The sequence below is a fragment of the Candidatus Pelagibacter sp. PS_17 genome, assembly GCF_059417945.1.
Genome location: NZ_CM182073.1, coordinates 690,317 through 803,902, shown reverse-complemented (window position 1 = coordinate 803,902; position 113,586 = coordinate 690,317). Strand labels below are relative to the sequence as shown.

The window sequence follows — 113,586 nt, the reverse complement described above, 5'->3', positions numbered from 1 at the left end:
GTATATTTAAAAATGATAAAACAACGCTATATATCTACTTTATTAAAATTTAATTCACTTCAAATTTCTAACGGAATTAATGAGATTAATCTAAATTATAAAAAAAATATTTTATTCAACGATAAGCTTAAATGCATAATATTTACAAAACTATAAAGTATTTCTCGATATTTATATTAATCTTACCAATTAAAGTATTTAGTTTTGAAAATGAGAAAATTAACTTTGGAAAATTTTCACTAAATAAATATGAAGTAACAATTATGGAGTTTAATAATTATACAATTAAAAACGAAGTCATTACAGAAGCTGAAAAAAATGGTGGAGGTTACGAATGGGGTGCTGGTTGGGTTAAACGTGATAATTGGAATTATAAAACACCTTATGGAAAAAAACCTGATAGTGAATTAGAGCCCGCTGTTCATCTAAGTAGATTTGAAGTTGAGAATTATTGCAAATTTATAAATGGCCGATTGCCTACATTTGAGGAATGGTCTTATGCAGCTTACACTCAAATATTTGCATCCAATAAATTTGATAAAGATAAAACTTATAGATACCCTAGTGGAGATATAGCTAAAGAAATGAACTCCCAAGGTTTATTAAATTATGACAAGCATGTAGATGTCACAATATTGCCAGAAGGCGTAAATGGATTAGTTGCTATGGGTGGTAATGTTTGGGAGTGGGTGGATGATCAAGAAAAAAATAATTCTTTAACAGCAGGGGCCTCCTGGTGGTATGGAGGTTCAAAGACCAGTATTAATGGAGCTCAATATAAACCCTCGAACTTTTATGCAATCTATGTTGGTTTTAGATGTGCATTTGATAATTAAAAATTATAAAATTCTCTTTAAAATATTTTCCCTTAATAAAAATTTATGAAACAGTACTGCTAAAATATGTAATGCAATTAATCCAATTAATACATAATTTGCTAATACATGAATTGAATAAAACTGTTCTGAGAGTTCAAAATTATAGGTTAGATTAACTTTTTTGAAAAAAATAACTAAACTTTCACCATTAAATAATTTCTTAAAAATACCCGATATAGTTATTGTTAATAAAGCTAAATATAAAAAAAAGTGGTTTAACTTTGCTAAAACTTTTTGACCAGGAAAAGCATTGTCATTGAAATTTGGTGTAGGAGATAATAGTTTAAAAGTTAGCCTTATTAGAGTTGTGTAAAATAGGATTAATCCAAATAATATATGATAATTTTCTATATCAACCCTAAATTGATCAAAGTCTAAATCAACCAAATAAAACCCCAAAGGTATTTGAATTAGTAATCCTGCGGCAGTTAGCCAATGGATTAATTTGGCAAGTAATCCATATTTTGATATGTTATTAAATATAGACATGTTTAAATTAAACATATTATGACATTAATTAAAAACACTTTATTTTTTATATTTATATTATTTTATAGCTTCAGTGCTTTTTCAGAACAAACGGTTGAAGAGATTATCAAAGAAAGAAAATCTATTTTTAGTAAAAATTACAAAACTGCCAAAAGAGTCCAAGGTCTTGCTTCTAATGGAAGTTTAGACGAAGCAAAAAAACTAATGATTGAAATGAGCGATAATTATAAAAGATTAATTGATCTTTTTCCTGAAAATTCAAAAGTAGGATTTAAAACAGAGGCTTTACCTTCTATTTGGGAAAATAAAGATGAATTTAATTTATTAATGACAAAAGCTTCAAGCAATATGATCGAGTTAACGTCTGTCATTGATGGGGCAGAAGATATGAAGGCAACTCTTGGAAAATATATGTGGAGTAGCTGTAAAGCTTGTCACTCAAAATTTAGAGCTGAACATTAAGATTTAGTTGTTTGTATTTAAAAATTTTAATATTGTTTAAATATAAATGTCAGCCGTATTACCAAAATCAGCTAAAGTAGTAGTTATTGGAGGGGGTGTTGCTGGCTGTTCTGTTGCTTATCACCTTGCAAAATACGGTTGGAAAGACACTATATTATTAGAAAGAGATCAACTTACTTCAGGAACTACTTGGCATGCAGCAGGACTTGTTGGTCAATTAGGAGCATCAGCCACTATTACACGGCTTAGAAAATATTCCTTAAATCTTTATAAAGAATTAGAAAAAAAAACTGGATTATCAACTGGATTAAAACAAAATGGTGCAATCACAGTTGCAAGTACACCCGAAAGATTACAAGAATTATTAAGACAAGCAACAGCTGCACAATTATTTGATGTTAATGTTGAAAGCGTTAATAAACAAAGAATAAAAGAACTCTATCCCGTTATAAATGATGATGACATTTTAGGTGGAGTTTATATGCCAGAAGATGGTCAGGCAGATCCTATAGGGGTTACTAATGTATTAGCTAAAGCTGCAAAGATGGAAGGGGCTCAGATATTTGAGAAAACTCCTGTTGAAAAAATATTGGTTAAAGACAAAAAAATTGTTGGTGTTCAAACTAAATTTGGCAAAATTGATTGTGAATACGTTGTAATTGCAACTGGGATGTGGTCAAGACAAATTGGAGAGGATATTGGGGTAAGTATTCCATTATATCCAAATGAGCACTTTTACATAATCACAGAACCATTAGATAAGTTACCTAAAAACTTGCCTGTTTTAAGAGACTATAATTCCTGTCTTTATTTAAAAGAAGATGCAGGGAAAATGTTAGTTGGAATATTTGAGCCTAATGCAAAACCTGCGTTTAAAGACAAAGGGGTGGTGCCACAGGACTTTTCTTTTGGTGAGTTTCCAGATGATTTTGATCACTTTGAACCTTATTTAGAAAAATCATTTCAAAGATTACCCATGTTAGAAACTGCTGGAATTAGAAAATTTTTTTCAGGGCCTGAATCTTTTACCCCTGACACGCAATATCTTTTAGGAGAAACTCCAGAGGTGAGTAATCTTTTTACGTGTTGTGGATTTAATAGCATTGGGATCGCAAGTTCTGGGGGTGCGGGCAGAGTTACTGCTGAATGGATGATTAATGGATATATGAATGAAGATTTATTTTCACTCGATATTAAAAGATTTCAAAAATTTCATTCATCTAAAAAATTTATTATGGAAAGGGTAACGGAAACTCTTGGTGATTTATATGGAATGCACTGGCCCTATAAACAACATAACACATCAAGAAATCAAAGACTTTTACCTTATCATGAAGAGTTAAAAAAAGAGGGAGCATGCTTTGGTGTATCTGGCGAATACGAAAGACCTATGTGGTATGCACTAAATAATGAAAAAGCAGAATATGAATACAGCTTTGATTATCAAAACTGGTATCCTTCAGTTGAATTTGAAACAAAAAATACAATTACCAATGTTGGTCTCTTTGAACTTTCTCCATTTTCCAAATATGAAATAAAAGGAGAGCAAGCACACAGTGAATTGCAAAGAATAAGCACAGCTAATATTAAAGATGAAATAGGAAGATCAACATATACACAAATGTTAAATGAGGCTGGAGGAATTGAAACAGACTTAACGGTTATTTGTATTGATAAAAATAATTTTAGAATAATAAGTTCAGCTGCAACAAGAACTCACGATAAAGCACATATTTTAAAACATTTGTCACCTAATTTAGAATTTAAAGATATTACTGATGATCTTGTTTGTTTGGGAATTTTTGGACCAAAAAGTAGAAATTTAATTTCAAAAATTTCAAATGATGATTTTAGCAATGAAACATTTAAATTTGGTTATGGCAAATTTGTAACGCTTGGTTCAAAAAAAGTTTGGGCCCAAAGATTGTCTTATGTTGGTGAATTAGGATTTGAACTTTATATTGAAAATAAAGATGCTAAAGAAATTTATCAATTAATTATTGAAGAGGGAAAAAATCATAATTTATCTCACTGTGGTTCTCATGCAATGGATACTATGAGAATGGAAAGTGGTTTTTTACATTGGGGTCACGATATTTCACCTGAAGAAAACCAATACGAGGCAGGATTAAATTTTGCAATAAGCTATAAAAAAGAAATCGACTTTATTGGTAAAGAAAGCTTATTAAAAATAAAAGATCAAAAAAAGAGTAGAAGATTTATTATGTTATCACTAAAGAATAGTAAGCCAGGCACACCTCTATTATTACACGAAGAGCCTATTTATCTAGAAGATAAGATTATTGGGAGAACAACATCTGGCAATTATTCCTTTAATTATAAAAAAAACTTGTCTTTTGGATATGTAAGCTCAATACATTCAAATGAAGAACTTTCAAAAATGGACCTATATATTGAAGTTGCTAAACAAAAATTCCCAGCACTAGTAGAGATCGCTCCCCTAAAAGATAAACGTGCTAGATTGTTATAATTTTAGTTGCCGAGTTTAAAAATTGGTGGTTAAATAATCTCATGCAAAAAACTTATTCTCATGACAGAAAACATATCAGTGAAAAAAAAGTTCATAAAAAAACTATTCCAGTACAGTATATTGATCAAAAGAGAATTGTAGACATCAATAAATTATTGAACCGAGTAAAAATAGATAAGAAAAACGAAACTAAAAGACAAATCGTTTTTTATAGTTCAGTAATTTTAGCATTAACTCTTTTTTCAACTTTTATAGTAGTTATAAAATAATCATATTGATCAAAAGTTGATTGATCTAAATTAAAAACCTATTATAAATCATCAAGAATTAAGTGGCGGGGTAGCTCAGTCGGTTAGAGCGCAGGACTCATAAGCCTGAGGTCAGTGGTTCGATTCCACTTCCCGCTACCAAAAATCAACCCTTATTTAAGGTTGAACATTTTCAAATATCAATTGCTCCACTCATGCTCTAATGAGAATTGGTCATTGCGTTATCTAGAAGAAGAAATAACAAGTGAGAAGCACGTGTTAGATAACAGATTAATTAAAAATTTAAGAACAAGGTGTTCCACTTGAACCTGAACATTTTCCACCTGCTTCATCTCTGATACTATTTTGATTTACTGCCCAAGAGCCATGGATACTTGAATTCCAACCACAATCAGATTGTGCTTGAGCTTGACTTTCTCTTTGGTCTCCACCTACAAGTATTTGATTATAACAATCATTTACAAATTCTCTCATATTACGTTGCCAGCCATCACCAGTGGTTGAAACAATTGTATTATCACACTTTCCATCAGGCGTATTCCATCGTCCTCTATCTTCTTTATAAGCAATCAACAACAATCTACATGCATCAGATGAAATAGGACATCCTCCACCGTCACCGAAACTTCCAAAATGTGAATAGCACACTAATTGAATTTGTCCTTTCCTATGTTGTGATTGCGCTAATGTATCAACTGTTACAGATTCCCATTCTAGATTGTATGGGTTTTTAAAATGACTAAAATGTTGTTGGACTGAAAATGCAAAATTATTACAAGTTGTATTTCCATCCATTTTTTCACTAACCATATTTCCATCTTCATCATATTCTGCAATAAAACTATCAAGACCATTGTTTGCAGCAGCTAATTCTAACTCAATTACTTTTGAAATTGTTTTCCAATTTGCAACAAGCACCCTGTTCTTTGCCATTTTAGTGTAACCTTGAAAACTAACAATACCTACACTTGCAAGAATACCAATGATGGCAACTACCACTAATAATTCAATTAAGGTAAAACCATTTTTAATTTTTTTCATTGATTAAATATTTTTCCCATTAATAGCTAAAATTGTAAGATCATCCTTAATTATACTTTGTTCTTCATTTGACATATTTTGCAATGCACCAAACGCGGAAATTTCTATAAAAATATTTTCCAATTGTGTTGCAATATCGTGATCTTTATTCTTATTTAACAAATCTATTATACCCTCAGCTTCAATTTCATTTCCTTCAAAATCTTTACTTTCGCTTAAGCCATCGCTGTATATATAAAAAATTTTATCCTTCAATGAAATTTTATTTAAAACACTATTTAAATCAAGATTAATAGGCTGAACTCCAAGCGGCGGAATTTTGCTAGAAACATGTTCAGTAATTTTTTTATTCTCTGAAATTATACTTTCTGAATGGCCAGCATTAATAAATTCAAGATTTTTAGATTTTTTATCGTATACAGCAAATATTCCTGTTAAAAATTTTCCTGAACGTAAATTATATAAATTATCATTTATTAATGACACAATTTCAATAAGACTCTTTTTTTCCTCAACAAGGATTTCAAACAATGAGGTAACTCTTGCCATAATGAGTCCTGCATCCACTCCTTTGCCAGAAACATCGCCAAGAGTAAAAAAGATTTTATCTCCTATATTTTTAAAATTATAAAAATCACCAGAAACATCCAAAGAAGGTACATTTTTTGCTAAAAGAATATTTTCCTCATTATTCTTTGGAAACATTAGTTTTTGTACTCTTGTTCCTTTTTTAAGTTCTTTTTCTGCTGAACTTTTTCTATTTAAAAATTTTAGATTTGTTTTTTCAATTCTTTCCCATGCTTCCTTAGGTGTGAGCCCTTGTTCTTTTGCTAATGCTATTAAGTCTTCCCAATTATTTATTTTTATCATCAAATAAATATTACCAAAATTTATTAATTATGAATTCTGTTATTTTGATACAATATGTTCTGAAAGTGGAGCGACAACACCAATGATGGTGTCAACATCTTGGCTTTCAACATTTAGTTCTTCCAAGGTTTGTTTTAGATGTCCAGCAACTCCATTAAAGTCTTCTTGAGATATTTTCATGCCTTGATGAGCAGTTTTCATATCAAGACCAGTATATTCTTTTGGCCCACCTAAAGCTTGGGAAATGAAATTAGTTTGGTGTGAAATCAAAACTTTCATATCAGAATTTGTAAAAAATTTTTTTAAATTTTCATCAGCCATAAGCTTTTGATAAAAATTAATAACAATTTGACCAACTGTTTTTTTTCCGCCATATTTTTCAAATAGTGTTTGAGTCATAATTTTAAAATATATACTTATATTTAATGTAATCAAAGTCATACTATGTTTATTTTGGGTTTTATTTGAAAGCTTTTAATAATTTTGATAAGTTAAAGCTGTTAGTGATTGGAACTAACTTTTTTTGCTCCACTCATGCTCCAATGAGAATTGGTCATAGCGTTATCTAGAAGAAAACATATAAATTTTCAATAGATATCAAATTCGTGTTCTATCACCTTATCACCACATCTAGTTATTAGATACAGTTGTCCCTCTGACTGCCAATTATTGCTTAATTCATTTCCACTACTATCTCTTTTTCTAAGAGATAATTTACCTCTCATATCATATTTATCTCCATAATAATATTCACTGGGTGTGTCATCATAAACATAACGACCAGTGTAGGGATTAGAAATCGTGTTAAGTGTTGTTCTTGAACCTATTGTTGAGTCTGGTTCTCTATGTCTATCTCGATTACTAATTTCAGTTATAGTAAGGTGGGCTATTTTTTCATTTGTCGTGTACCCAAGCTGAGACGAAACTGACATGCCGCCAACGAACATAGTATTACAATCATATTCCCAAACTTGTTTATCATTACCCCCTATAAAATTAATTGTTGGGTTAAGCTCACACCACATTATATTTTCATAAACAGATTTAACTATGGTTCTAAAATTACCTTTGCAAGCTGATTCTTTAGCCCCAGCTGTATACCCATTATAAGCAACAACCCCGACAGATGATAAAATACCAATGATGGCAACTACCACCAATAATTCAATTAAGGTAAAACCTTTTTTATTATTTATAACTTTCATTTTTAAAATTATAATTGATTTGATGTATCTTTTTATATCAAAAGACGTCCATTTTAGGTTTAATAAACTAATGATATTTAAAAACCACTTTCTCTTACAAGAATAGCAATAATATTTTTACATTCTTATTTACGTATAGATATAAGGAGTCCCATTTATAAAAAAGGGTGGTGGGGTCATAACAACTTTCAATTTTCGAAATCCACTTGGTACCTCTATTGATATAAAATCTGTGCTCCACTCATGCTCCAATGCTCCAATAGAAGTTGACTAGAGTCTAAGTTTATGTAAATCTGAGTCTAGAAAGAAAAGAGCAGAGACAAAGGAGTTTTGAAGATGTTCTTGCAGGATGCGTTGGTTCCAAGGGTCATGGCGCATGACTCATAAGCCTGAGGTCAGTGGTTCGATTCCACTTCCCGCTACCAATTAATGCCCTGGAAAATCCATTAAGTTTTCAACCTTATAACCTTTTTTAACTAAATTATCAGATCCACCTAGGTCAAAAAGATTAATTGCAAAAACAAATGCAGCAATTTTGGCATTAGACATTTCCACAAGTTTAGCTGCTGCTTCAGCTGTTCCACCTGTTGCTATTAAATCATCTATAATTAAAACTGAATCATCTTTGTCAATTGAATCTTTATGAACTTCAATAGTTGCAGTTCCATACTCCAATTCAAAATCAACTGAATGAGTTTCAGCCGGAAGTTTGTTTTTCTTTCTAAACATAATAAAAGGTTTTTTAAGAAGATAAGAAACAGCAGAAGCAAATACAAATCCTCTTGACTCAATTGCAGCAATTTTATCTATTTTATAATTTTTTGATCTTTCAATTATTTGATTAATACATTCTTCAAATGCATCTGCGTCTTTAATTAAAGTTGTAATATCTCTAAATAAAATTCCTTTTTTTGGATAATCTGGAATAGATCTAATATAATCTTTTAAATTCATGATATTAATATATTTATATCTTTAGTAAAAAAAATCTATGGACAAATTATTCCTAGCAGCAATTAAAGAAGAAACGATTGGATTAGACTATTTTAACCATGTTGGAGTTGGAAAAATTAATGCAACTTATAACACATTAAAGTTAATCAATATTTACAAACCAAAACTAATTATCAATTATGGTACTGCAGGTGCAATTAATACTAAGTTAAAAGGAATCGTTGAATGCACCAAATTTTATCAAAGAGATATGGATGTTAGAGGGTTAGATTTTGAATTAGGTGAGACACCTTTTGATAAAATTAAAGAAATTATTACATCAAAAGAAGGTTATTCTTGTGGAACAGGAGATAGTTTTGTTAATAAAAAAATAGATATAGAAGTTGATGTAGTTGATATGGAGGCCTACGCTATTGCAAAAGTTTGCAAGTTAGAGAAAATTGAATTTAAATGTTTTAAATACATATCTGATAATGCAGATGAAAATGCTGATAATGATTGGAACAAAAATCTAGCAAAAGGGGCTAGTGCATTTGCTAGTTTGATTAATACTCAGTTTTAATTTAATTAAGTAAAATATCAAAAAATTGATTAATTGTTGAAAATTATCAATACACCTATATAAAACCGAGCAACTTAATATTAATAAAAAATTATAAGAGGGAATAATTTTTATGACTAAAGTAGGCGAGCATATAACTTTAGACATCATAGGCACTACTCAAGAGTATGACCCTTCAGTTTACGAGAACGTAATTCGTAAAATTGCAAAAGCTGCAGAAGTTACAATTCTTGAAATTTCAAAGTATAAATTTGAACCGCAAGGTTTTACTATCCTTGCCTTATTAGCGGAAAGTCATATCAGTTTTCATACGTTTCCAGAAAAAGGAATTATTAGTTTTGATTTTTTCACATGCGGGAAGGTAAGTCCTTCTATCGCCCTCGATATTGTTAAAAAAGAATTTAAACATAAGAGAATTGTCACAAAAGCTTTTGATAGGGATACTAAGTCTTTATATCATGACATTTACAGTTCGCCTGGATTACAAAAATCGTATGTTGTAAATGAAGTTTTAGAGGATTTTAAATCTAAAGTAGGTCAACATATTGAAATATTAGATTTAGAACAATTTGGTAAATCATTATTTATTGATAACGAAATTCAAGTCGCAACAAATGATGAAGTTTTGTATAGCTCAACATTTGTAAACGCTGCTTTAAAATTAAATAAAGACATGGGAACAGCTGCTATCATTGGTGGTGGTGATGGAGGAGTTGCAAGAGAGTGTACGTCTAAAGGTTTTGATTTTATAGACTGGTATGAACTTGATCCAGAAGTAGTTGAGGTTTGCAATAAACACCTTGGAAGCATTGGCAATAAATCAACTGAGAAAAATTCAGTTAAATGTATTTGGGGAGATGCTTTTGAAAGTATAAAGTCTGTTGAAGACGATAAGTACGATAAAATTTTTGTAGATCTTAACGATGATCAGTTTTGTATTGATCTTGCTGCCAAAAATATGGACTCATTAATTAGAATATTAAAACCTAATGGAGTAATTACCGCTCAAGTGGGTAGCCAAGATAAGAAACCAGAGCAAGTAGAGAAATGGTTAGATGTTTTCAATAAGAATTTTGGAAATACAACTTTGGATAGGGTTTACATCCCAAGTTTTGACTGTTCTTGGAACTTTTCATCATCAATTAATCACTAAAAATTTCTTTTTAAATTATTAAAATTGTGAAATAAATCCTCATAATCATATGGAGGAAAAAATGAATATATTTAAAAAAACAATATTAAGTGTTCTTGCTTCTTTATTATTAATCGGAAATGTTTACGCTGATAAAATAAAGATTGGAACAGAAGGTGCTTACCCACCATGGAACTCTAAGGATGCTTCAGGTGCTCTTATTGGTTTTGAGGTTGAGTTAGCAGAAGAGCTATGCAAAATCATGGGTCACGAGTGTACTATCGTTGAACAAGATTGGGATGGAATGATTCCAGCCTTGTTAATGAGAAAGTTCGATGCGATCATGGCAGGAATGTCAATTACTGCTGAAAGACAAAAAACAATTACTTTTTCACAAGGTTATGCAGACGAAGTTGCAGCCCTTGCGGTAATGAAAGGTTCTAGTTTAGAGGGCATGGATACACCAGAAGGAATTAATTTAACTTTAGGTGGAAGTGCTGTTAAGAAAACTCTTAAGACTTTAACTGCTGCACTTGCTGGAAAAACTGTTTGTACACAAACTGGAACTATTCACCAAAACTTTTTAGAGTCGGGTGATGTAGGTAAAGTAAATGTTAGAACTTACAAAACTCAAGATGAAGTAAATCTAGACTTAACTTCTGGTAGATGTGATGTTGCATTAGCTGCAGCTGTTGCATTCACTGATTATGCGGATAAATCAGGAAAACCAGTAGTATTAGTTGGACCTACTTTTTCAGGTGGTGCTTTTGGTAATGGTGTTGGTGTTGGAATTAGACAAGGTGGAGATGATGCAATCGGTACAAGAGATGCAAAACTTCTTAAAGATTTCAACAAAGCAATTAACACTGCTAGAAAACAAGGAATCATCAGCAAATTAGCGATCAAGCATTTTGGCTTTGACGCTTCTATGTAAATAATATTTTGAAAAGGCGACTATTTATTTAGTCGCCCTTTCGATATGGATCTTTTATCATTCGGAAAAACAGGCTGGGGAGACGAGTTGTTTTATGCAACTCTAATGACAATTGCAGTGGCAGTTACTGCAATGTTAATTGGTTTTTTATTTTCATTAATCTTTACGCCACTTAAATTATCAAATAATAAATTTCTAAATTTTATTGGTAATACGTACACTACAGTAATCAGGGGCGTTCCAGAATTATTAGTAATTTACCTTTTCTTTTTTGGGGGTAGTGGAGCGATTATGTATGTTGCTTCAATTTTTGGATACTTTGAATATATTGAGATTAATGCATTTATTACGGGCTCAGTTGCAATCGGTATTATATCTGGCGCTTATTCAACAGAAGTATTTAGAGGTGCTATTCAATCAATAGATAAAGGCCAATTTGAAGCTGCCAAAGTTTTAGGGGTTAGTAAATTTGTACAATTTTATAAAATAATTCTACCTCAAATGTTAAGGCTTGCTATTCCAAACTTAAGCAATGTTTGGCAAATCACTTTAAAAGACACATCTTTAATATCAGTTACAGGTTTAGTTGAGATTATGAGACAATCTTATATTGCAGCAGGTTCTACTAGAGATCCTTTATTCTTTTATTGTTTTGCTGCGGTTTTATATTTGATGCTAACATTTTTAAGCATGAAGCTAATTAACAGACTTGAAGTTAAATATAGTAGGGGCTTTTAATGGATTTTGATTTAATGATCACAAGTTTACCAAAGTTACTTAGTGCTGCAGTTATTACTTTAAAACTATTATCAGCATCTTTAATCATTGGTTTATTTATTGGATTTTTATTTGCAGTTTTAAGATTAAATAAGAACCCATTTATTAATAAGTTTGCTTATGGATATTCTTATTTATTTAGAGGCACTCCTTTATTGGTTCAAATATTTATAATCTATTATGGTCTTGGACAAATTGAATGGTTAAGATCAACTTTTCTTTGGGTAATATTAAAAGAGCCTTATTGGTGTGCAATTATTGCATTTGCCTTAAATACAGGGGCTTATACTTCAGAAATTTTAAGATCAGCTTTTCAAACTATAAAACCTGGAATAATTGAAGCGGGTAAAAGTTTAGGGATATCAAGTAAAATTATTTTATATAAAATTCAAATTCCTGTAGCGATCAGACAATCTTTACCAGCTTATGGTAATGAGATTATATTAATGATGAAGGGCACATCTCTTGCAAGCACGGTAACCTTAATGGATATTACAGGAGTTGCAAAACATATTGTATCAACAACTTATAAACCTTTAGAAGTGTTTCTTTTAGCAGGTGGAATTTATTTATTTATGACTTTTATCATTCATAACTTGATAAAATATTTAGAAAAGAAATATAGTTTTCAATAAGAAGTGTATTCTTTAATCTCTTTAATCTTAGAGCCTGTGTGATTATTCATCTCTAATTTTATTTTAGCACGATCATCATTTAAAAAATGAACATCTCTTGATAGTTTTATAAATTTTTCAGTAAAATCAGAATTTTTTTCACACAATCGTTTGTCATCTTCTATCACCCATAATTTTGCATTAATATCTTTCAGTGACTTAAAAAGTGTATTAAGCTTTTCATCAGATTTAACATTGTTATCTAATTGATTTTTTAAAATACTGTGCTCATCATTAATAAATTTTAATTTTTCAGGATCTTTAATTTTTTCTTGTTTAATCTCTAAAATAGAAATTTTATCTAAAAGTTCACCAACTGATACTTCAACTAGAATTTTATTCATAAAAATTTATACTATGTTAAGTTGTTAGAAATATGTCTAATATTTTAGTTATCAAACATGGTTCTTTAGGAGATATAGCCCAAGCTTGTGGGGCAATTCAAGATATTTCTGAAAACCACCCTGAAGATCAAATACATATATTAACAACAAAACCTTATTTTGAATTATTTAGGAAAAACCCATTCGTACACAATGTTATTTTAGACAAACGTAAATCAAGATTTAATTTAATTTATCTATATATGTTAATGAGAAACTTGAAAAAGAAGAATTTTAGAAAAGTTTATGATTTACAAAACTCATCTAGAACAAAATTTTATAAAAATATTTTATTTCCAAAAGCAAATTTTAATACTTGGTCTAGCTCAGAAACAACTTTGCCAAGTGATATTTCAAAAGATGAATTTGATAAAGACCCAGTTTTAAATAGATTTGATCATCAACTTAAAACCTCTGGAATTAAAACAGAACATACCATGAAACCAAATTTTAGTTGGGCTGTGACTAATATTGATAATATTAAACAAGAATTTAAATTAGATAAATATATTGTTTTATTTCCATTTTGTTCAGCCCATCTAACTCATAAAAAGTGGCCCCATTACAATGAGCTAATTGAGTTAATTAAAAATAAATATAAAGACCAAATTAAAGTTATTGTGGCACCTGGACCCTCTGAAATCGATGATGCAAAAAATATTAATGCCATCTCAATTTTAGATAAAGGTAAAGCTTTAGATATTTCTCAACTTGCAAGCTTGATTAAAGAAAGTTCATTTGTTATTGCAAATGATACAGGACCTGCTCATATGACTGCTCATCTTGGTGTAAAAGGCTTGACCTTATTTGGTAAACATACAACAGCTTTTAAAGTTAGTATTGAGCGAGAAAACTTTAAAGCAATACAGGTTGATGATTTAAACAAATTAAGTCCGGGTAAAGTTTTAGAAAAAATATTAATTTAATATTTTTTTATATTCTTCAATAATAGTACTCCACTTAAATTTAGCAGAATTTTCTTTGGCAACTTTTCCATACTCTTGGAATTTATTATTTTCTAACATTAAATTAATTGCTGAATAGACTTCATCTAACTCATTACCATCACAGATTAAACCTGTTTTCTCATGTTCAATTGCATCTGCTGCACCTCCATCTTTTCCTCCAAGAGAGGGCAATCCATATTGAGCAGCTTCAACATAAGCTATCCCAAATCCTTCAACAGATTTTTTATGAACAATAGATGGCATGACAAAAATATTAGATTTAGCAACTAGTGCATTTTTTAATTCGTTAGAAATATCTTTAAAAAACATCACTTGTGGCTGAAGGCCCAATTCTGCTACTAATTTTTTAATATTTTCCTCTTCATCGCCGTAACCCACACAAATGTAAATAATACTAGGGTAGATTTGTTTTAAATTTCGAAGCGCCATGATTACTTTTTCATGGTTTTTTCTTTTATCAAATCTAGAAACAGTAATTAATTTTGGAGACTTATGTTTTAATAAATTCTCTACTTTATCTAAAGTTTTTTTATCTAATTCTTCAACAGGATCAACACCTGGATTTATAACTACAATTTTATCTTGCTGAACTCCCAATGAAATAGCTAAATTTTTAGTGTACTCAGAATTAGCAACGATGGTTTCAACACTATCTAAAACCTCCAATACTCTTTTATTAAGAGAGGTACCTTTTTCATGATTAATTTCTTTACCATGGATCAAGCATATCTTTTTTTTATTAGTTTTAAGATGTTCTAAACTTTTCCAATGATCAGCAATTATACCATCAATTTTATTTTCTTTAATAAATTCATTAATCAATTGAGCTTTTCTATATTTTCTAAGAAGTTTTATGCCACCAACACGCTCTATTGAAAAAGAAACTTGCTCATCAAATAATTTATGATTTTCATGATAATCAGCGAATACTTTTATCATGTAATGTTTTGAAAGTTCGTTTGCTAAACCCCACATTAAATTCTGCATACCTCCAACTTCTGGAGGGAACGTTTTTGTAACTATTAAGTACATTAATTATCTAACCATTTGATACTACAGCCAACACTTGGAATTTGCGTTTCAGGACCTTTGCCCGTCTCTGCAATTTGTTTCATTGCAGTAAATAAATCACTATCACCAGCTCTTACTGGTTTTAAATTATCCAATTCTCTTATACGACCTCTGTATTGTAATTCTAAATTATTATTGTATCCAAAAAAATCAGGAGTGCATACTGCATCATAACTTTTTGCAACATTTTGAGTTTCATCAAATAAATATGGAAAATTAAATTGATGTTTTCTTGCAAATTCGATCATATTTTCAAAACTATCTTCAGGATAATTTATCGGATCGTTTGCTGAAATAGCCACAGCTTTTACTCCATGTTTTTCTAAATTTTTGTAATCTTCAACAATGTCTTTAATAATTGCTTTTACATAAGGGCAGTGGTTACAAATAAACATAACCAAAGTTCCATTTGTCCCTTTAACATCATTTAATTTAATAATTTCGTTATTAGTGGACTTTAATTCAAAGCTTTTAGCAGCTTGTCCAAAATCACATATTGGAGTTTTTAACGGCATGTTATAATAATATATATGTTATGTTTTATGATTTGGAAGATAAAAAAGTTAAAAATTTAGGTGATAATTGGTCTGCATCTAATGCATCTATCATTGGTGATGTCACGCTAGAAAAAAATACCAGCATTTGGTTTAATGTAACTTTAAGAGGGGATGTTGAAAATATTCATATCGGTGAAGGCTCCAATATACAAGATGGCAGTGTATTGCATACCGATCCAGGTTACCCTTTAAAAATTGGTAAAGATGTAACTATTGGTCACTTGGTTATGTTGCATGGCTGCACGATTGAAGACAATTCTTTAATTGGAATTGGTGCTGTAATTTTAAATGGTGCAAAGATTGGAAAAAATTGCATCATAGGAGCTAATGCATTGATCACAGAAAACAAAGTCATTCCCGACAATTCTCTAGTGATTGGATCCCCTGGTAAAATTGTAAGACAAGTCTCAACAGAAGAGGCAAAGTCAATTACTGAAAATGCAATTCATTACCAAGATAATTGGAAAAAATATTCTAAATCAGTTTTTTAAGGAATTAACCAGGTATCCTTGTTATTTTCTAAATCGAATTTAGCACGACGGTGACCTTTGGCTGCTAAATAAAGCCATTCCATACTTTTAATTTTACATTGAATAACAGTAAAATTTTTATATCCCACTTCACTTTGCTCCATTGTAAATTCAAAATTATCTAGTTCAGGCTTTAGTCCTGAAGTAGGGGTTTCAGATAATGTTCCTGGTCCGTTATCAACTAAATAACATTTTCTACTCATGTGTCCTGTTTTTAACCAGGACTGTTTTGTAATATCATTTTCATGATTAACGGTGCACTCAACTTTAAGTCTAACTTGTATCTTCTCATCCTTGTCATAAAATAACATTGATGCATTCTTATTTGCTTTTAATTTAGCAATTTTATCTGATCTGATATCACTATGGTATTGGATAATATTGTTTTCTCTATCTGATTTTCTAAGGACTACAATTCTTCCATCAAAGTCATCTTGACCACCACAAATAAATACAGGAATTCTAAATTGAGACCCTCTATCTTTGATAGCATTATCCAGCATATACCAGATTTTATTTTTGATCTCTTCAAAATCTTCGTAGTACGCTGGTTGCATACGAGATTATTTACTTAGTCTTCTAATTAAACTGGAAGTATCCCAACGGTTTCCACCCATTTCTTGAACTTCACCGTAATATTTATCAACGATTTCAGTTACAGGAAGTTGAGAGCCATTATTTTTAGCTTCATCCATAGCAATTTTTAAATCTTTTCTCATCCAATCAACTGCAAAACCAAATTCAAACTGATCATCAATCATCGTTTTATATCTGTTTTCCATTTGCCAAGATTGAGCAGCACCTTTAGATATAACTTCAATTACATCTTCCATATTTAAACCTGCTTTTTTTCCAAAGTTAATTGCTTCTGATAAACCTTGAACAAGACCTGCAATACAAATTTGGTTAACCATTTTTGCTAATTGACCATTACCAGCACCACCTAATAATTTCATCTTTTTGCTGTAACAATCAATAATGTCTTTTGCTTTATCAAAGTTTGCTTGATCTCCACCAATCATAACAGTTAGAGCACCATTTTCAGCACCAGCTTGTCCACCTGATACCGGTGCATCTAAGAAACCAAATTCACTTTTTAATGAATGCTCATAAATTTCTCTAGCAATCGTTGCAGAAGCGGTTGTGTTATCAATGTAAACTGAGCCTTTTTTAATTGTTTTAAAGATACCGTTGTCACCAAAAGTTACTTCTCGTAAATCGTTATCATTACCAACACAGGTAAACACAAAGTCAGCATCCTCAGCAGCTTTTGCAGGAGTATCTGCTTTTGACCCTTTATATTCAGCAACCCATTTATCAGCTTTTGCAGCTGTTCTATTATAAACAGTTACATTGTGACCTGCTTTTGATATATATCCTGCCATTGGATAACCCATGACACCTAAACCTATAAATGCAACATTGCTCATAATTTCTATTTCCTATGTTTAAAAGTTTGAATTTTAAAGTAATTTTATTTGGATTTATATTTACATTTTTTTCAAGCTTTGGACAGAGTTTTTTTCTAGGATTATTTAATTCAAGCATAAGAGACGCGCTTTCTATCACGCATGGTCAGTTTGGATCTATCTATGCATCTGCTACTCTATTAAGTAGTTTTATACTTGTTTGGGTTGGTAAAAAAATAGATGACTTTAATATTTTAAAATTTGCATCTTATGTCATTGCGTTACTAGCGATCTCTTGTTTTTTATTTTCTAAAATTTCATCAGTCGCTTTCTTATTTTTATCAATTTTCTTAATGAGGTTATCAGGTCAAGGACTAATGTCTCACACTGCAACCACAACAATATCAAGATTTTTTGAAAAGACTAGGGGACGTGCATTAAGCACAACTTGGCTTGGTTTATCGTTAGCTGAATTTATTTTACCCTTATTAATTATTTTTTTATTAACTTTTATTGATTGGAGAAATATTTGGATAGCCATATCAATTTCAGTTATTATCATTTTACCTATTGTCATTGTTACATTAGTTAAAAACGTTAAATTAGACTCAAGAGAAACATCTATTGCCACAAATATTAAAACTAAAGATATAAAACAATGGACGAGAGGTGAAGTTTTAAAAGATTATCGCTTTTATATTATATGTTTAAGCATGTTAGCGATGCCTTGGATTGCAACGGGTACATTTGTTTATCAATCTTTTATAGTGTCATCTAAAGGTTGGGGACCATATGTTATTGCCCAATCCTTTATGATGTATTCAATTTTATCAGTGATTACTTTATTTTTAACAGGCTTTTTAATTGATAAGTTTAGTAGTCGAAAATTAATAATTTATATGAACATTCCTTTATTAGTTGCAACGTTTGTGCTTTATTATTTTAACTCACCAATTTCATCATTTGTATTTTTAGGTTTAATTGGGATTTCAAACGGTTTAGCAAATGTTCTAGGTTCTGCTACTTGGGCTGAGATTTATGGAGTGAGATATATTGGTTCCATTAAAGCATTAACCACAGCGTTAATGGTATTTTCAACTGCATTTGGTACAGCGCTCTTTGGAATTTTGATTGATAATAGCCTTTCTATTGAGCAAATTGCTCTTGTTTCAGGATCTTATATTTTAATAGCAATATTGTTGTTATTCCTTGTAAAGAATAAGCTTAATCCTGATTATTTATAGAATTATCCTTGATTTTTTTTTAACTACTGTATAGATACTGCGCATGGCTAGAGTAACAGTAGAAGATTGCATAGATAAAGTAGAAAGTCCTTACGAATTAGTTTTAGTTGCTAAAGAAAGAGCCGTTCAATTAAATTCTGGTTTAGAACCAACTTTAGATAGAGATAATGACAAAAACACAGTTATATCTTTAAGAGAAATTGCAGCAGACACTATTAAAGTTTCAGACTTAACAGATAGCGCTATTCACAAACTTAGAAAACACGTTGAGCAAGTTGACGATGGTACTGATGATGATGAAATTATTGGTGATGATTTTGAAAGTATGTACAAAGGTGAAATTTCTAAAAGTGGAACTCCTATTTTACCATCTAAAAGAGCTAGAAAAATTCCTGAAAAAATTCAAGTATCCTCTGATGATTTAGAAGAATTAACTGCAAAGGCAGAGCCAGAAGTTGACGTTGATGCAGAGTTAGAAGTGGGAGATGAAGAGACAGCAGTTTCTTTAGATCAAATAGCTGAAGCTGAAACAGAAGCTGAAACAACTGAAGTAAACTCTGACGATTCAGAGACTACAAATAGCTAAAAAAATAATATAAAAGTTTAGTATGAACAGGAAAGTATCCGTTGCACCTATGATGGATTGTACTGATCGTCATGAACGTTTTTTTCTAAGACTGATTAGTAAAAATACATTGCTCTATAGTGAAATGGTTGTCTCTGAAGCTATTCATCGAGGGGATAAAAAAAAACTATTAGAATTTAATATAAATGAAAAACCAATAGCCCTTCAAATTGGTGGATCGTCTCCAACTTTACTTGCAGAGGCAACGAAAGTGGGTGAAGACTTTGGTTATGATGAGATAAATTTAAACCTTGGTTGCCCTTCAAAAAAAGTTGAGAAAAATAAATTTGGTGCATGTTTAATGAAAGAACCAAATTTGGTTGCAGACTGCTTGAATAAAATGCAATCGGTTACAAAGTTACCGGTCACGATTAAAACAAGAATTGGTTACGATGATACTGAAGACTATGAAAACTTACATCGTTTTATTTCAACTTTAAAAAGCACTGGTGTTAAAACTTTCATCATTCATGCAAGAAAAGCTATTCTTGGAAAATTTACCCCTAAACAAAATCTAAACATTCCTCCTTTAAAGTATGATTTTGTCTATAGATTAAAAAAAGATTTCCCTAATGAAGAAATCATTATTAACGGTGGAATTACCACAACCGATCAAATGAAAGATCACTTAGATAAAGTTGATGGAGTTATGATCGGACGTGCTGCTTACCATACTCCTTATTTATTAGCTGATATTGAAAGAGATATATTTAATAATGAAAATGTACCAAGTCGACAAGATGTAATTGAACAGTTGCTACCGTACGTTAGAGAAGAAATAAAAAAAGGAACACGTTTAAATCAAATTATGAGACATACACTTGGATTATTTCATGGTCAAACAGGATCTAGCTTTTGGAAAAGGTATTTAAGCGAAAATATGTGTGTTAGAGATGCCGATGTTAAAAAGATTGATCACATCATGGATAAGATTAAATATAACAATGTCGACACGTCGGTAAGTCAATCTGCTTAGTTCTCTTTTATCTAACGAGTACATATACTTTAGCCTACTAATGGCCTTAACCGCTATTCCTGTGGGATTTGTTGCAGGTTTATTTGGTATTGGCGGTGGATTAATTACAGTTCCATTTTTGTTTTATATTTTTAATTCTTTAGGGATTGATCAACAATATGTCATGCACCTTGCAGTTGGAACATCATTTGCAATCATAATACCAACCTCAACTGTCTCAGTTTTAACTCATCATAAATTTAAAGCAGTGGATTTTGATATAGTTAAAAGTTATGGAATATTTGTAGTACTTGGTGTTATTTTTGGAACAATTTTTGCAGCAACTCTTAAAACTAAAACCTTAGTTCTTTTCTTTGCAATCGTAATATTTTTATTAAGTATTTATCTTTTATTATTAAAAGAAAAGGAAAAAAATATAACTCTTAAAATTAAGCTTCATTTGAAAATTATTTTAGGATTTTTAGTAGGTTTTATCTCGGCACCCATGGGTATTGGAGGGGCTGTTATGAATGTTCCAATTCTAAAGTTTTTTGGTTACTCAATTAATAGAGCTATAGGTAGCGCTGCAGCTATTGGTTTTTTAATAGCATTATTTGGCGCAATCGGATTTTTGATAACTGGCAGTTATTTAAAAACAAATATTCCATTAAGTATTGGTTTTTTAAATATTCCTGCTTTTTTAATTTTTATACCGATTACAACCTTTATGGCTAGAATTGGTGCAAGAACAGTTCATACAATTGATAAGAATAGAATTAGTAAATATTTTGGAATATTTTTACTTATCATTGCTGCAAAATTTTTATATGAATATTTCAAACTGTAGTTATGGCAAATAAAGTAAGTAAAAGTTTTCTAAAAGATTCTCATTTAATAACTGAATTAAAATTATGTAGTATTCGTTTAATTGATAATGCTAAATTTCCTTGGATCATTTTAATTCCAAAGCGAAAAAATATAACCGATATCTCAGAACTTAATTCAAAAGATCAAATGTTATTAATGAAAGAAATTGTTCATTGCAGCAAGTTAATGAAAAAAATATTTAAAACAAAAAAACTTAATGTTGAAAAAATTGGCAATATTGTTCCTCAATTACATATTCATATTATTGCAAGATCTACTAAAGACAGTACGTGGCCACTATCGGTTTGGGTTATTAAAGGAAAACCTTATTCAAAAGTTCTATTAGCGAAAACTATTTCAAAAATTAAAAAGTATTTTAAGGGATAAAGACAGAGGTAGTTTTAGTCTCCCGCCACTACCTCTTAATCATTATGTATCTGATTCGTCCCAAATTTGTTAACACGTATTAATTGAAACTAGACTTTATCAACTGCTTGCTTTACTAAATAGATAACACACCGACTCATAAATAATTAAAATTTAAACACATTGATTAAAACCACACTCTCATCATTTGCAAAATCTATTGGTTTTAATTCACAAAATTATATTCCAAAAGAAGGGGCATCCTTTTCTTTATTTAGAATTGAAGTTTTATCTGGTTTAACAGTTGCTTTAGCGTTAGTTCCTGAAGCTATTGCCTTTGCTTTTGTTGCAGGAGTTGCACCTTTATCAGGGCTTTATGCAGCTTTTATTGTTGGTTTAATTACAGCTGTGTTTGGTGGAAGACCTGGAATGATTTCAGGAGCAACCGGTGCTTTAGCTGTTGTTATGGTGTCCCTTGTTATGGATCACGGTGCACAGTATTTGTTTGCAACCGTAGTTTTGATGGGAATTTTACAATTATTAGCGGGTGTCTTTAAGCTTGGAAAATTTATTAGAATGGTACCCCAACCGGTAATGTTAGGTTTTGTTAATGGCCTTGCAATTGTTATTGGTATTTCACAACTTAGTCAGTTTAAAACCCTTAATGCAATGGGGCAATTAGAATGGATTTCAGGAAACACTTTATATTATTCAGTAGGGTTCGTTATTTTAACGATGTTAATCATTTGGTTACTACCAAAGATTACTAAAGCGGTTCCAGCAACACTTGCTGCAATTTTAGTTACATCTGTATTAGTTTTAGCATTAAAGATTGATATTCCAAGTGTTGGAGATCTTGCAAGTGTTAAAGGAGGATTACCAATATTTTCAATTCCAAGTGTTCCTTTAAACTTTGAAACTTTAAAGATCATTTTTCCTTATGCATTTATATTGTCAGCCATTGGCTTAATTGAAAGCCTGTTAACTCTTAACTTAGTTGGTGAAATTACTAATAAAAGAGGTGGGGCTAGTCAGGAATGCTTAGCACAAGGCTTTGCAAATACAGTTACTGGTTTTTTTGGGGGTATGGGTGGATGTGCGATGATTGGTCAATCTATGATTAACGTAAAATCAGGCGGTAGAACAAGAATTGCAGGAATAGCTGCAGCAGTATTCTTATTAATTTTTATTTTATATACATCAAACTATATTGAGATGATCCCAATTGCAGCACTAGTTGGTGTAATGTTTATGGTAGTGATTGGAACCTTTGCCTGGAACTCATTAAAGATATTATTTTTTGTACCAAAGAGTGATGCATTAGTAATTGTTCTTGTAACTGTTGTAACTGTTTTAGAAGATTTAGCCGTTGCTGTAATTGTTGGTGTTATTGTATCAGCATTAGTGTTTGCTTGGAAATCTGCATCAAGAATTAGAGCAGTTGAGAGAGCATCCGTTAGAGAAAAGGGTGCTAAAGTTTATGAAATAGAAGGACCGCTATTTTTTAGTTCAACAGATAGTTTTTTAGAATTATTTAAACCAGAACAAGATCCTGATGTAATTATTATAGATTTTGCAGGATCAAAAGTAATTGATCAATCTGCATTAAAAGCAATTGAAGACATTGCTGATAAATATAATAGTTTTGGAAAAAAAGTTAAACTTAGACATCTAACTCGTGATTGTCATAGATTATTAAGTAGAGCAGGCCAATTAGTAGTTGATAGTGATGATGATCCTGATTATGGAATTGCAGTTGATTATGATGTTAAATTAGGTATTTTTGGCAGATAAGATGAGCAAAGAGATTAAAACAGATGATGTTATTTTCAATTTCTTCAAGCAAGTTTGTGATGAGAAAGATGATGTTAAATGTGTTGAACTTGGTAATGGTTGGATTAGTGCCATGGAAACCAATCTTGCTAACATGGAAAAAAATCTAGAAGAAACTGATAAAGTTAAATACCAAGAAAGCATTAATAGTAACAAGCAACAGCTTGATAGTCTTAAAGGCAAAACTGCTAGTGAATGGCGTGAATATGCAACCCAGTGTATGATCGAGATCTTAGATCATAAAACTAAATCGTGAATTTCTTTAAAAGATTATTTTCAAGTAGCAATTTAGAACTAGAAATCAATGATGGAGGCAGAGCTGCTGCTGGATATAAAGGTAAAGCTGGAGACTGTGTAGTTAGATCTATTGCAATTGTAACAAATCTTCCTTATCAAAAAATTTATGATGATCTTTATAAAGCAAATGAAGAATTTAGAACCACATCAAGAACAAAACTTGCTAGAAGCCTAAAACAAAAAAATGATAGCCCAAGATCAGGCACTCATAGAGTGGTGGTTAAAAAATATCTTGAAAAACTTGGGTGGCAGTGGACGCCAACTATGTTTATTGGTCAAGGTTGTAAAGTTCATTTAAAGAAAGATGAACTTCCAAGTGGGACTTTAATTGTATCTTGTTCAAAGCACATAACGGTTGTCAAAGATGGTGTCTTGCATGATACATATGATTGCTCTAGACGGGGCACACGTTGTGTTTATGGTTATTGGAAAAAAATAAATTAAAGATATAATAATTATTAATGAGCTTTAAAGATAACGTCAATTTACATGTAGATAAATCAGCTAAATTACTAAACTTTAGTGATGATTTACTTGAACATTTAAAATCTATTCACTCATTAATTAAAGTAAATGTGGGTGTTGTCTTAGATGGCAAAATTAATAACTTTACTGGATGGAGAGCTGTTCACTCAGAGCACATTCTTCCAACTAAAGGTGGACTAAGATATTCAGAAACGGTTGATCAAGATGATACTGAAGCTCTAGCATCTTTGATGACTTACAAATGTGCAATAGTTAATATCCCTTTTGGAGGAGCTAAAGGGGGTTTAAAAATTAATCCTAAAAATTACACAATGCCTCAACTTAGAGAAATTACTAAAGCGTTTGCTAGTAAATTAATTAATAAAGGTTTTATTTCTCCAGCATTAAATGTTCCAGCTCCAGATGTCGGAACGTCTGAAAGAGAAATGGAATGGATTTTAGAGACTTATAAAACACTTAAACCTGATGATATAAATTATAGAGGTTGTGTAACAGGTAAACCCTTACACAGAGGAGGTATTGCTGGCAGAACAGAAGCAACTGGTAGAGGTATTGAGGAAGTAGTTAGAGAAATATTTAGACATGAAGATGTTGTTAAAGAAGCAGGATTGAAAAATGAATTAAAGGATAATGAAATTATAGTTCAAGGCTTTGGTAATGTTGGAAGTAATTTAGCCAAACATTTATATAATAGAGATAATGCAAAGATTATAGCAATTGGAGAATATGATGGTTATTTATATAACAAAAAAGGTATTGATATAAATGCACTAATTGAATTTTATAAGACAAATAAAACTATCAATAACCCTAAACTTGGAAAATTTAAAAACAATCCAAGTGAACTTTTAGAATTAGATTGTGATATTTTAATTCCAGCTGCATTAGAAAATGCAATCACCATTGATAATGTAGATAAAATTAAAACGAAATTAATAATTGAGGCTGCTAATGGACCCATTTCATTTGAGGCGGATCAAAAATTATTTGAAAAAGGCGTTATGATTATTCCTGATATCTATGTCAATGCAGGGGGTGTTGTGGTTTCTTATTTTGAGTGGGTAAAAGATATTTCTCATATACGTTTTGGTAGAGTTGAAAAAAGATTTCAAGAACAAAAAATATTAGACATTATTGATTTGATAGATAAAAAAACGAATACTAAAACAGATTTTGACACCATTAAAAAAATTATTCATGGTGCTGATGAAGAGGACTTAGCTTTTTCAGGTCTAGAAGATAGTATGAGAAATGCATTTATTGAAATTTATAATGCTAAAAAACAAATAAAAAAATCCTTTAGAGATAGTGCTTATTATGTATCTCTAAAGAAGATAAGAAATTTTTATACAGTAGAAGGCTTTCCTAAACGATAAATAGTGGCTTAATTTTACCTATAATTAAATTAATAGAAGACTCTCAATCTATGATTTGTTAGCATTTGACATGATAAAATTAATAAGAGCAGGTTTTATGAGCAAGCTTTTTACCATTTTAGTCTTAAGCTTATTATTAACTAGTGGTGCTAAAGCTGGTTGTGATGATGCTCCAACTGATGGAGTGGATTATTCTAATTGCCAATTTTCAGAAGGCCAAGATCTAAGTAGAGCTTATATACCAAACTCTAATCTTTCCTTTATTAGCTTTATTAAAGTTACCTTTGATAAAGGGGTAATGATGAATGCAACATTAGCTAACGGTAATTTTGTAGAATCTTCTTTTATTAGAACGAATTTATATGAAGCAAATCTTGAAGGGGGTATTTTTGAGAAAGCTAACTTTTCAAGTGCCAACTTAACAAGAGTAAATTTTAAAGGCTCATCATTAATTGAGACAAATTTTACTAATAGTAATCTTTTTGAAGCAGATTTAATGGGTGCTAATATCTTAAATGCCACTTTTGAAGGTGCTAATCTTAATAACGCTGTTTGGATTGATGGAACTAAATGTTTACTAGGCTCTATCGGTAAATGTAATAAATAAAAAAATCTTAGAAATTATTTTATAGGTTTAATTTTCTGATTAATCACGAGCACTGCACCAATTATTAAAATCGGTAAGCCTATAATTAAATCTTGCTGCCATTCTAAGTTTTCAAATATTGTTGAGATTAATAAAGCAAGTACAGGCATAACAACTCCTACATAACCAGCTCGTCCAGCTCCAACTTTCTCTAATAATCTTAGATAAAAGATAAAAGCAAATATCGAGCCAACTATTGATAGATAAGCAAGGGATGCGATATAACTGAAGCTATATTCAAATAATAGTTCAGTACCTTTTATTTGAGTGATTAATAGAGTAACTAATGATCCATAAAGCATTGAATATGCAAGTGTTGGTATTAAGGAAAAGTTATTATTTAAGTTTCTCTGATGAACCATATTTCCTGTTGATGCAGAAAATGTACCAAGTAAGGCTAAAAATAATCCAACATGAGTTCCATTAGCAAAGCTGAAATTGAAAATCTCATCATTGAAAATGATTATAATTCCAATCATCCCAATAGTTGCTCCAAGTAAAGTTTTTAAAGAAGGTTTCTTTTTAAAATAAAAGCCTTCTCCTAAAATATTCATAATAACTACCGTTGAAAAGACAACTGCTGGAAATGCGCTTATTAAATAAGTGTTTGATAGATAAAAGAAAACATAGTTTAGTGAGTAGAGACAAACACCAAAGAGTAAAAACCAAAGATGCTGATTTAAAGAAAACTTAAGATTTTTCTTCTTATAAATTAGATAAACAAAAATAACTATTGCAGCTATCAAAAATCTATAAAACACCGATACTAATGGATCAACGTAACCTAATTGAAACTTGATGACATACCAAGTAGGGGACCAGCAAAAAAGTGTGACAATAAATAAGAAAAAATTGTTCATTATTAAGGACTATAATCAATCAATCTTAAAAAAATATAAGATTAATCTAACAATTTTTAATATATAAATTTATAAGTTATGAAAAAAATACTTCTAATTTCAACTCTACTTATATCATTAAGTAGCATTTCTTATTCTGATAATCATTATCCAATCACAAGAGATTCTCAATTAATGATTGCTAGAGGTAAAATTGCCTACCAAAATAATTGTGTAAGCTGTCATCAAGTTAATTTGTCAGGTGCTGAAAATTGGAAGGGTGTTGATGAAGACGGCCATAGAAAAGCGCCGCCTTTAAATGGTACAGGTCACACTTGGCACCATGATGATGAGACATTACATAAAATTATTAAATATGGTTTAGTTGGAATAATTAGTGACTATGAAGGAAAAATGGGTGCCTTTGGAGATAAATTAAATGACAAAGATATAGATTCAGTTTTAGCCTACATTAAAAGTTTTTGGCCAGATGATTATTACAAACATCAAATAAATTTAAGTAAATAAATTAAATGGCAACAGACACATTTCATTGGTCGTGTAAACACACGTGGAGAAAAAGTGCTAAGAATACGATGTGGTGTGTTATCGGTTGTGCAATTGGTGACTTTGGAACCATACTATTTTTTCAGTTAAGTAAAATTCCTTTTCCAGTATTAGGTATTATGACTTTAGCAATCATAAATGGTTTATTAACCAGCATTATGCTTGAAACTTTTATTTTAATGAGACAAAATTTTAAATTAATTAATGCTTTAAAGACCGCCTGTGGAATGAGTTTCATCTCAATGGTTAGTATGGAAATTTCTATGAACGCTACAGATTATTTTTTAACCGGTGGAGCGATGCTAACTTGGTGGGTGGTACCTATTATGTTAACTGCGGGATTTTTAACACCCTGGCCTTATAATTATTGGAGACTTAAAAAATTCAATCAAGCCTGTCATTAAATATTAAATGGTTACAACATCTGAAATCATATTAGCAATTATTATTGTTGCCTTATCTGTTGTTATGCCTATCTATTATTATTACCAAAGGAAGAAAAACCCTAAGCAAGATAATAAAACTCAAGATAGCCCTGAGATAAAAAATTATATTGATAGAATTAATGAAATTACCCGCAAAAAACATAAATGAAAAAACGTTTATCAGGGTGCAGTGAGTGTGGAGATGATACAGCCATCTTAACACAAGTAAGCTCAGGACCAGAGGTGATCTTACTTTGCACAGATTGTTATAACCTGAAACATTCAAACGAAACACAAAACCATATTGGCTATGAAGAAGAAAAAAGCTAAAAAATTAAAGACTAAAAAAATAGAACCAAATTCCTACGGTCTTGGGAAATTTAATTACTTTATCTTTAAGTTTTTGTGCTCAAGGTTTAAGCTTAAATAATTAATACTTAAAACCAATTATTTGGAATTATGATGTAGTGAATTGCAAGTACAATTCCAACTGACACACTTAATCCGAATATCATTTTAAGAAAGTCTTTACCAATTAGTGGAAACACATATTTGAACTTATAGTCTTTATTCATTGATGCGATTGCTAACTCTCTTCCACATAATAGACCAACAAATACCCAGGTTGTTGACATGGGTAAATCATTAAGCTCTTTAAAGTAGTAAAGTACAGCTGCATAAATAATATTGATTATAGTTGCTGATCTTGCATATCTTGTTCCAGTTTTCTCTAAGACAACCTTTTGAATAGCCCCTCCATGAATGTAGAAGATATAAAAAAGTAGTGCTGTAAAGTAACCCAGAACAACTAATAAAAGAGCAACATCTAATTGTCTTGGAAGGTATACAGCAATGTTTGCTACATCATGAGATAACCAAACCCACCATAACCAGCCTGAAGTTATCCAAACAGAGTTACGCCAAAAGGAAATCCATTTGTCATTAACTTCATCTAATTTTTCATTAATAAATTTAGAGATAACGATCCAGCAAATATAAGCAGCAGCTGCAGCAAGACCATAGCCGACAACACTTTTCATAAGCATCTTTTCAAGTACTACTGTTGATGCAAAAGCTGATAAAACTAAGAAGGTTGTTGAAACAGGTATTCCAACTCTTGTTAATACAAGAAGTATTCCTGGTGCCACAGCGTGATACCATTGTATCTCTTGGAAAGGTATTCTTGTTAATCTACCGTAAGAGATATCTCCATTATTACTGTACCAACCCCAAGTAATAGCAAGTATCATTACAAATGATGCTGCACTAGCAAGAGTGTACCATTTAAACCATTTTTGTTTTGACGCGATAAAAGTTCCCAATGTTTGAATTGAGTCATTTGCAATAACACTGTACCCCGCTAAAGCAAAGCCGACGATTGTATAAAACAGTGTAAGAGTCATTAAAACTTTCTATATAATTAATTATTAATTACAAATTTATTTTTAGAGTTATAATACTACCTCTGGTTTTAAAATTATGAGCTCTGATATTAAAATAAAAGATCAAAAAATGATATTTCTTGATGAGATGATGGATCAAGTAATTATCCTTGATAAATTTAAAAATGTTTTTTTTGCAAATAAAAGCGCTGTTGCTAGATTTGGTAATGATATTATTGGTAAAAATATTTCATTAATTTTAAGAGATGCTAATTTATTAGAAAGTATTGATCTTGCAATTCAGGATAAAAGTTCACAAGTTTTAGATGTGGAAATTAAACTTCCTATTTTTCAATTCTATAATGTAAATATTATCTCTGAGTCTTTAAATGAATCTGAAGATGAACATTCTGTAATAATATTTTTAAAAGATTTAACTGAAATATATAAGACACAACAATTTAAATCAGATTTTGTTGCTAATGTTTCTCATGAGTTAAGAACACCCTTACAGTCAATTAAGTTAGGATTAGAGACAATAAATGATGGTCATGCTTCAAATGATTTTGAAATGCAAAAGAAATTTTTACCCATTATGATGCAACAAACGGAGCGTATGGAAAATTTGATTAATGATTTACTTTCATTGTCAAAAATCGAATTACAAGAACATATTAGACCCACCACTGAGTTAGATTTAAAAGAAATAATAACTCACGTGATTAAATTGAATTCAGAGCTTGTTAAGAAAAAAAAGATAAAAATAGAAAACAATATTACAGATGATACTTATAAAATTTCTGGAGATAGAAATAGATTAATAGAAATTTTTACTAATTTAATTGATAATGCTTGCAAGTATAGCGATAGTGATACTGTCATTAAAATTTCCTTGGTTAAGAAAATGGACACTATTTTGTTTTCTATTAAAGACCAAGGGGTTGGAATTCCTAAAAAATATTTATCCCGAATCACTGAGCGTTTTTTCAGAGTAGATCCTGCAAGAAGCAAAGATGCAGGGGGTACTGGTTTAGGTTTGGCTATTGTTAAACATATAGTAAATCAACACCGTGCAACTATGGATATTATCAGTACTGAAGGAAAAGGTACTGAATTTACCATTGAATTTCCAAAAGTATAAAATTTTAGAAGATAATAAAATATTCTTTGTCATAAAAGTTTCATAAACTTGTAATAAAATTGAAACAAAGAAATTTTATAAGAATTAAATATAAATAAACAAAGGAAAAATAAAAATGAAAAATGTTAAAATTATTTTATCAATCTTGACGGTGATGCTATTTGCGTCAAATGTTCAAGCAAGAGATCAAATCCGGATAGTGGGGTCATCAACTGTTTATCCATATGCAACTGTTGTTGCTGAAAATTTTGGTAAAACAGGAAAATTTAAAACGCCCGTAATTGAAAGCACTGGAACGGGTGGTGGTATGAAATTATTTTGTGCTGGTGTTGGCACTGATCACCCAGATATTACTAATGCATCAAGAGCTATAAAATCTAAAGAAAAAGCATTATGTGAAAAAAATGGTGTAACTGAAATTATAGAAATTATTGTAGGAAATGACGGTATTTCTTTAGCTCACGCAGTAGATTCTCCAGATTCAAATTTTACTAAAGAACAACTTTGGAGAGCACTAGCAAATGAAGTAGATGTAGATGGTAAATTGGTTGCTAATCCATATAAACAATGGAGCGACATTGATCCATCACTTCCTTCTAAAAAGATAGAAATTCTTATTGCCCCACCAACATCAGGTACAAGAGATGCATGGAATTCTTTAGTAATGAGCAAAGGTTGTTCTAAAGAGGCAAAAGCACTTTTTGGTGACAAAGCTAGTAGCGAATGTACTAAAATCCGTGAAGACGGTTATGCAGTAGAAGCAGGTGAAAACGATACTCTAATTGTTCAAAAACTAGCATCAAATCCTGACGCATACGGCTTTTTTGGTTATAGCTATTTAGTTGGCAATAAAGACAAGGTGAAAGCTGCAGCTATAGAAGGAGTTAAACCTAGTCTTGAAGGTATTCAAGATTACTCATATCCAATAGCTAGACCTTTATTCTTTTATGTAAAAAAAGCACATATTGGAGTAGTTCCTGGAATTGACGCATTTATTAAAGATTTTACGTCAAAAAAAGCAATGGGACCAAGAGGTTACTTAGCTGAGATCGGTTTAGTACCTTTAGCTAAAGCAAAATATGATGCTGTAAGAACTGCAGCGGTCGAATTAAACACTATTAGCATCAAGTAATTTAAATTCCTCAAACACAATCAAGGCCAGAATAAACTTCTGGCCTTTTTTATTAGTACAATTTGTAGTTTAAAATTGTAACAAATCTGTAACATTAAAACTGTAATACATAAGCTCATGAATATTATAATTTTATTATTAGTTACAATATTTAGCTATCTATCATTTTTATATGGTCGCTCTAGAATTAGAAAAATTACATCAACACAATCTATAAAGATTAACGCTCTACCAAATTATTATGGTTATTATCTAGCTTTATGGTGCGCGTTACCAGCATTAATTATATTATTATTTTGGTCTATATTTGAACCAGCGATTATTAAATATTTGATCTCACAAACTTTAATTCAAAACGATTTAAATTATTCCAGTGACCAACTTAATTTACTTTATCAAAAAATTAGATCACTTTATGAGGGTAATTTTTCAGGAACCTTAACTGAAGAAATTAAAATAGGTGTTAAGAATTATGAAAATTTACAAACAATTGCTCAAAATTCTAAAATTGTTTTATTATTATCAACTTTTATTGCTGCTATCTCATATGGGATTTTTAGAATTTCAAAAAATAATAAAGCAAGACATGATGTTGAAAAAATTTTAACAGGGTTACTTTTTGTATGTTCTCTAGTTGCTATATTAACAACAATGGGAATTATTTTCTCTCTTTTATTTGAAAGTTTAAAATTTTTTTCAGCAATTAATATTTTTGATTTTTTGTTTGGAATGAATTGGAGTCCTCAAAGAGCTTTCGTTAGTGATGCCTCAGCAATTACAGCTTTAGAATATGAAAATTTAAAAGGTGCTTTTGGTTCTGTTCCTTTATTTGCTGGTACAGCATTTATAGCTCTGATTGCAATGCTTGTAGCTGTTCCTATTGGATTATTTTCTGGAATTTATATGGCAGAGTACGCAAGTTCTAAAGTTAGAAAATATTCTAAACCAATTATTGAAATCCTGGCTGGAATTCCAACAGTTGTATATGGCTTTTTTGCAGCGCTTACTGTTGGCCCCTTTTTTAGAGAATTAGGTGAAAAGTTAAACTTAGAGGTATCTTCTGAAAGTGCTCTTGCTGCAGGATTGGTAATGGGGGTTATGATTATTCCTTATGTGTCTTCATTATCTGATGACGTGATTAATGCAGTCCCTCAATCTTTAAGAGATGGATCTTATGCAATTGGAGCAACTAAATCAGAAACTATTAAAAATGTTGTAATTCCTGCTGCATTACCAGGGATTGTGGGCTCGGTTTTATTAGCTGTATCAAGAGCCATTGGTGAAACAATGATTGTGGTAATGGCTGCTGGTTTAGCCGCAAATCTAACCATTAATCCACTTGAGTCTACCACTACCATCACCACTCAAATTGTAATGTTATTAATTGGCGATCAGGAGTTCGATAGTCCAAAAACACAATCTGCTTTTGCATTGGGCTTAACACTTTTCTTTGCAACATTAATTTTAAACTACATAGCCTTAAGATTTGTTAAAAAATATAGAGAAAAATATGAATAAAGAGCAACGATTAAAAAAACGACATAATGCTGAAAAAAGATTTAAGCTCTATGGATTAACTTCTATTTTACTGGCAATTTTTTTTGTAATCTTTTTATTAAATGCTATCTTTTCAAAAGGCAGTGGCGCATTTTTAAAAACAACTATCGATGTTGAGGTAAATTTTGATGCTGACACTTTAGAATTAAGTGAATCGCCTCCACTCGAAGATTTAGAAAATACAGATTACTATGAACTAGCAATTGATAGTATTCTTAAAGTAAAAAAAGTTAATGGTTTAACTGAAGAAAAGTTATTAATTAATTTATTTAGTCCTGATTATGAATATGAAATAAGAAACTTTTTACTTGATAATCCAAAAGCTTTAAATCAAACCACTGTATTAAAACTAACTGCATCAGATGATTTTGATCAATTGCATAAAGGTAATTACCCTAGAGAACTTCCAGAAGAGCGAAGACGGATTAATAATTTTCAATTAAATCTTTATGACGAATTAGTTAATGAAGGAAAAGTTAATAAAATATTTAACTCATATTTGTTTACTAAAGGAGATTCAAGAAACCCTGAACTTGCAGGAATTGGTGGAGCCTTAGTGGGTTCATTTTTTACCATTGTAATTACTTTATTATTATCTTTTCCAATCGCTATTGCAGCTTCAGTTTATTTAGAGGAATTTGCTCCTAAAAATAAAATTACTGATTTTATAGAAATTAATATAAATAATTTAGCAGCAGTACCTTCCATTGTATTTGGATTATTAGGTTTGGGTATTTTGCTTGGGACCTTTCATCTACCAAGATCAACTCCATTAGTTGCAGGAATTACTTTAGCCTTAATGACTTTACCAAGAATTATTATTCCATGTAGAGCTTCCTTAAAAGCAGTACCTCCTTCAATTAGAGAAGGAGCGCTTGCAATTGGCGCATCTAAAGTTCAATCAGTTACGCATCATGTTCTGCCTTTAGCAATTCCAGGCACTTTGTCAGGAACTATTATTGGTTTGGCCCAAGCGCTTGGGGAAACAGCGCCCTTAATATTGATTGGTATGGTTGCTTTTGTGGTCGATATTCCATCTATTCCAACGGATCCATCAGCTTCGTTGCCAGTACAGGTTTATTTATGGTCTGAACAAGCAGAAAGAGGGTTTGTAGAAAAAACATCAGCAACTATTATGGTTCTTTTAAGTTTTTTAATTACATTAAATTTTATAGCAGTTTACTTACGACAAAAATTTGAAAGGAAGTGGTAATGAAAAATAATAAAATAAAAATTAAAAGCAGTAATTTAAATGTGCATTATGGAGAAAAACAAGCACTCTTTGATGTAGATTTGGATATCTATGACAAAGAAGTTACAGCTTTAATCGGTCCTTCTGGATGTGGAAAATCAACCTTCATAAGATGCATAAACAGAATGAATGATGTTATTGATATTTGTAAAGTTGAAGGATCAATTACAATAGATGATGAAGAGATCATTGACAAAAATCTGGATGTTGTAGGACTTCGAGAGAAAATTGGTATGGTTTTTCAAAAACCCAATCCTTTTCCAAAAAGTATTTATGATAATATTTCTTATGGACCAACCATTCATGGTTTAGCAGAAAATAAAACAGATATGGATGAAATTGTTGAGAATAGTTTAAAAAAAGCAGCTTTATGGAACGAAGTTAAAGACAGGTTAAATGAAGCAGGCACAGGTTTATCTGGAGGTCAGCAGCAAAGATTATGTATTGCAAGAGCCATATCAGTAAATCCTCAAGTTATTTTAATGGATGAACCGTGTTCGGCACTAGACCCTATTGCCACTGCTAAAATTGAAGAATTAATTGATGAACTTAAAAAAAGTTATACAATAGTCATTGTTACTCATTCAATGTCCCAAGCTGTAAGAGTTTCTCAAAGAACTGGCTTTTTCCATTTAGGAAAAATAATTGAAGTGGATACAACAGAGAAAATATTTAAAAACCCTGGAAATAAAATGACCCAGGATTATATTACAGGGAGGTTTGGTTAATTATGTCAGATATTACACATATTGTTAAATCCTACGAGGATGAATTACAAAGTTTAAATGATAACTTAATTAAAATGGGTAGCTTAGTTGAAGCTCAGTTGACAGACTCAATGGAGGCCATCATCAAAGTTGATAAAGAAGCTGCTGAAAACATTATTAAAAATGATGAAAAAATTAATGAGTTAAGAGCAACTATTGAAGAGCAGATTGTAACAGTACTCGTTAAAAGAGCCCCGATGGCAATTGATTTAAGATTAACTATTTCAACTTTAAAAATTTCAAGTGATCTTGAACGTATTGGTGATTTAGCAAAAAGTGTTGCTAAAAAGATCAAACCTTTACCACGCGATCTTCCAGAAGAGTTAATTGCCAGTTTAAAAAGATTAGGGGAGTTAGTTCAAAGACAATTGAAAGATGTTTTGGATGCTTATCTTAACCAGTCAAAAGAAGCTGCTGTTAAAATTTGGAAATCAGATGAGAGAGTAGATGATTTAACACATATCGCAATGAATGAAGTTGCAAATTTCTTAAGCAAAGATAAAAAAAATTTAGATCTAGCAACACACTTATTGTTTGTGACTAAAAATATTGAAAGAGCAGGAGATCATATTACTAATATCGCTGAAGCTTTATTTTATCTAATCGAGGGAGAGCATATTGAAGGAGCAAGACCTAAAGGTAAAGATTTTGATCCAAACTAATGAGCGTTAGCATTCATATTGTAGAAGACGAACAACCTATTATCACTTTAGTTAAATATAACCTTGAAAAAGAAGGTTATAAAGTTTCATCATCAGACAATGGCAATGAGGGTATTGAAGATATTAAAAGATTATTTCCTGATCTTGTTTTATTAGACTGGATGTTACCTGATTTTTCTGGCGTAGAAATTTGTAAAATTTTAAAAAAAGAAAAAAAATTTAAAGAAATTCCAATCATAATGCTTACTGCTAAGGGTGAGGATGAAGATAAGATTAAAGGGTTAAACTCTGGTGCAGATGATTACATCACCAAACCCTTTAGTTTCCCAGAATTACTTGCAAGAATAAAAGCGCTACTTCGAAGATCTAAGCCCTCATTAGTTTCTGATATTGTTGAATTCGAAGACCTTAAGGTGGATAGATTAACACGACGTGTTTTTAGAAAAAACAAAGAAATTCATTTGGGACCCAAGGAATATGATTTAATCAATTTTTTTATTAAAAACCCTAAACGTGTTTACTCAAGAGATCAAATTCTAGAGAATGTTTGGTCTGATAATATCAATGTTGAAACAAGAACAGTTGATGTTCATATAAGAAGACTTAGACAAAGTATTAATATTGATGGATTTAAAGAATTAATTAGAACCGTAAGATCAGCTGGCTATTCATTAAATTAGTAATGACTGTAGAAGCATAAAGACTTAAAATAATAATAATAAACTGAACGTAGACACATGATTTAGGACTTGTTAAGGTCTGATTATGAAAGGTTATAGATTTATTACAAGTGACGACACTTCAGAATTTTGCCATCGTGTAACGGAGGCCATATCCAATGGATGGAAATTGTATGGTGAACCCAAAATGACTTTTGATAAAAAAAGAGGAGTCATGCGTTGTGCTCAAGCAGTTATAAAAAATTCACCTCAGAAAAAGTATTCAAAAAAGATGAAGCTATCATTGATATAAATGGCAGATCAGATAATACCCTTTGTTTATATGCTAGGGATACTCTTATTAGTACTCCCAGCTTTTCTACAATCTAATTCTAAATTAAAGCAATTCTTAACTAATCTTAGTATTTGGATTGTCATTATTCTCATAATTTTAACTATTATTTATTTTTTCAATTGACAGTTTGAGAGAAAGTTGATTATATTTAGTTGCGCTGATTTAAGTTAAATTGCAGAGCGCGTTACAAATCCTGCTAAAGCGACGCTTCAACCACCGCTTTAGACAGGTGGTTTTTTTTTATCTTTCATAAAATTAAGCCGGGCAGTTGAACCATATTGTGCGCCCTGCATTTGCTTAAGCACTAAAAAGGAGAAAAGAGGCCTATGAATATAACCTCTTATTATTTTGTGACCTTTTTTCTCCAAAACAAGAGGAAAAAAAATGAGCACAAATAAATTAAAAGAAAGATTAGATAAAGGACCGGTTATATGCGCAGAAGGTTTTTTATTTGAGATAGAAAGACGTGGCTACATGTCATCAGGGGAATTTGTCCCAATGGTGTCATTAGATCATCCTGAAGTTTTAGAGAACTTACATAGAGAATTTCAACACGCAGGATCTGATGTAGTTGAGGCCTTTACTTATAATGGACACAGAGAAAAAATGCGTGTTATTGGTAAGGAAGAACTTCTCGAACCACTAAATCGTTCAGCATTAAAAATTGCTAAAAAAGTAGCACTAGATACTCCTAAAGGATCAAAACCAAATTTGATGGCAGGTAATATTTCAAATTCAAATATCTGGAAACATAATGATCCACAATCTCAAAAAGAAGTTGAAGGAATGTTTACAGAGATGATTGGTTGGGCCGTTGAAGAAGGTGCTGATATGTTAATTGGTGAAACTTTTTATTATGCTGAAGAAGCTTTTAAAGCTTTAGAAGTTATGAAAAAAACAGGTTTACCAACTGTATTAACCATATCCCCAATGGGTGAAAATAAAATGAGAGATGGAAAATCAGTTGTTGATACTTGTAAAGAGCTAGAGCAATTAGGGGCCGATGTTGTAGGTTTAAATTGTTTTAGAGGACCTGCTACTATGTTTCCTTTTTTAAAAGAAATTAGAAAAGCAGTTAAATGCCATGTTGGAGCTTTACCTATTCCTTATAGAACCAGTGAAGATTACCCAACATTTTTTAACCTACCGGACAGAAGTAATTGTGCATGTCCATCGCCTCATGGAAGAACGTTTCCAACAGCATTGGACCCACACTTTTGTAATAGATATGAAATAGGTAAATTTGCAAAAGATGCTTATGAGCTAGGTATTAATTACCTTGGAGTATGCTGTGGAGCAAACCCAATGTTGATTAGGGAAGTTGCTGAGTCAATTGGTTTAACTGTTCCAGCAAGTAAATATCGAGAGAACATGGAAAATCATTTTATGTATGGAAAAAATAAAAGAATTCCAAAACATATGACTGAATATGGAGACAAAGCGTAAATAAATTAAGAAGGGCATTTAACTAAATTGTGCGCCTGACATATGTCGAAGCACTAAAACAGGAGAAAAAAAATGAGTAACAATCTAAAAGAAACAATAAGCAATCTACAGAAGGATTTTACAGCCAACCCCAAAAATGCTTTGGTCCAATATGAAAGCAACTCAATTCTTAAAGAAGGACTTCAATCTGTAGTCACTCTTAGAGAGCATAAATTAGTTGTTGATGAACCCAAAAGTTTTGGTGGTAAAGACGAAGGTCCGAGCCCAGTAGAGTTAATATTAGCAGCGTTAGCAACGTGTCAGGAGATAACCTATAAAGCATTTGCTACAGCAGCGGGTATTAATATTGAGAGTGTTAGTGTTAAATTAAAAGGTGAATTAGATCTTCAGGGTTTTTTAGCTTTAAATAAAAACACTAGACCTGGCTTTCAATCCATCTCTGGTACTGTTGATATTAAATCTTCATCACCTAAAGCAGAAATAGATAAATTGATTGATACGGTAAATACACATTGCCCGGTATTAGATATTTTATCAAAAGGAGTTCCTATTAAATTGTTTCAAAAGGTTTCTTCAAGTTCTAATAATAAAGAGCACATAGAGCAAAGAGCAAGTGCTGCTTAACTAATCTAATTTAAGCCCTATGAAAATAGGGCTTAAGTCTTTTAAGTTCATTTCAAATCCTAAAAAATTAGAAGTTTGACTAGAATTAAGTATTAATTGCGTGCTAGGGTCTTGTTAATGAAAAATATTTATCATTCTGATATTTATCAATTTAACACCCCAGTTAGTAGTTATTGGGAAGATCATTCAAGCGAAAATTTAAATCTAGATAAACTTAATAAAGATGTCAGCTCAGAAATTGTTGTAATAGGTGGAGGGTACACTGGTTTATCCTGTGCAATTAATTTAATAGAAAATCATAATTTAGAGGTCATTTTAGTTGAAGCTGGAAAAATAGGTTGGGGGGCTTCATCTCGTAATGCAGGTTTCTGTTCTCTACCGCCAAGTAAGATGTCTTTTAAAAAGATGCAATCTATTTACGGCAATGATGAAACTAAAAAGTTCTTTAAAAACTCTGTTGAAGGCTCAAATTATACAAAAGATATTATACAAGAATATAATATTGATTGTGATGTAACGGGGGATAGTAATTACGTTGTAGCCCATCATCCAAATAAGTTTAAAGATATTCAAGAACAAGCCAAAGCTTACAGAGAAGAGTTTGGCATTGAAACTGAGATTTATTCAAAAGAAGACTTTGATAAAATTGGCCATGGTGGCACAGAGCAATTTGGAGCTTTTTCTTATAAACCTGGTTTTGCAATCAATCCTCTTAAATTTGTTAATGGCATTGCAAAATATGCTTTATCTAAACAATTAAAAATCTTCGAGCACACTAAAGTGGATAAAATTGATAAAGAGAATGGTGCTTATATTTTAAGGACGAAAGAAGGATCTATTCGATCAAAAAAAATAGTTGTTGCAACAAACGGGTTCTATCAAGAAGGCTTAATCCCAGAGATGAATTCAAGAATTTTACCAGTAATTTCAAATATTATTGTCACCCGAGCCTTAACGAAGCAAGAAATTGACCAACATAATTTTAAAACATTTTCTCCAATAGCTAATACTAAAAATCTTTTATATTATTATCGAAAGTTACCTGACAACCGAATTTTATTTGGCACTAGAGGGGATTTAAGTGGCAGTGATCAATCTAATTTAAATATGTCTAAGAAAATGGAAAAATTTTTAAAAGATATTTTTCCTAAATGGAAAGATATTAATATTGATTATAATTGGCGGGGATTAATTGCTTTATCTCAAAAATTAACTCCCTCCATTGGTAAAATTGATAATGAAGAGATTTATTATGGATTTGGTTATAATGGGGTTGGAGTGAGTGCTGCTCCTTGGACTGGAAAACAATTGTCTAAGTTAGTATTATCAAACAGTAAAGAGTTAGATATTTCAAAAATTTATAAAGGATTACCTAAGAAATTTATCTTCCCCCAGTTAAGAACATTTTATTTTAGATTAGCGGTGTGGTTTTATGCAATTAAAGACAGATTTAATATTTAAGAAAATATATGATAAAAATTAATTTATGAATGTATTTATAATTTTATCAGTATTGGTAATTGTTGTTGGGGTTATTTTACTAGTTGCATCACCTGCTGCGTTATTTACTTTGAATTGGAAAGAAAAGTCAGGAAAAGACAAATTTCTAATGTTCTTATTTTATGGTATTTTGGTTTATATAATAAATATCATTTTTTGGATTATTAAATAACAATATTAACCATTCTCAAGATCTCTTTATCCTTATTTAGTGTTAGCTAATTCCATCACCTAGACACCTGATTTAAGTTTTGGTAGGGTTTGTTGGTGAGTGATATTTTTCCAAAAGGATCGGCATGGATGAACGGTGAATTCATTCAACTTTCTGAAGCTAAAATTCCTATTTTAGATTGGGGTTTTCTAAGATCTGATGCCACATATGATGTTGTCCATGTTTGGAAGGATAGATTTTTTCAATTAGATAAACATATTGATCGTTTTTTTAAATCAACAGAAAAACTGAGAATGCCATGCAGACTTAGTCGTGAAGAAATACAAAGAATATTAGCAGGCTGTGTTAAAAAAGCTGATCTTGAAGATTCTTATGTTGAAATGATACAAACAAGAGGAATGTCTCCAAATTTTGTTAGAGATCCTCGAAAAGCGACACCACGTTTTATGGCTTTTGCAGTACCCTTTGGTTGGATACTTAAACCAGAAGATTTTGAAAAAGGATTAGATGTATATTTAACCGATATAACAAGAATTCCTCCAAGTTCAGTTGATCCTACTATTAAAAATTATCATTGGATGGATTTAGTCACCGGTATGCTTGATGCTTATGAGAGAGGACATCATACTGCTTTATTAGTTGATGAGGATAATAATATCTCTGAAGGCCCAGGCTTTAATATTTTCTCAGTTGATGAAAATGGAATTAATACCCCAGACCATGGAGTATTAGAAGGTATCACAAGACAAACTGTTATTGATTTAGCAAAAGAACTAAATATCAAAGTTAATAAAAAATCTATAACGATTGAAATGTTAAAATCCTCTAAAGAATTATTTGCAACCTCAACTGCAGGAGGGGTAATGCCAATAACAAAAGTAAGTGGGGAAAATATTAAACAAGGAACGGTAGGGGATATTACAAGAAAAATTCACAAACTCTATTGGGATAAGCATTCAGATCCTATGTGGAGTACATCTATAAATGACATATTATAAAAAATGAACATTAAACAAGCAGTTATCTTCGTCTTCATTCCATCAACTGGACACCTGATATAAGGTTTGGTAGGTTTAAATTATGTCTGGACTTGAAATACTATTAGCCATTGAACTTACTTATTTAGCTTACACAATAATTATGGATTTATGATCAAATATATTCTGCCAGCTATAATCATCTTCTTAATCGTATTATTCTGGGAAAAGATTACTGAAATAGTGTTTAAAAAATTTAATATTAGATTGAATTATATTATTGTCAGTGCTGTGTTAATAACTATCGCTATAATAGTTTTATTAATCAATCTTTAAATTCTACGACCTTTTAGTTGATTAACTCTCATTCCTTCACTTAGATATCTGATTTTATTGGATGATGGTGCCCCCGCACGGATTCTAACCGCGGACCTATTGATTACAAATCAATAAGCTTAATAAAATTTTCTTTCATAGCTAAAGATGGAGGTTTCTACTAAAAATAAAGACGGTACATGAAGTTAACTGAAACAACTGTTAGAACAATTACGAGCAAGTAAAGAGAGATATAATCTTTTGGAGATAACATGGTTTATGAATACTTGACTTACTAGGAACTTGCTAGCTTCTTTTTAGGATCATAGAAAGGTTTTTCAACAACTGTTGCTTTAATGATTTTGTCATTCATTTTAACATCGAGTGCAGTTCCAATCTCTGAATTATTAATTGTAACCATTGCAAGGGCTATGTTTTGTTTAAGTCTTGGTGAATATACTGCAGAAGTAATTTTACCAACTTGCTGATTATCTTTTAAGATTTCCCAAAAGGTAGTGTTGGGTCCAGTTAAGGGTTCACAATCTAAGATCACACCAACTTGTTTTCTTTTAACACCATCTTTATTAATTTTTTGTAAAGCAACTTTTCCGATAAAGTTTATATCGGTATCAAGGTTCACAAGTCGTCCTAAATTTAATTCATAAGGGTTAGTGTTAATATCAGCATCAGCATGGTACGATAACATTCCACCTTCAATACGTCTAATTGATGATGTGTGACCTGGTTTTAATCCATGAGGTTTACCAGCTGCCATTATTTTTTCCCAAAGTTTGTCACCCTTAGATCCATCTCTTAAATATAACTCATAACCAAGTTCACTAGACCAGCCTGTTCGAGAGACAATTAAAGGAATGCCATCCAAATCTAATTCACGTAACCAATAATATTTAAGATCATTAATACTTTCACCAAATAAAGCCTCCATAATTTTTCCAGAGTTTGGTCCTTGTAATTGAAGAGGGGAGACATCGGGCTCAATAATTTTAACATTAAGACCTGAATTGATTGCAACGCCTTGTGCCCATAATAAAATATCACTATCAGCAAGTGATAACCAATAATGGTTTTCTTTTAATCTTAATAAAACTGGATCATTTAAAATTCCACCATCATTATTAACTATTAAAACATATTTGCATTGTCCAACTGCAAGCTTTGATAAATCCCTTGGCGTTAACAGTTGAATAAATTTTGTAGCATCGGGTCCTGTAATTTCTACTTGTCGCTCCACTGCAACATCACATAAAATTGCTTCATTAACTAAATTCCAAAAGTTTTGTTCAGGAGAACCAAAGTCACGAGGAATGTACATGTGATTGTAAACTGAAAAGCCAGTTGCACCCCATTTAACAGTTGAATTAAAGTAAGGGGATTTTCTAATTTGCGTTCCAAAACCGAAGTTTTTTTTATCTTCCATTTTCAAAACCTATTAATTATTTGATTATTTTAAAAGCTTTATTTCTTATTTTTCACAATCCTCTGTCGCAAATGCTGTTTGCTCCATAATCTCTTCAGGCTCTTTGCTGAAAACTTCATCCATCTCTTCATCACTAAATTTTGCACTTAATTTATCAACGGTGCACTGACAGTATATTTTAGCACCATCCGGGCCAATATAAGCTTTAGAGTTAGAGTAACAACCAATGTATAATTCCTTCTCATATTCAGGGCTTAAAGCGTGACTTTTAGAGGTAAACAGGAGGATAAAAATTAGTAAATATTTATATTTTTTGATCATATTCGCCAACTTTGCCAGTTTTTTGTAAAAGATCATCAATAAAATCAAAGATCTTTTTCTTTCTCTCATTCGATGTTGGACTTTCAGTAACAATTACAAGAGATGGTTTATTAGATGAAGCTCTAATTAATCCCCATGAACCATCTTTAAAAGAAAATCTGATACCATTAACAGTTAAGACTTCACTAATTTCTTGATCATCAATTTTTGTTTTATTATCTTTTAATTCATTTACTTGTTTAACTAACTCTTCAACTACTTGGTATTTCTCTTCATCCTTACAAAAGGGAGCCATGGTTGGTGTTTGAAAAGTGTTAGGTAGTTCTTTTATAATCTCATTCATAGATTTGTTTTCATTATCTAATAAATGGCACACTTGAATTGCAGAATTAATTCCATCATCATAACCAAAACCTAATGGTTGATTAAAGAAAAAGTGACCACTTTTTTCAAATCCAGCTAAAGCTTTTTCTGTATTAACTTTTCTTTTAATGTGTGAATGTCCCGTCTTCCAATAAATGGTTTGACAGTTATTCTCATTTAACACTTTGTCAGTTGCGTACAATCCAGTTGATTTAACATCGACAATAAACTTAGAATTTTTATGAGTTTTAGATAAGTTTCTTGCAATCAATAATCCAATTTTATCTGAAAAGATTTCATCTCCAATGTTGTCTATCACACCAACTCTGTCACCATCACCATCAAAGCCAAAACCAATATCAGCATTATTATCTTTTACAGCTTTTGCGATTGCATGTAACATTTCTAAATCTTCTGGATTTGGATTATATTTTGGAAAAGTCCAATCTAGATCACAATCAAGCTCAATTACTTCACAACCAATTCCTCTTAAAATTTCAGGGGCAAATATTCCAGCCGTCCCATTACCACAAGCAACAACTGCTTTAATTTTTTTTGTTATTTTATTTTTATTTATTAAATCATCTTTATAAATTTGTTGAAAACCTTCTATTTGTTTCTCAACCCCTTTTCCTTTTATGAAATTTTCATTTAAAGTTATTTCTTTTAATTCTTTCATTTCTTCTGGTGCATGGGTTAAACCTTTTTTGATACCCATTTTAACTCCAGTCCAACCATTTTCATTGTGACTAGCAGTTACCATTGCAACAGCATCAGCATCTAAATTAAATTGTGCAAAATAAACAGTAGGGGATAATGATAAACCTATGTCTTCAATATTACATCCAGTTGAAAGTAGTCCTTTTTTAAGAGCAGATTTTATTTCTTCACTGTAAGATCTATAATCATGACCAACAATTACTCTTGGGTTGGTTTTTTTAGTATGTTTTATAATTTGAGTGCCCAAACCTTTGCCCAGATTCTCTATTCCGAGTTGGTTTATGTCCTTCTCATACAACCATCTCGCGTCATACTCTCTGAAGCCATATGGATCTATTTTTAAATTTGTTGTCATTGTTAACCTTTCTTACATTCATTTTATTTTTTTATTGATTTTTTTTTCTTATGTTCTATAAATGTTCTGTTGAATAATGATTTATATGGTGTATCAATGGTTTCAGCATACAACATGTAGTTGTTTTGTGAAAAATAACTTATAAAATATTAAAATATGAACAAAATACTATCACAGGCACTCAAGAAAGCTGTCTCCGAATATAGCCCAAATAATAGCGAACTTTCAAAGAGTAAAGGTCCAGATTTATTTTCACTTAGCAATGATACAGAACTTTTTCAAAATGAAAAAGGTATAATTATTAAAATTGATAGAACAAGAGATTCAAAATTAACTGACTTTGGTAAAGCAACTTTAAAAGATAGATACTTAGGTCAAAACGAATCTTTTCAAGATTTATTTGCTCGTGTTGCAAGTTCATATGCAGATGACAATTTACATGCACAAAGAATTTATAACTACATTAGTAATTTATGGTTCATGCCAGCTACTCCAGTTTTATCTAATGGTGGAACCAAAAGAGGTTTGCCAATTTCATGTTTTTTAAATGAAGCATCAGACAGCTTAAATGGAATACTTGATTTATGGAGTGAGAACGTTTGGTTAGCTGCTAAAGGTGGTGGGATTGGAAGTTACTGGGGTAACCTTAGATCTATTGGAGAAAAAATTGGTAAAGTTGGAAAGACATCAGGAATAATTCCCTTCATTAAAGTAATGGACTCGTTAACGATGGCGATTAGCCAAGGTTCATTAAGAAGAGGATCTGCTGCTTGTTACCTTCCAATTGATCATCCTGAAATTGAAGAGTTTATTGAAATGAGAAGACCTACAGGTGGTGATCCAAATAGAAAAGCATTAAACCTTCATCATGGTGTTTTAGTATCAGATGCATTTATGAGAGCTGTTGAGACAGATGAACAATGGGCATTAAAAAGTCCTGCTGATGGAACTGTACAACAAACGATCTCTGCAAGAAATTTATGGATTAGATTATTAACTGCAAGAATTGAAACAGGCGAACCTTATATTATCTATATCGATACAGTTAATAGACAAATTCCTCAACATCACAAACTTGCTAACTTAACTGTTAAAACTTCTAACCTTTGTAGTGAGATAACTTTACCTACGGGAATAGATAAAAATGGAAGAGATAGAACGGCTGTTTGTTGTTTATCATCTTTAAACTTAGAAAAGTATGATGAGTGGAAAGACGATAACGTTATGATTAATGATGTTATGAGATTTTTAGATAATGTATTAACTGATTTTATTGAAAGAGCTCCTGAACAATTTGATGATGCAAAATATTCTGCTGAAAAAGAAAGAAGTGTTGGTCTAGGTGTTATGGGCTTCCATTCTTATTTACAGCAACATAGTATTCCACTTGAATCTGTGATGAGCAAAGCTTGGAATAAAAAAATATTTAAACATATTCAAGAGCATGTAGATCAAGCCTCAAAAGATTTGGCTGATGAAAGAGGACCATGTCCAGATGCTGCTGATTATGGTTATAATGAAAGATTTTCTAATAAAACTGCTATTGCACCAACTGCATCGATTTCTATTATCTGTGGTGGAGCATCCCCTGGAGTAGAACCAGTTGCAGCTAATAGTTATACGCACAAAACTTTATCTGGATCATTTAATGTTAGAAACAGATATTTAGTAGAGTTATTAGAAAAACATGGGAAAAATACAGACGATGTTTGGTCTGAAATTACAACAAACCAAGGTTCTGTTTCTCATTTAGATTTTTTAACTGATTTAGAAAAAGATGTTTTCAAAACTGCTTTTGAATTGGACCAAAAATGGATTATTGAATTAAGTGGAGATAGAACGCCTTTTATATCTCAAGCACAATCAATTAACTTATTTGTACCAGCGGATATTCATAAAAGAGAACTACATAAAATTCATTTTGATGCTTGGAAAAAAGGTTTAAAGAGCCTTTACTATTGCAGATCAAAATCAATTCAACGTGCGGAAAATGTTAATGACACTAAAGCAACAGACGTTACCGCGAACGTTTACAAATCAAAACCACAAACAACTGAACAACCAGAATACGAGGAGTGCCTATCATGTCAGTAGAAAAAATGGATGCTAAAATTATCCAACCACCAAAAGAAAAAATAGTTCAACCACAAAAAATGGGGCTATTAGTTGAAAACCCAGTTTACAAACCATTTAGATATCCATGGTGTTATGATGCCTGGTTAACACAACAAAGAATTCACTGGTTACCAGAGGAAGTGCCTCTTGGTGATGATGTTAGAGATTGGCAGAAAAATTTAACTCAATCTGAAAAAAATTTATTAACACAAATTTTTAGATTTTTTACTCAAGCTGATGTTGAAGTACAAAATTGTTATTTAAGACATTACACAACTGTGTTTAAACCTACAGAAGTTTTAATGATGATGACTGCTTTTGCTTCAATGGAAACAGTTCACATCGCAGCTTACTCTCATTTACTTGATACGATAGGAATGCCTGAATCAGAATATTCTGCGTTCATGAAATATAAAGAGATGAAAGATAAATACGACTATATGCAAAATTTTGACATGAGTTCAAAAAAAGATATTGCATTAACAGTAGCTGTATTTAGTGCGTTCACTGAAGGCTTACAATTATTTGCAAGTTTTGCAATCTTACTTAACTTTCCAAGACATAATAAAATGAAAGGCATGGGCCAAATTGTTACTTGGTCAGTAAGAGATGAAACGTTGCACTGTAATTCTATGATTAGATTGTTTAAAGAGTTCATTCATGAGAACCCAGAAATCTGGACTCCTGAATTAAAAGCAGAACTTTATAAAGCATGCAGAACAATCATTGAGCATGAAGATGCTTTCATTGATTTAGCTTTTGAAATGGGTCCTATGCAAGGTCTTACGGCGCAAGATGTAAAACTTTATATAAGATTTATTGCTAATAGAAGATTATCTCAGCTTGGATTAGAGCCAATTTATGATGTGGACAAGAACCCACTTACTTGGTTAGATTCTATGTTGAATGCAGTTGAACACATGAACTTCTTTGAGGGTCGTTCTACTGAATATTCTAAAGCATCTACACAAGGAACTTGGACAGAAGCCTTTAGTTAATCTTTTGAAATATAAGAAATATTTTAGAAAAACTAGCCTTAAACAAGAAGGTATTGGAGAGCATTTTCTTAATGAAATAGCCTCCAAGAAACCTAAAAATTTCCTTGAGATTGGTGTGTTTCATGGTGTTACAGCACGAAATGTTTGTGAGTTATTACACAGCATTCATGGAAATGATTTCAAATATATAGGATTAGATTTGTTTGGTGAGAGTGTTGAAAATGCTAATGAAGTTATACCAAACACTAAGTTTAATAATCCGTTAAAGCAAATATATTTTAAATATATCTTAAGACAAGATCCATACTCAGTTGAGGCGGTAACCTATCTTTTAAAAAAATTTAAAGAAAATATTCATTTAATTAAAGGGAATTCAAATTTACTTTTAAAAAAGATGGATATGTCTCAAATTGACTATGTCTTTTTAGATGGAGGACATGCTTATGAGACGGTTAAAAATGACCTTCATTATTCAAAACCAGTTCTAGATAATAATGGAACCATTCTTTGTGATGACTATAACTTAAGTCAAGCACCAGGGGTCAAACAAGCTATTGATGAATTTGTCAGAGATAATAATTTTAAGTCTGAAAATATCTTTGAAAGATTTGTAAAAATAGAAAAAAACTAACTTTTCTAGCTTAGATTTTAAAATCTTATTTTTCTAATACTTTATAAAATATAAAATCAATTTCTAAAATTATCAAAATTTAATCTATATATTCCATTAAAATCTGACGATAGATATATATTTCCATTAGAATCCTCAAAAATTTCATTTTTACGGTTTGTCATGAAGTGTCTCAAAGGCCTGTCTAAATAAACTTTTTCTATAGAGTGAATTTTTTCTAGTTTTTCATCTAATAAAAAAATCAATAGTGATTTTCCTGGTCTTAAATTATTGCCATAAAGAGATAATCCAATCAAACAATTTTTTTTGTAATAATTTTTTAATTTAGAGGGACAAGTATTCAATGCAGAAATTCCAATCGAAGGTACAAAGGCAAATAATGGTTCTTTAAATCCATTTTCTTCGTGCCCTAATGGGTAAGATTTACCACCATCATCGTAAGAGTATTTAGTTCCATATGAAACTTTAGGCCAACCATAATTAGAACCTAACGTGATCTTATTTAGCTCGTCACCACCTTGAGGGCCATGTTCCACTGAAAAAATTTTATTTTTTATTTGTGTTATTCCTTGGGGATTTCTATGACCTATCGAAAAATTCTTAAGTTCTATTTTTTGTTTTTTAAAGTCTTCAATATTAATATATAAAATTTTACCAAAATATGAGTCTTTGTCTTGAGCTAAATTATTAATAGAAATAGAGTTTGTTGTTGGTGTTCCTATACTAATTAGAATCTTATCATTATAATGAATTGAGCTACTGCCCAGTCCATTAAAATCAATAGTTGTGCCCTCATCTAATGTTAAACATTGAGATTTTAATAGCTCGAGACCATCAGAGAGATTTACAATTGCTGCATAATAACAGTTTTTGTTTTTAGAAGAAGCTAAACCATAGATCTCTTCATTTACATAAAAAACATTTTTTAATCCACCATTAAAGTCTTTAGTAAAATTTTTATTAATTTTTAGTTTTTTAACGTTATCTTTTTTTAAACTAAAACCCTCTTGTGTGAAAATTTCAACTTCATTAATATTAAAATCTTTGTTATTAGAATTATTTACTACAAATGAAGTTTTGTCTTCTAGTGAGATTATTTTTTCAAGTTTTAATGTAAAATGATTTGAATTGAATATATCACTATTTTTTTTTCTTTTTAAATCCTCAAACTTATGTTCAGGTTTGTATAGTTTAGCTTTGTCTTTTATATATTCAATTTTTTCGGGGTTTTCATAGGTCCATATAATTGCTATTAATATAGTTAATAACCAACTGAAAAATAAATATTTTTTTTTGTGCATTTTTTAAAAATACAACCTTAGAATTTTCTAAAATATAATGAAAGAAATTATTTATTTATTACTCAATACAAAAAATTATCTTTGATTTAACTGTATAACTTTTCTATGTTTACTACCTTTATAACTAGCAAGAGGTCTAATCAATTTGTTAGCAGCATGTTGCTCCATAATATGTGCTGACCAACCTGTAATTCTTGAAATTACAAATATTGGGGTAAAGAAATCAGTATCAAAACCCATTAAATGGTAAGTAGGTCCTGTTGGGTAATCAACATTTGGATAAATATTCTTTTCTTTAATCATTACCTTTTCAACAATGTCATAAATTTTTTCAAATGTTTTATCTTTTTTAATAATAGCTACTCTTTTAAAGTATTCTCTCATGGTTGGAACTCTTGAATCTCCACTTTTGTAAACTCTATGACCAAATCCCATCACCACATCTTTGTTTTTAAGAGCCTTCGTAATCCATTTTAAAGCGTTCTCAGGTTTTTTAATTTTCTTCATCATGTGCATTACTTCTTCATTAGCACCACCATGAAGAGGACCTTTTAAACTAGCGATCGCACCTGTGATTGCTCCATGAATGTCAGATAAACTACTGGTAATAGTTCTTGCAGTAAATGTGGATACGTTAAAACTATGCTCAGCGTATAAAATTAGTGATACATCAAAAGCTTTAACAATTTCTTTTTCAGGAACTTTTCCAAAGCACATATGGAAAAAGTTTTCAGAAAAAGTAAGATTTTTCTTTGGAGCTATAATTTTTTTCCCTTTTCGAAGTCTGTAAAAAGCTGCTAAGGCAGTAGGTGTTTTTGCAAGAATTCTAATCGCCTTTCTTAAATTTGCTTTTGGTGAGCTATCTTTAGTTTCTTTGTCTTCAAGACCCATGAAACTAACAGCTGTTCTCGCAACATCCATTGGATGAGAATTTTTAGGTATTTTTTTTAAAATACTTAATAAATTTTTAGATAAAGTTATTTCTTTAGATAATTCTTTCTTAAATTCTTTTAATTGTTTTTTATTAGGTAATTCTTTATTTAAAATTAAGTAAGCAACTTCTTCAAAATCACATCTTGCACATAAATCTTGAGCTGCATAACCTCTATAAGTAAGAGAATTGATCTCTGGCATAACTTTTGAAATTTCTGTTTCATCAACAACTATCCCTAGTAAACCTTTTTTAATATCATCACTCATTATTCATGTCCTTCCGTACTAAAGTTATAAATTTTTTCATCTAACGAATTGTACTTTTCATATTCTACTAACTCGTAAAGTCTTTTTCTAGTTTGCATTTTATCAATAATGTTGTTCTGATGTCCATTCACAAAAATGTCTCTAAGACCATCTTCTACATTTTTCATAGCCAATCTTTGTGTGGTTACTGGATAAATCACAATATTATACCCAAAATTTTCTAACTCTTTGTAATTGAATAACTTAGATTTTCCAAATTCTGTCATATTAGCCAGTAAGTAACATGATAATTCTTTTCTAACTTTTTCAAAATCTTTTTCATCCTGTAAAGCTTCTGGGAAAATAATTTCAGCTCCAGCATCAATATATGCCTTACATCTATCAATCATCTTATCTATTCCCTCAACTCCTTTAGCATCAGATCTTGCTATAATTTTAAAATTTTCATCTTGTTTTGCAGCAACACATTCTTTAATTTTCTTAACCATTGCTTCAGTTGAAATTAATTCTTTGTTATCTAAGTGACCACATCTTTTTCGTTCTACTTGATCTTCTAAGTGAACTGCTGACACCCCAAATTCTTCAAAAGTTTTAATAGTTTCTTCACAAGACTTAAAGCCAGTGTCGATATCAACGATGGTAGGTAAACTTGTAACTCTAGATATTAAATAAGATCTAGTACTAACATCTTGCAGCGTAGTTAAACCAATATCTGGAAATCCTAAATCATTAGCCATAACTCCACCTGATACATAAACTGCATCATACCCAATTTCTTCAATTAGTTTTGCGGTTAGTGGGTTATAAGCACCAGGAACTCTTAAAATTTTATTTGATTTTAGTTTACTAACAAAGTCAGCTCTTTTTTGACTGGGCTCTTTTTCTACAAAATGCATTAAAAAATTCCTTGTTTCGTATTTTTCTTTATCTGACTTCTTTTAACCTGGATGTTTAATTTATTTAACTCTCCAGCTTTCAGGTTTTTAAGATTTTGAACAACTTTTAAGAAACGTGCACTCTCTTTTTTATCTAAGATACCGTCTGTTAACGTTAAAAACTTATTAATATAATTTTGTCTTTTAAACGGACGTGCTCCATAAGGATGAGCATCTGCTCTATCTAATTGTTCTGTAATTTTTTTACCATTATTTAAAGTAACTACAACTCTTGCACCAAATGATTTATTTTTTGGATTAGGATCGTGATATTTTTTAGTCCATTTTTTATCTTCAAACGTCGTAATTGATTTCCAAATTTTTATAGTGCTTTTTCTATTAGCTCTTTGTTTGGTATATGATTTAACATGGTGCCAATCAGCATCCTCAAGTGCTACTGCAAAAATGTACATAATAGAGTGATCAAGTGTTTCTCTACTTGCATTTGGATCCATTTTTTGTGGATCATTTGCACCAGTTCCAATTACGTAATGAGTGTGATGACTTGTGTAAATATCAATTTTTTTAATTTGATTTAAATTAGGAATTTTCTTATTAAGTTTTTTAGCAATATCTATTAGTGCTTGAGACTGATACTCAGCTGAATATTCTTTTGTATAGGTCTCAAGTATCGCTCTTTTAGATTCTTTTTTCTTTGGAAGTGGCACATTGTATAAAGCTTTCTTGCCATCTAATATTCTAGCTATAACACTGTCTTCTCCTTCATAAATAGGACTTGGAGCACCTTCACCACGCATTGCTCTATCAACTGCTTCAATTGCAAGTTTACCAGCATGAGCAGGGGCGTAAGCTTTCCAACTAGAGATTTCACCTTTTCTAGATTGTCTTGTTGAAACTGTTGTATGTAGAGCTTGTTGAACTGCTTGATAAATTGTTTCAGTGTTAAGTTTTAACATTGTACCCAAACCTGCAGCAACACTTGGTCCTAAATGTGCTATGTGATCTATTTTATGTTTATGCAAACAAATTCCTTTAACTAAATTAACCTGAACTTCATAACCTGTGATAATTCCTCTTAACAAATCTAGTCCACTTTTTTTAGTTTGTTGAGCAACACTTAAAATGGGTGGAATGTTATCTCCAGGATGACTGTAATCTTCTGCTAAAAAAGTATCATGAAAATCAAGCTCTCTAACAGCTGTTCCATTGGACCAAGCAGCCCATTCACAATCAAATTTTAATTTTGAATCAATACCAAATAAATTTGCACCATTTTTTCTAGGATGCTTTAGGGCCATTTCTCTTGAAGAGATAACCGCTCTCCTATTTAAAGAAGCAATGGCAACTGAAGCATTATCAATTATTCTATTAATAACCATCTCAATGGCTGCCTTATCTAATTTTGCATTATCAGAGGCAATTTCAGCAATTTTCCATGCTAATTGATTTTTTTTAGGTAAATCAATTTTTGATGGGTAAACTTTAACTTTATGTGAAATCATTAGGCCTCCTTAATTGTGCAAACCTATTAATAGTAAGAAAAAAAATTAAATCAATCTTTTAAGTAAGTTGAAACTATTTTTTCAACACCAATAAAGTCTTTTATTAAATGATTATGGTAAATTTCATTAGAATTTTTTTCTGTATAACCATTTTCTAATAAAATAACAGGAACAGAGGCAGCCTTAGCTGCATTTGCATCAGTTTCACTATCCCCAAACATTAGAGATTTTTTTACATCACCCCCGATGATTTCAATAATACTTGTTATGTGTCTTGGATCGGGTTTGCAATAATCAAACGTATCTGAACCTGCAACGTACTCAAAGTAATCATAAATTCCAATCTTTTTTAAAAGATCAATTGCTAGGTGTTCTTGTTTATTGGTACAAACTGCCATTGAAATTTCTTTTTCTTTACACCATTTTAAAAATTCTTTTACCCCATTAATAAGTGTGCTTTCTTTAATAATATTTTTTCCATAAAAATTAACAAAATCTTTTACCATTTCAGCTTTAATTTTTTGATCATCAATTTTACCAAACTCTTTTTTTGCTTGTCCCCATATAGATCTACCAATCATCGCACCAGCGCCTTGACCTACTAAATTTCTAATGTCAGCAGTAGATTTGGTAGGATAACCATATTTTCTCATTACATGATTATGAGCATTCATTAAATCAGGTGCGGTATCGACTAAGGTTCCGTCTAGGTCAAATAATATTGAGTATTTTTGAGTCATTAATAAAGTATTTTTAAGAAATAAATTGTGAATTAAGCTATCTATACACTTAATATAAAAATATTTCCAGATGAAACAAATAAATTCTAATATTGAACAAGAAAAACTTCGTAAATTTTTTATCAAGTCTGGTGTAAAGATGATTGGTCCTGAAACTATTTTTTTTTCAAAAGATACAAAGGTTGGAAAAAACGTTACTATTAATCCATATGTTGTCATTGGGCCAAAAGTTAAAATTGGAAATAATGTAACTATCAATTCATTTTCACATTTAGAAGATTGTAAAATAAAAAATAAAGTTGAAGTTGGACCTTATGCACGATTAAGACCAGGAACTATTCTTGAAGAAGGGTCTAAAATTGGAAATTTTGTAGAAGTTAAGAAAAGTACAGTTGGAAAAAAATCAAAAATTAATCATTTATCCTATATTGGTGATAGTGAATTGGGTAAAGGTGTAAATGTTGGAGCTGGTACAATTACCTGCAATTATGACGGTGTTAAAAAAAGTAAAACAAAAATTAGAGATAATGTATTTATAGGGTCTAACTCATCATTAGTTGCACCAATTACTCTTGAAAAAAATAGTATTGTTGGAGCAGGATCAGTTATTACAAAAAAAGTTAAAAAAAATTCATTAGCTTTAACTAGAAGCTCTCAAACAGAAGTTAAAAATTACAAAAGAAGAACGAAATAAAATGTGTGGAATAATAGGTATAGCTAGTAATAAACCAGTTTCATCTACAATTATTAATTCTCTTAGAAAATTAGAATATAGAGGATACGACTCTGCTGGAATTGCCACATTATCAAATGGAATTGTAAGTGAAGCAAAATCAGAAGGTAGAGTTGATATTTTAGAAAAAAATCTTGCTGTTAAGAATATGTCAGGCGCTATTGGAATTGGACATGTTAGATGGGCAACGCACGGTATTCCAAATACTATTAATGCACATCCTCATTCTTCAGAGAGTGTATCAGTTGTGCATAATGGGATTATTGAAAATTCTACACTTTTAAAAAAGTATTTAATAAACAAGGGTCATGTATTTAAATCTCAAACAGATACTGAGGTAATTGTTCATTTAATAACAGAGTATTTAAAAGAACTAAATTTAAAAGATGCAATTATTAAAACTCTTAAACAATTACATGGAAGTTTTGCTTTAGGTATAATCTTTAAAGATCAACCAGATCTTATAGTAGGTGCTAGAAGAGGGTCTCCACTTGCAGTTGGCTATGGTCCTAACGAAAATTATCTAGGCTCAGACTCTTACGCTTTAAAATCGATGACTAATAAAATTTCATATTTAAATGATGGAGAGTTTTGCATTATAAAAAAAGACCAAGTTGAGTTTTTTGATGAAGAAGGCTTAAAAGTTAATAAGAAAGTTTTAGAATTATCTTCAAAAGAACAGGATTATGACAAAGGTGATTTTAAACATTTTATGGCAAAAGAGATTGAAGAACAGCCAACAACATTAAAGAACTGTATAAACGAGTATGTTGATACAATTAACAACGACATCAACATCTATAATTTTCCATGGAATATTAAGGAAATTTCTTCAGTTACTTTAATTGGTTGTGGTACAGCTTACCATTCTTGCTTAATGGCAAAATATTGGTTTGAAGAAAATACTACACTTGATGTAACAATTGATATTGCATCCGAGTTTAGATACCGAAAAAATAGATTTAAAGATGATAATTTATATATTTTTGTTTCTCAGTCTGGTGAAACAGCAGATACTTACGCTGCTCTAGATTTATGTAATAAAAATAATATGAAAACTTGCAGTGTAGTTAATGTTATAGAAAGTTCTATTGCAAGAGATTCTAACTTTGTTTTACCCATTCATTGTGGGCAAGAAATTGGTGTTGCATCCACAAAAGCTTTTATGGGTCAAATGCTGGTTCTTTATATCTTAGTATTAAAATTAGGAATTTTAAGAAAAGACTTGGATAAAGATTTATTTTTAAACAAAATTAAAGATTTAAAATTATTACCTAAATTAGTTGAGCAAACTTTACTAACAGAAAGTAAAATCCAGACAGTCTCAAGCTCATTTACTGATGCAAAAGGTTCGATGTTTTTAGGGAGAGGCTTTTCTTACCCAATTGCATTAGAAGGGGCGTTAAAATTAAAAGAATTAGCTTACGTTCATGCTGAAGGGTACCCTGCAGGTGAGATGAAACATGGTCCATTAGCCTTAATTGAAGATGGAATGCCAGTTGTTGTCTTAGCTCCAAGAGATAATTATTATAAAAAAACAATTTCCAATATGCAGGAAGTAATAGCAAGAGGGGCTAAAGTTTTATTGATTACTAACAAGAGCAAAGACGAAGTTTTTTCAGAAAATATTTGGGAAACGGTATTAGTTGAAAGTGCCAATGATGACTTATTACCTTTTTTATTAACTGTTCCATTGCAAAAATTAGCTTATTATTCAGCTCTTAAAAAAGGGTATGACATTGATAAACCTAGAAATTTAGCAAAATCAGTCACAGTTGAATAATAATTAAACTCTGCTACAACACCCCTAGGTTGAACATGAAAAATTGGAAAATAAATAGCTGGAGAAATTATCCTGTAAAACACATTCCTGAATATCCTGATCAAAAAGAATTGGATGGTGTTTTAAGTAAAATTAAAGATTTCCCACCATTAGTTTTTGCTGGTGAGACAAGGCATTTAAAAGAACAATTAGCTGATGTTGTCGATGGAAAAGCTTTTTTATTACAAGGTGGAGATTGTGCAGAAAGTTTTGCAGAATTTCATCCTGATAACATTAGAGATACATTTAAACTGATACTGCAAATGTCTTTAGTGCTTACTTATTCGGCATCATTACCAGTAATTAAACTTGGAAGAATTGCTGGACAGTTTTCAAAACCAAGAAGTTCTCCTGTTGAAAATATTGATGGTGTTGAACTGCCTAGTTACCTTGGAGATAATATTAATGGAATGGAATTTAATGAAAAATCAAGAGTTCCTGATCCAAAAAGACTTTTTAAAGCTTATTCTCAATCTGCATCAACGCTTAACCTTATAAGAGCCTTCTCTCATGGAGGTTTTGCTGATCTTAAAAAAGTACATACTTGGAACTTAGGGTTTATTAAAAACTCTCCAGCTGCAAAAAAATTTAAAGATTTAGAAGATAGAATTGCAGATGCCTTAGCATTTATGGATGCTTGTGGAATTAATTCTGACTTTAATAGAAGATTAAAAACAGTAAACTTTTGGACTTCACATGAGGCTTTATTACTTCCTTTTGAACAAGCAATGACAAGAGTAGATTCTACTACAGGTGAATATCACGATACCTCAGCTCACTTTGTTTGGATAGGAGATAGAACAAGACAACTAGATGGTGGACATGTTGAGTTTTGTAGAGGAATTGAAAATCCAATTGGAATTAAATGTGGACCAACATTAAAAGCTGAAGACTTGATAAATCTTTGCAATAAAATTAATCCAACAAATGAAAAAGGTAAAATAACTTTAATTTCTAGATTTGGTCATGAAAATGTTTCTAAATTTTTACCAAAATTAATAAGAGCAATTAAAAAAGAAGGTTTAAATGTAATATGGTCATGTGATCCTTGTCATGGAAATACAATTAAAGCTACAACTGGATTTAAAACAAGACCATTTAATAGTGTTGTCAAAGAAGTAAAAAATGTTTTTGAATGTCACCAAAGTGAAGGAAGTTATGCAGGTGGATTACATATTGAAATGACTGGTCAAGACGTTACTGAATGCACAGGGGGTGCTCAGAAAATATCTGACCAAGATTTATCTAGCCGTTACCACACTCATTGCGATCCAAGACTTAATGCTAACCAAGCGTTAGAGTTAGCTTTTTTAATTTCTGATGAGATTAAAAAAAATGCTGCTTATTCTAAAAAAAATATTAAAGCGGCATCTTAAAGCATTGTATTGAATACAATTTCGTTTAAATTTTAGGAAATGAAACCATTAGAAAAAGCACAATTTATAAGCAATTGGATTAAAGATTACGTTAACAAGATGCCAAGTAAGGCTCAATCTTTAATCATTGGAATTTCTGGGGGAATAGACTCTTCTGTATCAAGTTCATTGAGCGCAATGACAGGTATTAAAACAATTGTTTTATCAATGCCCATTAAACAAAAATCATCACAACATGACTTAAGCTTAAAACATCAAGAATGGCTTGTTAAAAATTTTGATAATGTTGAAGCACACACAATAAATTTAGATAAATTATTTGAAACGTTTGAGAGTACGTTATCTAATTTTGATAGTGAGCTTGGTATGGCAAATTCTAGAGCTAGAATTAGAATGACTACTCTTTATCAAGTAGCAGCTGCAAACAAAGGTATTGTGGTTGGTACTGGAAATAAAGTTGAGGATTTTGGGGTAGGGTTTTATACAAAATATGGAGATGGTGGAGTTGATATATCTCCTATTGCAGATTGCAATAAATCAGAAGTATGGGAAATAGGTAAATCCATTAATATTCTTCAAGAGATAATTGATGCAGCTCCAACAGATGGATTATGGGATGATGGCAGAACTGATGAAGGTCAGTTAGGTCTTAAATACAAGGAATTAGAAGAAGCTATGAACAATGTTAATTCAATAAATCGTGAAAAATACGAAAAAATAAGAAAGATAAACTTGCATAAAATGGAACCAATCCCAGTTTGCAAGATTCCCAACTAATCTTATAGATTCACAAATCTATAATTAAAGTATAATTCTAAGATAATGAACAAGGATATTTTTTTAACAAACAATCTAAACAATAAAAAAGAAAAATTTGTTCCTATAAATAAAGAAAACATTGGAATGTATGTTTGTGGTCCAACCGTTTATGACAACCCACACATTGGGAACGCAAGACCTCTTGTTATTTTTGATATTTTGTTCAAAGTTTTAAAATCAAAATATGGTCATGATAAAATAAATTATATAAGAAATATTACAGACGTTGATGATAAGATAATTAAATCAGCAAAAGAAAAAAATCTTTCAATATCAGAATTAACAAACAATGTTATTAAAGATTTTAATGATGATTGTAATTACTTAAATTTAGATAATCCAACCCAACAACCAAAAGCTACAGATCATATTGATCTCATGATTAAAATGATATCAACTTTAATAGAAAAAGATTTTGCTTATGTGGTAAACGACCATGTTTATTTTGAAGTTAGCAAATTTGATGATTATGGAAAATTATCGAATAAAAAACTAGAAGATTTAATTGCAGGATCTAGAGTTGAAGTTTCAGAGAATAAAAAAAAATCAGAAGACTTTGTATTATGGAAACCCTCTAAGGATGATGAACCTTCTTGGGATTCTCCTTGGGGTAAAGGAAGACCTGGTTGGCATTTAGAATGTTCTGCAATGTCTAAAAAATATCTAGGTAACATATTCGATATTCACGGAGGTGGAATTGATTTAATTTTTCCACATCACGAAAATGAAATTGCACAATCAAGATGTGCGAATGATACTAAAGTTTTTGCAAATTATTGGATCCATAACGCATTTATTACTATGTCCAATGAAAAAATGGCTAAATCAACTGGCAACATACTTAAGATTAAAGATTTTAAAGATAATGTTGACGGACAAGTTTTAAAACTTGCTCTTATGAGTGCTCACTACAAACAACCATTAGACTGGAACGAAAAGCTCTTAGAAGATTGCAAAAATACTATTGATAAATGGTATGAAGTTTATTTACCCCCAAAAGACAAAATAGTTTTAGATGAAGATATTTTGTCTCCATTATACGATGATTTGAATACACCTGGCTACATTGCAAAGTTACATCAACTGTATGATAAGGCCTTAAAAGGAGGAAATGAAGAGAAAAGTTTATTTGTATTAGCTTGTAATTTTATTGGTATTTTAAATAAAACAAAAGAAGAGTGGATGGAATTTAAAAAGAAAAAATCATCCATTAATGAAGATGATATTTTGGAAATGATTTCACTTAGAAACAAAGCAAGAGAAGATAAGAATTATAAAGAAGCTGATATCATTAGAGATAAGCTTTTAGATAAAGGGGTTTTAATAGAAGACAAAGATGGTAAAACAATTTGGAAACTAAAATGAGCAAACAACAACTTTTTATATTTGATACAACACTAAGAGATGGTGCACAAACACAAGGTGTAGACTTTTCTGTAGATGATAAATTGAAAATTGCCTCAGCTTTAGATAATTTAGGTGTTGATTATATTGAGGGTGGGTGGCCAGGAGCCAACCCTACGGATACTGAATTTTTTCAAAAAAAACATTCATTTAATAATGCTAAACTAACATCTTTTGGTATGACCAAAAGAACTGGTCGTAGTGCCGATAATGATCCTGGACTATCAGCACTTTTAAACTCAAACACACCGGCAGTTTGTATTGTAGGAAAATCTTGGGATTTTCATGTTGATATAGCACTTGGGATTTCTAATGAAGAAAACTTAGAAAACATTAAAGAGACAGCTAAACATTTCGTTAAAGAGAATAAAGAATTCATGTTCGATGCAGAGCATTTTTTTGATGGATACAAGGCTAATCCAAGTTACGCCTTATCATGTCTCAAATCAGCATTTGATGAGGGAGCAAGGTGGATTGTTTTATGTGACACTAATGGTGGAACCTTACCTCATGAAGTTACAAAAATTGTTACAGAAGTTTCTAAAACTATACCTGGAAAAAATTTAGGGATACATGCACACAATGATACTGGTAATGCAGTTGCGAATTCTTTAGCTGCAGTTTGGGCTGGAGTTAGACAGGTGCAAGGAACCATCAATGGTTTAGGTGAAAGGTGTGGTAATGCTAATTTAATGTCACTAATCCCTACTTTTTTTTTAAAAGAAGATTTTGCAACTAATTTTGAATTAAAAATTAAACCAGACAATATTAAAAAATTAACAGAATGCTCTAGATTGTTAGATGAGATTTTAAATAGAAAACCTAACAAACATCTTCCATACGTTGGTGCTGCTGCTTTTTCTCATAAAGGTGGCCTTCATGTATCAGCGGTTCAAAAAGATCCAAAAACTTACGAACATATTGATCCAGTAGAAGTTGGAAATTCTCGAAACATAGTAGTTTCAGATCAATCTGGAAAATCCAATATAATCTCAAGATTAAAAACAATTGGTATAGAAATAGAGGAGAGTGACCCTAAAATTAAAAAACTTTTAGATGAAGTAAAAGATAGAGAATTTATAGGTTATAGTTATGATGGTGCTGACGCATCTTTTGAATTATTGGCCAGAAGGATTATTAGCAAAATACCAAGGTATATATTGATTAAAGAATATGATGTTTCTGTTAAAAAAGATTCATCAGGCACAATTGTTTCTTCTGCAAAAGCTCAGCTTGAAGTTGATGGTGAAAAAATTATGTGTACTGGTGAAGGAAATGGTCCTGTTAATGCACTAGATAATGCTATTAGACAAAATGTAGATCGATTAAACAAATACTCTAAATATTTAAAAGATTTGAAATTAGTTGATTACAAAGTTAGAATTTTAAATACAGGTACTGAAGCAATCACTAGAGTTTCAATAGAAAGCACAGACTCAAAAGGTAAGAACTGGTTCACTATTGGTGTCTCAGCAAATATAATTGACGCTTCATTTAAAGCATTAGTTGATAGTTTAGATTATAAATTATTTAAAGATAAAGCTCCAGCAAGTCTTTAATGTCTTTTAATAATATCTCATTTATCTTACATCAACCTCAACTATCAGAAAATATTGGAGCTTGTGCTAGAGCTGTTAAAAACTTTAATTTTAAAAAGTTAGTTATTGTTAAACCAAAACCAATTTTCCCAAATGATAAAATTTTAGCAACATCAGTTGGGGCAAAAGATCTAATTATTAATGCTAAAGTACATGAAACTTTAGAATCTGCTGTAAAAAAGGTAGATTATGTTGTTGCAACATCTGCAAGGTTTAGAAATAAAAATATTAAACATATTAATTTAGATGATTTAAAAAAAATTGATTTTAATAAAAAGATAGCTTTTTTATTTGGTTCTGAGGCATCTGGTTTATCTAATAATGAGATTAGTTATGCTAATTACACTATGCAAATCCCAACTAACCCTGATTTTAAATCTTTAAACCTGTCACATAGTGTTATTATTATAGCTCATACAGTAGCAAGCATTATTAATTTAAAGGGTGCAAAATATTCTAAATCAAAAAAAGTAAACTTAGCTAGCAAAAAGGATATTCAAGCTATGACTAACTTGTGCATCAAAAAACTAGAGGAAAAACACTTTTTTAAACCCTTAGAAAAGAGACCTATTATGCTTGAAAACTTAAGAAGTATTTTTTCTAAAATGGAGCTTTCTGAGAAAGAAACACGTATTTTATCCAGTGTATTTGCAAGTTTGTCCAAAAAAGGTTGATTGACAAAATAATGAGTAAGTTTATAAACCCACCTATCAAATGACAAAAAGAATAAGCGCTAAACATAAAATAGATAGAAGGTTAAAAATTAACCTATGGGGTAGACCTAAAAGTCCTTTTAATAAAAGGGATTATGGTCCAGGACAACACGGACAAGGTAGAAAAGGAAAACCTTCTGATTACGGAATTCAGCTACAAGCTAAACAAAAATTAAAAGGTTACTACGGTAACATTAACGAAAGACAATTCAGAAATATTTATAAAAAAGCTACCATGTTAAAAGGGGATACGGGTGAAAATTTAATTGGTTTGCTTGAAAGAAGATTAGATTCTGTTGTTTATAGAGCAAGATTTTCAACAACAGTATTTTCAGCGAGACAACTTATTAACCATGGTCACGTAAGAGTTAACGGTAAAAAAGTTAACATTGGAAGTTACGTTGTTAAAGAAGAAGATATAATTGAAATTAGAGATAAATCTAAACAGTTGGCTATAATTGATATCGCTCTAGCTAGTAAAGAAAGAGAAACACCTGAATACATTAATTTAGATGAAAAAAATAAAAAAGTTACTTTTGTTAGAACACCTAAGTTCGACGAAGTTCCTTATCCAGTAATAATGGAACCTAATCTAGTAATTGAATATTACTCTAGATAATAAATATCCTTTTTTAAAAAATTCTTTTAATATTGCTCTTAAAATTCCAATAAAATTGTGAATTAATCCTGAGTGAATTTTATATAAATTTATTATACATTTTTTCTTATAAATAAAATTTTTATGAGATTTTAAATGCAACTGGCAAGATATCTAAATAAATTGTTTCAGAAAGATGGCTTTCTTTTAATTGATGCTAATTCAAATAAATATATTATTGGCACACCAAAAAACAATAAGCCAATCACAGTTAAAATATTAGATAAGAAACTCCATTATAAATTATTTTTTAGGCCAGATTTATATTTTGGAGAAGCTTATTCTAATGGAGATATACAAATTGAAAACGGAAGTTTAACTGATTTCTTAGATATAGCGCTTATGAATATAGGAAGAGGTGAATTAAATTTTTTTAGTATGTTGATAAATAAGCTTTATGGGTCTTATAGATATTTAACAAACTTTAACTTTATAAAAAAATCAAAAATGAATGTGGCACATCATTATGATCTCTCAGATGATTTATACAGTTTATTTTTAGATCCTAAAAAACAATACTCGTGTGGGTATTTTATAAATGAAAATGATACTTTAGAAGATGCTCAAAATAATAAAATACAACACATAATAAAAAAACTTAATATAAAGCCAAATCAAAAAGTTCTTGATATAGGTTGTGGCTGGGGATCTTTAGCTATTGATATTGCAAAAAGTAATAATTGTGAAGTTACAGGGATTACTCTATCTGAAAATCAGTTTAACTACTGTGTTAAAAAAGCCAAAAAGCTTAATTTAGAAAATCAAGTTACCTTTAAGCTAATAGATTACCGTCAGTTAGACGAAAAGTTTGATAGAATTGTAAGTGTTGGAATGTTTGAACATGTGGGTAGGAAATTTTATAAAAATTTTTTTAAGAAAATTGATAATTTGCTTAAAGATGATGGTGTTTCACTAGTTCACACTATTGGCTCAGTTAATCCTCCTAGAGACCCACACCCCTGGATAACTAAGTATATTTTTCCAGGTGGTTATACGCCTAGTCTCAGTGAGGTGGTAACACCTGTTGAGAAAGCTGGATTAATAGTATCTGACATAGAGGTACTTAAATTACATTATTCTCACACTCTAAGGCACTGGAAAGAAAATTGTATTAAAAATAAAATTCAAATAATTAATATGTTTGATGAAAAATTTTTTAGGATGTGGGAATTTTATTTAGCTAGCTGTGAAAGTGCTTTTAAGTGGGGAGACCAAGTTGTTTATCAGTTCCAACTAACAAAGAACTATATGTCAACTCCGAATACTAGAGATTATATTTATAAGTAATAAATTATTTTTTAAAATTAATTCCTTTATCCTCAAGGACTTTTTTGAGTTCACCATTTTCATACATTTCCTTAACGATGTCACAGCCACCAACAAATTCACCTTTAATATAAACTTGTGGAATAGTAGGCCAGTCACTAAATTCTTTTATACCTTCTCTTAAAGACTGAGATTCAAGAACATTTATTCCTTTGTAATTCACTTCTAAAATTTTTAACATATTTGACACAGCCATAGAAAATCCACATTGAGGAGCATCTGGCGTTCCTTTCATAAATAAACATACTTCGTTGGTTTCTATATGACCTTGAATTAAATTTTTTGTACTATCGTCCATTATTGTTCCTTTGTTTTAATTGCTAATGCATGAAGTTCGTTGCCCATTTTCCCTTTTAAAGAATTGTACACCATTTTGTGTTGTTCAATTTTACTTTTTCCTGAAAACTCTTTAGAGGTTATTGTCGCTGAGTAGTGATTACTATCTCCTGCAAGATCTTGAATTTCTATTATAGCATCTGGTAAAGCTTCTTTAATGAGTGTTTCAACTTCTTTTATATCCATTGCCATTTTAATTTTCCATGTAGTTCGTTAGCCAATTTGTATGTGATTTAATCAAATCGTCAATTGATACTTTTGTCTTATCGTCAATTATTAAACCATCTTCATTAACTAACCCAAGTTCATCAAAATGTACGGAGTTTTCTTGAAGTATTTTAGTAGCATTTTCTAGATCATCTTTACTAATTTCAATAATGTATCTTCCCTGATCTTCACCAAATAAGTATTCAAATTGATTAATTAAGTAATTAGACTTTTTAAGAGTTGCACCTTTTTTACCTTTAATACACATTTTAGAAAGAGCAGTAATTATTCCACCTAAAGAAACATCGTGAGCAGATTTTATAAATTTTTTATTAATAAGCTTTAAAATTGTTTCACCATTATTTTTTTCATTAAAAAGATTAATTTCAGGAGGAGGTCCATTTTTTTCATTTAAAATATCTCTTGCAAATAAACTTTGATCCAAGTGACCTTCAGTTTTACCAATAACTAAAAGTATATTATCAGCTTCTTTTAAATCCATTGTAACCATGTTTTGGTAATCTTTAATTAAACCAACCCCCCCAATTGCTGGTGTAGGTTTAATCCCAATATCTTTAGTTTGGTTGTAAAATGAAACGTTTCCAGAAACTACTGGAAACTCTAAGTAAGCACTCGCTTCACCTAAACCTTGAACACACTCAACAAACTCACCCATATTTTCTTCATTTTCAGGACTACCAAAATTTAAGCAATTAGTAATAGCAATTGGTTTAGCACCAACTGAAATTAAGTTCCTCCAACTTTCACAAACAATTTGCTTTCCCCCACTTAAAGGGTGAGCCCAACAATATACAGCAGATGAATCTACAGATGCTGCAACAGCTTTATTGGTACCATGAACTCTAACAACACCAGCATCTCCGCCAGGTTTTTGAATAGTATCACCCATAACGGTATGATCGTATTGTTGCCAAATCCACTCTTTGCTACAAACATTTGGATTAGATAATATTTTATTTAAAACATTTTTTACTTTTAAGGTTTTAAATTGTTCTTTATCAACTTTAATTCTTTTAGGTAATTTAGCTTTTTTCCATTTTCGATCATACATAGGTGAGTTTTCAACCAATGTGTTAACAGGAATATCTGCTACTTTTTCTTCATTAAAATAAAGTTCAATTTTTTTACTTTTTGTTGTTTGACCAATTACAGCAAAATCTAAATTCCATTTATCGAATATTTTTTTAGCCATTTCTTCTTTGCCATTTTCTAAAACAATAAGCATTCGCTCTTGGCTTTCAGATAGCATAATTTCATAAGGGGACATGTTTGCCTCTCTACAAGGAACTTTACTTAAATTGATCTCAATTCCTAAATTTCCTTTTGAAGCCATTTCAATACTTGAAGAAGTTAATCCTGCAGCACCCATATCCTGAATAGCAATAATCGAATCTCCTGCCATTAATTCTAAACAAGCTTCTAATAAAAGTTTTTCTGTAAAAGGATCTCCAACTTGAACAGTTGGTTTTTTTTCTTCAATTTTATCATCAAATGAAGCTGATGCCATGCTTGCACCATGAATTCCATCTCGACCTGTTTTTGAACCAACATAGATCACAGGTTTCCCTAAACCTGCAGCTTTTGAATAAAAAATTTTATCTTTTTTTACATGACCTAGGGTCATAGCATTTACTAAAATATTACCATTATAAGATTCGTCAAAACTAGTTTGACCAGCAATTGTTGGAACCCCCATACAATTACCATATCCACCTATACCGTGAACAACTCCACGTAATAAATTCTTAGTTTTTTTATGCTGAGGTGAGCCAAAATGAATTGAGTTTAAATTAGCTATTGGTCTTGCTCCCATTGTAAAGACATCTCTCATAATTCCACCAACACCCGTTGCGGCACCTTGATAAGGTTCAATAAATGAAGGGTGATTATGACTTTCAATTTTAAATACTATTGCATCATCATCACCAATATCAATAACACCAGCATTTTCGCCAGGACCTTGAATTACGTTTTTTCCTTTAGTAGGCAAGTTTTTAAGATGAAATCTTGAAGATTTATAAGAACAATGCTCATTCCACATTGCTGAGAAAATACCAAGCTCAGTAATATTGGGAACTCTTTTTAACAAATCACAGATTTTTTTATATTCATCTTTTTTTAAACCATGATCAATTGCAAGCTGTTCGTTAACTATCATTATTTTAAATTATTAATTAAGTTTTGAAAAAAAATTGAACCATCTTCACCTGAAAGAGCAGGGTCTATCATTCTTTCTGGATGAGGCATCATTCCTAAAACATTTTTTTGTTTATTAAACACACCAGCTATATTTTGTAATGAACCATTTGGATTAGATTGTTCATTAACATTTCCGTTTTCATCTGAATAAAATAAAGCTATTTGGTTATTGTCATTAATTTCTTTAATTTGATCATTAGAGCAAAAGTAATTTCCCTCATTATGAGCTATATGAAACTCGTAGATGTTTTTTTTATCATCTTTAAAATAAGAGTTATCTTTATTGTTAGCTTTAACAAAAACATTTTTGCAAATAAATTCTAAATATTTATTTCTAAGCAGCACACCAGGCAGTAATCCAGATTCAACTAAAATTTGAAACCCATTACAAACTCCCATAACTTTACCACCCCCTTGAGCAAAGTTTAGAACCGATTTCATAATTTTTGATTTTGATGCCATACTTCCACATCTAAGGTAATCCCCGTATGAAAAACCACCTGGTAAAACTACTAAGTCACTTTTTGGTAGTTCAACATCATCATGCCAAACCATTTTATTTTTAAAGCCAAATTTTTTTAAAGCAACATCCATATCTCTGTCACAATTGGATCCTGGAAAGGTTATTACGGATGAATGCATTTTTTATTATTGTGATCCAATAATTTTAAAGTCTTCTATCACTAAGTTTGCTAAAAGTTTCTTACACATTTCTTCAACTTTTTTTTCAGCTTTTTTCTTATCGTCTTCTTTAGTGTCAATTTCAAAATATTTTCCTTGTCTTACTTCATTAATCCCTTCAAATCCCATACCGTCCAGGGTTTGATGGATAACTTTACCTTGAGGATCTAAAACATCTTTTTTAAGAGTTATAATTACAGATATTTTCATATTATTTTCTTTTTTTAACTGATCTTAACTTTGTAACATTAACAGCACTTAAATTTGATTGCTCATGCAATATACCAAGTCTTTTTGCAACTTCAGTATATGCAGGTATTAAATCACCCAAATTTTTACGAAATCTATCTTTATCTAGTTTTTTATCAGTAATACTGTCCCATAATCTGCAAGTGTCAGGACTAATCTCATCAGCCAGAATAACCTCATTTTTCCCATTTTCTTTAAGTCTTCCAAATTCAAGTTTGAAATCAATTAGTTTAATCCCAACTCCTCTAAACATTCCAATCATAAAATCATTAATTCTAAGAATCATTTTTTTAACTTTTTCTAATTCAGATTTTGTAGCCCAATCAAAAGCTAAAATATGTTCTTCAGCAATAAGTGGATCACCCAATTTATCATCTTTAAGGCAATACTCTAATAGTGGCTGTTTTAGAACTGTTCCATCTTCGATACCTAATCTTTTAGTAATAGAGCCCGTTGCAACATTACGAACAATAAATTCAATAGGTATAATCTCAACTAATTTGATAATTTGTTCTCTCATATTTAGTCTTTTTACTAAATGATTTTTAATCCCAATTTGAGTTAGGTTTGATAAAATATGTTCTGAAATTCTATTGTTTAAAACACCTTTGCCTTCAATTGTTGATTTTTTCAAATTATTAAAAGCAGTTGCATCATCTTTGAAATATTGAATAACCAAATTTTTATCAGATGTTGCGTAAATTATTTTAGCTTTACCTTCATATAATTTTTTACCTTTTTTCATTATTTGAATACTCTTCTAAAAATTAAATCTACGTTTTTAAAATGCGATGAATAATTGAATATAGCCCTTAATCTTTTTGATGAAATTTTAGCCATTATGAATTTATCATCTGATATAACATCAAATAAATTTAAGTTTTCTGCAAAACATTTTTTTGCATAATTTTGAACCATTTTGTAAGATTGTTCTCTACTTAAACCTGATTTTGTTAGCTCTAACATTACTTCTTGTGAAAAAATTAAACCTTTAGTTATATTTAAATTTTCAATCATTTTTTTTGGATAGACAATCATTTTATCTAAAATATTACTTAGTCTTGTTAAAGCAAAATCTAAGGTAATATTTGCGTCTGGACCAATATTTCTTTCAACACTTGAGTGAGAAATATCTCTTTCATGCCATAGTGCAATATTTTCAAGAGCTGGGATTACAGCACTTCGAACCATTCTAGCAAGACCTGTTAAATTTTCACTTAGGATTGGATTTTTTTTATGAGGCATTGCAGATGAACCTTTTTGATCTTTTGAAAAAAACTCTTGAACTTCATAAACTTCAGTTCTCTGTAAATGTCTAATCTCAATTGCAACTCTTTCAACTGATCCTGCAATAATTCCAAGAATTGAAAAATAAAAAGCGTGCCTATCTCTTGGTATTACTTGAGTTGATATAGGCTCAACTTTTAATCCAAGTTTTTTTGCTACATGTTTTTCAACATTAGGATTAATATTTGCAAATGTGCCAACAGCACCAGAAATTGCGCATGTTGAAATTTCATCAATTGCATCAACTAATCTTTTTCTATTTCTCTTAAACTCTTCATAAAATGAAGCTAATTTTAAACCAAATGTTATAGGTTCAGCGTGAATTCCATGACTTCTGCCCATGCAAGGAGTGTATTTATATTTTTTGGCTTGTTTCTTTAAAACTTTTAGAATTTGATCGATATCACTGAGTAAAATTTTACCAGATTGAACTAATTGAATATTTAAACTGGTATCTAAAACATCAGAAGAGGTCATACCTTGGTGAAGGTATCTTGCTTTAATCCCTGCTTTTTCAGTAACAGATGTTAAAAATGCTATAACATCGTGCTTAACTTTACTCTCAATTTGATGAATTCTTTTAACGTTTATTTTAGCTTTTTTTCTAACAATTGATGAAACACCTTTTGGAATTTGACCTAATTTTTCCATGGCTTCTGCTGCTGCAACCTCTACATCGAGCCAAATTTGGTATTTGTTTTGTTCTGACCATATGTCAGTTAGTTGTTTTCTAGAATATCGTTCAATCATTAATTATAAGTAAGGGGGCTTAGAATAACCTTTAACAGATTCTGTAAAGATTTCATAACCATTTTCAGTAATACCTAGCGTATGCTCAAATTGTGCTGATAAAGATTTGTCTTTTGTAACTGCTGTCCAGCCATCTTTTAGCATCTTCACATCCCATTCACCGATATTTATCATAGGCTCAATTGTAAAAGTCATTCCAGGTCTAAGTTCCATCCCTGTATTTCTTCTTCCATAATGTAAAATATTAGGTGGTTCGTGGAATGTTGTGCTTATTCCATGACCACAAAAATCTCTAACAACTGAGTAGCCTTTTTTTTCAATAAAAGATTGTATTTCATATCCAATGTCACCTAATTTTAATCCTGGCTTTAATAAATTAATTGCTCTCATCATCGACTCGTATGTAGCATCAATTAAGTTATTAACTTTAACAGGAGTTTTTCCAATACAAAACATTCGACTTGTATCACCATAATGTTCATCAACTATAGCGGTTACATCAACATTTAAAGCATCACCTTCAACTAAAACTCTATCAGAAGGTATACCGTGACAAACAACATGATTTAAAGAAGTGCATAATGATTTTTTAAAACCTCTATAAAAAAGTGGAGCTGAGTAACCACCATTGTCCCTAATAAATTCATATCCTAATTTATCTACAAACTCTGTGGTTACACCTGGCTTAATATTATCTGTAAGCATATCAAGAGTTCTTGCTGCAAGATTTCCAGCAACTCTCATCTTTTCAAATTTTTCTAAATAATCTGGCATTAATAATTTTAATTTTTTTATCTATTTTAATTTCTTTTGAATTTATTTTACATTGATAAGCCAAAAAGTTAACTCCAGCTTTTTTTGCAAGTAAATAATTTTCATAATATTCTTTATCAATGTCTTTTGCTATTTTAAAATTATCCACACCCTCTATTTGGACTAAAAATAATAGATAGGATTTATAGCCCTTTTTAACCGCCTCTATAAGTGTTTTTAAATGCTTTGACCCTCTAGTGGTAACGGCATCTGGAAATTCTGCAGTTTTTTCTTCTCTGAATAAAGTAACATTTTTAACTTCTACAAATATTTTTTGTTTATTTTTTTCAACTAAAAAATCAAACCGTGTTTCTTTATCAAAAAATACCTCAGCCCTGATACTGTCATTGTTTGCAACTTCTTTAACTAGATTATTTACTAAACCATGGAAGGCAATTTTATTTGCAAAATGAGTATTAACACCAACTAAATTTTTTTTAACTTTAATTATTTCAAGGGTATATTTTAACTTTCTTTTTGGGTCATCATTTTTAGATACATAAACCATATTTCCTTCATCTAATAAGCCCTTCATAGATCCAGTATTAGGGCAATGTGCCGTAACAATTTCCTTGCCAATTTTAACGTCTGCAAAAAACCTCTTATAACGTTTGATCAGTTTGCCTTTTATTAAAGCTTTGGTAAATTCCATATTTAAATTGTATATTTAATAATGACCCAAAATACAAAATTTAATGCAGCAATACTTATTATTGGTAATGAGATTCTATCTGGAAGAACGCAAGACACTAATACCAGCACAATTGCACAATGGTTAAACTCAATTGGTGTAAAAGTTAACGAGGTTAGGGTAATTCCAGATATAGAGAATACAATTATTGAGACCGTCAATCATTTAAGAAAGGTTAATAATTATGTATTTACAACTGGTGGTATAGGACCAACTCATGATGATATTACTGCTCAGTCTATTTCTAAAGCATTTAATCTTGAGTATGAAATTCACAAAGAAGCTTTTAAAATATTAGAAGCTTACTACAAAGTAGGTGAATTTAATGAAGGTCGACAAAAAATGGTATGGATGCCACGTAATGCTAATTTAATATTAAATCCAACAAGTGGTGCTCCAGGATTTAATATAGAAAACGTTTTTTGCTTACCAGGAGTTCCTTCAATTTTAAAATCAATGTTGGGTGGATTAAAAAACAAGATAGTAGGGGGAGACCCAATATTAAGCCATACAATAAGTTTAAAAACTGTTGAAAGTGAAATTGCAAACTCTTTAACCAATGTTCAAGATAACAATAAAGATGTTGAAATTGGAAGTTACCCATTTTTTCATGCAGGAAAATTAGGCGTATCAATAGTAATAAGATCTGAAGACCAACTTAAAATTGATAAGTGTAGTTCTGAAGTATTAGAGTTTGTTAATCAAAAAAAAATAGAAGTAGTTGTTAGATAGTTTAATGCTTTATTTTGCTTACGGAAGTAATCTTAATCATTTTCAAATGAAAAGAAGATGCAAGGACAGTGTCTTTTTAAAAAAAATTAATTTAACTAATTTTAAACTAACCTTTAGAAGCAAATATAGAGCTGCGGATATAGAACCTAAAAAAAACTCAATTGTTCCTGGTGCTTTATTTGAAATATCTAAAAGTGATGAAAAAAAATTAGATGTTTATGAAGATTATCCAGTTCTATATAAAAAATATTATTTTACTTATTATGGTAAAAAAGTAATGACCTATACCATGACTAAAAAAACTTTATTTGCATATCCAACAGAACGATATTTAAATGTTGTAAAGAGAGGTTATAAAGATTGTAATTTAGATAATCGTATTCTTAAAAAAGCATTAAAAGCTTAATTAAAATATTGATATGATTTGTTAACAAAAAGAAGTTGAGTTATAAATAAAAACAGTTAAACAAATGAAAATAGTACATGCCCTCGTGGTGAAATTGGTAGACACAACGGACTTAAAATCCGTGCCTTTTTGGAGTGCCAGTTCGAGTCTGGCCGAGGGCACCACTAAATGAGAGATAAAGTATATTTAGTATTTGATAAAACCAAAGTCTCCCTTAAGATAAAATCAATTCTTATTAAAAAAGTTAACATTACATCTTTAAGAAAATCCAACATAATAATTGTTCTAGGAGGAGATGGTTTCATGCTTCAAACTTTAAAAAAATTACATAAATATAAAAAACCTTTCTATGGAATTAATTCTGGAAACTATGGTTTTTTGATGAATAAGTTTTCTAATGAAAACTTTATTAAAAATTTGAATATCTCTAATAGTGTTAAAATTTATCCTCTACAAATGACTGTGACTAATAAAAAAAATCAAACAAAAAAATCAATAGCTATCAATGAGGTGTCAATATTAAGACAAAGTAAGCAAGCATCATCAATTTCGATTACTGCTAATAATAAAAATATTATTAAAAATCTAATCTCTGATGGCGTTTTAGTTTCAACACCTGCAGGTAGTACGGCTTATAATTTATCAGCACATGGACCAATTCTAAATTTAGATTCAAGAAAGCTAGCAGTAACTCCGATTAGTCCTTTTAGACCTAGAAGATGGAAGGGTACAATTATTAGTGATAAATCTAAAATTTTAATAAAAAATTTAGATACAAATAAAAGACCTATCAGCGCTGTTGCAGATAATTTTGAGGTTAGAAATGCAAAAACAATTAAAATTCAAGCCAATAAAAAAATTAGCTTTGAATTATTATATGATAAAAATAACAGTCTTCACAAAAAAATAAAGATTGAACAAACGCGTAAAGAAACTTCAAATAATTAAGTGATGGTGCCCCCGCACGGAGTCGAACCGCGGACCTATTGATTACAAATCAATTGCTCTACCAGCTGAGCTACAAGGGCATAAACGATTTCTATTAAGAAATCTTAGACTAATCAAGAATTTTTTTTCAAATAACTTAAATGATGAAACACAATCGCTGCACTATTTGAGATATTTAAGCTTTCTACATCCTTATTTATGTCAATCTTCACAAAAAAATCTGTGTACTTTCCAGTATGCTCTCTCATACCAAAACCTTCAGATCCAAACAAAAGAACATTCTTTCCTTCCCATTTGATATCTGTAAAGTCCTTTTCTCCTCTTGCATCAAACCCATATACCCAAAAATTCTTTTCTCTTAAATTTTTAAGTGTTGAATTTATGTTTGATACTTCAAAAATATTAATATGCTCCATGCATCCGCTTGCAGCTTTATACATAAGCTTACTGTCAGACGGAAATTGTCTTTCTTTAACTATTAATCCATCTATATGAAATGAAGAAGCACTTCTAATTAACGATCCAATATTTCTAGGATCCGTCACTTCATCAATGCAAACAAATGTTAATTTATTTTTTCCTTTTATAAATTCTTTTAAGTCGGGTTGATCGATATGCTCAACTTCTGCAATGTAACCACCATGCATAATTTGATCTTTAGAGGTGTACTTATCTAATTCTTTTTTTGATTTAAAATAGACTTTAACGTCTTCAAGGACATTTTTCTTCGGGTTCTTTCTATGAATATTTTTTTTACTTTCTTCTGTTAAAAAAACTTTTAAAACCTTTCTTTTGGGGTTTCTTAAAGCCTCAATTACAGCATGTTGACCAACGATTAAAAAAGATGATTTATTCATAAAATTATCTTTGTTTTATACGTATTTTCCTCCATTTTCACAGTAAATCTCGTGTTGCAATTGCATAATAAAAATATATAAAACGCATGTTGTTTGAAGCTTTATTGAGCAAGGGGACACTTCCCCAAAAAGGAGGGGTTCCAGAGCGGTCAAATGGGGCGGGCTGTAAACCCGTTGACTTCGGTCTTCGAAAGTTCGAATCTTTCCCCCTCCACCAATCAATAAAATTTTTTATAACAATGGAGTGTTATTCTTGATGTTGTGCGGGTGTAGTTCAATGGTAGAACGCTAGCCTTCCAAGCTGGATGTAAGAGTTCGATTCTCTTTACCCGCTCCAAGAAAAAAAGAAATTATTAATAAAACTAAAACTGAGGTAAAAACGTAATGTCAAAAGAAAAGTTCGTAAGAAATAAACCACACTGTAACATCGGTACAATTGGTCATGTCGACCATGGTAAGACAACATTAACAGCTGCTATCACAATTACATTAGCAGAACTTGGTGGAGGAAAAGCTGTTGCTTACGATCAGATTGATAAAGCCCCTGAAGAAAAAGAAAGAGGGATTACAATTTCAACTGCTCACGTTGAATATGAAACTGAAAAAAGACACTACGCACACGTTGATTGCCCAGGTCACGCTGACTATGTAAAAAACATGATTACCGGTGCAGCTCAAATGGATGGAGCTATCTTAGTGGTTAATGCTGCTGATGGTCCTATGCCTCAAACTAGAGAACACATTCTTTTAGGAAGACAAGTTGGTATTCCTGCAATTGTTGTTTACTTAAATAAAGTAGATCAAGTTGATGATAAAGATATGATTGAACTTGTTGAAGAAGAAATTAGAGAACTTTTAACTTCATACAAATATCCAGGTGATAAAACTCCTATCGTTAAAGGATCTGCATTAGCTGCTGTTGAAGGTAGAGATGAAGAAATTGGAAAAAATTCTATTATAGAATTAATGAAAGCTGTTGATGAATTTATTCCTCAACCAACTAGAGATATTGACAAGCCTTTCCTAATGCCTGTTGAGGATGTTTTCTCAATTTCAGGTAGAGGAACTGTTGCAACTGGAAGAATTGAATCTGGTGTTATTAAAACAGGTGAAGAAGTTGAAATCGTAGGAGTTACTGCAACTAAAAAATCAGTTTGTACTGGTGTTGAAATGTTCAGAAAACTTTTAGATTCAGGTGAAGCAGGTGATAACGTTGGTATTCTATTAAGAGGTGTTGAGCGAGATGACATTCAAAGAGGACAAGTTCTTTGTAAACCCGCTTCAATTACACCACACACTAAATTTGAAGCTCAGGCTTATGTACTTAAAAAAGATGAGGGTGGAAGACACACTCCATTCTTTACTAAATACAGACCTCAGTTTTACTTTAGAACAACTGATGTAACTGGAGAAGTTACATTACCAGCTGGAACTGAAATGGTTATGCCTGGTGATGACGCTAAATTCACTGTTACATTAATTACTCCAATTGCGATGAGCGAAAAATTAAACTTTGCTATTCGTGAAGGTGGTAGAACAGTTGGAGCTGGAGTAGTAACTAAAATTATAGAGTAAACTCTATAGGAGTGTAGCTCAATTGGTAGAGTGCCGGTCTCCAAAACCGGAGGTTGAGGGTTCGATTCCCTCCGCTCCTGCCAATAAGCTAAACAATATATTATGAAAAACCCGATAAAATTTATCCAAGAAGTTAAACAAGAAGCCTTTAAAGTTTCTTGGCCTACCGGAAAAGAGACAATGCAAGGTGCATTAATGGTATTTGCTATGGCAGTTATTATGTCTCTTTTCTTTTTGCTTCTTGATCAAGTACTTAAATTTTTATTGGAAGCTTTACTAAAGGTAAGTATTTAATGAAAAATTGGTATATTGTTCAATCACACTCAAATTTTGAGAATAAAGTTGCTGGATTAATTAAGGAAGAAGCTGAAAAAGCAAAAATTTCTGACAAAATTGAAGAAATTGTTGTTCCAACACACGATGTAACAGAAGTAAAAAGAGGAAAGAGAATTCAGAGAAAAAAGAAATACTTTCCTGGTTATGTTTTGATTAAAAGTGAAATGGATAATGATCTTTATCATTTAATTAAAAACTTAAAGCGTGTGAGTGGGTTTTTAGGTTCAAAGGGCATTCCTGTTCCTGTTTCAGATAAAGAAATAGAAAAGATTTTAGGACAAATAAAAGATGGTGTAGCTCAGCCAAAATCTGGTATAGAATACAGCATTGGTGAAAAAGTTCAGGTCGTTGACGGTCCTTTTGCATCATTCAGCGGTATGGTTGAAGATATAGATGAAGAGAAATCAAGACTTAAGGTTTCTGTTTCAATATTTGGAAGACCAACACCAGTTGATTTAGAATATAACCAAGTAGAGAAAGCAAGTTAATGGCAAAAGAAATTAGTGGATATATAAAGTTACAAATTATGGGTGGCCAAGCCAATCCAGCACCGCCAGTTGGTCCTGCGTTAGGTCAACGTGGAATTAATATAATGGAATTTTGTAAAGCTTTTAACGATAAAACAAAAGCATTTGCTGGAAAACCAATTCCAGTAGTTATCACAGTATATAAAGATAAAAAATTTGATTTTGAAATTAAATCACCGCCAGCATCACATTTTATTAAAGAAGCTGCTAAACTTAAAGGTGGATCTAAAGAGCCAGGCAGAAGTATTGCTGGATCAATTACAAAAAAACAAGCAGAAGAAATTGCAACCCAAAAGATGAAAGATCTTAATGCTCACGATCTTGAGCAAGCGGTAAAAATTATTGCAGGATCAGCAAGATCAATGGGGATAGAGGTTAAAGACTAATGCCATCAAAAAGATTTAAACAATTACCTGAAAAAACAAAAGATTTAACTGCTGATGTTATTGAAAATTTATTAGCGACTGTTAAAAAAAATTGTACTACAAAATTTGATGAATCAATTGACTTGAGCTTTCAAGTGAACAACAAACAAAAAAAAGGTGAAGTAAATATTAGAACTGTAGTTAACTTACCTGGTGGAACAGGTAAGAAAGTGAAAGTAGCTGTTGTTTGTGAGGATACAAAAGCCAAAGAAGCTAAAGATGCCGGAGCTGATATAGTTGGTAGCGATGAATTTATTGATAAAATTAAAGCTGGTGAACTTAATTTTGAAAAATTAATTTGTACACCAGGTATGATGGTTAAATTATCTAAGCTTGGAAAAGTTTTAGGTCCAAAAGGATTAATGCCTAACCCAAAATTAGGATCAGTTTCAGAGGACATTAAGCAAGCTGTAACAAATGCTAAATCAGGACAAGCAGAAATTAGAAATGATAAAGATGGGAATATTGGTGTAAGTATAGGTAAGAAATCTTTCCATGATGATCAATTACTTAAAAATTTTCATGCTATTTTAGATACTTTAGAAAAAGAAAAAGGAAACCTAACCTTAAAAGGTGACTTAATAAAAAATACTTTTATAACGTCAAGCATGGGTGTTTCGTATAAAATTAAATTAGGAAAAGTTATATAGTTATGATGAACAAGGAACAAAAAAAGAATTACATTAGTGAAATGGAAACACAGTTTCAGAATAATGAAGCTGTAATGGTAACTCACTACCAAGGCCTTACAATGTCTCAACTTGATGAACTTAGAGCGCAAATGAGAGAACATGGCATTAAGTTCACTATAACAAAAAATAGAATTACTAAAATTGCACTAGAAAAAACTAAGTGTAAGGAACTATCAAATTTATTTACAGGAGCTACTGCAGTCGCTTTTTCTAATGACGCGATAATATCAGCTAGAATTTTATCTAAATTTGCCAAAACAAACGAAAGTTTGAAACTTTTAGGTGGAATTATGGGTAATGAGGTATTAGACCAAGCTGCAGTTCAAAATGTAGCAAATTTACCAACCCTTGATGAAGCAAGAGCTAACCTTGTGGGAATTTTGGCTACACCAGCATCAAAATTAGTAAGTATTTTACTTGCACGATCCGAAAAAATGAGTAGTTTGAGCCCAGAAAATTCTTAAAAAACAACCTAAAGAGTAAAAAAAAATATGCCTGATCTAAACAAAATTATTGAAGACTTATCAAGTTTAACTGTTGTTGAAGCAGCTGAACTTTCAAAACAGCTTGAAGAAAAGTGGGGCGTTACAGCTATGGCTGCCGCAGCACCAGCAGCAGCAGCAGGTGGAGCAGCTGAAGAAGCAAAAGATGATTTTACAATCATGTTAATTTCCGCAGGTGATAAAAAGATTAATGTTATTAAAGAAGTTAGAGCAGCAACATCTTTAGGTCTTAAAGAGGCAAAAGATTTAGTTGAGGGTGCACCAAAAGAAGTTAAGTCTGGTGTAAACAAGAAAGACGCTGAAGAGATCAAGGCTAAGTTGGAAGCAGCTGGCGCAAAAGTAGAACTTAAATAAATTAATTAGAAAGATTTCATAACTGGTTAATTTATTAATCAGTGATTAGTATTAAATGCAATTATCTTTTACTCAAAAGAAAAATGTAAGAAAAAGCTTTGGAAAGCTTTCAGAAACTTTATCTATTCCAAATTTAATTGAAGTTCAAAAAAACTCATACAAACAACTTACTGATTTTGACAGTGAAGCTGGGGATTTATCAAAAGGATTTGATAGAGTTTTTAAAAGTATTTTTCCGATAGAAGATCTAAATGATAAAGCAACATTAGAATACGTTTCTTATAGACTTGAAAAACCAAAATTTGATACTGAAGAATGTATTCAAAGAGGATTATCTTTTACGTCAGCATTAAAATGTACTTTAAGATTGGTTGTTTACGAAATTGACCAAGAAAATAATACTAAAGATATTTTATCTGCCAAAGAGCAGGAAGTGTATATGGGTGAAGTACCCATGATGACTGATAGTGGAACTTTTATAACAAACGGTGTTCAAAGAGTTGTTGTAAACCAAATGCACAGAAGTCCGGGTGTTTTCTTTGATCATGATAAAGGCAAATCACATGCAAGTGGTAAATTATTATTTAATTGTAGAGTTATTCCTAACAGAGGATCTTGGTTAGATTTAGAATACGATGTTAAAGATTTTTTATATTTTAAGATTGATAGAAAGAAAAAAATATTTGCTTCAACTCTTTTGATGGCTTTAGGTTTAACTAAATCAGAAATTGCTGATGAGTTTTATGATAAAGACACTTATTCATTTGATGCAAAAACAGGAAAATGGAAAACAAAATTTAATCCTGAAAATTACAAAGCAAAAAATTTTTCTGAAGAAGTTACTGATGCTAAAACAGGAAATGTTGTAATTAAGCTTGGGGATAAAATTAATTTTTTAACTGCTAAAAAGTTAGCTTCAGATGGGCTTAAAGACATTCTTGTATCTCAAGAGTCTTTAATTGGAAAATATTTGCATAATGAAGTTAAAGTTAGTGATGATGAAGAAGAAGGTACTTTTGGAATAGGTACAGAGTTAAATGACACCATTATTAAGCAAATTTTAGAGGCTAACATTACCTCAATTGAAATTTCTATTACTAATTCTATTAATAAAGGACCTTATTTATTAACAACTATCTTAAATGATAAAAATAATTCAAAAAATGATGCAATTACTGAAATTTACAAGGTTTTAAGACCAGGTGAACCACCAACAGTTGAGATTGCTACACAGATATTTAATAACCTATTCTTTAGTTCAGATAGATATGACCTTTCTGATGTTGGTAGAGTTAAGATGAACTCGAGACTGAATCTTGAATGTTCAGATAAAATTACAATTTTAAGAAATGACGACATAATTGCTATTGTTCATAAAATGTTAGATTTAAGAGATGGCAAAGATGAAGTTGATGATATTGATCACTTAGGCAACAGAAGAGTAAGATCTGTTGGTGAACTTGTTGAAAACCAAGCGCGTATTGGTGTTTACAGAATGGAAAGAGCGATTAAAGAAAAAATGACAACTCTTGATATTGAATCAGCAATGCCACAAGATTTGATTAACGCAAAACCATTAACAGTTTCTCTTAAAGATTTTTTTGTAAGTTCACAACTTTCTCAATTTATGGATCAAACAAATCCATTATCAGAAATTACACACAAAAGAAGAGTTTCTGCTTTAGGACCAGGTGGGTTAACTAGAGAAAGAGCTGGGTTTGAAGTACGTGACGTTCATCCAACTCATTACGGAAGAATTTGTCCAATTGAAACACCTGAAGGACCGAACATTGGTTTGATTAATAGCTTATCTACTTATGCTAAAATTAATAAATATGGTTTCATTGAAAGTCCTTATAAAAAAGTTCTAAACGGTGTAGTTCAAGATAAAGTTGAATATCTTTCAGCGATGGAAGAAACAAAATATACAATTGCTCAAGCTAATGCAAAAATAGATAAATCTGGGAAAATTTTAGAAGAACTTGTTCCTTGTAGAGAAAATTTGAACTTCGTTTTGTCAAATCCAAGTAAAATTGATTATATTGATGTTTCACCTAAACAGTTAGTTTCTGTTGCAGCCTCTCTAATCCCTTTCTTAGAAAATGATGATGCGAACAGAGCTCTAATGGGATCTAACATGATGAGACAAGCGGTTCCTTTATTAAAACCAGAGTCTCCTTTAGTTGGTACTGGAATTGAAAGTGATGTTGCTCTTGATTCAGGTGTAACTATTGTTGCTAGTCGTGATGGTACAGTAGATAAAATTGATGGAAAAAGAATTGTAATCAAAGCAACTGAAGAAACAGATTTCACTAAATCAGGTGTGGATATTTATAACCTGCAAAAATTTAAAAGATCAAACCAAAATACATGTATTAACCAAAAACCACTTGTTAGAGTAGGTGATAAAGTTAAATCAGGAGATATTATTGCTGACGGTCCATCTACTAAACTAGGTGAGTTAGCACTCGGAAAAAATGTGACAGTAGCATTTATGCCTTGGCAAGGTTACAATTTTGAAGACTCTATTTTAATTTCAGAAAGATGTGTCACGGATGATGTATTTACATCAGTTCATATTGTTGAATATGAAGTTATGGCTAGAGATACAAAATTGGGTGAAGAAGAAATCACTAGAGATATTCCAAATGTAAATGAAGAAGCCCTAAAAAACCTAGATGAATCTGGAATTGTTTATATTGGAGCTGAAGTAAAAGCTGGCGATATATTAGTTGGTAAAGTTACACCTAAAGGAGATTCTGCATCTGGACCTGAGGAAAAATTATTAAGATCTATTTTTGGAGAAAAAGCAATCGATGTAACTGACACATCATTAAAAATGTCTCGAGGAAGCAGTGGAACGGTTGTTGATGTTAGAGTATTTAATAGACATGGGATAGAAAAAGATGAAAGATCTATTACAATTGAAAGAGCAGAAATTGATACTGTTCAACAAGACAAAATTGTAGAGGAAGAAATTCTAGAAAGAAGCATAAAACAAAGAGCTAATCAAATTTTATCAGGAGCTTCTTTAACTAAAAAAATAAAAGATTTAGACGAAGGTACCAAACTTGATCTTGAGACAATTAATAAAATTAATATTAACGATGTATTCAAAATAACAGTAGGCAATGTTAATGATGAAGCGAGTATTGCTCAATTAAAAGATCAATACAATCAAGCAAAACAAGATATTCAAGAAAGATTTGAAGATAAGGTTTTAAAAATTAGAAGTGGCGATGATTTATTACCAAGTGTTATGAAAATGGTGAAAGTTTTTGTTGCGATTAAAAGAAGATTAAGACCAGGTGATAAGATGTCGGGTAGACACGGAAACAAGGGTGTAGTCAGTAAAATTGTCCCTGTTGAAGATATGCCTTATAGGGAAGATGGAAGACCTGTTGACATTGTATTAAATCCACTTGGAGTTCCAAGTCGTATGAACGTAGGTCAAATTTTAGAAACTCACCTTGGTTGGGCTTGTAAAGAATTTGGGGAAGAAGTTAAAAGATTAGTTAATGAAAATAATAAAAAATTTGAAAAAACTGAAAAAATTTCATCATTCCTAAAATCTGTTTATGGTAAAGAAGTGTTTGATGGGGGAATTGACAAATTAAACAAAACTGAATTTTCAGATTTATGTGAAAACATACAAAATGGTATAGCTATTTCAACTCCAGTATTTGATGGAGCTAAAGAAAAAGATGTTTCTGAAATGCTTGAGTTAGCAAAATTACCTACTTCAGGTCAAACTAATTTATGGGATGGCAGAACAGGTGAAATGTTTGATAGACCTGTAACCGTTGGTATTATTTATATGCTTAAACTGCATCACTTGGTTGAGGATAAAATTCACGCAAGATCTACTGGTCCTTATAGTCTTGTTACACAGCAGCCATTGGGTGGTAAAGCACAACTTGGTGGACAAAGATTTGGTGAAATGGAAGTGTGGGCTCTTGAAGCGTATGGAGCTTCGTACACATTACAAGAAATTTTAACAGTTAAGTCAGATGACGTTGCTGGAAGAGTTAAAGTTTACGAAACGATTGTTAAAGGTGAAGAGAATTTTGAGTCTGGAATTCCAGAGTCATTCAACGTTCTAGTTAAAGAAATTAAATCATTAGCACTAAACATAGAGTTAAATTAAATATGAAAAAAGAATTAACAGATTTATTTAAAAATAGTGAAGTTTCTGAAGCACAAAATTTTAATAGCATTAAAATTACTTTAGCTAGCCCTGAAAAAATTAAATCTTGGACATATGGTGAAATTAAAAAACCAGAAACTATTAACTATAGAACTTTTAGACCAGAAAAAGACGGTTTGTTTTGTGCTAGAATTTTTGGACCTATAAAAGATTACGAATGTTTGTGCGGTAAGTACAAGCGTATGAAGTTTAGAGGAATTATTTGTGAAAAATGCGGAGTTGAAGTTACAAAATCCAATGTAAGAAGAGAGAGAATGGGTCACATAAACCTCGCTACTCCTGTTGCACACATTTGGTTTTTAAAATCTTTACCTAGTAGAATTTCATTAGCCGTTGACATGAAGCTAAAAGAAGTTGAAAGAGTTCTTTATTTCGAAAACTTCATAGTTATTGAGCCTGGTTTAACTGGTCTTCAAAAAAATCAATTACTTAACGAAGAAGAATTAGCAAAATATCAAGACGAGTTTGGTGAAGAGTCATTTGAAGCTGGTATTGGAGCTGAAGCAATTTTATCTATTCTTAAATCAATGGATCTTGAGCTTGAAAGAAAGCTTTTAATTAATACAATTAAAGAAACAAAATCAAAAGTTAATGAAGAAAGATCGATTAAAAGACTTAAATTGATCGAGTCATTTATTGAAACTGGTCAAAAGCCAGAATGGATGATTTTAACTGTAATACCAGTTATACCACCTGAATTAAGACCTTTAGTTCCATTAGATGGTGGAAGATTTGCTACATCAGATCTTAATGATCTTTATAGAAGAGTTATAAACAGAAATAATCGTCTTAAGAGATTAATGGATTTAAAAGCTCCTGATATCATTGTTAGAAATGAGAAAAGAATGCTTCAAGAATCTGTTGATGCATTATTTGATAATGGTCGTAGAGGAAGAGTAATTACTGGAACTGGTAAACGTCCACTCAAATCTTTAGCAGAAATGCTTAAAGGTAAACAAGGTAGATTTAGACAAAACTTACTAGGAAAAAGAGTAGATTATTCAGGAAGATCTGTAATCGTTGTAGGGCCAGACCTTAAATTGCATGAATGTGGTTTACCTAAGAAGATGGCTTTAGAATTATTTAAACCATTCTTGTATGCTAGATTAAATAAACTAGGATTAGCCTCTACAATCAAACAAGCAAAAAAATTAGTTGAAAAAGAAACTAATGCTGTTTGGGATGCACTAGAACTTATTGTAAGAGAACACCCAGTTTTATTAAACCGTGCACCTACACTTCACAGACTTGGGGTTCAAGCTTTTGAACCTAAGTTAATTGAAGGAGATGCAATTGAACTTCATCCTTTATGTTGTGCGGCCTTTAATGCTGACTTTGATGGTGACCAAATGGCTGTTCACGTACCTCTAAGTTTAGAAGCTCAACTAGAAGCAAGAATTTTAATGTTATCAACAAATAACATTTTAAGTCCATCAAACGGTAAACCTATAATAGTACCCAGTCAGGATATGATCTTAGGTCTTTACTATTTATCTCAAGCGCCTTTTCAAACTGAAAAGCCAGATGGTTACTTCATAAATAATGATGAAATTGAACATGCACTATCTACAGGTCAAATAAAAGTTCACTCTACTATTGTTTCTAGATTTGAAACATTAGATGAGAAGGGCAACAAAAGAGTTGAAAAACACACTACGACTGCTGGAAGATTCTTATTAGCTAACTTACTTCCAAAACATAAAGATATTACTTTTTCAATGATTGATAGATTGCTTCCTAAAAAAACTGTTTCAGAAATTATTGATAGTGTATTTAGATTTTGTGGTCAGAAAACTACTGTTATATTTTGCGATCATTTAAAAGATTTAGGTTTCAAACATGCATTTAAAGCTGGTATTTCTTTTGGTAAAGATGATTTGGTTATTCCTGTAAATAAAGGACAACTAATTGAAGATACTAAAAAATTAATTGCAGATTATGAAAATCAATATTCAGAAGGTTTAATTACTAGAGGTGAAAAATATAACAAAGTTGTTGATGCTTGGTCAAAATGTACAGATAAAGTTGCTGGTGAAATGATGAGAGGTATTTCGGCTACGGAAAGTACTCCTGATGGCATGAAGATTAACTCAGTATTTATGATGGCAGATAGTGGAGCTAGAGGTTCAGCTGCGCAAATGAAACAGTTGGCTGGTATGAGAGGTCTTATTGCAAAACCATCTGGAGAAATTATCGAAACACCAATTATTTCTAATTTCAAAGAAGGTTTAACTGCCCTAGAATATTTTAACTCAACACACGGAGCCAGAAAAGGTTTAGCTGATACAGCCCTAAAAACTGCAAGCTCGGGTTATTTAACAAGAAGACTTTGTGACGTAGCTCAAGATCTTACTATATCTAAAATTAAGTGTGATAATCCAGGGTTTATTGAATTAGCAGAAATTTTGGAAGGTGGAAATGTTGTTGTTAGTTTATCAGAAAGAGCACTTGGAAGAGTTACAGCTTTCGATGTAAAAAATCCAATCACTGGCGAAGTAGTTATTAAAAAAGAAACAATGATTGATGAAGCTGGTTGCGATAAAATTGATGCAGCTGGTGTTAAATTTATCAAAGCTTATTCAGTTATGACTTGTAGCTCTAAACTTGGTGTTTGTGCTACTTGTTATGGAAGAGATTTATCTAGAGGAAAAATGGTTCATGTTGGTGAAGCAATTGGTATGATTTCAGCTCAATCGATTGGTGAACCAGGTACGCAATTAACAATGAGAACCTTCCACGTTGGTGGTACTGCTTCTGTTAAACAAGAATCTCAGATCGTAACAAAAACAGCTGGAACTTTAAAAATTATAAATTCTAACTTACTAGAAGATTCTAAGAAAAATTTAATTGTAATGGGAAGAAACACTCAATTATCAATTGAAGATAATAATGGAGTTCAAGTTGCTGTTTATAAAGTTGCTTACGGCTCGAAATTATTTTTCCAGAATGGTGATAAAGTTAAAGCAAATGAAAAGATTTGTGAATGGGATCCTTATACAACTCCAGTTATCGCAGAGAAAAGTGGTATAGCTGGTTATGTAGATTTAATTGATGGTGTTTCAATTCAAGAAACAACTGATGATGCAACAGGAATTTCATCTAAATCAGTTATTGATTGGAGAGCTCAATCTAAAAATACAGATTTGAAACCAAGAATTACTTTAAGAGATGATAAAGGTAATGTTATTAAAAAAGCTGACGATAATGAAGCCAGATATTATTTGGTTCCAGATTCAATTCTTTCAGTGAAAGATGGTCAAAAAATATTTGCTGGTGACATAATAGCTAGACTTCCAAAGGAAACTACTAAAACAAAAGATATTACTGGAGGATTGCCTCGTGTTGCAGAATTATTTGAAGCTAGAAAAGCAAAAGATAGCGCAATAATTGCAGAAAATGATGGCCAAGTTTTATTTGGTAAAGAAGTTAGAGGAAAACAAAGAATTTCCATACAACCAGATAATGGTGAACCTTCAAATTATCTAATTCCAAAAGGTAAACATATTAATTTTAACCAAGGTGAAAAAATAAAAAAAGGTGAGTATCTTTTAGATGGACAACCGTTGCCACATGATATTTTAAGAATACTTGGTATAAAAGATTTAACAGAATACTTTGTTAACCAAGTACAAGAAGTTTATAGGTTACAAGGTGTAATTATTAACGACAAACATATCGAAACGATATTAAGACAAATGCTTAAAAAAGTTGAAATCAAAGAGTCTGGCGACTCGTCTTACTTACCAGGTGAAATGATTGACAGAATTAAGTTTGATAATACAAATGAAAAACTAGTTGCCGAAGGAAAGAATCCGGCATCTGGTGAAAGAGTTTTAATGGGTATTACTAAAGCATCACTTCAAACTGAGTCATTTATTTCTGCTGCTTCATTCCAAGAAACTACTAGAGTTTTAACTGATGCTGCGATTAAAGGTAAAGTCGACCCATTAAATGGCTTAAAAGAGAACGTTATTGTGGGTAGATTAGTTCCAGCTGGAACAGGTCACATTAAGAACAAATGGAATAAGAATGCCATTGATGCTGATAATAAATTCTTAGCTGAGCAAGAGAAAATTGAGCCTTTAGAGACTACAGAAACTCCAGCAAATTAATAAAAAAAACACGTTTAACTTGTAGTTTTAGTTTGACAATCAGAGATTTAATAGTATTTTGACGCTGTTTTTGGTTGGAATGTAGTACCTACTTTACGGAACTAAACGCTGCCACAAAATAACCTGTCAGTTATTTTCACTCAAAAATATATTAATTAATTAAAAAAATTTATGCCAACTATTAACCAGTTGTTAAGAAAAAAAAGAATTAAACCTGTTGCTAGGAATAAAGTTCCTGCACTTCAGAAACAGCCTTTGAAGAGAGGTGTTTGTGTAAAAGTTTACACAACAACTCCTAAAAAACCCAACTCAGCATTAAGAAAAGTTGCTAGAGTTAGACTATCTAATGGTTTTGAAGTTACAGCTTATATTGGTGGTGAAGGTCATAACCTACAAGAACACTCAGTTGTATTAATTAGGGGCGGTCGTGTAAAAGATTTACCTGGTGTTCGTTATCATATCCTTAGAGGAAACCTAGACACACAAGGTGTTGCAAATAGAAAGAAACGTAGATCTTTGTATGGAACTAAAAAAGGTAAATAATTATGTCTAGAAAAAAAACACAACCCAAAAAAGTTGTTACTCCAGACCCAATATTTAATTCTACAATAATCCCTAAATTAATTAACTCAATAATGTACGATGGCAAAAAAGTAGTTGCTGAAAAAATTGTCTATGAAGCTATAGAAAAAATAAAATCAAAAACAAAAGAAGAGCCCATTAATGTTTTTAATGAAGCAATAAATAACATCAAACCTACTGTAGAAGTTAGATCACGTAGAGTAGGTGGTGCAACTTATCAAGTTCCTGTTGAAGTTAAAACTAAACGTGCACAAGCACTTGCAATTAGGTGGTTAGTTGATGCTTCTAGAAAAAGAAAAGACAAACACATGTCAGATAAAATTTTTAACGAACTGTATGATGCTTATGAAAAAAAAGGTTCTGCAGTTAAAAAAAGAGAAGATGTACATAAAATGGCAGAATCAAATAAAGCTTTTGCTCATTTTAGGTGGTAATAAATTATGGCTAGAACACATACATTAAATAAATATAGAAATATTGGTATCATGGCTCATATTGATGCTGGTAAAACAACTACCACTGAGAGAATTTTATATTACACAGGAAAAAGTCACAAAATTGGTGAAGTACATGATGGTGCTGCAACAATGGATTGGATGGAACAAGAACAAGAAAGAGGTATTACGATTACATCAGCAGCAACAACTTGCTTCTGGAATGATCATAGAATTAATATCATCGACACGCCTGGACACGTTGACTTTACGATTGAAGTAGAAAGATCATTAAAAGTTTTAGATGGTGCTGTTTGTGTTTTTGATGGTGTTGCCGGTGTAGAACCTCAATCTGAAACAGTATGGAGACAGGCTGATAAATATAAAGTTCCAAGAATTTGTTTTGTAAACAAGTTAGATAGAACGGGTGCTGATTTTTATAGATGTGTTGAAATGATTAAGGATAGATTAGGCTGTAAACCTCTACCAATTCAAATCCCTATTGGTATTGAAGCAGATTTATCTGGCGTTGTTGACTTAGTTAAAATGAAAGCTCAAGTTTGGAAAAATGAAGCTTTAGGAGCTGAATGGGAATACAAAGAAATTCCTGATGATTTAAAAGAAATTTCACAAAAATACAGAACTGAATTAGTTGAAATGGCTGTAGAGCAAGATGAAAAACTAATGGAAGCTTACCTAAATGGGGAAGAAATCAAAGAAGAAGATTTGGTAAAATGCATAAGAAAAGGAACATTAAATTTTAGTTTTGTTCCAATAACTACAGGTTCAGCTTTTAAAAACAAAGGTGTTCAACCTTTACTTGACGCTGTAATTAACTACTTACCAAGCCCGATCGATATTGGGTCTATTAATGGAACTAAACCTGGTAGTGAAGATGTTGTTGAAATGAAATTTGATGATGGCACAGGGTTTTCTGCATTAGCATTTAAAGTTGCTAATGACCCATTTGTTGGTTCATTAACTTTTATTAGAATTTACTCGGGAACGATTAGAACTGGAACTGCTGTTTATAATACTTCAAAAGATAAAGAAGAAAGAGTTGGTAGAATGCTTTTAATGCATGCGAACTCAAGAGAGGATATCAAAGAAGCAAATACGGGTGACATTGTTGCTTTAGCTGGTTTAAAATATACGATAACAGGACATACTCTTTGTGATGAAGCTAATCCTGTTTTATTAGAACCAATGGAGTTCCCAGAACCTGTAATCGAAATTGCCGTTGAACCTAAAACAAAAGCTGACCAAGAAAAAATGGGTGAAGCATTAGGAAGATTGGCTAAAGAAGACCCATCATTCAGAGTAACGTCAGATGAAGAATCTGGTCAAACTATTATTAAAGGAATGGGTGAGTTACACCTTGATATTATTGTCGATAGAATGAAAAGAGAATTTAATGTAGAGGCAAATGTAGGTGCTCCTCAAGTTGCTTATAGAGAAACATTACAAAATGCCTCAGAATTTGAATATACTCATAAAAAACAAAGTGGTGGTGCTGGTCAGTTTGCAAAAGTTAAACTTTTGGTTGAGCCACAAGAGCCTGGTTCAGGTAGATCTGTCGAAAGCAAAATTAAAGGTGGTGCAATTCCTAAAGAATTTATTCCTGGTGTTGAAAAAGGAATTGAAACAATTTCAGATGGCGGAATTTTAGCAGGGTTTCCAATGATTGATTATAAAGTTACAATTTTAGATGGATTACATCATGATGTTGACTCAAGTGTTCTTGCATTTGAATTAGCAGGTAGAGCTTGCTTTAAAGAAGCTTGTACTAGAGGAACTTTGAAATTATTAGAACCAGTTATGAGAGTTGAAGTTGTTACACCTGAAGATTATATGGGTGATGTTATTGGTGACCTGAATAGTAGAAGAGGCCAAATCAGTACTCAAGAAAATAGAGGAAATGCAACAGTGATTACAGCTATGGTTCCTTTAGCTAATATGTTTGGTTATATAAATAGTTTAAGATCAATGTCTCAAGGTAGAGCTCAGTATTCAATGTTTTTTGATCATTACTCTAAAGTCCCACAAAATGTTCAGGATGAAGTAACTAAAAAGATTGCAGGCTAATTATTATGGAAAAACAAAATATAAGAATTAAATTAAGAGCATACGACAATAAGATTCTAGATGCATCTACAGAAGAAATTGTAAATACTGTAAAAAGAACAGGTGCCACGATAAAAGGACCAATACCTTTACCAACTAGAATTGAAAGATACACCGTTTTAAAAGGTCCTCACATTGATAAAAAAAGTAGAGAGCAATTTGAAACAAGAACACACAAAAGATTAATAGATATTATAGAGCCAACACCTCAAACTGTTGAAGCTTTAATGAAACTTGATTTAGCATCAGGTGTTGATGTGGAGATAAAAATTTAATTATGAGTGAAATTGCATTAGTTGGAAAAAAAATTGGTATGACTAGAGAGTTCTATAAAACAGGGCGTTTAGTTCCAGTAACTGTTATTAAAATGGAAAAGGCTAGAGTGATCCAAGTTATTGAAGAAGAAAAACGTGGATACAAAGCTGTGCAACTAGGATTTGGTAAAATTAAAGCATCTAAACTTACAAAAGCAATGAAGGGCTTTTATGCAAAAAAAAATACAGAAGCTAAGAAAAAATTAAAAGAATTTAGAGTTAAAGATACAGAGTTATACAAAGAAGGTAACGAATTTGGTCTTGAAATATTTAATGAAGTTAAGTTTGTTGATACAACTTCAAAAACTATTGGTAAAGGTTTCGCTGGAGCTATGAAGAGACACAATTTTGGTGGGTTAAGAGCTACTCACGGTGTTTCTGTATCACATAGATCTCACGGATCTACTGGACAAAGACAAGATCCTGGTAAAGTTTTTAAAGGTAAAAAAATGGCTGGTCATATGGGTGATAGAGTTAGAACTATGCAAAATTTAGAGATTATTAAGACAGATATTGAAAATGAATTGTTATATTTAAAAGGATCAATTCCTGGATCAAAAAATACTGAAATCTTAGTTAAAAAATCAGTAAAAGTTATAAACAAAATGACTATTAATGAAAAAATTGCTGCTGCTGAAGAAGCTAAAAAAACACCAGATAAAAAGAAAAAATAATGAAAATTGATAAATTAAACTTAGACGGTAAAAAAGATTCAATTGAAGTTTTAGATAAAATTTTCTCTGCTAAAATTAACAAAAGATTGGTTGATAACGTATTATATAAAACTAATGCTAATTACAAAGGTAGACACGCAAAAACTAAACAACAAAATGAGATTACTGGATCTACATCTAAAATTTATGCTCAAAAAGGTACTGGTGGAGCTAGACACGCAAGTAGAAAAGCACCTATTTTCGTTGGTGGTGGTGTTGCACATGGACCTAAAGGTGAACTGGCATACAAAAAAAGAAAATTAAATAAAAGTGAAAAAAAACTAAGTATTGCTTCACTAATTACTGAGAAGAATAAATTTAATAATTTGATAATTTTTAGTGATTTTGGAAATGAGATTAAAAAAACTAAAGAAATGCATTCAATTATTAAAAAATTTGAAATTACAAATTCATTAATCATTTTAGATAAATCATCCAAAGAGAAAATTGAAAAGTCAGTTAGAAATATTCCAAATGTTAAAGTTACGGATATTAATCATTTCAGTGCATTTGATATTATAAAGTTTAAAAAAGTAGTTTTTACAGAAAGTTCAATTAAAGAACTAGAAAAGAGATATTCTTAAAATGGATAAAATACATTTATACGATAAAATTCTATCACCAATGGTTACTGAGAAAACTACTAACTTGTCAGAACAAAACAAAATTGTTTTTAAAGTACCAAGAGCTGCAAACAAAACTAATTTGAAGAAAAATATTGAAAAGATTTTTAAAGTTAATGTTACGAAGATAAATATTATCAATAAACAAAATCGAACTAAAGTAGCTAGGGGAAAAAAAGTTAATGTTCAAGGTTACAAAAAAGCAATAATAACACTTAAAAAGGGTCAAAGTATTGACCTAACATCTGGAATTTAAAAATGGCATTAAAAACATTCAAACCGTATACAAAATCAACAAGAGGAACAATCTTAGTTGATAGAGCTGGTCTTTGGAAAGGCAAACCATTTAAGGCTTTAGTTGAGCCAAAAAATTCAATGCGTGGAAGAAATAATAATGGACACATAACTTCTCGTAATATGTCAGGTGGTGGACACAAGAAAATGTATAGGTTGGTTGATTTCTATAGAAAGAAAATCGACATGCCAGGTACTGTCGAAAGAATTGAATATGATCCAAATAGATCTTGCTACATCATGTTAGTTAAGTTTGATGATGGACAACATTTTTACTATTTAGCTCCTCAAAAAATTAAAGTTGGCGATAAAGTTGAAAATGGATCGGAAAAAGAAATTAAAGTTGGAAATTGTATGCCACTTAGAGATATTCCTGTTGGTATCAATATCCATAATGTAGAGCTAAAACCTGGAGCTGGTGGAAAAATAGCTAGATCTGCAGGTACATCTGTTACTATCAGTGGGTTAGATGGAAATTACTCATTAATTAAAATGACCTCTGGAGAGGTTAGAAAAATTGATTCAAGATGCATGGCAACAATTGGTGTGCTTTCAAACCCAGATCAAAAAAACATTAAGATTGGTAAAGCTGGAAGATCAAGATGGCTTGGTAGAAGACCTCATACTAGAGGAGTTGTGATGAATCCTGTTGATCACCCACACGGAGGTGGTGAAGGTAAAACTGCAGGTGGTAGACATCCAGTATCTCCAACAGGTCAATCTGCAAAAGGATTAAAAACTAGAGACAATAAGAGTACAGATAAATTTATAGTTAGAAGAAGAAACAACAGGAAGGATTCTAAAAAATAATGGCTAGATCAGTATGGAAAGGACCTTTTGTTGAAGAGAGCTTGATTAAAAAAGTTGAAAAACAAAAATTAGATCCAAAAAAAATGCCTATTAAAACGTGGTCAAGAAAATCAACAATAATTCCTGAGTTTATAGGGGTTAGTTTTTTGATTTATAATGGAAAAAAATTCATTCCAGTTACTATATCTGAAGATATGGTGGGTCATAAATTAGGTGAATTTTCTCCAACTAGAACATTTTTTGGACATACACCAGCTGAAAAAAAAGGAAAACCAGCTGAGAAGAAAAAATAATTATGAATAAAAAAAAGAAAATTAACAGAACTAAAGTAGATACAGTTAGATCTGTAAATAATAATATTAGATCTAGTGTTAGAAAACTTAACCCAATACTTAAAGCAATTGTTGGAAAAAAAGTTGATGTAGCTATTAGAGAGCTTCAATTTTCTGCAAAAAGAATTACTAGAGAAATAAGAAAAACAGTATCATCAGCTGTTGCTAACGCTGAAAATAACAATCAATACGACATAGATAAACTAATTGTTAAAGAAGCATACTGTGGGAAAAAAGTTGTTATGAAAAGATTTAGACCAAGAGCAAAAGGTAGAGCTGCACCAATTTTAAAACCTTATTCAACTATTACAATTATATTATCAGAAGCAAAACAAATGGAGAGTCATGGGTCAAAAAGTTAATCCTGTTGGTTTCAGACTAGGTGTAAACAGAGGTTGGGATTCTGTCTGGTATGCAAAAAAGAAAGATTTTGGAAATTATCTTATCGAAGATTTTAAGATCAGAGCATATATCAAGAAAAATGTTGTTAATTCTGGTGTATCTAAAGTTATGATAGAGAGAACCTCTAATAAATGTTTTGTTACTATTTACACATCAAGACCGGGATTTGTAATTGGAAAGAAAGGTAGCGATATTGATAAAATAAAAAATAATTTATCTAAATTTACCAACAATGAAGTAACGCTTAATATTAAAGAAGTTAAAAAACCGGAAACAAATGCCTATTTAGTTGCTGAAAATATAGCGCAACAATTAGTTAAAAGAATATCATATAGAAGAGCCATGAAGAGAGCTATGCAATCATGTTTAAGACTTGGTGCAAAAGGCATTAAAGTTTCTATTAGTGGTAGACTAGGTGGAAATGAAATAGCTAGAACTGAATGGTTAAGAGAAGGAAGTATACCATCACATACTTTAAGAGCAGATATTGACTATGCAGAAGCTGAGGCATTAACAACATTTGGTATTATTGGAATAAAAATTTGGATTTATAAAGGTGAAGTATTCGCTAAAGAATTTAGCCAAGAAACTAACAAGATAGCTCCTAAAGAGGTTAAAGAATAATTATGTTACAGCCAGTTAGAACAAAATACAGAAAAGCACATAAAGGAAGAATTCATGGAACAGCTACACGTGCTAGCAAGATTAACTATGGATCTTTTGCATTAAAAGCTATGGCGCCAGAGAGAATTATAGGAAAACAAATAGAAGCTGCTAGAGTTGCTTTAACAAGACACATGAAAAGACAGGGACGTGTTTGGACAAGAATCTTTCCAAATATACCTGTTTCAAAAAAACCTGTTGAAGTACGTATGGGTAAAGGTAAAGGAGCTCCTGAATATTGGGCTTGTAGAGTGAAGCCAGGTAGAATTTTATTTGAAATTGATGGTGTTTCAGAAACAATAGCAAAAGAAGCACTTTATAAGGCTTCAGCTAAACTACCTATAAAAACAAAATTTATTAAGAGATTTGCATAATATGAAAAAACAAGAAATTAAAAAATTATCTAAGGATGAAGTTATCAAAAATATTGATAAATTAAAAAAAGATTTATTTAACTTTAGATTTCAAAAAATTAATTCACAAGTTACAGATCCATCTAAAATTGGACAAACTAAAAAAACTATAGCTAGATTAAAAACTACACTAAAAGGAAAATTAAATGCCTAAAAAAATATTAACAGGAGTAGTAACAAGCGATAAACCAAACAAAACTATAACTGTATCTGTTGAAAGAAAATATTCACACCCAGTATTAAAAAAAGTAGTTAAAGTTAGAAAAAAATATAACGCTCACGATGAAAATAATAAATTTAAAACTGGAGACACAGTGTCAATAATTGAGTGTAAGCCTTTTTCTAAGAATAAAAAATTTCAAGTAATGGATGGATCTAAATGATACAAGTACAAACTGAATTATTAGTAGCTGATAACACTGGTGCAAAAAGAATAGAATGCATTAAAGTTTTAGGTGGCTCTAAACGTAGATACGCAAGTATTGGTGATACTATCGTTATCGCAGTTAAAGAGGCATTACCTAAAGGAAAAGTTAAAAAAGGTTCTGTTCATAAAGCTGTTGTAGTTAGAGTTAAAAAGGGAATTCATAGGGAAGATGGATCTAAAGTTAGATTTGATAATAATGCAGCTGTTTTAGTTGATGATAAAGGTGAACCAGTGGGGACTAGGATTTTTGGTCCAGTAACAAGAGAATTAAGAAGTAGAGGTCAAATGAAAATAATTTCATTGGCTCCAGAGGTTTTATAAATGATTAAAAAAGGATTAAAAGTTAGAGTTTTAACAGGAAGAGATAAAAAAAAAGAGGGTGAGGTTATTGAAATCGATAGACCTAATAACAGAGCAAAAGTTCAAGGAATTAACATTGTGAAAAAACATGTTAAAACTACAAAAGAAAAAAAAGGTGGAATAGTCTCTAAAGAGAGCTTCATCCACATTTCAAACCTTAAACTTATTGACGAAAAAGCTAAAACAAAAAAAACTGAGGCTAAGAAATAATGATACCTAGATTAAAAGAACTTTATTACAAAGAAATCCAACCACAGCTTAAAGAAACCCTTGGATATAAAAATACCTATATGGGGCCAAAAGTTGAAAAAGTTGTTATTAACATGGGTCTTGGTCTTGATGGTGCTGATGCAAAGATTATGAAATCTACTGAAGAAGATTTAGGAAAAATTACAGGTCAAAAACCAACTGTGACTAAATTTAAAAAATCAGTAGCAAACTTTAAAACGAGAAAAGGTACAAACGCTGGTTTAAAAGTTACTTTAAGAGGTAACAAAATGTATGAATTTTTAGATAGACTTGTAAATATTGCTTTACCAAGAATTAAAGACTTTAGAGGCTTATCACCCAAAGGATTTGATAAGTTTGGTAATTATACGTTTGGCATTAAAGAACATATAATTTTTCCAGAAGTTAATTTTGATAGAATTGATAAGATTAGAGGTCTTGATGTTGTAGTTGTGATCTCTGCTTTAAATAAAGATCATAGTTTTGCTCTTTTAGAAAAACTAAATTTTCCATTTATTAAAAAAGGAGACAATTAAGAATGGCTAAAGTAAGCGCAGTAAATAAAAATAATAAAAGAATTAAACTTTCAGATAGGCTTTTCAAAAAAAGACAAGCATTAAAGAAAATTGTAATGGATAAAAAAATATCATTAGAAGAAAGATTTAAAGCACAGCAAAAGCTTTCAAATTTACCTCGTAATTCTGCAAAAAACAGAGTTATGAATAGATGCCAAATTACTGGAAGACCACACGGTGTTTACAGAAAATTAAAAATATCAAGAATAGCCTTAAGAGACTTGGGACTGCATGGATTAATTCCTGGCATGACTAAGTCGAGTTGGTAGAAAGGATAATATGAGTTTAAGTGACCCAATAGGGGATATGATTGCAAGAATAAAAAATGCACAAGTGAGAAATCATAAGAAAGTAGCATTACCTTCTTCTAACTTTAAAGTTAAGATTGCAGATATTCTTAAAAGTGAAGGATTTATAAAAGACTATAAAATTGAAACTGAAAATAATAAACCCACATTGTCAGTTGACTTAAAATATTATTCTGGAAATCCAGTAATTAGTACTTTTGAGAGAGTATCTAAGCCTGGTAGAAGAATATTTTCAAGTGCTGATAGTTTGCCAAAAATTAATGGCGGACTAGGAATAGCTATTGTATCAACACCAAAAGGTGTAATGACTGATATTGAAGCTAGAAAACAAAAAGTTGGTGGCGAAATAATTTGTAAGGTATTTTAATGTCTAAAATTGGTAAAATAAGTATTTCAATCCCTGAAAAAGTTAAAGCAGTACTATCTGGTAGTGTTCTTAACATTGAGGGACCATTAGGTAAAAAATCACTTAATATTGATCTTGAAATGTTTAATCTTGACGTTACCGAAGGAAAAGAAATATCTATCAGCCCTAAAGTAAAGGATCAAAACTCAAAAAGATTATGGGGCATGAATAGAAGCTTAATCAATAATGCTGTTATTGGGTCAAGTACTGGCTATGAAAAAATTCTTGAGCTTGTTGGAGTGGGTTACAGAGCTGCATTAAAAGATAAACAGTTAAATTTGCAATTAGGTTATAGCCACGATATTAATTTTGATATTCCTGAAGGAATTAAAATTGTTGTTGAAAAACAGACGGTAGTTAAAGTTAGTGGATCTGATAAACAGCAAGTAGGTATGGTTGTTTCAAAAATCAAAGCTTTTAGAAAACCAGAGCCATATAAAGGCAAAGGTATTAGAGAGCAAGGTCAATACATTCTAAGAAAAGAAGGGAAGAAGAAATAATGAAATTAAATACCATCCAAAGAAAGAAATTTAGAGTTACTGGTAAATTAAAAAAAGTTGCATCATCTGATAGATTAAGACTTAGCATATCAAGATCTGCAAAAAATATTTCAGCTCAAATTATTGATGATGTTAAAAACATTACTTTAGTGTCATGTTCTTCTGTTGAAAAAGACATTCGTTCTATGGACAAAGTAAATAAAACAGAAATTTCTAAAATAGTAGCAGAGAAACTTGCAAAGAAAGCCCAAGAAAAGAAAATATCAAAAATATTTTTTGATAGAGGTATATACAAATACCACGGCAGAGTTAAAGTTTTTGCTGAAACACTACGTAAAAATGGAATGGAATTTTAATTATGGATTTTAAAGACAAAAAAGACGACGGTATTTTAGAAAAATTAGTTCACATCAACAGAATTACAAAAGTAGTAAAAGGTGGTCGTAGATTTGGTTTTTCAGCTTTAGTAGTAGTTGGTAATCAAGCAGGTAAAATTGGAGTAGCACATGCTAAAGCCAAACAGGTGCCTGATGCAATTAAAAAAGCCAATGAAACAGCAAGAAGAGTTTTAATCCATGTGCCGCTAAGAGAAGGCAGAACTATTCATCATGATGTTTATGGTAAAGATGGTGCTGGTAAAATTATTTTAAGATCTGCTCCTAAGGGAACAGGTATTATTGCAGGAGGTCCTGTAAGAGCAGTTTGTGAAGTTTTAGGAATTAAAGATATAGTTGCTAAATCAATGGGTACATCAAACCCTCACAATATGATAAGAGCGACGATGAAAGCTCTTTCAAAACAAAATTCACCAAAGCATATTGCAACAATTAGAAATAAAAAAATTTCTGATGTAATCGAAAAAAGAGGATAATGACTACATTAAATACTACAGGAAAAGTTTTATACAAAAAAAAGATGAGAGTCGGTAGAGGTATCGGTTCTGGAAAAGGAAAAACATCTGGCAGAGGTGTTAAAGGTCAAAAATCTAGATCTGGTGTTGCTATTAAAGCTTTTGAAGGTGGTCAAATGCCTTTATATAGAAGATTACCTAAAAGAGGCTTTAATGCAATTAAGAGATACCAAGCTGTTATTGCAATAATGAACTTGGAAAAAATTCAAACTTTTATAACTGAAAAAACAATTAATTCTGGTGATGTTATTAATATGGCATTACTTAAAAAACTTAAATTGATCAATAAAAATTCACAAAAATTAAAGATACTAGGTACAGGTGAAATTAAAGATAAAGTTAATATCGAAGCTGACTTAATCTCTAAATCTGCTGTAGAAAAATTAGAGAAAGCTGGCGGAACAATACAATTAAAAAAATAATTAAGATATTATGAGCTCTTCTTCTCAAACTAATGATCTTAAAAATCGTATAATCTTTACAATATTTATCTTAGCAGTTTATAGATTTGGTACTTTTGTGCCAATTCCAGGCATTGACCCTGAGCAATTACAAACAATGATGAGTGGTAATCAAAAAGGATTACTTGGAATGTTCAATGTTTTTTCAGGCGGGGCTGTAAGTAGAATGGCTATATTCGCACTTGGAATTATGCCTTATATTTCTTCTTCAATCATAGTTCAGTTATTAACTGGCGTATCTGATTACTTTAAAAATTTAAAGGCACAAGGTGAAACTGGAAGAGCAAAAATAACTCAAATCACAAGGTATGGGACTGTAATTCTTGCTACTATTCAGGGTTACGGATTATCTATAGGTTTACAATCTTCTGCTGACTTAGTTATTAATCCAGGCTTATTTTTTACTATAACAGCGGTATCAACCATTGTTGCTGGTACAATGTTTTTAATGTGGCTTGGTGAACAAATAACACAAAGAGGTATCGGTAATGGTATTTCGTTGATTATTTTTGCTGGTATTGTTGCTGAAATTCCACGTGCTTTAGTTACTACATTCGAGTTGGGTAGAACGGGCGCTGTATCTACAATTATGATTATTGGAATTTTTGTATTATTAGTCGCAACAATTATGTTCATTGTTTTCATGGAAAGAGCATTAAGAAAAATTTTAATAAATTACCCTAAAAGACAAATGGGAAATAAAATGTACGGTGGTGAATCTTCTCATTTACCTTTAAAGATTAACCAAGCCGGTGTTATTCCAGCAATCTTTGCTTCAGCTTTATTATTATTGCCTGTTACCTTTTCTAATTTTAGTTTTTCAGACAATGATACATTCTTAAATTTAAGTTCATACTTTACACAAGGACAACCCCTTTACATGTTGCTTTATGCTTCTGGAATAATATTTTTTACTTTTTTCTACACATCCATAACATTTAATCCAACTGAGACTGCTGATAATTTAAGAAAATATGGTGGTTTTGTACCTGGAATTAGACCAGGTGAAAATACAGCTTTGTATATTGAAAAAATTGTGACAAAACTTACGACAATTGGGGCATTGTATTTAACAATAGTTTGTTTAATGCCAGAATTTCTAATTGCTAATTATCCAATACCCTTTTATTTAGGTGGAACTTCAATCTTGATTGTTGTTGTAGTTGCAATTGATACCGTTACACAAATCCAAACTAGATTAATGAGCTCTCAATATGAGCAATTAATTAAAAAAACAAAATTCGGAAAATAATTAAGTGAATATAATTCTTTTTGGTCCTCCAGGAGCGGGTAAGGGGACTCAAGCTCAATCTATTGTTAAAAAACATAATTACTTCCAATTATCAACAGGCAATCTATTAAGAGATGAAGTTAAATCTAAAACTGATCTTGGAGTGGATATAGAAAAGCTAATATCTAATGGCAAATTTGTTTCAGATGAGATCGTAAATACTTTATTAAGACAATCTTTAACTAATTTAAAATATAGAGATAGAATTATTTTTGATGGCTATCCAAGAAATGTTGAACAAGCTATTAATTTAGAAGTTTTATTAAATGAGTTTAACCAAACAATAGGGCATACTATATTTTTAAATGTATCAAGAGACATTATTGAAAAACGTATTATGGGCAGAATGACCTGTGAAAAATGTAATATGACGTTAAATGAATATTTTAATAAGGAGCAAATAGAGCTTCATCCTTGTGGTGTTGAACACTTAAAGAAAAGAAAAGATGACAATCTTGAAATTGTTATTTCTAGATATGACACTTATATGTCTTCAACAAAACCAGTGTTAGAATTCTATTCAAAAAATTCAAATTTCACTGAAATTGATGGAGCAGGTGAAATTGATCAAATAACCAATAAAATTAATGAAATTCTTAAGGTTTAAGACGTTGACTTTGGAACATCTTCTTATATAAAAGGCTAAATTTATTCTCAAAAATATGGCTCGTATAGCAGGTGTAAACATTCCGCAAAACAAACTTGTCCACATAGGACTAACGTACATCTATGGTATTGGTAATAAATTTTCTAGCCAAATTTGTACTTCTTTAGAAATTCCTAAAGCAAAAAGAATAAATGAACTTACTGACGAAGATATTTTAAAAATTAGAGAATACATTGATGCAAATTTTAAAGTCGAAGGTGATCTTAGAAGAGATTACTCTTTAACTATTAAAAGATTAATTGACCTTGCTTGTTACAGGGGATCTAGACATAGAAAAAAACTTCCTGTTAGAGGACAAAGAACAAGATGTAATGCAAGAACAAGAAAAGGTAAAGCAATAGCAATTGCTGGTAAAAAATTAACTCCACTTAAAAAATAATTAATTTATGGCTAAAGTAGATAAAGTTGAGAATAAAGATGCTGTTGTAGAAAAAAAAGTAGATAAAAAATCTAAGAAAAGTTCTTATTCCAAAAAAAAGAAAATAAAAAAAAATATTCTTAATGGTATTGCTTATGTACAGTCTACTTTTAACAATACAATAATTTCAATTGCAGATACTAATGGAAATGTAATTTCTTGGGCATCCGCTGGACAAAAAGGTTTTAAAGGTTCAAGAAAATCAACACCTTATGCTGCACAAATTGCTGCAGATTCTGCTGCATCTAAAGCTTTAGAATATGGAATGAAAACTTTATCAGTTGAGGTTAAAGGACCTGGTTCAGGAAGAGAAACCGCATTAAGAGCTTTACAAGCGAGAGGATTTAAGATTCTTTCAATAAAAGATACAACACCAATGCCACATAACGGCGTAAGACCACCAAAAAAAAGGAGAGTTTAATAAATGGAAAGTTTAAATGTAAATGCTAAAAATTGGAAAGCATTAATTAAACCAGCTCAATTAGATGTTAAAATTAGTGATGACAAATCACATGCAAAAATTATCGCAGAACCTTTAGAAAAAGGATATGGTTTAACTTTAGGTAATTCTTTAAGAAGAATTTTACTTTCATCAATCAGAGGTGCTGCTGTAACTTCAATTCAAATTGATGGTGTTTTACATGAATTTACATCTATCAAAGGTGTTAGAGAAGATGTTACTGACATAGTTTTAAACGTTAAATCATTAGCTTTAAAAAGCTCATCAGAAACTACTAAAAAACTTATTTTAGATGCTAAGGGTCCTGGAGAAATTAAAGCTTCTGACATAGCACCAGTTGCCGATATTGAAATTTTAAATCCTGATCTGGTTATTTGTAATTTAGATGAAAATACGCATTTCCATATGGAAATGAATGTTGGAACAGGTAAGGGATACGTTCCTGCAGTAATGAACAAACCAGAAGAACCACCTTTGGGATTAATTGCTATAGATTCTTTATATAGTCCAGTTAAGAAGGTTTCTTACTCTATAAGCACAGCAAGAGAAGGAAAAGCCCTTGATTATGATAAATTAATTATGGAAGTTGAAACTAATGGATCAATTTCTGCTGAAGATGCCGTTGCTTATTCTGCTAGAATTTTCCAAGATCAACTAAATATGTTTGTTAATTTTGACGAACCTGTTGAAGTACCTGTAAAAGAAGTTTCATCTGAGCCTGAATTCAATAAGAATTTATTAAGAAAAGTTGATGAACTTGAATTATCTGTGCGTTCTATGAATTGTCTTAAAAATGATAATATTATTTACATTGGAGATCTAGTTCAAAAGTCAGAAGGTGAAATGCTTAGAACACCTAACTTTGGAAGAAAATCACTTAATGAAATAAAAGAAGTTTTAACTGGTATGTCTTTATACTTAGGTATGGAGATTCCGAACTGGCCACCAGAAAATATAGCTGAAATGTCTAAAAAGTTAGAGGAGCAAATCTAATGAGACATGGTATGGCTAATAAGAAGTTAAATAGAACTTCTGAACATAGAAAAGCTTTATTGAAGAATATGCTTAATTCTTTAATAAAATATGAACAGATCACTACAACACTTCCAAAAGCTAAATTCTTAAAACCTCAAGCTGATAAAATCATAACTTTAGGAAAAAAAGAGACTCTTCAAACTACAAAAATGTTAATGTCTAAATTACAAGATATAACATCTGCGAATAAAGTAAAAAAAACATTGTCAAAAAGATATGAAGCAAGAAATGGTGGCTACACAAGAATCATCAAAGCTGGCTTTAGATATGGTGACAATGCACCTATGGCTGTAATTGAATTTGTAGATAGAGATGTTGAGGCAAAAAGAGTTGATAGAAAGAAAAAAGATCCAGCTAAAGATAAAACTGAAGAGAAAAAATTAGCTACTGCTTAATTTTTTATATAAAATTATATCATCATGAAAAAGTCTTTTAACGTTGATTCAACGTTTAACGATATGCGTATCGATAGATGGATACGTAATAATCTTGGCAATTACCCTCAAGGTCTAATTGAAAAAAGTTTAAAAAGTGGAAAAGTTAAAATCAATAATAAAAAAATTAAAAGCTCTCATAAAGTAAAGACAGGTGACACTATAGATTTATTCAACTTTGATTTTAAAGAAACAATTGTTCAAAAGACAATTAAATTTGTACCTTCAGAAGAAGTTATTAAAGAAAATGAAGAATTAATAATTGATAATAATGATGATTTCATTGTTCTTAATAAAAGCTCTGGTATTTCAGTTCAAGGTGGAACTAAATCTAAAAAAAATCTTGTAGATATATTTGCTCGTAGTGAAATTTTTCAGGACACAAAACCATTTTCTGTACATAGACTTGATAAAGATACATCTGGAGTTTTTATTATGGCAAAACACAGACAATCCGCTCAGTTATTAACCTCTTTATTTAGACTTCGAAAAGTTCATAAAACTTACCTGGCTATATGCCATGGAGAATTGCAAAAGGACTCTGGTGAGTGGAATGATGATTTAACCAGATATGATAATGATAGAGAGGTAGTTGAAAAAGCTAGAACACTTTACAAAGTTTTAGATAAAAATTCTATATGTAGTCTAGTTGAAATGAAACCAATCACAGGAAGAAAACATCAACTAAGAAAACAACTTTATGCAGTAGGATGTCCAATCTACGGAGATCAAAAATATAAATTTAGTAACACAGATAAAGCAATAAATAAAAATTTAATGCTTCATTCATATCAAATTAAATTTATGATAAATGATAAAAAATATACCTACACAGCATTATTACCAGATTATTTTAAAAAACTTTTAAAAACAAAAAGACTTAGATTTCCAAATTCTTAGAAAAGGTTTCAATAATAATTTCATCTAAATTCTTATAGTCTTGATCTTTAATTTCTTTAAGATTGATTACGCCTTTGTCTGAAATACCACACGGAATAATATTTTTATATTTTGAAAGATCGTTATTAATATTTATTGCAAATCCATGATATGCTATCCACTTACTTACTCTTACACCAATTGCTGCAACTTTATTAATTTTACCTTTATGGTCAGTCCAAATACCAATGTTTTTTGGATCACCAAATGTCTTAATATTAAATTTTGATAAACTGTCAATAATCGTCTCTTCAATTAAAGTTATAAATTTTCTTATATCTTTTTTTCTTTTTTTTAAATCTATCACAAAATAACAAATCAATTGACCTGGACCATGATAAGTAATTTTTCCTCCACGGTTTGTTTTTACTAGACTAATATCTTTATTAAGAATTTCTTTTTCTTTATAACTCGTACCTGCTGAATAAACCTCTTCATGTTCTAAGATCCATATTAAATCCTCTTTTTGACCATTGTTTATCTCCAATAATCTTTCTTCAAGTAGTTTTATTGCATCTTCATATTTTATTGGTTTTATTGACTTTTTAATCTCTATATTCATTTATAAATTGTATTATTTTTATTATGCACTATTAGTGCAAAATTGATTTATAGGTAAATTTATGTCTTTAATAAAAAAAATAAAAGATAAAAAAGTTAATTTTGAGTTTAATAAAGAGTACATAAAAGTTGTTACTTCTAAGATTGCTAATAATGATGCTCAATTTATTACTAATTCTTTTAATGAGATGCACCCAGCTGATGCGGCTGATATAATTGAACATCTTGGTCAAAATGATAGAGAAAGCTTAATTAAACTTAATAATTTCAATATAGATCCAGAAGTTTTTATTGAATTAAACGAGTCGGTGCAGTCTGAAATCATAGCTTATCTTTCACCTGATACTATTGTTAGACTTTTAAAAAATCTTGAATCTGATGATGCGATTACAATTTTAGAAAATGTTGATGAAAAAGATAAGAATACAATATTAAGCTCCTTACCTCCAAAAGATAGATTTGCTTTACTTGAAAGCTTAAGTTATCCGGAAGACACAGCTGCTAGAATAATGCAACGTGAATTCACGGCAGTTCCTAGTAATTGGTCAGTTGGTCAAACAATTGACTATTTAAGAGAAAATAAAGATTTACCTGAGGAATTTCTTGAAATTTTTATTATAGATGAAGATTTTAAACCGATTGGAACTGTTCCATCATCTAAAGTTTTAACTACTTCGAGAGAAACTAAAATGCTTTCTATTATGTCAGAATCTCAACTACTTATTCCTGTTGATATGGACAAAGAAGAAGTTGGTAACGTGTTTGAAAACTATAGCTTAAATTCAGCAGCTGTTGTTGATAAATCAAACAAGTTGGTTGGTATGATTATGTATGACGATGTTTTAACTGTATTAAAAGAAGAAGCCGAAGAAGATGCCTTAAGATTAGCTGGGGTAGGGGATGAAGAAATTACTGATGGAGTTTTTAAGAAAACTAGAAGAAGATTTAACTGGCTTTTATTAAACTTATTTACAGCATTTCTTGCAACGTGGGTTATTAGTTTATTTGGTGCAACAATCGAACAAATGGTTGTGCTTGCATTTCTTATGCCAATCGTTGCATCTATGGGTGGTAATGCTGGAATGCAAACTTTGGCTGTAACTGTAAGAACATTAGCAACAAATGACTTAACAAAAAACAATTTTACTCAAAATATTTTAAAAGAATTTAATATTGGTATTTTAAATGGTATCATATTTGCAATAATAAGTGCTTTAGTAGTTCAAGTTTGGTTTCAAGATTCTCTACTTTCTTTAATAATTTCTATGTCAATGATAGTTACGATGATTGTTGCAGGTTTATTTGGAATTTTAGTACCTATAACTTTAAAAAAAATGGATATAGATCCTGCTATTGCATCAAGTGTGTTTGTAACAACTATTACTGATGTTATAGGTTTTGTTTCATTTCTTGGTGTTAGTGCTTATTTTCTCTAAAAATTGTCAATTAATCGTACGTTATTAATATAGTAAGCCACAAAAAGTTTAAAAGGTTTGTTCGTAATATTTGTGCTTAAATTATGTGTGTTTCTACATTCCAAATATTCAATTTTAATATCAAAATTTTTAGATAGCTCTTCCTTTAAATTAAATATCATTTTTTTGTAATTTTTTTTGTTTTTCTTAATTTCATTTTTTAAAGATAATAATTTTTTTGCAATTATTCCCGAATTAATAAAACTTTTCTTATTTAATAAAGAGTTTCTGGAAGATAAAGCTAGTTTGTTTTGTTCTCTGACTGTTTTACATACTTGAACTTTGGTATTGTGTTTATTTTCAATATAGTTTTTAACCAAGAAAAATTGTTGAAAATCTTTTTCTCCCATAAACATTTTTTGTGGAGAAATTAATTCAATAAAACGATCCAAAACATCAAGTACACCTTCAAAATGTCCTTTTCTAAATTTTGCACACAATATTTTTTGTGATTTATTTAGTTTGATTTCATTATTTTTTTTCCAATAAATTTGTTTAATGGTTGGTAAATATACATAGTCAACTTTAAGTTTTTTAAGATAACTCAAATCTTGCTTTAAATTTTTAGGGTATGTTTTGTAATCTTTTTTATTATTAAATTGAGTTGGATTAATAAAAATACTGACTAATGTTTTTTTGCAGTTTTTTTGTGATGTCTTGATTAATGTCTTGTGACCTTCGTGTAAACTTCCCATTGTTGGGACAAAACCTAATCTTTTATCTAACTCAATTGCCTTAATTAAATCAGTTTTTAATTTTATTAATTTCATTTGTAATAAGAATATTAATAAGTAAAACATTTATATGATTAAACAAGCTATAATTCCTTTAGCTGGTCTTGGGACTAGACTACTACCACTAACAAGTGTTTTTGCTAAAGAGCTTCTACCTATTAATGGAAAACCAGGCTTAGAATATATTATCGAAGAATGTATTGAGGCTGGTATTAAGGAAATTGTATTTATTATTTCTAAAAAAAAATTGATGATAAAGAAATATTTTTATAATGATAAATTTTATAAAGATATTATCAAGAAAAAAAATGATCCAAAAATTATCAAAGAATATAAAAAAATTCTCAAATATAAAAAAATGATTAAATTTGTTTTTCAAGACAAACCATTAGGAACTGGTGATGCTGTCTACAAGACTAAAAAATTTATTACAGATAAATATTTTTTAATGTTATTACCTGATGATTTGATAATTAAAAAAAACTGCTCTAAGTCAATGATTGCTGTGCATAATAAATTTAAAGCATCAGTTATGGCAAGTATGAAGGTTAATAAAAATGATGTATCTAGGTGGGGTATCTACAACATCAGAAAAAAAATTGATAAAAATAATTTTATTATAAATAATGTTGTTGAAAAACCTTCTATAAAAACTTCACCTTCTAATAATGCTGTAATAGGAAGATATATATTACCTAAAACAATTTTTTCTAAATTAAAATCTCTTAAACCAGGTAAAAGTGGTGAATTTCATATCACTGACGCTATCCAAGCTTTAATAGAAGATGATAATCAATTTATTGGTCACAATTTTTTAGGTAAATACTTAGATTGTGGAACAATGAAGGGTTATATTAAATCAACGTTGGAGATTTCTAAACAATGAAACTTTGCATGATAGGAACGGGGTATGTCGGTTTAGTTAGTGGAGTTTGTTTTTCAGATTTAGGAAATGACGTTATTTGTGTTGATAAAGATTTAAATAAAATTGAAAACTTAAAAAATGGTATTATCCCAATATATGAACCTGGTTTAGAAGAATTACTCATTAAAAATTATAAAAATAATCGTTTAAAGTTCTCTACAAATTTAAAAGATTCAATTTCAAAATCGGATATTATTTTTATTTGCGTTGGCACTCCCACTAAAAAAAATGGTAATAATGCTGATTTAAGTCAGGTATACAATGTTGCAAAAGAAATTAGCAAATCTATTAAAAAGTTTAAAATTATTATAACTAAATCTACTGTACCTGTGACAACAGGAGACGAAATAGAAAAGATTATTTCAAAAAAAGTATCAAAAAAACTTTTTTCAGTGGTTTCAAATCCTGAATTTTTAAGAGAAGGTGATGCTATAAGAGATTTTACCTACCCTGACAGAGTAGTTATTGGGACTCATAATAAAAAATCTAATAAGATTTTAAAAAATCTTTATTCGCCATTGATATCAAAAGGTGCAAAATACGTTAATACGTCTCGAAGAGCAGCCGAATTAATAAAATATGCTTCTAATGCTTTTCTAGCAACAAAGATTACTTTTATCAATGAACTAGCCAATTTATGTGAAAAAATTAATGTTAACATTGAAGATATCTCTATCGGTATGGGCCTCGATAATAGAATTGGTAGTCGTTTTTTAAGAGCTGGTCCTGCTTATGGTGGATCTTGTTTTCCAAAAGATACTAAGGCCATTACAGCCACTGCAAATAAATTCAAAACTAATTTAACAGTGATTAAAAGTGTTATTAAATCAAATGAAAATAGATCATCACTAATGCTAAAAAAAGTTTTTGAGATTTTAAAAAATAAAATAAAAAATAAAAATATTTGTTTCTTAGGGGTAACATTTAAAGCCAATACAGATGATATGAGAGATTCTTCAAGTCTAACAATGATCCCTGCATTAATTAAAAAAGGTGCAAAGATAAATTATTTTGATCCAACTGGAGAAAAACTAGATTTTAAAAAATTTAATAATGTTACTTTTTCAAACAACATTAAAGACGCAATTAAAAAATCAGATTTAATCGTTATTCACACAGAATGGAATGATTTTAAAAATATTAATTTTAAAAAAGATGTGAAAAATAAAAAATTCTCAATTTTTGATATGAGAAATATTTACTCAGCTGATAAAATGAAAGATAATAAAATTAAATATTTTAGTATTGGAAATTAATTTAATTCAAAAATAGCATCAACCTCAACTGACACACCAAGGGGCAAACTGTTTGTACTAACAGCTGCTCTTGTATGCATTCCAGAGTCTCCAAAAACTGAAACTATTAAATCTGAAGCACCATTTATTACTTTAGGTTGTTCAGTAAAATCTTCTGTTGAATTAACAAATCCTGTAAGCTTTATGCAAGATTTTACTTTTGAAAGATCATTACCACAAGCTTTTTTAACCTGAGATATAATGTTTAAACCACAACGTTTAGCTGCTTCATATCCATCTTCAGTTTTTAGATCCTTACCAACCTTACCTTTGATTAATTCTCCATTTGCTGCAGTAGAAATTTGTCCTGAGATGAATAACATCTTACCAATTTGTTTTGATGCAAGATATGATCCAACAGGATCTCTTGCTTCTGGCAGTTCTAACTTTAATTCTTTAATTTTATCTTCATATGACATGATTATTTCTCCATAAATTCAGTTAATGTTTTACTGTTTTTAAATTTAACAAGTTTTTCTTTTAAATTAATTTTGTCAAATTTCTTTTTTCCACTTTTAGCATTAGTAGTTATTTTATCTTTAAGTTCTTCAGCTCCAACCGTTGCTTTTAATTTAAGTTCTGAAGATTTTTCTTTTAGATTTTTCGCTGAACACTCTATGTATTTAGCACTAACCTTTTCAAACTGATTACAATCAATTATTTCAGCCATAGCATTAGACATAAGTGCCGATGTAATTAATGTTATAAATATTATTTTTTTCATTTCTTTTTCTTTTTTTTAACTTTTTTATTTTTATCGTATTCTTTTCTTTTCTCAATTAATATTAAAGCTTCTTCCATATTAAGTTCTAAAGGGTCTTTTTCCTCTGGAATTGTTGCATTAAGAGATTTATATTTAATATAAGGCCCATATTGCCCTTTCATTACTCTAACAGGTTTTTTGTCTTCAGGGTGTTCTCCTAGATCTTTTATAATTGATGCAGACATTCTACCAGGTTTAGCCTCCGCTATTAGAGTTATTGCTCTATTAAGTCCAATTGAGAAGATCTCCTCAACATTTTCAATTCTTGCTGATTTGTTTTCACATTTCAAATATGGGCCAAATCTTCCTGAGTTTAATATTATATCTTTCTGATTTTCAGGGTTAATGCCTAAACTTTTTGGTAATGAACATAAAAATTTAGCTCTATCAAGATCCACGCTATCTAATGTAATTCCTTTAGGTATTGAGACATTTCTTAAATTATTATCTTCTTTTTCTATCTTCTTTTTTTTTGTTTTCTTTTTCTTTTTTGTTTCAATTATAATCTTTTCTTTTATTTCCTCAATTTTTTCATACTGTAAGTAGGGACCAAACCTTCCATTTTTAAGGTACATGTCATTTCCATTTTCATGTTTACCTATAAATTTTGGTTCAGCTAATTGAGATTGAGCAGCTGCTTTTGCTTTAGACAGGGGTCTGGTAAATTTACAATCTGGATAATTTGAGCAACCAATAAAAGCACCACCCCTAAAACTATTTTTTAAACTTAATGATCCACTGTCACATAACTTGCATTGTCTATTAATATTTCCATCTGCATCTCTTTCAAAAATTAAACTTCCTAGACTATCGTTTAATAGATCTAAAACCTCCCTAGTTCTTTTCTCTTTAACGTCAGATACGTTTTGATTAAAGTCTTTCCAAAATAACTCTAGAACTTTTATCCATCCTTCCTTCCCGGTAGTAATATCATCAAGTTGATTTTCTAAACTTGCTGTGAAGTTATAATCAACATACTTAGAGAAAAGCTTTTCAAGAAAAGCAGAAATTAATTTACCACGATCAGTTGGGTGAAATCTTTTATTAATTGTTTCCGCATATCCTCTAGTAGATATAACAGATATTATACTTGCATATGTTGAAGGTCTTCCAATACCTAATTCTTCTAATTTCTTAACCAAACTAGCTTCTGAATATCTTGGTGGTGGCTGTGTAAAATGCTGTTCATCTAATAGAGATTCTATATTAACTGGACCCTTGTTCATTTCAGGAAGGATATCTTCATCATCATCTTTTTTAGTATCTTTCATAACTTTTAAAAAGCCATCAAATTTAATAACAGATCCACTAGCTTTACAAATTGTTCCATTATCATCCGAAGATATCGTTATAGTATTTCTATCAAATTGAGCGGGTTTCATTTGAGAGGATAGGGCTCTACTCCAAATTAAATCATATAATTTATGCTGATCTGGACTAAGGTATTTTTTAACTGTATCTGGTGCTCGCATTATATCTGTGGGTCTAATTGCTTCATGTGCCTCTTGAGCATTTTTAGCTTTTTTTCCAGAGTAACTTGCAGCGTTATCTGGAACATATTCATCACCAAATTCATTTTTTATATATTTTCTAAAAGTATCTATAGCGTCTGTGGACAGGTTAGTGCCATCTGTTCGCATATACGTAATAAGACCAATAGTTTCACCGTCAATTTCTATACCTTGATAAAGTTTTTGAGCTATTTGCATTGTACGTGACGCTCCAAATCCTAACCTACCAGAAGAAACTTGCTGTAATGTGGAGGTAGTAAAAGGGCCAGAAGGGTTTCTATTAACAACTTTGCTAGAGATGTCATTTATATTGAAATTCTTAGATTTAACCTCTTCCATTGCTTTATCAATTTCAGCTTTATTTTTAAAAGAAAATTTTTCAATTTTTTTATCATTCAATTGAGTGATACTTGCTAATATAGAATTTTTATCACTATCGTTGAATTGAATACTTAAAGTCCAAAATTCCTCAGGATCAAAAAGCTCTATTTCATGTTCTCGTTCTGTAATCAATTTTAAGGCAACTGACTGAACACGACCTGCAGATTTAGAACCTGGTAACTTTGTCCACAAAATTGGTGATATATTAAAGCCAACTAAATAGTCTAAGGCTCTTCTAGCCATATAGGCATCAACAAGTAGTGGCTCTATTTGTCGAGGGTTTTCAATTCCATGAATAACAGCTTTTTTTGTAATTTCATTAAAAACAACTCTTTCTATATGCTTGTCTTTAATTAATTTTTTTTCATTTAAATATTCTTTAACATGCCAAGCAATTGCTTCTCCCTCTCTGTCTGGGTCAGTTGCTAATATGATTTTTGATGAAATCTTAGCTGCATCTGTAATTTCTTTAAGATATTTTTTAGAAAAACTATCGACTTCCCATTCCATTTTAAAATTATTTTCTGGATCAACAGAACCATTTTTTGAGGGAAGGTCTCTAATATGACCATAACTCGCTAAAACAATATAATCATCACCAAGATATTTGTTGATAGTTTTTGCTTTAGCTGGACTTTCTACGACTACAAGATTCATTACTAAACAAATTACTTAAAAGACTTAGATAGTCAAATCAATAAATTTTAGTCTTAGTTTCTTCTTTGTTTTTCAATCGTTTGACGTTTTCTCTGTGCGTG

The 113,586-nt window shown here is 30.7% G+C and carries 133 protein-coding genes, 6 tRNA genes and 2 riboswitches (2 of these 141 only partly in view); of the genes, 101 read left to right on the top strand and 38 right to left on the bottom strand.

The annotated features are described in order from the left end of the window. On the top strand, positions 1-156 hold the 3' portion of the coding sequence (locus AC5SML_RS04340) for a class I SAM-dependent methyltransferase (RefSeq protein WP_027307046.1). It extends 558 nt beyond the left edge of the window; only the last 156 of its 714 coding nucleotides appear in the window; its start codon lies off the left edge, out of view; it ends in the stop codon at positions 154-156. Further along, complete coding sequence (locus tag AC5SML_RS04335; protein WP_018414271.1) at positions 132-836, top strand: formylglycine-generating enzyme family protein; 705 nt, start codon at positions 132-134, stop codon at positions 834-836. The genes AC5SML_RS04340 and AC5SML_RS04335 overlap by 25 nt, the downstream gene beginning before the upstream one ends. A 3-nt stretch (positions 837-839) precedes the next feature. Here the strand turns inward: AC5SML_RS04335 and AC5SML_RS04330 are convergent, their stop codons facing one another. After that, positions 840-1,367 carry a cytochrome b gene (locus tag AC5SML_RS04330; RefSeq protein ID WP_494616904.1) on the bottom strand — a complete coding sequence of 176 codons (528 nt, stop codon included), beginning with the start codon at positions 1,365-1,367 and terminating at the stop codon, positions 840-842. A gap of 18 nt (positions 1,368-1,385) precedes the next feature. On the opposite strand from AC5SML_RS04330, the gene AC5SML_RS04325 reads away from it, so the two are divergent. The 4 genes from AC5SML_RS04325 (at position 1,386) to AC5SML_RS04310 (ending at position 4,730) form a co-directional block, all read left to right on the top strand. Beyond that, positions 1,386-1,829, top strand: coding sequence for a cytochrome c (locus tag AC5SML_RS04325; RefSeq protein WP_006996671.1), 444 nt, complete (start codon positions 1,386-1,388; stop codon positions 1,827-1,829). Positions 1,830-1,875: 46 nt separating this feature from the next. After that, the gene (locus AC5SML_RS04320; protein WP_494616903.1) at positions 1,876-4,320 is read left to right on the top strand and encodes a GcvT family protein; all 2,445 of its coding nucleotides are present in this window, start codon (positions 1,876-1,878) and stop codon (positions 4,318-4,320) included. A 41-nt stretch (positions 4,321-4,361) separates the two neighbouring features. Then, positions 4,362-4,589, top strand: a complete 228-nt coding sequence (locus tag AC5SML_RS04315) for a hypothetical protein (RefSeq protein WP_494616901.1) — start codon at positions 4,362-4,364, stop codon at positions 4,587-4,589. 64 nt (positions 4,590-4,653) lie between these two features. Beyond that, positions 4,654-4,730: transfer RNA gene (locus AC5SML_RS04310), tRNA-Met, on the top strand. Between the two features lie 141 nt (positions 4,731-4,871). On the opposite strand, the gene AC5SML_RS04305 is transcribed toward AC5SML_RS04310, so the two are convergent. The 5 genes from AC5SML_RS04305 to AC5SML_RS04285 all read right to left on the bottom strand — a co-directional run bounded on the left by AC5SML_RS04305 (position 4,872) and on the right by AC5SML_RS04285 (position 8,659). Beyond that, positions 4,872-5,630, bottom strand: coding sequence for a pilin (locus AC5SML_RS04305; protein WP_494616900.1), 759 nt, complete (start codon positions 5,628-5,630; stop codon positions 4,872-4,874). 3 nt (positions 5,631-5,633) lie between these two features. Next, complete coding sequence (locus AC5SML_RS04300) at positions 5,634-6,500, bottom strand: PP2C family protein-serine/threonine phosphatase (protein ID WP_027307041.1); 867 nt, start codon at positions 6,498-6,500, stop codon at positions 5,634-5,636. Between the two features lie 39 nt (positions 6,501-6,539). Beyond that, positions 6,540-6,899 (bottom strand): group I truncated hemoglobin, encoded by a 360-nt coding sequence (locus AC5SML_RS04295; RefSeq protein ID WP_006996981.1) that lies wholly within the window; start codon positions 6,897-6,899, stop codon positions 6,540-6,542. A gap of 188 nt (positions 6,900-7,087) precedes the next feature. Then, positions 7,088-7,705, bottom strand: a complete 618-nt coding sequence (locus AC5SML_RS04290) for a type IV pilin protein (RefSeq protein ID WP_494587535.1) — start codon at positions 7,703-7,705, stop codon at positions 7,088-7,090. Between the two features lie 426 nt (positions 7,706-8,131). Continuing rightward, a complete protein-coding gene (locus tag AC5SML_RS04285; protein ID WP_006996677.1) occupies positions 8,132-8,659 on the bottom strand; it encodes an adenine phosphoribosyltransferase in 528 nt (175 codons plus the stop codon). A 37-nt stretch (positions 8,660-8,696) separates the two neighbouring features. On the opposite strand from AC5SML_RS04285, the gene AC5SML_RS04280 reads away from it, so the two are divergent. The 5 genes from AC5SML_RS04280 to AC5SML_RS04260 all read left to right on the top strand — a co-directional run bounded on the left by AC5SML_RS04280 (position 8,697) and on the right by AC5SML_RS04260 (position 12,699). After that, complete coding sequence (locus tag AC5SML_RS04280) at positions 8,697-9,221, top strand: 5'-methylthioadenosine/S-adenosylhomocysteine nucleosidase (RefSeq protein ID WP_011282224.1); 525 nt, start codon at positions 8,697-8,699, stop codon at positions 9,219-9,221. 112 nt (positions 9,222-9,333) lie between these two features. Continuing rightward, positions 9,334-10,374: an adenosylmethionine decarboxylase gene (gene speD, locus AC5SML_RS04275; RefSeq protein WP_011282223.1), complete on the top strand. Its 1,041-nt coding sequence runs from the start codon at positions 9,334-9,336 to the stop codon at positions 10,372-10,374. 61 nt (positions 10,375-10,435) lie between these two features. Then, on the top strand, positions 10,436-11,287 hold the full coding sequence (locus tag AC5SML_RS04270) for a transporter substrate-binding domain-containing protein (RefSeq protein ID WP_026225080.1): 852 nt from the start codon (positions 10,436-10,438) through the stop codon (positions 11,285-11,287). A gap of 45 nt (positions 11,288-11,332) precedes the next feature. After that, the gene (locus AC5SML_RS04265; RefSeq protein WP_006996681.1) at positions 11,333-12,025 is read left to right on the top strand and encodes an ABC transporter permease; all 693 of its coding nucleotides are present in this window, start codon (positions 11,333-11,335) and stop codon (positions 12,023-12,025) included. Continuing rightward, complete coding sequence (locus AC5SML_RS04260) at positions 12,025-12,699, top strand: ABC transporter permease (protein ID WP_271512242.1); 675 nt, start codon at positions 12,025-12,027, stop codon at positions 12,697-12,699. Before AC5SML_RS04265 ends, AC5SML_RS04260 begins: the two co-directional genes overlap by 1 nt. Here AC5SML_RS04260 and AC5SML_RS04255 read toward each other — a convergent pair. Beyond that, the gene (locus AC5SML_RS04255) at positions 12,693-13,082 is read right to left on the bottom strand and encodes a DUF6165 family protein (RefSeq protein WP_271481351.1); all 390 of its coding nucleotides are present in this window, start codon (positions 13,080-13,082) and stop codon (positions 12,693-12,695) included. The two genes, AC5SML_RS04260 and AC5SML_RS04255, sit on opposite strands and share 7 nt — an antisense overlap. 32 nt (positions 13,083-13,114) lie before the next feature. Between AC5SML_RS04255 and AC5SML_RS04250 the strand changes: the two genes are divergently transcribed. After that, the gene (locus tag AC5SML_RS04250; RefSeq protein WP_020169532.1) at positions 13,115-14,047 is read left to right on the top strand and encodes a glycosyltransferase family 9 protein; all 933 of its coding nucleotides are present in this window, start codon (positions 13,115-13,117) and stop codon (positions 14,045-14,047) included. Here AC5SML_RS04250 and AC5SML_RS04245 read toward each other — a convergent pair. After that, positions 14,039-15,121, bottom strand: coding sequence for a glycosyltransferase family 4 protein (locus AC5SML_RS04245; RefSeq protein WP_494616899.1), 1,083 nt, complete (start codon positions 15,119-15,121; stop codon positions 14,039-14,041). The genes AC5SML_RS04250 and AC5SML_RS04245 overlap by 9 nt on opposite strands. Further along, a complete protein-coding gene (locus AC5SML_RS04240; RefSeq protein WP_494616897.1) occupies positions 15,121-15,675 on the bottom strand; it encodes a thioredoxin family protein in 555 nt (184 codons plus the stop codon). The genes AC5SML_RS04245 and AC5SML_RS04240 overlap by 1 nt, the downstream gene beginning before the upstream one ends. A gap of 20 nt (positions 15,676-15,695) precedes the next feature. Here AC5SML_RS04240 and AC5SML_RS04235 point away from each other — a divergent pair, with 20 nt between their 5' ends. Then, a complete protein-coding gene (locus AC5SML_RS04235; protein ID WP_011282214.1) occupies positions 15,696-16,208 on the top strand; it encodes a gamma carbonic anhydrase family protein in 513 nt (170 codons plus the stop codon). Here AC5SML_RS04235 and AC5SML_RS04230 read toward each other — a convergent pair. Together AC5SML_RS04230 and AC5SML_RS04225 are read right to left on the bottom strand one after the other, a co-directional pair. Further along, a complete protein-coding gene (locus AC5SML_RS04230; RefSeq protein ID WP_011282213.1) occupies positions 16,205-16,804 on the bottom strand; it encodes a PNPOx family protein in 600 nt (199 codons plus the stop codon). The two genes, AC5SML_RS04235 and AC5SML_RS04230, sit on opposite strands and share 4 nt — an antisense overlap. Before the next feature lie 6 nt (positions 16,805-16,810). Then, positions 16,811-17,677 (bottom strand): NAD(P)-dependent oxidoreductase, encoded by an 867-nt coding sequence (locus AC5SML_RS04225; protein WP_011282212.1) that lies wholly within the window; start codon positions 17,675-17,677, stop codon positions 16,811-16,813. Positions 17,678-17,691: 14 nt separating this feature from the next. On the opposite strand from AC5SML_RS04225, the gene AC5SML_RS04220 reads away from it, so the two are divergent. The 10 genes from AC5SML_RS04220 to AC5SML_RS04175 all read left to right on the top strand — a co-directional run bounded on the left by AC5SML_RS04220 (position 17,692) and on the right by AC5SML_RS04175 (position 26,312). Further along, the gene (locus tag AC5SML_RS04220; RefSeq protein ID WP_494616896.1) at positions 17,692-18,900 is read left to right on the top strand and encodes an MFS transporter; all 1,209 of its coding nucleotides are present in this window, start codon (positions 17,692-17,694) and stop codon (positions 18,898-18,900) included. A gap of 43 nt (positions 18,901-18,943) precedes the next feature. Beyond that, complete coding sequence (gene rpoZ / locus AC5SML_RS04215) at positions 18,944-19,486, top strand: DNA-directed RNA polymerase subunit omega (RefSeq protein WP_011282210.1); 543 nt, start codon at positions 18,944-18,946, stop codon at positions 19,484-19,486. A gap of 22 nt (positions 19,487-19,508) precedes the next feature. Further along, positions 19,509-20,501 (top strand): tRNA dihydrouridine(20/20a) synthase DusA, encoded by a 993-nt coding sequence (dusA, locus tag AC5SML_RS04210; protein WP_494616895.1) that lies wholly within the window; start codon positions 19,509-19,511, stop codon positions 20,499-20,501. A gap of 40 nt (positions 20,502-20,541) precedes the next feature. Further along, positions 20,542-21,327: a sulfite exporter TauE/SafE family protein gene (locus tag AC5SML_RS04205; RefSeq protein ID WP_006996698.1), complete on the top strand. Its 786-nt coding sequence runs from the start codon at positions 20,542-20,544 to the stop codon at positions 21,325-21,327. 2 nt (positions 21,328-21,329) lie between these two features. After that, positions 21,330-21,734, top strand: a complete 405-nt coding sequence (locus AC5SML_RS04200) for an HIT domain-containing protein (RefSeq protein ID WP_011282207.1) — start codon at positions 21,330-21,332, stop codon at positions 21,732-21,734. A gap of 162 nt (positions 21,735-21,896) precedes the next feature. Next, the gene (locus tag AC5SML_RS04195) at positions 21,897-23,507 is read left to right on the top strand and encodes a SulP family inorganic anion transporter (protein ID WP_011282206.1); all 1,611 of its coding nucleotides are present in this window, start codon (positions 21,897-21,899) and stop codon (positions 23,505-23,507) included. Between the two features lies 1 nt (position 23,508). Further along, a complete protein-coding gene (locus tag AC5SML_RS04190) occupies positions 23,509-23,802 on the top strand; it encodes a hypothetical protein (RefSeq protein ID WP_006996701.1) in 294 nt (97 codons plus the stop codon). After that, a complete protein-coding gene (locus tag AC5SML_RS04185; protein ID WP_011282205.1) occupies positions 23,799-24,287 on the top strand; it encodes a hypothetical protein in 489 nt (162 codons plus the stop codon). The genes AC5SML_RS04190 and AC5SML_RS04185 overlap by 4 nt, the downstream gene beginning before the upstream one ends. A gap of 17 nt (positions 24,288-24,304) precedes the next feature. Further along, positions 24,305-25,705 (top strand): Glu/Leu/Phe/Val family dehydrogenase, encoded by a 1,401-nt coding sequence (locus AC5SML_RS04180; protein WP_011282204.1) that lies wholly within the window; start codon positions 24,305-24,307, stop codon positions 25,703-25,705. Between the two features lie 97 nt (positions 25,706-25,802). Next, positions 25,803-26,312 (top strand): pentapeptide repeat-containing protein, encoded by a 510-nt coding sequence (locus AC5SML_RS04175; protein ID WP_494616894.1) that lies wholly within the window; start codon positions 25,803-25,805, stop codon positions 26,310-26,312. A 14-nt stretch (positions 26,313-26,326) separates the two neighbouring features. Here the strand turns inward: AC5SML_RS04175 and AC5SML_RS04170 are convergent, their stop codons facing one another. After that, positions 26,327-27,211, bottom strand: coding sequence for a DMT family transporter (locus tag AC5SML_RS04170; protein WP_494587112.1), 885 nt, complete (start codon positions 27,209-27,211; stop codon positions 26,327-26,329). Positions 27,212-27,289: 78 nt separating this feature from the next. On the opposite strand from AC5SML_RS04170, the gene AC5SML_RS04165 reads away from it, so the two are divergent. Genes AC5SML_RS04165 through AC5SML_RS04150 form a run of 4 tightly spaced genes read left to right on the top strand, consistent with a single transcriptional unit; the run spans position 27,290 to position 28,512 of the window. Next, on the top strand, positions 27,290-27,718 hold the full coding sequence (locus tag AC5SML_RS04165) for a c-type cytochrome (RefSeq protein ID WP_011282201.1): 429 nt from the start codon (positions 27,290-27,292) through the stop codon (positions 27,716-27,718). Positions 27,719-27,723: 5 nt separating this feature from the next. After that, on the top strand, positions 27,724-28,161 hold the full coding sequence (locus AC5SML_RS04160; RefSeq protein ID WP_018414244.1) for a DUF4396 domain-containing protein: 438 nt from the start codon (positions 27,724-27,726) through the stop codon (positions 28,159-28,161). A gap of 7 nt (positions 28,162-28,168) precedes the next feature. Next, positions 28,169-28,351: a hypothetical protein gene (locus tag AC5SML_RS04155; RefSeq protein WP_011282199.1), complete on the top strand. Its 183-nt coding sequence runs from the start codon at positions 28,169-28,171 to the stop codon at positions 28,349-28,351. After that, entirely contained in the window at positions 28,348-28,512 is a 165-nt protein-coding gene (locus tag AC5SML_RS04150) for a hypothetical protein (RefSeq protein ID WP_006996709.1), read from the top strand. The genes AC5SML_RS04155 and AC5SML_RS04150 overlap by 4 nt, the downstream gene beginning before the upstream one ends. A 107-nt stretch (positions 28,513-28,619) precedes the next feature. On the opposite strand, the gene AC5SML_RS04145 is transcribed toward AC5SML_RS04150, so the two are convergent. After that, positions 28,620-29,585, bottom strand: a complete 966-nt coding sequence (locus AC5SML_RS04145) for a hypothetical protein (protein WP_011282198.1) — start codon at positions 29,583-29,585, stop codon at positions 28,620-28,622. Positions 29,586-29,661: 76 nt separating this feature from the next. On the opposite strand from AC5SML_RS04145, the gene AC5SML_RS04140 reads away from it, so the two are divergent. The 13 genes from AC5SML_RS04140 to AC5SML_RS04080 all read left to right on the top strand — a co-directional run bounded on the left by AC5SML_RS04140 (position 29,662) and on the right by AC5SML_RS04080 (position 41,829). Next, on the top strand, positions 29,662-30,705 hold the full coding sequence (locus AC5SML_RS04140) for an ATP-binding protein (RefSeq protein ID WP_027307026.1): 1,044 nt from the start codon (positions 29,662-29,664) through the stop codon (positions 30,703-30,705). Positions 30,706-30,820: 115 nt separating this feature from the next. Beyond that, positions 30,821-31,837: a substrate-binding domain-containing protein gene (locus AC5SML_RS04135; protein WP_494616892.1), complete on the top strand. Its 1,017-nt coding sequence runs from the start codon at positions 30,821-30,823 to the stop codon at positions 31,835-31,837. Positions 31,838-31,954: 117 nt separating this feature from the next. Then, a complete protein-coding gene (gene pstC, locus AC5SML_RS04130) occupies positions 31,955-33,355 on the top strand; it encodes a phosphate ABC transporter permease subunit PstC (RefSeq protein ID WP_020169520.1) in 1,401 nt (466 codons plus the stop codon). Beyond that, positions 33,348-34,607, top strand: coding sequence for a phosphate ABC transporter permease PstA (gene pstA, locus AC5SML_RS04125; RefSeq protein ID WP_011282194.1), 1,260 nt, complete (start codon positions 33,348-33,350; stop codon positions 34,605-34,607). Before pstC ends, pstA begins: the two co-directional genes overlap by 8 nt. Further along, positions 34,607-35,374, top strand: coding sequence for a phosphate ABC transporter ATP-binding protein PstB (gene pstB / locus AC5SML_RS04120; protein WP_020169518.1), 768 nt, complete (start codon positions 34,607-34,609; stop codon positions 35,372-35,374). Before pstA ends, pstB begins: the two co-directional genes overlap by 1 nt. 2 nt (positions 35,375-35,376) lie before the next feature. Continuing rightward, on the top strand, positions 35,377-36,075 hold the full coding sequence (phoU, locus tag AC5SML_RS04115) for a phosphate signaling complex protein PhoU (RefSeq protein WP_011282192.1): 699 nt from the start codon (positions 35,377-35,379) through the stop codon (positions 36,073-36,075). Then, positions 36,075-36,755 carry a phosphate regulon transcriptional regulator PhoB gene (phoB, locus tag AC5SML_RS04110; RefSeq protein WP_271625907.1) on the top strand — a complete coding sequence of 227 codons (681 nt, stop codon included), beginning with the start codon at positions 36,075-36,077 and terminating at the stop codon, positions 36,753-36,755. Before phoU ends, phoB begins: the two co-directional genes overlap by 1 nt. A gap of 85 nt (positions 36,756-36,840) precedes the next feature. Continuing rightward, positions 36,841-37,047 carry a DUF1737 domain-containing protein gene (locus tag AC5SML_RS04105; protein WP_494616891.1) on the top strand — a complete coding sequence of 69 codons (207 nt, stop codon included), beginning with the start codon at positions 36,841-36,843 and terminating at the stop codon, positions 37,045-37,047. A 295-nt stretch (positions 37,048-37,342) separates the two neighbouring features. Further along, positions 37,343-37,407, top strand: a riboswitch (SAM riboswitch). Between the two features lie 66 nt (positions 37,408-37,473). Continuing rightward, a complete protein-coding gene (locus AC5SML_RS04100) occupies positions 37,474-38,535 on the top strand; it encodes a homocysteine S-methyltransferase family protein (RefSeq protein ID WP_020169516.1) in 1,062 nt (353 codons plus the stop codon). 3 nt (positions 38,536-38,538) lie between these two features. Then, positions 38,539-38,603, top strand: a riboswitch (SAM riboswitch). A 4-nt stretch (positions 38,604-38,607) separates the two neighbouring features. Then, positions 38,608-39,159: an OsmC family protein gene (locus tag AC5SML_RS04095; protein ID WP_494574628.1), complete on the top strand. Its 552-nt coding sequence runs from the start codon at positions 38,608-38,610 to the stop codon at positions 39,157-39,159. A gap of 117 nt (positions 39,160-39,276) precedes the next feature. Next, positions 39,277-40,620 (top strand): NAD(P)/FAD-dependent oxidoreductase, encoded by a 1,344-nt coding sequence (locus AC5SML_RS04090; RefSeq protein ID WP_494616890.1) that lies wholly within the window; start codon positions 39,277-39,279, stop codon positions 40,618-40,620. A gap of 25 nt (positions 40,621-40,645) precedes the next feature. Next, positions 40,646-40,831, top strand: coding sequence for a hypothetical protein (locus tag AC5SML_RS04085; RefSeq protein WP_006996719.1), 186 nt, complete (start codon positions 40,646-40,648; stop codon positions 40,829-40,831). 92 nt (positions 40,832-40,923) lie between these two features. Further along, positions 40,924-41,829: an aminotransferase class IV gene (locus AC5SML_RS04080; RefSeq protein ID WP_494616889.1), complete on the top strand. Its 906-nt coding sequence runs from the start codon at positions 40,924-40,926 to the stop codon at positions 41,827-41,829. 589 nt (positions 41,830-42,418) lie between these two features. On the opposite strand, the gene AC5SML_RS04075 is transcribed toward AC5SML_RS04080, so the two are convergent. From AC5SML_RS04075 to AC5SML_RS04065, 3 genes are read right to left on the bottom strand one after another with little or no spacing between them, the layout of a single operon-like run. Then, on the bottom strand, positions 42,419-43,561 hold the full coding sequence (locus AC5SML_RS04075) for a glycine cleavage T C-terminal barrel domain-containing protein (RefSeq protein WP_494616887.1): 1,143 nt from the start codon (positions 43,559-43,561) through the stop codon (positions 42,419-42,421). Between the two features lie 45 nt (positions 43,562-43,606). Then, on the bottom strand, positions 43,607-43,882 hold the full coding sequence (locus AC5SML_RS04070) for a hypothetical protein (protein ID WP_006996766.1): 276 nt from the start codon (positions 43,880-43,882) through the stop codon (positions 43,607-43,609). Then, entirely contained in the window at positions 43,866-45,320 is a 1,455-nt protein-coding gene (locus tag AC5SML_RS04065; protein ID WP_494616886.1) for a phosphomannomutase/phosphoglucomutase, read from the bottom strand. Before AC5SML_RS04065 ends, AC5SML_RS04070 begins: the two co-directional genes overlap by 17 nt. Positions 45,321-45,476: 156 nt before the next feature. On the opposite strand from AC5SML_RS04065, the gene AC5SML_RS04060 reads away from it, so the two are divergent. From AC5SML_RS04060 to AC5SML_RS04050, 3 genes are read left to right on the top strand one after another with little or no spacing between them, the layout of a single operon-like run. After that, positions 45,477-47,414, top strand: a complete 1,938-nt coding sequence (locus AC5SML_RS04060; protein WP_494616885.1) for a ribonucleoside-diphosphate reductase subunit alpha — start codon at positions 45,477-45,479, stop codon at positions 47,412-47,414. A gap of 5 nt (positions 47,415-47,419) precedes the next feature. After that, positions 47,420-48,433, top strand: a complete 1,014-nt coding sequence (locus AC5SML_RS04055) for a ribonucleotide-diphosphate reductase subunit beta (protein ID WP_494617646.1) — start codon at positions 47,420-47,422, stop codon at positions 48,431-48,433. Positions 48,434-48,437: 4 nt separating this feature from the next. Further along, entirely contained in the window at positions 48,438-49,064 is a 627-nt protein-coding gene (locus tag AC5SML_RS04050; protein WP_494616884.1) for a class I SAM-dependent methyltransferase, read from the top strand. Positions 49,065-49,120: 56 nt separating this feature from the next. Here AC5SML_RS04050 and AC5SML_RS04045 read toward each other — a convergent pair whose 3' ends face one another. The 5 genes from AC5SML_RS04045 to AC5SML_RS04025 all read right to left on the bottom strand — a co-directional run bounded on the left by AC5SML_RS04045 (position 49,121) and on the right by AC5SML_RS04025 (position 54,703). Further along, positions 49,121-50,365 carry a PQQ-dependent sugar dehydrogenase gene (locus AC5SML_RS04045; RefSeq protein WP_494616882.1) on the bottom strand — a complete coding sequence of 415 codons (1,245 nt, stop codon included), beginning with the start codon at positions 50,363-50,365 and terminating at the stop codon, positions 49,121-49,123. A 75-nt stretch (positions 50,366-50,440) separates the two neighbouring features. Beyond that, positions 50,441-51,565 carry a bifunctional 2-methylcitrate synthase/citrate synthase gene (locus tag AC5SML_RS04040; RefSeq protein ID WP_494616880.1) on the bottom strand — a complete coding sequence of 375 codons (1,125 nt, stop codon included), beginning with the start codon at positions 51,563-51,565 and terminating at the stop codon, positions 50,441-50,443. Further along, complete coding sequence (gene prpB / locus AC5SML_RS04035; protein ID WP_006996772.1) at positions 51,565-52,461, bottom strand: methylisocitrate lyase; 897 nt, start codon at positions 52,459-52,461, stop codon at positions 51,565-51,567. Before prpB ends, AC5SML_RS04040 begins: the two co-directional genes overlap by 1 nt. Beyond that, a complete protein-coding gene (locus AC5SML_RS04030; protein ID WP_494574597.1) occupies positions 52,461-53,963 on the bottom strand; it encodes an MmgE/PrpD family protein in 1,503 nt (500 codons plus the stop codon). The genes prpB and AC5SML_RS04030 overlap by 1 nt, the downstream gene beginning before the upstream one ends. A gap of 50 nt (positions 53,964-54,013) precedes the next feature. After that, on the bottom strand, positions 54,014-54,703 hold the full coding sequence (locus AC5SML_RS04025) for an HAD-IA family hydrolase (protein ID WP_026225075.1): 690 nt from the start codon (positions 54,701-54,703) through the stop codon (positions 54,014-54,016). A 70-nt stretch (positions 54,704-54,773) separates the two neighbouring features. On the opposite strand from AC5SML_RS04025, the gene AC5SML_RS04020 reads away from it, so the two are divergent. The 9 genes from AC5SML_RS04020 (at position 54,774) to AC5SML_RS03980 (ending at position 65,113) form a co-directional block, all read left to right on the top strand. Continuing rightward, a complete protein-coding gene (locus AC5SML_RS04020) occupies positions 54,774-55,397 on the top strand; it encodes a DapH/DapD/GlmU-related protein (protein ID WP_494574595.1) in 624 nt (207 codons plus the stop codon). A gap of 1 nt (position 55,398) precedes the next feature. After that, positions 55,399-57,219, top strand: a complete 1,821-nt coding sequence (glmS, locus tag AC5SML_RS04015; protein WP_494616879.1) for a glutamine--fructose-6-phosphate transaminase (isomerizing) — start codon at positions 55,399-55,401, stop codon at positions 57,217-57,219. A 35-nt stretch (positions 57,220-57,254) separates the two neighbouring features. Then, entirely contained in the window at positions 57,255-58,634 is a 1,380-nt protein-coding gene (locus AC5SML_RS04010) for a class II 3-deoxy-7-phosphoheptulonate synthase (RefSeq protein ID WP_006996777.1), read from the top strand. 39 nt (positions 58,635-58,673) lie between these two features. Further along, positions 58,674-59,411, top strand: coding sequence for an NAD(+) synthase (nadE, locus tag AC5SML_RS04005; protein WP_494616877.1), 738 nt, complete (start codon positions 58,674-58,676; stop codon positions 59,409-59,411). A 45-nt stretch (positions 59,412-59,456) separates the two neighbouring features. Then, entirely contained in the window at positions 59,457-60,818 is a 1,362-nt protein-coding gene (gene cysS / locus AC5SML_RS04000; protein ID WP_494616876.1) for a cysteine--tRNA ligase, read from the top strand. Beyond that, positions 60,815-62,416, top strand: a complete 1,602-nt coding sequence (gene cimA, locus AC5SML_RS03995) for a citramalate synthase (protein ID WP_494616875.1) — start codon at positions 60,815-60,817, stop codon at positions 62,414-62,416. The genes cysS and cimA overlap by 4 nt, the downstream gene beginning before the upstream one ends. Further along, positions 62,416-63,129: an RNA methyltransferase gene (locus tag AC5SML_RS03990; protein ID WP_011282163.1), complete on the top strand. Its 714-nt coding sequence runs from the start codon at positions 62,416-62,418 to the stop codon at positions 63,127-63,129. Before cimA ends, AC5SML_RS03990 begins: the two co-directional genes overlap by 1 nt. A gap of 40 nt (positions 63,130-63,169) precedes the next feature. Further along, positions 63,170-63,787 (top strand): 30S ribosomal protein S4, encoded by a 618-nt coding sequence (rpsD, locus tag AC5SML_RS03985; RefSeq protein ID WP_006996782.1) that lies wholly within the window; start codon positions 63,170-63,172, stop codon positions 63,785-63,787. Between the two features lie 135 nt (positions 63,788-63,922). Next, positions 63,923-65,113 carry a class I SAM-dependent methyltransferase gene (locus AC5SML_RS03980; protein ID WP_018414186.1) on the top strand — a complete coding sequence of 397 codons (1,191 nt, stop codon included), beginning with the start codon at positions 63,923-63,925 and terminating at the stop codon, positions 65,111-65,113. A gap of 4 nt (positions 65,114-65,117) precedes the next feature. Here AC5SML_RS03980 and grxD read toward each other — a convergent pair whose 3' ends face one another. Genes grxD through sfsA form a run of 9 tightly spaced genes read right to left on the bottom strand, consistent with a single transcriptional unit; the run spans position 65,118 to position 72,347 of the window. Continuing rightward, positions 65,118-65,450, bottom strand: a complete 333-nt coding sequence (gene grxD, locus AC5SML_RS03975) for a Grx4 family monothiol glutaredoxin (protein WP_006996785.1) — start codon at positions 65,448-65,450, stop codon at positions 65,118-65,120. Beyond that, positions 65,450-65,680 (bottom strand): BolA/IbaG family iron-sulfur metabolism protein, encoded by a 231-nt coding sequence (locus AC5SML_RS03970; RefSeq protein WP_006996786.1) that lies wholly within the window; start codon positions 65,678-65,680, stop codon positions 65,450-65,452. The genes grxD and AC5SML_RS03970 overlap by 1 nt, the downstream gene beginning before the upstream one ends. A 1-nt stretch (position 65,681) precedes the next feature. After that, on the bottom strand, positions 65,682-67,874 hold the full coding sequence (gene purL / locus AC5SML_RS03965; protein WP_006996787.1) for a phosphoribosylformylglycinamidine synthase subunit PurL: 2,193 nt from the start codon (positions 67,872-67,874) through the stop codon (positions 65,682-65,684). Next, on the bottom strand, positions 67,874-68,557 hold the full coding sequence (gene purQ / locus AC5SML_RS03960) for a phosphoribosylformylglycinamidine synthase I (protein WP_006996788.1): 684 nt from the start codon (positions 68,555-68,557) through the stop codon (positions 67,874-67,876). Before purQ ends, purL begins: the two co-directional genes overlap by 1 nt. Positions 68,558-68,563: 6 nt before the next feature. Then, positions 68,564-68,806, bottom strand: a complete 243-nt coding sequence (gene purS, locus AC5SML_RS03955; protein WP_006996789.1) for a phosphoribosylformylglycinamidine synthase subunit PurS — start codon at positions 68,804-68,806, stop codon at positions 68,564-68,566. Between the two features lies 1 nt (position 68,807). After that, a complete protein-coding gene (gene purC, locus AC5SML_RS03950) occupies positions 68,808-69,590 on the bottom strand; it encodes a phosphoribosylaminoimidazolesuccinocarboxamide synthase (protein WP_494616873.1) in 783 nt (260 codons plus the stop codon). Then, the gene (purB, locus tag AC5SML_RS03945) at positions 69,590-70,882 is read right to left on the bottom strand and encodes an adenylosuccinate lyase (RefSeq protein WP_494616872.1); all 1,293 of its coding nucleotides are present in this window, start codon (positions 70,880-70,882) and stop codon (positions 69,590-69,592) included. Before purB ends, purC begins: the two co-directional genes overlap by 1 nt. Before the next feature lie 3 nt (positions 70,883-70,885). After that, on the bottom strand, positions 70,886-71,656 hold the full coding sequence (gene map / locus AC5SML_RS03940) for a type I methionyl aminopeptidase (protein WP_006996792.1): 771 nt from the start codon (positions 71,654-71,656) through the stop codon (positions 70,886-70,888). Next, complete coding sequence (gene sfsA / locus AC5SML_RS03935) at positions 71,631-72,347, bottom strand: DNA/RNA nuclease SfsA (protein ID WP_494616871.1); 717 nt, start codon at positions 72,345-72,347, stop codon at positions 71,631-71,633. The genes map and sfsA overlap by 26 nt, the downstream gene beginning before the upstream one ends. Before the next feature lie 21 nt (positions 72,348-72,368). Here sfsA and AC5SML_RS03930 point away from each other — a divergent pair, with 21 nt between their 5' ends. The 4 genes from AC5SML_RS03930 (at position 72,369) to AC5SML_RS03915 (ending at position 74,472) form a co-directional block, all read left to right on the top strand. Beyond that, a complete protein-coding gene (locus tag AC5SML_RS03930) occupies positions 72,369-73,118 on the top strand; it encodes a competence/damage-inducible protein A (RefSeq protein ID WP_018414180.1) in 750 nt (249 codons plus the stop codon). A 4-nt stretch (positions 73,119-73,122) separates the two neighbouring features. Then, entirely contained in the window at positions 73,123-73,524 is a 402-nt protein-coding gene (locus AC5SML_RS03925) for a gamma-glutamylcyclotransferase family protein (RefSeq protein WP_011282161.1), read from the top strand. Positions 73,525-73,603: 79 nt separating this feature from the next. Beyond that, positions 73,604-73,688: transfer RNA gene (locus AC5SML_RS03920), tRNA-Leu, on the top strand. 4 nt (positions 73,689-73,692) lie between these two features. Then, a complete protein-coding gene (locus AC5SML_RS03915; RefSeq protein ID WP_006996796.1) occupies positions 73,693-74,472 on the top strand; it encodes an NAD kinase in 780 nt (259 codons plus the stop codon). 4 nt (positions 74,473-74,476) lie between these two features. Here the strand turns inward: AC5SML_RS03915 and AC5SML_RS03910 are convergent. Together AC5SML_RS03910 and rlmB are read right to left on the bottom strand one after the other, a co-directional pair. Then, positions 74,477-74,552 (bottom strand) — tRNA-Thr (locus AC5SML_RS03910). Positions 74,553-74,585: 33 nt separating this feature from the next. Beyond that, positions 74,586-75,329 (bottom strand): 23S rRNA (guanosine(2251)-2'-O)-methyltransferase RlmB, encoded by a 744-nt coding sequence (rlmB, locus tag AC5SML_RS03905; RefSeq protein ID WP_018414179.1) that lies wholly within the window; start codon positions 75,327-75,329, stop codon positions 74,586-74,588. A 131-nt stretch (positions 75,330-75,460) separates the two neighbouring features. Here rlmB and AC5SML_RS03900 point away from each other — a divergent pair. The 42 genes from AC5SML_RS03900 (at position 75,461) to AC5SML_RS03695 (ending at position 105,144) form a co-directional block, all read left to right on the top strand. Next, a tRNA-Tyr gene (locus tag AC5SML_RS03900) sits at positions 75,461-75,546 on the top strand. Positions 75,547-75,592: 46 nt separating this feature from the next. Next, a tRNA-Gly gene (locus AC5SML_RS03895) sits at positions 75,593-75,666 on the top strand. Between the two features lie 47 nt (positions 75,667-75,713). Further along, positions 75,714-76,904 carry an elongation factor Tu gene (tuf, locus tag AC5SML_RS03890; RefSeq protein WP_006996798.1) on the top strand — a complete coding sequence of 397 codons (1,191 nt, stop codon included), beginning with the start codon at positions 75,714-75,716 and terminating at the stop codon, positions 76,902-76,904. Between the two features lie 7 nt (positions 76,905-76,911). Continuing rightward, a tRNA-Trp gene (locus tag AC5SML_RS03885) sits at positions 76,912-76,987 on the top strand. 19 nt (positions 76,988-77,006) lie between these two features. Further along, complete coding sequence (secE, locus tag AC5SML_RS03880; RefSeq protein ID WP_006996799.1) at positions 77,007-77,198, top strand: preprotein translocase subunit SecE; 192 nt, start codon at positions 77,007-77,009, stop codon at positions 77,196-77,198. Then, positions 77,198-77,728 (top strand): transcription termination/antitermination protein NusG, encoded by a 531-nt coding sequence (nusG, locus tag AC5SML_RS03875; RefSeq protein ID WP_006996800.1) that lies wholly within the window; start codon positions 77,198-77,200, stop codon positions 77,726-77,728. Before secE ends, nusG begins: the two co-directional genes overlap by 1 nt. Further along, complete coding sequence (gene rplK, locus AC5SML_RS03870; RefSeq protein WP_006996801.1) at positions 77,728-78,153, top strand: 50S ribosomal protein L11; 426 nt, start codon at positions 77,728-77,730, stop codon at positions 78,151-78,153. The genes nusG and rplK overlap by 1 nt, the downstream gene beginning before the upstream one ends. Further along, a complete protein-coding gene (gene rplA, locus AC5SML_RS03865; RefSeq protein ID WP_006996802.1) occupies positions 78,153-78,842 on the top strand; it encodes a 50S ribosomal protein L1 in 690 nt (229 codons plus the stop codon). The genes rplK and rplA overlap by 1 nt, the downstream gene beginning before the upstream one ends. A gap of 5 nt (positions 78,843-78,847) precedes the next feature. Beyond that, positions 78,848-79,348: a 50S ribosomal protein L10 gene (gene rplJ / locus AC5SML_RS03860; protein WP_006996803.1), complete on the top strand. Its 501-nt coding sequence runs from the start codon at positions 78,848-78,850 to the stop codon at positions 79,346-79,348. A 27-nt stretch (positions 79,349-79,375) separates the two neighbouring features. Beyond that, entirely contained in the window at positions 79,376-79,741 is a 366-nt protein-coding gene (rplL, locus tag AC5SML_RS03855; RefSeq protein WP_006996804.1) for a 50S ribosomal protein L7/L12, read from the top strand. Between the two features lie 55 nt (positions 79,742-79,796). Next, positions 79,797-83,888 (top strand): DNA-directed RNA polymerase subunit beta, encoded by a 4,092-nt coding sequence (gene rpoB, locus AC5SML_RS03850; RefSeq protein ID WP_006996805.1) that lies wholly within the window; start codon positions 79,797-79,799, stop codon positions 83,886-83,888. Between the two features lie 2 nt (positions 83,889-83,890). Continuing rightward, positions 83,891-88,060: a DNA-directed RNA polymerase subunit beta' gene (gene rpoC / locus AC5SML_RS03845; protein ID WP_006996806.1), complete on the top strand. Its 4,170-nt coding sequence runs from the start codon at positions 83,891-83,893 to the stop codon at positions 88,058-88,060. A gap of 171 nt (positions 88,061-88,231) precedes the next feature. Then, positions 88,232-88,603 (top strand): 30S ribosomal protein S12, encoded by a 372-nt coding sequence (rpsL, locus tag AC5SML_RS03840; RefSeq protein ID WP_006996807.1) that lies wholly within the window; start codon positions 88,232-88,234, stop codon positions 88,601-88,603. A 2-nt stretch (positions 88,604-88,605) separates the two neighbouring features. Then, positions 88,606-89,076, top strand: coding sequence for a 30S ribosomal protein S7 (gene rpsG / locus AC5SML_RS03835; protein ID WP_006996808.1), 471 nt, complete (start codon positions 88,606-88,608; stop codon positions 89,074-89,076). A gap of 6 nt (positions 89,077-89,082) precedes the next feature. After that, the gene (gene fusA / locus AC5SML_RS03830; RefSeq protein WP_006996809.1) at positions 89,083-91,161 is read left to right on the top strand and encodes an elongation factor G; all 2,079 of its coding nucleotides are present in this window, start codon (positions 89,083-89,085) and stop codon (positions 91,159-91,161) included. Between the two features lie 5 nt (positions 91,162-91,166). Further along, on the top strand, positions 91,167-91,475 hold the full coding sequence (rpsJ, locus tag AC5SML_RS03825) for a 30S ribosomal protein S10 (protein WP_006996810.1): 309 nt from the start codon (positions 91,167-91,169) through the stop codon (positions 91,473-91,475). Positions 91,476-91,477: 2 nt separating this feature from the next. Continuing rightward, on the top strand, positions 91,478-92,188 hold the full coding sequence (gene rplC, locus AC5SML_RS03820) for a 50S ribosomal protein L3 (RefSeq protein WP_006996811.1): 711 nt from the start codon (positions 91,478-91,480) through the stop codon (positions 92,186-92,188). Beyond that, positions 92,188-92,811 carry a 50S ribosomal protein L4 gene (rplD, locus tag AC5SML_RS03815; RefSeq protein ID WP_006996812.1) on the top strand — a complete coding sequence of 208 codons (624 nt, stop codon included), beginning with the start codon at positions 92,188-92,190 and terminating at the stop codon, positions 92,809-92,811. The genes rplC and rplD overlap by 1 nt, the downstream gene beginning before the upstream one ends. Position 92,812: 1 nt before the next feature. After that, positions 92,813-93,106, top strand: a complete 294-nt coding sequence (rplW, locus tag AC5SML_RS03810) for a 50S ribosomal protein L23 (RefSeq protein ID WP_006996813.1) — start codon at positions 92,813-92,815, stop codon at positions 93,104-93,106. A 2-nt stretch (positions 93,107-93,108) separates the two neighbouring features. Then, positions 93,109-93,954: a 50S ribosomal protein L2 gene (gene rplB / locus AC5SML_RS03805; RefSeq protein WP_006996814.1), complete on the top strand. Its 846-nt coding sequence runs from the start codon at positions 93,109-93,111 to the stop codon at positions 93,952-93,954. After that, positions 93,954-94,247, top strand: coding sequence for a 30S ribosomal protein S19 (gene rpsS / locus AC5SML_RS03800; RefSeq protein WP_006996815.1), 294 nt, complete (start codon positions 93,954-93,956; stop codon positions 94,245-94,247). Before rplB ends, rpsS begins: the two co-directional genes overlap by 1 nt. Before the next feature lie 2 nt (positions 94,248-94,249). Beyond that, entirely contained in the window at positions 94,250-94,648 is a 399-nt protein-coding gene (rplV, locus tag AC5SML_RS03795) for a 50S ribosomal protein L22 (protein WP_006996816.1), read from the top strand. Beyond that, positions 94,632-95,312, top strand: a complete 681-nt coding sequence (rpsC, locus tag AC5SML_RS03790) for a 30S ribosomal protein S3 (protein ID WP_006996817.1) — start codon at positions 94,632-94,634, stop codon at positions 95,310-95,312. The genes rplV and rpsC overlap by 17 nt, the downstream gene beginning before the upstream one ends. A 2-nt stretch (positions 95,313-95,314) precedes the next feature. Then, positions 95,315-95,725, top strand: coding sequence for a 50S ribosomal protein L16 (gene rplP, locus AC5SML_RS03785; RefSeq protein ID WP_006996818.1), 411 nt, complete (start codon positions 95,315-95,317; stop codon positions 95,723-95,725). Position 95,726: 1 nt separating this feature from the next. Then, complete coding sequence (gene rpmC, locus AC5SML_RS03780; protein ID WP_006996819.1) at positions 95,727-95,918, top strand: 50S ribosomal protein L29; 192 nt, start codon at positions 95,727-95,729, stop codon at positions 95,916-95,918. Next, a complete protein-coding gene (gene rpsQ / locus AC5SML_RS03775) occupies positions 95,911-96,147 on the top strand; it encodes a 30S ribosomal protein S17 (RefSeq protein WP_006996820.1) in 237 nt (78 codons plus the stop codon). The genes rpmC and rpsQ overlap by 8 nt, the downstream gene beginning before the upstream one ends. Next, positions 96,144-96,512, top strand: a complete 369-nt coding sequence (gene rplN, locus AC5SML_RS03770) for a 50S ribosomal protein L14 (RefSeq protein ID WP_006996821.1) — start codon at positions 96,144-96,146, stop codon at positions 96,510-96,512. The genes rpsQ and rplN overlap by 4 nt, the downstream gene beginning before the upstream one ends. After that, the gene (gene rplX / locus AC5SML_RS03765; RefSeq protein ID WP_006996822.1) at positions 96,513-96,761 is read left to right on the top strand and encodes a 50S ribosomal protein L24; all 249 of its coding nucleotides are present in this window, start codon (positions 96,513-96,515) and stop codon (positions 96,759-96,761) included. Next, complete coding sequence (rplE, locus tag AC5SML_RS03760) at positions 96,761-97,315, top strand: 50S ribosomal protein L5 (RefSeq protein ID WP_006996823.1); 555 nt, start codon at positions 96,761-96,763, stop codon at positions 97,313-97,315. The genes rplX and rplE overlap by 1 nt, the downstream gene beginning before the upstream one ends. 2 nt (positions 97,316-97,317) lie before the next feature. Further along, positions 97,318-97,623 (top strand): 30S ribosomal protein S14, encoded by a 306-nt coding sequence (gene rpsN / locus AC5SML_RS03755; RefSeq protein WP_006996824.1) that lies wholly within the window; start codon positions 97,318-97,320, stop codon positions 97,621-97,623. 10 nt (positions 97,624-97,633) lie between these two features. Further along, entirely contained in the window at positions 97,634-98,029 is a 396-nt protein-coding gene (rpsH, locus tag AC5SML_RS03750) for a 30S ribosomal protein S8 (protein WP_006996825.1), read from the top strand. After that, the gene (gene rplF / locus AC5SML_RS03745; protein WP_006996826.1) at positions 98,029-98,568 is read left to right on the top strand and encodes a 50S ribosomal protein L6; all 540 of its coding nucleotides are present in this window, start codon (positions 98,029-98,031) and stop codon (positions 98,566-98,568) included. Before rpsH ends, rplF begins: the two co-directional genes overlap by 1 nt. Next, complete coding sequence (rplR, locus tag AC5SML_RS03740; RefSeq protein WP_006996827.1) at positions 98,568-98,924, top strand: 50S ribosomal protein L18; 357 nt, start codon at positions 98,568-98,570, stop codon at positions 98,922-98,924. Before rplF ends, rplR begins: the two co-directional genes overlap by 1 nt. A gap of 2 nt (positions 98,925-98,926) precedes the next feature. Beyond that, complete coding sequence (gene rpsE / locus AC5SML_RS03735; protein WP_006996828.1) at positions 98,927-99,439, top strand: 30S ribosomal protein S5; 513 nt, start codon at positions 98,927-98,929, stop codon at positions 99,437-99,439. Further along, positions 99,439-99,900 (top strand): 50S ribosomal protein L15, encoded by a 462-nt coding sequence (gene rplO / locus AC5SML_RS03730; RefSeq protein WP_006996829.1) that lies wholly within the window; start codon positions 99,439-99,441, stop codon positions 99,898-99,900. Before rpsE ends, rplO begins: the two co-directional genes overlap by 1 nt. A gap of 10 nt (positions 99,901-99,910) precedes the next feature. After that, the gene (gene secY, locus AC5SML_RS03725; RefSeq protein ID WP_006996830.1) at positions 99,911-101,191 is read left to right on the top strand and encodes a preprotein translocase subunit SecY; all 1,281 of its coding nucleotides are present in this window, start codon (positions 99,911-99,913) and stop codon (positions 101,189-101,191) included. 4 nt (positions 101,192-101,195) lie between these two features. Next, positions 101,196-101,837: an adenylate kinase gene (locus AC5SML_RS03720; RefSeq protein WP_006996831.1), complete on the top strand. Its 642-nt coding sequence runs from the start codon at positions 101,196-101,198 to the stop codon at positions 101,835-101,837. 55 nt (positions 101,838-101,892) lie between these two features. After that, positions 101,893-102,276: a 30S ribosomal protein S13 gene (rpsM, locus tag AC5SML_RS03715; RefSeq protein WP_006996832.1), complete on the top strand. Its 384-nt coding sequence runs from the start codon at positions 101,893-101,895 to the stop codon at positions 102,274-102,276. 7 nt (positions 102,277-102,283) lie between these two features. Next, a complete protein-coding gene (gene rpsK / locus AC5SML_RS03710; RefSeq protein WP_006996833.1) occupies positions 102,284-102,736 on the top strand; it encodes a 30S ribosomal protein S11 in 453 nt (150 codons plus the stop codon). Positions 102,737-102,739: 3 nt separating this feature from the next. After that, the gene (locus AC5SML_RS03705) at positions 102,740-103,768 is read left to right on the top strand and encodes a DNA-directed RNA polymerase subunit alpha (protein WP_006996834.1); all 1,029 of its coding nucleotides are present in this window, start codon (positions 102,740-102,742) and stop codon (positions 103,766-103,768) included. Next, positions 103,768-104,205 (top strand): 50S ribosomal protein L17, encoded by a 438-nt coding sequence (rplQ, locus tag AC5SML_RS03700; RefSeq protein WP_006996835.1) that lies wholly within the window; start codon positions 103,768-103,770, stop codon positions 104,203-104,205. Before AC5SML_RS03705 ends, rplQ begins: the two co-directional genes overlap by 1 nt. 24 nt (positions 104,206-104,229) lie before the next feature. Next, the gene (locus AC5SML_RS03695) at positions 104,230-105,144 is read left to right on the top strand and encodes an RluA family pseudouridine synthase (RefSeq protein ID WP_006996836.1); all 915 of its coding nucleotides are present in this window, start codon (positions 104,230-104,232) and stop codon (positions 105,142-105,144) included. Here the strand turns inward: AC5SML_RS03695 and lipB are convergent. Further along, positions 105,125-105,745, bottom strand: a complete 621-nt coding sequence (gene lipB, locus AC5SML_RS03690) for a lipoyl(octanoyl) transferase LipB (RefSeq protein ID WP_006996837.1) — start codon at positions 105,743-105,745, stop codon at positions 105,125-105,127. The genes AC5SML_RS03695 and lipB overlap by 20 nt on opposite strands. A 61-nt stretch (positions 105,746-105,806) precedes the next feature. Here lipB and mgtE point away from each other — a divergent pair, with 61 nt between their 5' ends. Next, positions 105,807-107,180, top strand: coding sequence for a magnesium transporter (mgtE, locus tag AC5SML_RS03685; RefSeq protein WP_006996838.1), 1,374 nt, complete (start codon positions 105,807-105,809; stop codon positions 107,178-107,180). Here the strand turns inward: mgtE and panC are convergent. Next, on the bottom strand, positions 107,177-108,019 hold the full coding sequence (panC, locus tag AC5SML_RS03680; protein WP_494616868.1) for a pantoate--beta-alanine ligase: 843 nt from the start codon (positions 108,017-108,019) through the stop codon (positions 107,177-107,179). The two genes, mgtE and panC, sit on opposite strands and share 4 nt — an antisense overlap. A 4-nt stretch (positions 108,020-108,023) precedes the next feature. Between panC and AC5SML_RS03675 the strand changes: the two genes are divergently transcribed. Continuing rightward, positions 108,024-108,839 carry a sugar phosphate nucleotidyltransferase gene (locus AC5SML_RS03675; RefSeq protein ID WP_006996840.1) on the top strand — a complete coding sequence of 272 codons (816 nt, stop codon included), beginning with the start codon at positions 108,024-108,026 and terminating at the stop codon, positions 108,837-108,839. Beyond that, the gene (locus AC5SML_RS03670; RefSeq protein WP_494616867.1) at positions 108,836-110,134 is read left to right on the top strand and encodes a UDP-glucose dehydrogenase family protein; all 1,299 of its coding nucleotides are present in this window, start codon (positions 108,836-108,838) and stop codon (positions 110,132-110,134) included. Before AC5SML_RS03675 ends, AC5SML_RS03670 begins: the two co-directional genes overlap by 4 nt. Here the strand turns inward: AC5SML_RS03670 and AC5SML_RS03665 are convergent. The 4 genes in view from AC5SML_RS03665 to plsY are tightly spaced (at most 37 nt apart) and all read right to left on the bottom strand, a layout consistent with a single transcriptional unit that may run on beyond the window. Further along, positions 110,131-110,592: a RidA family protein gene (locus tag AC5SML_RS03665; protein WP_006996842.1), complete on the bottom strand. Its 462-nt coding sequence runs from the start codon at positions 110,590-110,592 to the stop codon at positions 110,131-110,133. The two genes, AC5SML_RS03670 and AC5SML_RS03665, sit on opposite strands and share 4 nt — an antisense overlap. 2 nt (positions 110,593-110,594) lie before the next feature. Further along, positions 110,595-110,897 carry a hypothetical protein gene (locus AC5SML_RS03660; protein WP_006996843.1) on the bottom strand — a complete coding sequence of 101 codons (303 nt, stop codon included), beginning with the start codon at positions 110,895-110,897 and terminating at the stop codon, positions 110,595-110,597. Continuing rightward, the gene (gene topA / locus AC5SML_RS03655; RefSeq protein WP_006996844.1) at positions 110,894-113,485 is read right to left on the bottom strand and encodes a type I DNA topoisomerase; all 2,592 of its coding nucleotides are present in this window, start codon (positions 113,483-113,485) and stop codon (positions 110,894-110,896) included. The genes AC5SML_RS03660 and topA overlap by 4 nt, the downstream gene beginning before the upstream one ends. Before the next feature lie 37 nt (positions 113,486-113,522). Beyond that, on the bottom strand, positions 113,523-113,586 hold the final stretch of the coding sequence (gene plsY, locus AC5SML_RS03650; protein WP_006996845.1) for a glycerol-3-phosphate 1-O-acyltransferase PlsY. 512 nt of this gene lie beyond the right edge of the window; 64 of the gene's 576 nt are visible here — the last part of the coding sequence; the start codon falls outside the window, past its right edge; its stop codon occupies positions 113,523-113,525.

Coding starts and splice junctions, on each gene's coding strand:
- AC5SML_RS04335 (WP_018414271.1), top strand. CDS start 132: ATGCATAATATTTACAAAACTATAAAGTATTTCTCGATATTTATATTA.
- AC5SML_RS04330 (WP_494616904.1), bottom strand. CDS start 1,367: ATGTCTATATTTAATAACATATCAAAATATGGATTACTTGCCAAATTA.
- AC5SML_RS04325 (WP_006996671.1), top strand. CDS start 1,386: ATGACATTAATTAAAAACACTTTATTTTTTATATTTATATTATTTTAT.
- AC5SML_RS04320 (WP_494616903.1), top strand. CDS start 1,876: ATGTCAGCCGTATTACCAAAATCAGCTAAAGTAGTAGTTATTGGAGGG.
- AC5SML_RS04315 (WP_494616901.1), top strand. CDS start 4,362: ATGCAAAAAACTTATTCTCATGACAGAAAACATATCAGTGAAAAAAAA.
- AC5SML_RS04305 (WP_494616900.1), bottom strand. CDS start 5,630: ATGAAAAAAATTAAAAATGGTTTTACCTTAATTGAATTATTAGTGGTA.
- AC5SML_RS04300 (WP_027307041.1), bottom strand. CDS start 6,500: ATGATAAAAATAAATAATTGGGAAGACTTAATAGCATTAGCAAAAGAA.
- AC5SML_RS04295 (WP_006996981.1), bottom strand. CDS start 6,899: ATGACTCAAACACTATTTGAAAAATATGGCGGAAAAAAAACAGTTGGT.
- AC5SML_RS04290 (WP_494587535.1), bottom strand. CDS start 7,705: ATGAAAGTTATAAATAATAAAAAAGGTTTTACCTTAATTGAATTATTG.
- AC5SML_RS04285 (WP_006996677.1), bottom strand. CDS start 8,659: ATGAATTTAAAAGATTATATTAGATCTATTCCAGATTATCCAAAAAAA.
- AC5SML_RS04280 (WP_011282224.1), top strand. CDS start 8,697: ATGGACAAATTATTCCTAGCAGCAATTAAAGAAGAAACGATTGGATTA.
- speD (WP_011282223.1), top strand. CDS start 9,334: ATGACTAAAGTAGGCGAGCATATAACTTTAGACATCATAGGCACTACT.
- AC5SML_RS04270 (WP_026225080.1), top strand. CDS start 10,436: ATGAATATATTTAAAAAAACAATATTAAGTGTTCTTGCTTCTTTATTA.
- AC5SML_RS04265 (WP_006996681.1), top strand. CDS start 11,333: ATGGATCTTTTATCATTCGGAAAAACAGGCTGGGGAGACGAGTTGTTT.
- AC5SML_RS04260 (WP_271512242.1), top strand. CDS start 12,025: ATGGATTTTGATTTAATGATCACAAGTTTACCAAAGTTACTTAGTGCT.
- AC5SML_RS04255 (WP_271481351.1), bottom strand. CDS start 13,082: ATGAATAAAATTCTAGTTGAAGTATCAGTTGGTGAACTTTTAGATAAA.
- AC5SML_RS04250 (WP_020169532.1), top strand. CDS start 13,115: ATGTCTAATATTTTAGTTATCAAACATGGTTCTTTAGGAGATATAGCC.
- AC5SML_RS04245 (WP_494616899.1), bottom strand. CDS start 15,121: ATGTACTTAATAGTTACAAAAACGTTCCCTCCAGAAGTTGGAGGTATG.
- AC5SML_RS04240 (WP_494616897.1), bottom strand. CDS start 15,675: ATGCCGTTAAAAACTCCAATATGTGATTTTGGACAAGCTGCTAAAAGC.
- AC5SML_RS04235 (WP_011282214.1), top strand. CDS start 15,696: ATGTTTTATGATTTGGAAGATAAAAAAGTTAAAAATTTAGGTGATAAT.
- AC5SML_RS04230 (WP_011282213.1), bottom strand. CDS start 16,804: ATGCAACCAGCGTACTACGAAGATTTTGAAGAGATCAAAAATAAAATC.
- AC5SML_RS04225 (WP_011282212.1), bottom strand. CDS start 17,677: ATGAGCAATGTTGCATTTATAGGTTTAGGTGTCATGGGTTATCCAATG.
- AC5SML_RS04220 (WP_494616896.1), top strand. CDS start 17,692: ATGTTTAAAAGTTTGAATTTTAAAGTAATTTTATTTGGATTTATATTT.
- rpoZ (WP_011282210.1), top strand. CDS start 18,944: ATGGCTAGAGTAACAGTAGAAGATTGCATAGATAAAGTAGAAAGTCCT.
- dusA (WP_494616895.1), top strand. CDS start 19,509: ATGAACAGGAAAGTATCCGTTGCACCTATGATGGATTGTACTGATCGT.
- AC5SML_RS04205 (WP_006996698.1), top strand. CDS start 20,542: ATGGCCTTAACCGCTATTCCTGTGGGATTTGTTGCAGGTTTATTTGGT.
- AC5SML_RS04200 (WP_011282207.1), top strand. CDS start 21,330: ATGGCAAATAAAGTAAGTAAAAGTTTTCTAAAAGATTCTCATTTAATA.
- AC5SML_RS04190 (WP_006996701.1), top strand. CDS start 23,509: ATGAGCAAAGAGATTAAAACAGATGATGTTATTTTCAATTTCTTCAAG.
- AC5SML_RS04180 (WP_011282204.1), top strand. CDS start 24,305: ATGAGCTTTAAAGATAACGTCAATTTACATGTAGATAAATCAGCTAAA.
- AC5SML_RS04175 (WP_494616894.1), top strand. CDS start 25,803: ATGAGCAAGCTTTTTACCATTTTAGTCTTAAGCTTATTATTAACTAGT.
- AC5SML_RS04170 (WP_494587112.1), bottom strand. CDS start 27,211: ATGAACAATTTTTTCTTATTTATTGTCACACTTTTTTGCTGGTCCCCT.
- AC5SML_RS04165 (WP_011282201.1), top strand. CDS start 27,290: ATGAAAAAAATACTTCTAATTTCAACTCTACTTATATCATTAAGTAGC.
- AC5SML_RS04160 (WP_018414244.1), top strand. CDS start 27,724: ATGGCAACAGACACATTTCATTGGTCGTGTAAACACACGTGGAGAAAA.
- AC5SML_RS04155 (WP_011282199.1), top strand. CDS start 28,169: ATGGTTACAACATCTGAAATCATATTAGCAATTATTATTGTTGCCTTA.
- AC5SML_RS04150 (WP_006996709.1), top strand. CDS start 28,348: ATGAAAAAACGTTTATCAGGGTGCAGTGAGTGTGGAGATGATACAGCC.
- AC5SML_RS04145 (WP_011282198.1), bottom strand. CDS start 29,585: ATGACTCTTACACTGTTTTATACAATCGTCGGCTTTGCTTTAGCGGGG.
- AC5SML_RS04140 (WP_027307026.1), top strand. CDS start 29,662: ATGAGCTCTGATATTAAAATAAAAGATCAAAAAATGATATTTCTTGAT.
- AC5SML_RS04135 (WP_494616892.1), top strand. CDS start 30,821: ATGAAAAATGTTAAAATTATTTTATCAATCTTGACGGTGATGCTATTT.
- pstC (WP_020169520.1), top strand. CDS start 31,955: ATGAATATTATAATTTTATTATTAGTTACAATATTTAGCTATCTATCA.
- pstA (WP_011282194.1), top strand. CDS start 33,348: ATGAATAAAGAGCAACGATTAAAAAAACGACATAATGCTGAAAAAAGA.
- pstB (WP_020169518.1), top strand. CDS start 34,607: ATGAAAAATAATAAAATAAAAATTAAAAGCAGTAATTTAAATGTGCAT.
- phoU (WP_011282192.1), top strand. CDS start 35,377: ATGTCAGATATTACACATATTGTTAAATCCTACGAGGATGAATTACAA.
- phoB (WP_271625907.1), top strand. CDS start 36,075: ATGAGCGTTAGCATTCATATTGTAGAAGACGAACAACCTATTATCACT.
- AC5SML_RS04105 (WP_494616891.1), top strand. CDS start 36,841: ATGAAAGGTTATAGATTTATTACAAGTGACGACACTTCAGAATTTTGC.
- AC5SML_RS04100 (WP_020169516.1), top strand. CDS start 37,474: ATGAGCACAAATAAATTAAAAGAAAGATTAGATAAAGGACCGGTTATA.
- AC5SML_RS04095 (WP_494574628.1), top strand. CDS start 38,608: ATGAGTAACAATCTAAAAGAAACAATAAGCAATCTACAGAAGGATTTT.
- AC5SML_RS04090 (WP_494616890.1), top strand. CDS start 39,277: ATGAAAAATATTTATCATTCTGATATTTATCAATTTAACACCCCAGTT.
- AC5SML_RS04085 (WP_006996719.1), top strand. CDS start 40,646: ATGAATGTATTTATAATTTTATCAGTATTGGTAATTGTTGTTGGGGTT.
- AC5SML_RS04075 (WP_494616887.1), bottom strand. CDS start 43,561: ATGGAAGATAAAAAAAACTTCGGTTTTGGAACGCAAATTAGAAAATCC.
- AC5SML_RS04070 (WP_006996766.1), bottom strand. CDS start 43,882: ATGATCAAAAAATATAAATATTTACTAATTTTTATCCTCCTGTTTACC.
- AC5SML_RS04065 (WP_494616886.1), bottom strand. CDS start 45,320: ATGACAACAAATTTAAAAATAGATCCATATGGCTTCAGAGAGTATGAC.
- AC5SML_RS04060 (WP_494616885.1), top strand. CDS start 45,477: ATGAACAAAATACTATCACAGGCACTCAAGAAAGCTGTCTCCGAATAT.
- AC5SML_RS04055 (WP_494617646.1), top strand. CDS start 47,420: ATGGATGCTAAAATTATCCAACCACCAAAAGAAAAAATAGTTCAACCA.
- AC5SML_RS04045 (WP_494616882.1), bottom strand. CDS start 50,365: ATGCACAAAAAAAAATATTTATTTTTCAGTTGGTTATTAACTATATTA.
- AC5SML_RS04040 (WP_494616880.1), bottom strand. CDS start 51,565: ATGAGTGATGATATTAAAAAAGGTTTACTAGGGATAGTTGTTGATGAA.
- prpB (WP_006996772.1), bottom strand. CDS start 52,461: ATGCATTTTGTAGAAAAAGAGCCCAGTCAAAAAAGAGCTGACTTTGTT.
- AC5SML_RS04030 (WP_494574597.1), bottom strand. CDS start 53,963: ATGATTTCACATAAAGTTAAAGTTTACCCATCAAAAATTGATTTACCT.
- AC5SML_RS04025 (WP_026225075.1), bottom strand. CDS start 54,703: ATGACTCAAAAATACTCAATATTATTTGACCTAGACGGAACCTTAGTC.
- AC5SML_RS04020 (WP_494574595.1), top strand. CDS start 54,774: ATGAAACAAATAAATTCTAATATTGAACAAGAAAAACTTCGTAAATTT.
- glmS (WP_494616879.1), top strand. CDS start 55,399: ATGTGTGGAATAATAGGTATAGCTAGTAATAAACCAGTTTCATCTACA.
- AC5SML_RS04010 (WP_006996777.1), top strand. CDS start 57,255: ATGAAAAATTGGAAAATAAATAGCTGGAGAAATTATCCTGTAAAACAC.
- nadE (WP_494616877.1), top strand. CDS start 58,674: ATGAAACCATTAGAAAAAGCACAATTTATAAGCAATTGGATTAAAGAT.
- cysS (WP_494616876.1), top strand. CDS start 59,457: ATGAACAAGGATATTTTTTTAACAAACAATCTAAACAATAAAAAAGAA.
- cimA (WP_494616875.1), top strand. CDS start 60,815: ATGAGCAAACAACAACTTTTTATATTTGATACAACACTAAGAGATGGT.
- AC5SML_RS03990 (WP_011282163.1), top strand. CDS start 62,416: ATGTCTTTTAATAATATCTCATTTATCTTACATCAACCTCAACTATCA.
- rpsD (WP_006996782.1), top strand. CDS start 63,170: ATGACAAAAAGAATAAGCGCTAAACATAAAATAGATAGAAGGTTAAAA.
- AC5SML_RS03980 (WP_018414186.1), top strand. CDS start 63,923: ATGCAACTGGCAAGATATCTAAATAAATTGTTTCAGAAAGATGGCTTT.
- grxD (WP_006996785.1), bottom strand. CDS start 65,450: ATGGACGATAGTACAAAAAATTTAATTCAAGGTCATATAGAAACCAAC.
- AC5SML_RS03970 (WP_006996786.1), bottom strand. CDS start 65,680: ATGGCAATGGATATAAAAGAAGTTGAAACACTCATTAAAGAAGCTTTA.
- purL (WP_006996787.1), bottom strand. CDS start 67,874: ATGATAGTTAACGAACAGCTTGCAATTGATCATGGTTTAAAAAAAGAT.
- purQ (WP_006996788.1), bottom strand. CDS start 68,557: ATGCATTCATCCGTAATAACCTTTCCAGGATCCAATTGTGACAGAGAT.
- purS (WP_006996789.1), bottom strand. CDS start 68,806: ATGAAAATATCTGTAATTATAACTCTTAAAAAAGATGTTTTAGATCCT.
- purC (WP_494616873.1), bottom strand. CDS start 69,590: ATGAAAAAAGGTAAAAAATTATATGAAGGTAAAGCTAAAATAATTTAC.
- purB (WP_494616872.1), bottom strand. CDS start 70,882: ATGATTGAACGATATTCTAGAAAACAACTAACTGACATATGGTCAGAA.
- map (WP_006996792.1), bottom strand. CDS start 71,656: ATGCCAGATTATTTAGAAAAATTTGAAAAGATGAGAGTTGCTGGAAAT.
- sfsA (WP_494616871.1), bottom strand. CDS start 72,347: ATGGAATTTACCAAAGCTTTAATAAAAGGCAAACTGATCAAACGTTAT.
- AC5SML_RS03930 (WP_018414180.1), top strand. CDS start 72,369: ATGACCCAAAATACAAAATTTAATGCAGCAATACTTATTATTGGTAAT.
- AC5SML_RS03925 (WP_011282161.1), top strand. CDS start 73,123: ATGCTTTATTTTGCTTACGGAAGTAATCTTAATCATTTTCAAATGAAA.
- AC5SML_RS03915 (WP_006996796.1), top strand. CDS start 73,693: ATGAGAGATAAAGTATATTTAGTATTTGATAAAACCAAAGTCTCCCTT.
- rlmB (WP_018414179.1), bottom strand. CDS start 75,329: ATGAATAAATCATCTTTTTTAATCGTTGGTCAACATGCTGTAATTGAG.
- tuf (WP_006996798.1), top strand. CDS start 75,714: ATGTCAAAAGAAAAGTTCGTAAGAAATAAACCACACTGTAACATCGGT.
- secE (WP_006996799.1), top strand. CDS start 77,007: ATGAAAAACCCGATAAAATTTATCCAAGAAGTTAAACAAGAAGCCTTT.
- nusG (WP_006996800.1), top strand. CDS start 77,198: ATGAAAAATTGGTATATTGTTCAATCACACTCAAATTTTGAGAATAAA.
- rplK (WP_006996801.1), top strand. CDS start 77,728: ATGGCAAAAGAAATTAGTGGATATATAAAGTTACAAATTATGGGTGGC.
- rplA (WP_006996802.1), top strand. CDS start 78,153: ATGCCATCAAAAAGATTTAAACAATTACCTGAAAAAACAAAAGATTTA.
- rplJ (WP_006996803.1), top strand. CDS start 78,848: ATGAACAAGGAACAAAAAAAGAATTACATTAGTGAAATGGAAACACAG.
- rplL (WP_006996804.1), top strand. CDS start 79,376: ATGCCTGATCTAAACAAAATTATTGAAGACTTATCAAGTTTAACTGTT.
- rpoB (WP_006996805.1), top strand. CDS start 79,797: ATGCAATTATCTTTTACTCAAAAGAAAAATGTAAGAAAAAGCTTTGGA.
- rpoC (WP_006996806.1), top strand. CDS start 83,891: ATGAAAAAAGAATTAACAGATTTATTTAAAAATAGTGAAGTTTCTGAA.
- rpsL (WP_006996807.1), top strand. CDS start 88,232: ATGCCAACTATTAACCAGTTGTTAAGAAAAAAAAGAATTAAACCTGTT.
- rpsG (WP_006996808.1), top strand. CDS start 88,606: ATGTCTAGAAAAAAAACACAACCCAAAAAAGTTGTTACTCCAGACCCA.
- fusA (WP_006996809.1), top strand. CDS start 89,083: ATGGCTAGAACACATACATTAAATAAATATAGAAATATTGGTATCATG.
- rpsJ (WP_006996810.1), top strand. CDS start 91,167: ATGGAAAAACAAAATATAAGAATTAAATTAAGAGCATACGACAATAAG.
- rplC (WP_006996811.1), top strand. CDS start 91,478: ATGAGTGAAATTGCATTAGTTGGAAAAAAAATTGGTATGACTAGAGAG.
- rplD (WP_006996812.1), top strand. CDS start 92,188: ATGAAAATTGATAAATTAAACTTAGACGGTAAAAAAGATTCAATTGAA.
- rplW (WP_006996813.1), top strand. CDS start 92,813: ATGGATAAAATACATTTATACGATAAAATTCTATCACCAATGGTTACT.
- rplB (WP_006996814.1), top strand. CDS start 93,109: ATGGCATTAAAAACATTCAAACCGTATACAAAATCAACAAGAGGAACA.
- rpsS (WP_006996815.1), top strand. CDS start 93,954: ATGGCTAGATCAGTATGGAAAGGACCTTTTGTTGAAGAGAGCTTGATT.
- rplV (WP_006996816.1), top strand. CDS start 94,250: ATGAATAAAAAAAAGAAAATTAACAGAACTAAAGTAGATACAGTTAGA.
- rpsC (WP_006996817.1), top strand. CDS start 94,632: ATGGGTCAAAAAGTTAATCCTGTTGGTTTCAGACTAGGTGTAAACAGA.
- rplP (WP_006996818.1), top strand. CDS start 95,315: ATGTTACAGCCAGTTAGAACAAAATACAGAAAAGCACATAAAGGAAGA.
- rpmC (WP_006996819.1), top strand. CDS start 95,727: ATGAAAAAACAAGAAATTAAAAAATTATCTAAGGATGAAGTTATCAAA.
- rpsQ (WP_006996820.1), top strand. CDS start 95,911: ATGCCTAAAAAAATATTAACAGGAGTAGTAACAAGCGATAAACCAAAC.
- rplN (WP_006996821.1), top strand. CDS start 96,144: ATGATACAAGTACAAACTGAATTATTAGTAGCTGATAACACTGGTGCA.
- rplX (WP_006996822.1), top strand. CDS start 96,513: ATGATTAAAAAAGGATTAAAAGTTAGAGTTTTAACAGGAAGAGATAAA.
- rplE (WP_006996823.1), top strand. CDS start 96,761: ATGATACCTAGATTAAAAGAACTTTATTACAAAGAAATCCAACCACAG.
- rpsN (WP_006996824.1), top strand. CDS start 97,318: ATGGCTAAAGTAAGCGCAGTAAATAAAAATAATAAAAGAATTAAACTT.
- rpsH (WP_006996825.1), top strand. CDS start 97,634: ATGAGTTTAAGTGACCCAATAGGGGATATGATTGCAAGAATAAAAAAT.
- rplF (WP_006996826.1), top strand. CDS start 98,029: ATGTCTAAAATTGGTAAAATAAGTATTTCAATCCCTGAAAAAGTTAAA.
- rplR (WP_006996827.1), top strand. CDS start 98,568: ATGAAATTAAATACCATCCAAAGAAAGAAATTTAGAGTTACTGGTAAA.
- rpsE (WP_006996828.1), top strand. CDS start 98,927: ATGGATTTTAAAGACAAAAAAGACGACGGTATTTTAGAAAAATTAGTT.
- rplO (WP_006996829.1), top strand. CDS start 99,439: ATGACTACATTAAATACTACAGGAAAAGTTTTATACAAAAAAAAGATG.
- secY (WP_006996830.1), top strand. CDS start 99,911: ATGAGCTCTTCTTCTCAAACTAATGATCTTAAAAATCGTATAATCTTT.
- rpsM (WP_006996832.1), top strand. CDS start 101,893: ATGGCTCGTATAGCAGGTGTAAACATTCCGCAAAACAAACTTGTCCAC.
- rpsK (WP_006996833.1), top strand. CDS start 102,284: ATGGCTAAAGTAGATAAAGTTGAGAATAAAGATGCTGTTGTAGAAAAA.
- AC5SML_RS03705 (WP_006996834.1), top strand. CDS start 102,740: ATGGAAAGTTTAAATGTAAATGCTAAAAATTGGAAAGCATTAATTAAA.
- rplQ (WP_006996835.1), top strand. CDS start 103,768: ATGAGACATGGTATGGCTAATAAGAAGTTAAATAGAACTTCTGAACAT.
- AC5SML_RS03695 (WP_006996836.1), top strand. CDS start 104,230: ATGAAAAAGTCTTTTAACGTTGATTCAACGTTTAACGATATGCGTATC.
- lipB (WP_006996837.1), bottom strand. CDS start 105,745: ATGAATATAGAGATTAAAAAGTCAATAAAACCAATAAAATATGAAGAT.
- mgtE (WP_006996838.1), top strand. CDS start 105,807: ATGTCTTTAATAAAAAAAATAAAAGATAAAAAAGTTAATTTTGAGTTT.
- panC (WP_494616868.1), bottom strand. CDS start 108,019: ATGTTTTACTTATTAATATTCTTATTACAAATGAAATTAATAAAATTA.
- AC5SML_RS03675 (WP_006996840.1), top strand. CDS start 108,024: ATGATTAAACAAGCTATAATTCCTTTAGCTGGTCTTGGGACTAGACTA.
- AC5SML_RS03670 (WP_494616867.1), top strand. CDS start 108,836: ATGAAACTTTGCATGATAGGAACGGGGTATGTCGGTTTAGTTAGTGGA.
- AC5SML_RS03665 (WP_006996842.1), bottom strand. CDS start 110,592: ATGTCATATGAAGATAAAATTAAAGAATTAAAGTTAGAACTGCCAGAA.
- AC5SML_RS03660 (WP_006996843.1), bottom strand. CDS start 110,897: ATGAAAAAAATAATATTTATAACATTAATTACATCGGCACTTATGTCT.
- topA (WP_006996844.1), bottom strand. CDS start 113,485: ATGAATCTTGTAGTCGTAGAAAGTCCAGCTAAAGCAAAAACTATCAAC.